This window comes from Cupriavidus sp. LA-1 (assembly GCF_055385985.1).
Genome location: NZ_AP031388.1, coordinates 2648647 through 2763989, shown reverse-complemented (window position 1 = coordinate 2763989; position 115343 = coordinate 2648647). Strand labels below are relative to the sequence as shown.

Annotated in this window: 99 protein-coding genes and 1 pseudogene (2 of these 100 only partly in view); 37 read left to right on the top strand and 63 right to left on the bottom strand. The window is 65.3% G+C overall.

Features of this window, described 5'->3' with window-relative positions; all coding sequences use genetic code 11:
- From ACZ5MJ_RS31565 to ACZ5MJ_RS31555, 3 genes are all read right to left on the bottom strand, one after another.
- On the bottom strand, positions 1 to 77 hold the start of the coding sequence (locus ACZ5MJ_RS31565; protein ID WP_464225012.1) for a LuxR C-terminal-related transcriptional regulator. The gene continues 598 nt to the left of window position 1, outside the view; only the first 77 of its 675 coding nucleotides appear in the window; the start codon lies at positions 75 to 77; the stop codon falls past the left edge of the window.
- 19 nt (positions 78 to 96) lie between these two features.
- Positions 97 to 1035, bottom strand: a complete 939-nt coding sequence (locus tag ACZ5MJ_RS31560; protein ID WP_464225011.1) for a S1C family serine protease — start codon at positions 1033 to 1035, stop codon at positions 97 to 99.
- A gap of 141 nt (positions 1036 to 1176) precedes the next feature.
- On the bottom strand, positions 1177 to 2142 hold the full coding sequence (locus ACZ5MJ_RS31555) for a substrate binding domain-containing protein (RefSeq protein ID WP_464226660.1): 966 nt from the start codon (positions 2140 to 2142) through the stop codon (positions 1177 to 1179).
- 121 nt (positions 2143 to 2263) lie between these two features.
- Here ACZ5MJ_RS31555 and ACZ5MJ_RS31550 point away from each other — a divergent pair, with 121 nt between their 5' ends.
- Together ACZ5MJ_RS31550 and ACZ5MJ_RS31545 are read left to right on the top strand one after the other, a co-directional pair.
- The gene (locus ACZ5MJ_RS31550; RefSeq protein WP_464225010.1) at positions 2264 to 2713 is read left to right on the top strand and encodes a DoxX family protein; all 450 of its coding nucleotides are present in this window, start codon (positions 2264 to 2266) and stop codon (positions 2711 to 2713) included.
- Positions 2714 to 2764: 51 nt separating this feature from the next.
- A complete protein-coding gene (locus ACZ5MJ_RS31545; protein ID WP_464225009.1) occupies positions 2765 to 3130 on the top strand; it encodes a nuclear transport factor 2 family protein in 366 nt (121 codons plus the stop codon).
- A gap of 29 nt (positions 3131 to 3159) precedes the next feature.
- Here the strand turns inward: ACZ5MJ_RS31545 and ACZ5MJ_RS31540 are convergent, their stop codons facing one another.
- The 7 genes from ACZ5MJ_RS31540 to ACZ5MJ_RS31510 all read right to left on the bottom strand — a co-directional run bounded on the left by ACZ5MJ_RS31540 (position 3160) and on the right by ACZ5MJ_RS31510 (position 9421).
- Complete coding sequence (locus ACZ5MJ_RS31540) at positions 3160 to 4194, bottom strand: LacI family DNA-binding transcriptional regulator (RefSeq protein ID WP_464225008.1); 1035 nt, start codon at positions 4192 to 4194, stop codon at positions 3160 to 3162.
- Between the two features lie 129 nt (positions 4195 to 4323).
- Positions 4324 to 5307 carry a tripartite tricarboxylate transporter substrate binding protein gene (locus ACZ5MJ_RS31535; protein ID WP_464225007.1) on the bottom strand — a complete coding sequence of 328 codons (984 nt, stop codon included), beginning with the start codon at positions 5305 to 5307 and terminating at the stop codon, positions 4324 to 4326.
- 75 nt (positions 5308 to 5382) lie between these two features.
- On the bottom strand, positions 5383 to 5724 hold the full coding sequence (locus tag ACZ5MJ_RS31530; RefSeq protein ID WP_464225006.1) for a cupin domain-containing protein: 342 nt from the start codon (positions 5722 to 5724) through the stop codon (positions 5383 to 5385).
- Positions 5721 to 6698, bottom strand: coding sequence for a quinone oxidoreductase family protein (locus ACZ5MJ_RS31525; protein ID WP_464225004.1), 978 nt, complete (start codon positions 6696 to 6698; stop codon positions 5721 to 5723). Before ACZ5MJ_RS31525 ends, ACZ5MJ_RS31530 begins: the two co-directional genes overlap by 4 nt.
- A gap of 41 nt (positions 6699 to 6739) precedes the next feature.
- The gene (locus ACZ5MJ_RS31520; protein ID WP_464225003.1) at positions 6740 to 7624 is read right to left on the bottom strand and encodes a beta-keto acid cleavage family enzyme; all 885 of its coding nucleotides are present in this window, start codon (positions 7622 to 7624) and stop codon (positions 6740 to 6742) included.
- A 69-nt stretch (positions 7625 to 7693) separates the two neighbouring features.
- Positions 7694 to 8443 (bottom strand): SDR family NAD(P)-dependent oxidoreductase, encoded by a 750-nt coding sequence (locus ACZ5MJ_RS31515; RefSeq protein ID WP_464225002.1) that lies wholly within the window; start codon positions 8441 to 8443, stop codon positions 7694 to 7696.
- Positions 8444 to 8485: 42 nt separating this feature from the next.
- Positions 8486 to 9421, bottom strand: a complete 936-nt coding sequence (locus tag ACZ5MJ_RS31510) for a dioxygenase family protein (protein ID WP_464225001.1) — start codon at positions 9419 to 9421, stop codon at positions 8486 to 8488.
- Positions 9422 to 9862: 441 nt separating this feature from the next.
- Here ACZ5MJ_RS31510 and ACZ5MJ_RS31505 point away from each other — a divergent pair, with 441 nt between their 5' ends.
- Positions 9863 to 12592 carry a UPF0182 family membrane protein gene (locus ACZ5MJ_RS31505; RefSeq protein WP_464225000.1) on the top strand — a complete coding sequence of 910 codons (2730 nt, stop codon included), beginning with the start codon at positions 9863 to 9865 and terminating at the stop codon, positions 12590 to 12592.
- 186 nt (positions 12593 to 12778) lie between these two features.
- Here the strand turns inward: ACZ5MJ_RS31505 and acs are convergent, their stop codons facing one another.
- Positions 12779 to 14836 carry an acetate--CoA ligase gene (acs, locus tag ACZ5MJ_RS31500; protein ID WP_464224999.1) on the bottom strand — a complete coding sequence of 686 codons (2058 nt, stop codon included), beginning with the start codon at positions 14834 to 14836 and terminating at the stop codon, positions 12779 to 12781.
- 206 nt (positions 14837 to 15042) lie between these two features.
- Between acs and ACZ5MJ_RS31495 the strand changes: the two genes are divergently transcribed.
- Both ACZ5MJ_RS31495 and ACZ5MJ_RS31490 read left to right on the top strand, forming a co-directional pair.
- Positions 15043 to 15471: an ACT domain-containing protein gene (locus ACZ5MJ_RS31495; protein WP_464224998.1), complete on the top strand. Its 429-nt coding sequence runs from the start codon at positions 15043 to 15045 to the stop codon at positions 15469 to 15471.
- A gap of 315 nt (positions 15472 to 15786) precedes the next feature.
- Positions 15787 to 16239, top strand: a complete 453-nt coding sequence (locus ACZ5MJ_RS31490) for a PA2169 family four-helix-bundle protein (protein ID WP_464224997.1) — start codon at positions 15787 to 15789, stop codon at positions 16237 to 16239.
- 142 nt (positions 16240 to 16381) lie between these two features.
- On the opposite strand, the gene ACZ5MJ_RS31485 is transcribed toward ACZ5MJ_RS31490, so the two are convergent.
- The 6 genes from ACZ5MJ_RS31485 to ACZ5MJ_RS31460 all read right to left on the bottom strand — a co-directional run bounded on the left by ACZ5MJ_RS31485 (position 16382) and on the right by ACZ5MJ_RS31460 (position 21362).
- Positions 16382 to 16609 (bottom strand): hypothetical protein, encoded by a 228-nt coding sequence (locus tag ACZ5MJ_RS31485; RefSeq protein ID WP_464224996.1) that lies wholly within the window; start codon positions 16607 to 16609, stop codon positions 16382 to 16384.
- Positions 16610 to 16737: 128 nt separating this feature from the next.
- Positions 16738 to 17415 (bottom strand): anti-sigma factor family protein, encoded by a 678-nt coding sequence (locus ACZ5MJ_RS31480; RefSeq protein WP_464224995.1) that lies wholly within the window; start codon positions 17413 to 17415, stop codon positions 16738 to 16740.
- Complete coding sequence (locus ACZ5MJ_RS31475; protein WP_464226658.1) at positions 17405 to 18028, bottom strand: RNA polymerase sigma factor; 624 nt, start codon at positions 18026 to 18028, stop codon at positions 17405 to 17407. Before ACZ5MJ_RS31475 ends, ACZ5MJ_RS31480 begins: the two co-directional genes overlap by 11 nt.
- Positions 18029 to 18181: 153 nt before the next feature.
- A complete protein-coding gene (locus ACZ5MJ_RS31470; RefSeq protein ID WP_464224994.1) occupies positions 18182 to 18703 on the bottom strand; it encodes a dethiobiotin synthetase in 522 nt (173 codons plus the stop codon).
- Positions 18704 to 19049: 346 nt separating this feature from the next.
- Positions 19050 to 19628: a YceI family protein gene (locus ACZ5MJ_RS31465; protein ID WP_464224993.1), complete on the bottom strand. Its 579-nt coding sequence runs from the start codon at positions 19626 to 19628 to the stop codon at positions 19050 to 19052.
- Positions 19629 to 19895: 267 nt separating this feature from the next.
- Positions 19896 to 21362 (bottom strand): APC family permease, encoded by a 1467-nt coding sequence (locus ACZ5MJ_RS31460; RefSeq protein ID WP_464224992.1) that lies wholly within the window; start codon positions 21360 to 21362, stop codon positions 19896 to 19898.
- 354 nt (positions 21363 to 21716) lie between these two features.
- On the opposite strand from ACZ5MJ_RS31460, the gene ACZ5MJ_RS31455 reads away from it, so the two are divergent.
- The 5 genes from ACZ5MJ_RS31455 to ACZ5MJ_RS31435 are packed head-to-tail and all read left to right on the top strand — an operon-like array spanning position 21717 to position 26462.
- Positions 21717 to 22970 carry an aromatic ring-hydroxylating dioxygenase subunit alpha gene (locus tag ACZ5MJ_RS31455; RefSeq protein WP_464224991.1) on the top strand — a complete coding sequence of 418 codons (1254 nt, stop codon included), beginning with the start codon at positions 21717 to 21719 and terminating at the stop codon, positions 22968 to 22970.
- A gap of 4 nt (positions 22971 to 22974) precedes the next feature.
- Positions 22975 to 23445: an aromatic-ring-hydroxylating dioxygenase subunit beta gene (locus tag ACZ5MJ_RS31450; protein ID WP_464224990.1), complete on the top strand. Its 471-nt coding sequence runs from the start codon at positions 22975 to 22977 to the stop codon at positions 23443 to 23445.
- A 13-nt stretch (positions 23446 to 23458) separates the two neighbouring features.
- Positions 23459 to 23773, top strand: a complete 315-nt coding sequence (locus tag ACZ5MJ_RS31445; protein WP_464224989.1) for a non-heme iron oxygenase ferredoxin subunit — start codon at positions 23459 to 23461, stop codon at positions 23771 to 23773.
- A 19-nt stretch (positions 23774 to 23792) separates the two neighbouring features.
- Positions 23793 to 25046, top strand: coding sequence for an NAD(P)/FAD-dependent oxidoreductase (locus tag ACZ5MJ_RS31440; RefSeq protein WP_464224988.1), 1254 nt, complete (start codon positions 23793 to 23795; stop codon positions 25044 to 25046).
- A 36-nt stretch (positions 25047 to 25082) separates the two neighbouring features.
- Positions 25083 to 26462, top strand: coding sequence for an MFS transporter (locus ACZ5MJ_RS31435; RefSeq protein WP_464224987.1), 1380 nt, complete (start codon positions 25083 to 25085; stop codon positions 26460 to 26462).
- 71 nt (positions 26463 to 26533) lie between these two features.
- Here ACZ5MJ_RS31435 and ACZ5MJ_RS31430 read toward each other — a convergent pair whose 3' ends face one another.
- From ACZ5MJ_RS31430 to ACZ5MJ_RS31375, 12 genes are all read right to left on the bottom strand, one after another.
- On the bottom strand, positions 26534 to 27436 hold the full coding sequence (locus ACZ5MJ_RS31430; RefSeq protein WP_464224986.1) for a LysR family transcriptional regulator: 903 nt from the start codon (positions 27434 to 27436) through the stop codon (positions 26534 to 26536).
- Between the two features lie 190 nt (positions 27437 to 27626).
- Complete coding sequence (locus tag ACZ5MJ_RS31425) at positions 27627 to 28319, bottom strand: TetR/AcrR family transcriptional regulator (RefSeq protein ID WP_464224984.1); 693 nt, start codon at positions 28317 to 28319, stop codon at positions 27627 to 27629.
- A gap of 205 nt (positions 28320 to 28524) precedes the next feature.
- Complete coding sequence (locus tag ACZ5MJ_RS31420; protein WP_464224982.1) at positions 28525 to 29787, bottom strand: MFS transporter; 1263 nt, start codon at positions 29785 to 29787, stop codon at positions 28525 to 28527.
- Positions 29788 to 29863: 76 nt separating this feature from the next.
- Positions 29864 to 30313 (bottom strand): acyl-CoA thioesterase, encoded by a 450-nt coding sequence (locus tag ACZ5MJ_RS31415; RefSeq protein WP_464224981.1) that lies wholly within the window; start codon positions 30311 to 30313, stop codon positions 29864 to 29866.
- Entirely contained in the window at positions 30310 to 31467 is a 1158-nt protein-coding gene (locus ACZ5MJ_RS31410) for an FAD-dependent monooxygenase (RefSeq protein WP_464224980.1), read from the bottom strand. Before ACZ5MJ_RS31410 ends, ACZ5MJ_RS31415 begins: the two co-directional genes overlap by 4 nt.
- Complete coding sequence (locus tag ACZ5MJ_RS31405) at positions 31464 to 32333, bottom strand: VOC family protein (RefSeq protein ID WP_464224979.1); 870 nt, start codon at positions 32331 to 32333, stop codon at positions 31464 to 31466. Before ACZ5MJ_RS31405 ends, ACZ5MJ_RS31410 begins: the two co-directional genes overlap by 4 nt.
- Before the next feature lies 1 nt (position 32334).
- On the bottom strand, positions 32335 to 34035 hold the full coding sequence (locus ACZ5MJ_RS31400; RefSeq protein WP_464224977.1) for an AMP-binding protein: 1701 nt from the start codon (positions 34033 to 34035) through the stop codon (positions 32335 to 32337).
- An 86-nt stretch (positions 34036 to 34121) separates the two neighbouring features.
- The gene (locus ACZ5MJ_RS31395) at positions 34122 to 35375 is read right to left on the bottom strand and encodes an alpha/beta fold hydrolase (protein WP_464224976.1); all 1254 of its coding nucleotides are present in this window, start codon (positions 35373 to 35375) and stop codon (positions 34122 to 34124) included.
- Between the two features lie 963 nt (positions 35376 to 36338).
- A complete protein-coding gene (locus tag ACZ5MJ_RS31390; RefSeq protein WP_464224974.1) occupies positions 36339 to 38069 on the bottom strand; it encodes an acetyl/propionyl/methylcrotonyl-CoA carboxylase subunit alpha in 1731 nt (576 codons plus the stop codon).
- A gap of 29 nt (positions 38070 to 38098) precedes the next feature.
- Entirely contained in the window at positions 38099 to 39748 is a 1650-nt protein-coding gene (gene pxpB, locus ACZ5MJ_RS31385; RefSeq protein WP_464224973.1) for a 5-oxoprolinase subunit PxpB, read from the bottom strand.
- Between the two features lie 27 nt (positions 39749 to 39775).
- Positions 39776 to 40588 (bottom strand): putative hydro-lyase, encoded by an 813-nt coding sequence (locus tag ACZ5MJ_RS31380; protein ID WP_464224972.1) that lies wholly within the window; start codon positions 40586 to 40588, stop codon positions 39776 to 39778.
- 16 nt (positions 40589 to 40604) lie between these two features.
- Positions 40605 to 41891 carry an MFS transporter gene (locus ACZ5MJ_RS31375; protein ID WP_464224971.1) on the bottom strand — a complete coding sequence of 429 codons (1287 nt, stop codon included), beginning with the start codon at positions 41889 to 41891 and terminating at the stop codon, positions 40605 to 40607.
- Positions 41892 to 42256: 365 nt separating this feature from the next.
- Between ACZ5MJ_RS31375 and ACZ5MJ_RS31370 the strand changes: the two genes are divergently transcribed.
- Complete coding sequence (locus ACZ5MJ_RS31370) at positions 42257 to 42925, top strand: GntR family transcriptional regulator (RefSeq protein WP_464224970.1); 669 nt, start codon at positions 42257 to 42259, stop codon at positions 42923 to 42925.
- 18 nt (positions 42926 to 42943) lie between these two features.
- The gene (locus ACZ5MJ_RS31365; RefSeq protein WP_464224969.1) at positions 42944 to 44161 is read left to right on the top strand and encodes a polysaccharide pyruvyl transferase family protein; all 1218 of its coding nucleotides are present in this window, start codon (positions 42944 to 42946) and stop codon (positions 44159 to 44161) included.
- 138 nt (positions 44162 to 44299) lie between these two features.
- On the opposite strand, the gene oxlT is transcribed toward ACZ5MJ_RS31365, so the two are convergent.
- Positions 44300 to 45622 (bottom strand): oxalate/formate MFS antiporter, encoded by a 1323-nt coding sequence (oxlT, locus tag ACZ5MJ_RS31360; RefSeq protein WP_464224966.1) that lies wholly within the window; start codon positions 45620 to 45622, stop codon positions 44300 to 44302.
- Between the two features lie 1054 nt (positions 45623 to 46676).
- Here oxlT and ACZ5MJ_RS31355 point away from each other — a divergent pair.
- The 10 genes and pseudogenes from ACZ5MJ_RS31355 (at position 46677) to ACZ5MJ_RS31310 (ending at position 59730) form a co-directional block, all read left to right on the top strand.
- On the top strand, positions 46677 to 48212 hold the full coding sequence (locus ACZ5MJ_RS31355; protein ID WP_464224965.1) for a Fic family protein: 1536 nt from the start codon (positions 46677 to 46679) through the stop codon (positions 48210 to 48212).
- Positions 48196 to 48393, top strand: a pseudogene (locus tag ACZ5MJ_RS31350) (thioredoxin domain-containing protein); the annotation flags it as partial. The gene ACZ5MJ_RS31355 and the pseudogene ACZ5MJ_RS31350, both read left to right, overlap by 17 nt.
- Positions 48394 to 48649: 256 nt before the next feature.
- Entirely contained in the window at positions 48650 to 49999 is a 1350-nt protein-coding gene (locus ACZ5MJ_RS31345; protein ID WP_464224963.1) for a nucleobase:cation symporter-2 family protein, read from the top strand.
- Between the two features lie 578 nt (positions 50000 to 50577).
- Positions 50578 to 51846, top strand: a complete 1269-nt coding sequence (locus tag ACZ5MJ_RS31340; RefSeq protein WP_464224961.1) for an ROK family protein — start codon at positions 50578 to 50580, stop codon at positions 51844 to 51846.
- Positions 51833 to 53419, top strand: coding sequence for a sugar ABC transporter ATP-binding protein (locus ACZ5MJ_RS31335; RefSeq protein ID WP_464224959.1), 1587 nt, complete (start codon positions 51833 to 51835; stop codon positions 53417 to 53419). Before ACZ5MJ_RS31340 ends, ACZ5MJ_RS31335 begins: the two co-directional genes overlap by 14 nt.
- 79 nt (positions 53420 to 53498) lie before the next feature.
- On the top strand, positions 53499 to 54521 hold the full coding sequence (locus ACZ5MJ_RS31330) for an ABC transporter permease subunit (protein ID WP_464224958.1): 1023 nt from the start codon (positions 53499 to 53501) through the stop codon (positions 54519 to 54521).
- Between the two features lie 91 nt (positions 54522 to 54612).
- On the top strand, positions 54613 to 55533 hold the full coding sequence (locus tag ACZ5MJ_RS31325; RefSeq protein WP_432262651.1) for an ABC transporter substrate-binding protein: 921 nt from the start codon (positions 54613 to 54615) through the stop codon (positions 55531 to 55533).
- A gap of 44 nt (positions 55534 to 55577) precedes the next feature.
- Entirely contained in the window at positions 55578 to 57074 is a 1497-nt protein-coding gene (zwf, locus tag ACZ5MJ_RS31320) for a glucose-6-phosphate dehydrogenase (protein WP_464224956.1), read from the top strand.
- 45 nt (positions 57075 to 57119) lie between these two features.
- Complete coding sequence (gene pgi, locus ACZ5MJ_RS31315) at positions 57120 to 58754, top strand: glucose-6-phosphate isomerase (RefSeq protein ID WP_464224954.1); 1635 nt, start codon at positions 57120 to 57122, stop codon at positions 58752 to 58754.
- A 28-nt stretch (positions 58755 to 58782) separates the two neighbouring features.
- A complete protein-coding gene (locus tag ACZ5MJ_RS31310) occupies positions 58783 to 59730 on the top strand; it encodes a carbohydrate kinase family protein (protein WP_464224952.1) in 948 nt (315 codons plus the stop codon).
- Between the two features lie 5 nt (positions 59731 to 59735).
- Here the strand turns inward: ACZ5MJ_RS31310 and ACZ5MJ_RS31305 are convergent, their stop codons facing one another.
- The 4 genes from ACZ5MJ_RS31305 to ACZ5MJ_RS31290 all read right to left on the bottom strand — a co-directional run bounded on the left by ACZ5MJ_RS31305 (position 59736) and on the right by ACZ5MJ_RS31290 (position 63435).
- On the bottom strand, positions 59736 to 60707 hold the full coding sequence (locus ACZ5MJ_RS31305) for a Bug family tripartite tricarboxylate transporter substrate binding protein (RefSeq protein WP_464224951.1): 972 nt from the start codon (positions 60705 to 60707) through the stop codon (positions 59736 to 59738).
- 189 nt (positions 60708 to 60896) lie between these two features.
- Complete coding sequence (locus tag ACZ5MJ_RS31300) at positions 60897 to 61595, bottom strand: EthD family reductase (RefSeq protein WP_464224949.1); 699 nt, start codon at positions 61593 to 61595, stop codon at positions 60897 to 60899.
- Positions 61596 to 61621: 26 nt separating this feature from the next.
- Positions 61622 to 62560: a dihydroorotate dehydrogenase gene (locus tag ACZ5MJ_RS31295; RefSeq protein WP_464224947.1), complete on the bottom strand. Its 939-nt coding sequence runs from the start codon at positions 62558 to 62560 to the stop codon at positions 61622 to 61624.
- A complete protein-coding gene (locus ACZ5MJ_RS31290; protein ID WP_464224945.1) occupies positions 62554 to 63435 on the bottom strand; it encodes a dihydroorotate dehydrogenase electron transfer subunit in 882 nt (293 codons plus the stop codon). The genes ACZ5MJ_RS31295 and ACZ5MJ_RS31290 overlap by 7 nt, the downstream gene beginning before the upstream one ends.
- A 505-nt stretch (positions 63436 to 63940) precedes the next feature.
- Between ACZ5MJ_RS31290 and ACZ5MJ_RS31285 the strand changes: the two genes are divergently transcribed.
- Positions 63941 to 65365, top strand: coding sequence for an amidohydrolase (locus tag ACZ5MJ_RS31285; protein ID WP_464224943.1), 1425 nt, complete (start codon positions 63941 to 63943; stop codon positions 65363 to 65365).
- A 137-nt stretch (positions 65366 to 65502) separates the two neighbouring features.
- Here ACZ5MJ_RS31285 and ACZ5MJ_RS31280 read toward each other — a convergent pair whose 3' ends face one another.
- The 17 genes from ACZ5MJ_RS31280 to ACZ5MJ_RS31200 form a co-directional block, all read right to left on the bottom strand.
- Positions 65503 to 66621 (bottom strand): porin, encoded by a 1119-nt coding sequence (locus tag ACZ5MJ_RS31280; protein ID WP_464224941.1) that lies wholly within the window; start codon positions 66619 to 66621, stop codon positions 65503 to 65505.
- A gap of 172 nt (positions 66622 to 66793) precedes the next feature.
- Positions 66794 to 67486: an ethyl tert-butyl ether degradation protein EthD gene (locus ACZ5MJ_RS31275; protein WP_464224939.1), complete on the bottom strand. Its 693-nt coding sequence runs from the start codon at positions 67484 to 67486 to the stop codon at positions 66794 to 66796.
- 35 nt (positions 67487 to 67521) lie between these two features.
- A complete protein-coding gene (locus tag ACZ5MJ_RS31270; protein ID WP_464224937.1) occupies positions 67522 to 68952 on the bottom strand; it encodes a M20 family metallopeptidase in 1431 nt (476 codons plus the stop codon).
- Positions 68949 to 70427, bottom strand: a complete 1479-nt coding sequence (locus tag ACZ5MJ_RS31265; RefSeq protein WP_464224934.1) for an amidohydrolase — start codon at positions 70425 to 70427, stop codon at positions 68949 to 68951. Before ACZ5MJ_RS31265 ends, ACZ5MJ_RS31270 begins: the two co-directional genes overlap by 4 nt.
- A gap of 45 nt (positions 70428 to 70472) precedes the next feature.
- Positions 70473 to 71813, bottom strand: coding sequence for an MFS transporter (locus ACZ5MJ_RS31260; RefSeq protein ID WP_464224932.1), 1341 nt, complete (start codon positions 71811 to 71813; stop codon positions 70473 to 70475).
- Between the two features lie 323 nt (positions 71814 to 72136).
- Positions 72137 to 73114 (bottom strand): LysR family transcriptional regulator, encoded by a 978-nt coding sequence (locus tag ACZ5MJ_RS31255; RefSeq protein WP_464224930.1) that lies wholly within the window; start codon positions 73112 to 73114, stop codon positions 72137 to 72139.
- A gap of 617 nt (positions 73115 to 73731) precedes the next feature.
- Positions 73732 to 74337: a maleylacetoacetate isomerase gene (gene maiA / locus ACZ5MJ_RS31250; RefSeq protein ID WP_464224928.1), complete on the bottom strand. Its 606-nt coding sequence runs from the start codon at positions 74335 to 74337 to the stop codon at positions 73732 to 73734.
- Positions 74338 to 74402: 65 nt separating this feature from the next.
- Complete coding sequence (locus ACZ5MJ_RS31245; RefSeq protein ID WP_464224925.1) at positions 74403 to 75446, bottom strand: porin; 1044 nt, start codon at positions 75444 to 75446, stop codon at positions 74403 to 74405.
- 232 nt (positions 75447 to 75678) lie between these two features.
- Positions 75679 to 76593, bottom strand: coding sequence for a dioxygenase family protein (locus ACZ5MJ_RS31240; protein WP_464224923.1), 915 nt, complete (start codon positions 76591 to 76593; stop codon positions 75679 to 75681).
- A 31-nt stretch (positions 76594 to 76624) separates the two neighbouring features.
- Complete coding sequence (locus tag ACZ5MJ_RS31235) at positions 76625 to 77674, bottom strand: asparaginase (RefSeq protein WP_464224922.1); 1050 nt, start codon at positions 77672 to 77674, stop codon at positions 76625 to 76627.
- Positions 77671 to 78045 (bottom strand): non-heme iron oxygenase ferredoxin subunit, encoded by a 375-nt coding sequence (locus ACZ5MJ_RS31230; RefSeq protein WP_464224920.1) that lies wholly within the window; start codon positions 78043 to 78045, stop codon positions 77671 to 77673. Before ACZ5MJ_RS31230 ends, ACZ5MJ_RS31235 begins: the two co-directional genes overlap by 4 nt.
- A 37-nt stretch (positions 78046 to 78082) precedes the next feature.
- A complete protein-coding gene (locus ACZ5MJ_RS31225; RefSeq protein WP_464224918.1) occupies positions 78083 to 78637 on the bottom strand; it encodes a nuclear transport factor 2 family protein in 555 nt (184 codons plus the stop codon).
- Positions 78634 to 79869: an NAD(P)/FAD-dependent oxidoreductase gene (locus tag ACZ5MJ_RS31220; RefSeq protein ID WP_464224916.1), complete on the bottom strand. Its 1236-nt coding sequence runs from the start codon at positions 79867 to 79869 to the stop codon at positions 78634 to 78636. The genes ACZ5MJ_RS31225 and ACZ5MJ_RS31220 overlap by 4 nt, the downstream gene beginning before the upstream one ends.
- Positions 79866 to 80246, bottom strand: coding sequence for a cupin domain-containing protein (locus ACZ5MJ_RS31215; protein WP_464224914.1), 381 nt, complete (start codon positions 80244 to 80246; stop codon positions 79866 to 79868). Before ACZ5MJ_RS31215 ends, ACZ5MJ_RS31220 begins: the two co-directional genes overlap by 4 nt.
- Positions 80243 to 80668: a cupin domain-containing protein gene (locus ACZ5MJ_RS31210; protein ID WP_464224912.1), complete on the bottom strand. Its 426-nt coding sequence runs from the start codon at positions 80666 to 80668 to the stop codon at positions 80243 to 80245. Before ACZ5MJ_RS31210 ends, ACZ5MJ_RS31215 begins: the two co-directional genes overlap by 4 nt.
- Positions 80669 to 80694: 26 nt before the next feature.
- Entirely contained in the window at positions 80695 to 81081 is a 387-nt protein-coding gene (locus ACZ5MJ_RS31205) for a hypothetical protein (protein WP_464224910.1), read from the bottom strand.
- 15 nt (positions 81082 to 81096) lie between these two features.
- A complete protein-coding gene (locus ACZ5MJ_RS31200) occupies positions 81097 to 82365 on the bottom strand; it encodes an aromatic ring-hydroxylating oxygenase subunit alpha (RefSeq protein ID WP_464224908.1) in 1269 nt (422 codons plus the stop codon).
- Positions 82366 to 82602: 237 nt separating this feature from the next.
- Here ACZ5MJ_RS31200 and ACZ5MJ_RS31195 point away from each other — a divergent pair, with 237 nt between their 5' ends.
- From ACZ5MJ_RS31195 to ACZ5MJ_RS31185, 3 genes are all read left to right on the top strand, one after another.
- Positions 82603 to 83256: a TetR/AcrR family transcriptional regulator gene (locus tag ACZ5MJ_RS31195; protein WP_464224906.1), complete on the top strand. Its 654-nt coding sequence runs from the start codon at positions 82603 to 82605 to the stop codon at positions 83254 to 83256.
- A 460-nt stretch (positions 83257 to 83716) separates the two neighbouring features.
- Complete coding sequence (locus ACZ5MJ_RS31190; protein ID WP_464224904.1) at positions 83717 to 85054, top strand: MFS transporter; 1338 nt, start codon at positions 83717 to 83719, stop codon at positions 85052 to 85054.
- Positions 85055 to 85125: 71 nt separating this feature from the next.
- A complete protein-coding gene (locus tag ACZ5MJ_RS31185) occupies positions 85126 to 85848 on the top strand; it encodes a maleate cis-trans isomerase family protein (RefSeq protein ID WP_464224901.1) in 723 nt (240 codons plus the stop codon).
- A gap of 28 nt (positions 85849 to 85876) precedes the next feature.
- Here the strand turns inward: ACZ5MJ_RS31185 and ACZ5MJ_RS31180 are convergent, their stop codons facing one another.
- Together ACZ5MJ_RS31180 and ACZ5MJ_RS31175 are read right to left on the bottom strand one after the other, a co-directional pair.
- The gene (locus tag ACZ5MJ_RS31180; protein ID WP_464224899.1) at positions 85877 to 89290 is read right to left on the bottom strand and encodes an adenylate/guanylate cyclase domain-containing protein; all 3414 of its coding nucleotides are present in this window, start codon (positions 89288 to 89290) and stop codon (positions 85877 to 85879) included.
- Positions 89291 to 89425: 135 nt separating this feature from the next.
- On the bottom strand, positions 89426 to 90331 hold the full coding sequence (locus ACZ5MJ_RS31175; protein WP_464224897.1) for a LysR family transcriptional regulator: 906 nt from the start codon (positions 90329 to 90331) through the stop codon (positions 89426 to 89428).
- 86 nt (positions 90332 to 90417) lie between these two features.
- On the opposite strand from ACZ5MJ_RS31175, the gene ACZ5MJ_RS31170 reads away from it, so the two are divergent.
- The 5 genes from ACZ5MJ_RS31170 to ACZ5MJ_RS31150 all read left to right on the top strand — a co-directional run bounded on the left by ACZ5MJ_RS31170 (position 90418) and on the right by ACZ5MJ_RS31150 (position 95905).
- The gene (locus ACZ5MJ_RS31170) at positions 90418 to 92049 is read left to right on the top strand and encodes an ATP-dependent acyl-CoA ligase (RefSeq protein WP_464224895.1); all 1632 of its coding nucleotides are present in this window, start codon (positions 90418 to 90420) and stop codon (positions 92047 to 92049) included.
- 135 nt (positions 92050 to 92184) lie between these two features.
- On the top strand, positions 92185 to 93528 hold the full coding sequence (locus ACZ5MJ_RS31165; protein WP_464224894.1) for an MFS transporter: 1344 nt from the start codon (positions 92185 to 92187) through the stop codon (positions 93526 to 93528).
- A gap of 35 nt (positions 93529 to 93563) precedes the next feature.
- On the top strand, positions 93564 to 94733 hold the full coding sequence (locus ACZ5MJ_RS31160; protein WP_464224892.1) for a thiolase family protein: 1170 nt from the start codon (positions 93564 to 93566) through the stop codon (positions 94731 to 94733).
- A complete protein-coding gene (locus tag ACZ5MJ_RS31155; protein ID WP_464224890.1) occupies positions 94730 to 95038 on the top strand; it encodes a Zn-ribbon domain-containing OB-fold protein in 309 nt (102 codons plus the stop codon). The genes ACZ5MJ_RS31160 and ACZ5MJ_RS31155 overlap by 4 nt, the downstream gene beginning before the upstream one ends.
- Positions 95039 to 95134: 96 nt before the next feature.
- On the top strand, positions 95135 to 95905 hold the full coding sequence (locus ACZ5MJ_RS31150) for a cyclase family protein (protein ID WP_464224888.1): 771 nt from the start codon (positions 95135 to 95137) through the stop codon (positions 95903 to 95905).
- 85 nt (positions 95906 to 95990) lie between these two features.
- Here ACZ5MJ_RS31150 and ACZ5MJ_RS31145 read toward each other — a convergent pair whose 3' ends face one another.
- The 10 genes from ACZ5MJ_RS31145 to ACZ5MJ_RS31100 form a co-directional block, all read right to left on the bottom strand.
- Positions 95991 to 97487, bottom strand: coding sequence for an indolepyruvate oxidoreductase subunit beta family protein (locus ACZ5MJ_RS31145; protein ID WP_464224886.1), 1497 nt, complete (start codon positions 97485 to 97487; stop codon positions 95991 to 95993).
- 16 nt (positions 97488 to 97503) lie between these two features.
- On the bottom strand, positions 97504 to 99699 hold the full coding sequence (locus ACZ5MJ_RS31140; RefSeq protein ID WP_464224884.1) for a thiamine pyrophosphate-dependent enzyme: 2196 nt from the start codon (positions 99697 to 99699) through the stop codon (positions 97504 to 97506).
- A gap of 343 nt (positions 99700 to 100042) precedes the next feature.
- A complete protein-coding gene (locus ACZ5MJ_RS31135) occupies positions 100043 to 101203 on the bottom strand; it encodes a xanthine dehydrogenase family Fe-S subunit (protein WP_464224882.1) in 1161 nt (386 codons plus the stop codon).
- 8 nt (positions 101204 to 101211) lie between these two features.
- Complete coding sequence (locus tag ACZ5MJ_RS31130; RefSeq protein ID WP_464224879.1) at positions 101212 to 102039, bottom strand: FAD binding domain-containing protein; 828 nt, start codon at positions 102037 to 102039, stop codon at positions 101212 to 101214.
- A 3-nt stretch (positions 102040 to 102042) separates the two neighbouring features.
- On the bottom strand, positions 102043 to 104430 hold the full coding sequence (locus tag ACZ5MJ_RS31125) for a xanthine dehydrogenase family protein molybdopterin-binding subunit (RefSeq protein ID WP_464224878.1): 2388 nt from the start codon (positions 104428 to 104430) through the stop codon (positions 102043 to 102045).
- Between the two features lie 136 nt (positions 104431 to 104566).
- Entirely contained in the window at positions 104567 to 105193 is a 627-nt protein-coding gene (locus ACZ5MJ_RS31120; RefSeq protein WP_464224876.1) for an N-carbamoylsarcosine amidohydrolase, read from the bottom strand.
- Positions 105194 to 105195: 2 nt separating this feature from the next.
- A complete protein-coding gene (locus ACZ5MJ_RS31115) occupies positions 105196 to 106251 on the bottom strand; it encodes a M29 family metallopeptidase (RefSeq protein WP_464224874.1) in 1056 nt (351 codons plus the stop codon).
- Positions 106252 to 106267: 16 nt separating this feature from the next.
- Positions 106268 to 107095 carry an alpha/beta fold hydrolase gene (locus ACZ5MJ_RS31110; protein ID WP_464224872.1) on the bottom strand — a complete coding sequence of 276 codons (828 nt, stop codon included), beginning with the start codon at positions 107093 to 107095 and terminating at the stop codon, positions 106268 to 106270.
- Between the two features lie 9 nt (positions 107096 to 107104).
- Positions 107105 to 107857 carry a maleate cis-trans isomerase family protein gene (locus ACZ5MJ_RS31105; protein WP_464224870.1) on the bottom strand — a complete coding sequence of 251 codons (753 nt, stop codon included), beginning with the start codon at positions 107855 to 107857 and terminating at the stop codon, positions 107105 to 107107.
- A gap of 21 nt (positions 107858 to 107878) precedes the next feature.
- Positions 107879 to 108841 (bottom strand): amidohydrolase family protein, encoded by a 963-nt coding sequence (locus ACZ5MJ_RS31100; RefSeq protein WP_464224868.1) that lies wholly within the window; start codon positions 108839 to 108841, stop codon positions 107879 to 107881.
- A gap of 429 nt (positions 108842 to 109270) precedes the next feature.
- On the opposite strand from ACZ5MJ_RS31100, the gene ACZ5MJ_RS31095 reads away from it, so the two are divergent.
- From ACZ5MJ_RS31095 to ACZ5MJ_RS31070, 6 genes are all read left to right on the top strand, one after another.
- On the top strand, positions 109271 to 110875 hold the full coding sequence (locus ACZ5MJ_RS31095; protein WP_464224866.1) for an MFS transporter: 1605 nt from the start codon (positions 109271 to 109273) through the stop codon (positions 110873 to 110875).
- A gap of 168 nt (positions 110876 to 111043) precedes the next feature.
- Positions 111044 to 112261 carry an ABC transporter substrate-binding protein gene (locus tag ACZ5MJ_RS31090; protein ID WP_464224864.1) on the top strand — a complete coding sequence of 406 codons (1218 nt, stop codon included), beginning with the start codon at positions 111044 to 111046 and terminating at the stop codon, positions 112259 to 112261.
- A gap of 7 nt (positions 112262 to 112268) precedes the next feature.
- The gene (locus tag ACZ5MJ_RS31085) at positions 112269 to 113066 is read left to right on the top strand and encodes an ABC transporter ATP-binding protein (RefSeq protein WP_115014662.1); all 798 of its coding nucleotides are present in this window, start codon (positions 112269 to 112271) and stop codon (positions 113064 to 113066) included.
- On the top strand, positions 113063 to 113800 hold the full coding sequence (locus tag ACZ5MJ_RS31080; RefSeq protein ID WP_464224862.1) for an ABC transporter ATP-binding protein: 738 nt from the start codon (positions 113063 to 113065) through the stop codon (positions 113798 to 113800). The genes ACZ5MJ_RS31085 and ACZ5MJ_RS31080 overlap by 4 nt, the downstream gene beginning before the upstream one ends.
- A 12-nt stretch (positions 113801 to 113812) precedes the next feature.
- Positions 113813 to 114697: a branched-chain amino acid ABC transporter permease gene (locus ACZ5MJ_RS31075; RefSeq protein WP_464224860.1), complete on the top strand. Its 885-nt coding sequence runs from the start codon at positions 113813 to 113815 to the stop codon at positions 114695 to 114697.
- Positions 114697 to 115343, top strand: the 5' portion of a protein-coding gene (locus ACZ5MJ_RS31070) for a branched-chain amino acid ABC transporter permease (protein ID WP_464224859.1). The gene runs 412 nt beyond the window's last position; the window shows 647 of its 1059 coding nt (coding positions 1-647); the start codon lies at positions 114697 to 114699; the stop codon falls past the right edge of the window. Before ACZ5MJ_RS31075 ends, ACZ5MJ_RS31070 begins: the two co-directional genes overlap by 1 nt.

Sequence of the window (115343 nt, the reverse complement as noted above, 5' to 3'; positions counted from 1 at the left end):
CCTGCGCGCGTTTGCGGCGACGCGGCAACGACTGCGACCCTGACCGGGCTCATCTGTTTTATCTCGGCATCCCACATGCGGCGGCTTGCAAGAATCTCAGTGGCACGAATTCCGTTGCTGGCGTTCGCCCACCGTGACCGAGCACTCGCTGCGCTCGCCGCCCCGGATCAGCCCGATCTTCAACAGCTGTCCGATACGGTCGCCACCAAGTGCGGCATGCACGTCATCCATGTCGCTGCACGGCTTGCCATCCAGTTCGATCAGCACATCCCCGATCAGTACCCCGGCTTGCTCCGCCGGCCCGCCTGCCGCAAGCGAAACCACCAGCAGCCCGCGCCCGGATGTCAGATTCAGCTTCGTCATCCAGCTCTCCGACAGGTTCACCGGCTGCGTGCCCACGCCAAGGTAGCCGTGCGAGACACGTCCCTTGCTCAGCAGTTCGCCGCTCACTCGCGTCACGGTCGCTGCCGGAATCAGAACGCCTGCGCCAGGCACGAGCGCCGATGTGCACAGGCCCATGACCCGCCCCTGCATGTCCGCCAGGGCCGCACCCGAGAAACCGGGGCGCAGGCCGCCGTCCAGCCGCACGAAGGCATCGAACTGCCCGCCTCGCCAGCTGCGCCATGGACCGCCGGCGGTGCCGACGACGCCAAAATCCGCGCTGGTGCCAAGCCGGTCCACCCGTGCCACCGCGAGCACCAGATGGCCTGCCTTGAGGGAGCTCGCATCACCGGTGTCGACCGGGTTCAGCGCCACGGCATCGAGCCTCAGTACGGCCAGGTCGGTGCCAGGGTCCCGTCCCGCCAGGACGGCCGCCACGACACGGCCATCGACCAGGACGACTTCAATGCCGTCGTCATGCCTGACAGTATGCGCCGCCGTGACGACTACGCCGGGTTGCCAGATGACGCCACTGGAGGGAAGGCGATGCCGCCCGTGCACCGCGACGACACTCTCGCCGACGCGCTCGGCGATGGCGGCGAGGTTGGCGGAAAGATCCTGCAAGGGATTTCCGCTGGAGCTGGGGGTTTCCATGTGATGACTCCTGCCATTGGCTACGTGAATCGATGCTTCGCGCCCCGCACGCCCGCGGATGCCAGGCGGGCAAGCGGCGACGCGTGGATTCACAATGACAGGCGCGCGACAGCCGCGCACCACCCTTATGGGTAGCCGGCGCTAAAGTCGGTGGCGCTGATTCGGCGGACCAGATGCTCCCCAGTCCAGCAGCGTCTCTGCGCTCCACTGCGCCGCAGTGAGTCTGGAGATGAAGAAATCGGCCAGGGCGCTCACCTTCGCGGGCCGTGCCCGGGCAGTGGGCGTGACGAAGTACAAGCCACCTTCAGGCAAGCGCCAATCGGTCAAAACGGGTTCGAGTTGCTGGTCCCGGAAATATTGCGTCGCGACAAACTCAGGAAGCTCGGTGACGGCAAGTCCGGCGAGGACCGTCGGCAGTAATGCTTCAATGCTCGTGCCTCGCAACGGCCCGGTCGGTGTGACGGTGCATTCCTCGCCACCATCGTGGGTAAAGCGCCAGACGTCGCGCTGACTCCTGTTGGCGTAGGTCAGACACTGGTGGGCGCCAAGATCACGCGGGTGCTGGGGACAGCCATGGCGAGACAGGTAGGCAGGAGACGCCACGACAAATCGACGCACGGGTGCGATCAGGCGTGCGACGAGTGACGAGTCCTCCATGATGGCGATGCGCAGGGCGGCGTCAAAGCCATCGCCGATCAGGTCAGTCTGCGCGTCGGTGAGATAAAGATCGACGGAAATATCCGGATAGGCCCGAAAGAATTCGGGCAACAACGGAGCCACCCAGCGGGTACCGAAGGACAGTGGCGCCGCGAGCTTGACGAGGCCACGCGGCCGGCTTGAGGTCTCGCGTGCGAAATCCTCTGCCTCCTCGGCCTCCGCGTAGATTCTGGCGGCGCGCTCGGCCAGCGTGTGGCCATAGTCAGTGAGTGCAAGTCGACGGGAGGTACGGTTGAACAGCCGGCCTCCAAGCCGCTCTTCAAGGCGGGTAACGGCCCGGGAAACGGTCGCGACCGAGACCCCCATGGCCGCTGCCGCCGCAGCGAACGAACCTTCTTCCGCGACCTTCGCGAACATCGCGAGCCCTTCGAAATCCGGCAGCCTCGACATCGACATTCCTGCAACGATGGTTTGCATTCATTTCTATTTCGAAAAATAGCACACCGTCATAGATTTGTCTCACGGCATAACGCCAACGTCGCCATCGACGATCAACCGCAAAGGACACGCCATGAGCAACCAGACCCACGCAACAGTCGAGATCACCCCCTCGGCCACTTCCGGTGCTGTCAGCAGCCCCGTCACCACCATTGTCCCGGCCTTGGGCCGCGTGATGCTGAGCACCATCTTCATCCTGTCCGGGCTGTCGAAGCTCGGCGCACCGGCGATGACGATCGGCTACATCCAGTCAGTCGGATTGCCGTTGGCGCCGGTTGCGTTCGGTATCGCCACGCTGATTGAGGTTGTCGGCGGCATCACGCTTCTGCTTGGCTACCGCACGCGGATCGTCGCGGGTGTTCTCTTCGTGTTCACGCTTGCGACGGCCGTGTTCTTTCACAACCAGCTCGGCGACCAGAACCAGTTCATCCATTTCTTCAAGAACATCGCCATGGCCGGCGGCCTGCTGCACGTGATTGCCTTCGGCGGCGGCCGTGTCAGCCTTGATGGCCGCCGGTCCTGACATACCGGCTTGGACCGCGAAGATCCACAATCATTGATTCAGGAGTGTGTTATGAATGACCGTATCCACGAACTGCTTTATCGCAACCTCCAGGAGGTCTTCGGTGAAGGCGACGCAACGCGTCGTCGCGCAGCCATCGAGGCGCTCTATACCGAGGACAGCGTGCTCTATGTGCCCACGGGCGTACTCGTCGGGCGCGACGCGATCGACAAATTTGCAGGCGATCTTCGCGCGACGCACCCGCACTTCGCCTACACGCCGCACGGCGAGCCCCAGGCTCTCCACAACGCCGGCCGCCTGGCCTGGGGTTCTGGCCCGCGCGGCGAAGCACCCGAGTATACGGGCTGGGATGTGATCATCGTTCGTGACGGGAAGATCGCAGCGCTCTACGTCTTCCTCGATAGCACGCCCACATAACGATGCAATGGCGCCGCGCTGCGCCGACCTCAGGCGGTCGAGCGCGGCGCTGCCGTGGAGCCCCGCACGATCAGCTGCGGCGTCAGTTGCACGGTGACGGCATCGGATGCGGGTTTGTCGATCTTCCTGAGCAGGAGGCGGGCAGCCTCCTCGCCCATTTCGTGCACGGCAATCCGCACCGTGGTCAGCGGCGGCGTCAGCGCGTCGGCGAAGGGCATGTCGTTGTGGCCCACCACCGAGACGTCATCGGGGCAACGCACCCCGCGTTCGCGCATGAAGTCGTAGCATCCCATCGCCACCAGGTCGTTGCCGGCGGCAATCGCCGTCATTTCCGGGAACGCCGCGAAGAGTTGCTCGCAAGCCAGCCTGCCCGCTTCGCGCGAGTAGCTGGCGGCTTCCAGCACCTGCCAGTCACTGCGCCGCAGGCGGTGGCGCCTGACCGCCTGGGTGAAACCCTCGCGCCGCAGGAAGCCGGTGGACAGCGAGGCCGGTCCGGCGATATGTCCGATGCGGCGGTGGCCCAGCGCCACGAGGTGGTCGACCGTCAGGCGCATCGCCAGCAGGTTGTCGCTCACCACGCAGGAAACCCGTCTGGTCTCTTCCCCCCGGTTGACCGTGACCACGGGGATATTCTGCTTGAGGCAGTAGTCGAGCACCGGGTCCTCCCGCTCTGCGGTGGCAAGCACCAGCCCTTCCACCTGGCGCCCGATCATCTGGTCGATGATAAAGCGCTGGCGGCTCTTGTCGGTACCCGCGTTGACCACGATCGGCACATAGCCCTGCTGCGCCAGCACGGATTCAATCCCGGCCAGGATGGGCGGGAACACCGGGTTGGCGATATCCGGCAGCACTACGCCCACCAGCCCGGAGCGCTGCGTGCGCAGCCCCGCCGCGATGCGGTTGGGGCGGAAGCCACGCAGCTCGGCAAGTTGCAGGATGCGTGCCGCGACCTCGTCCGCGACCAGATGCCGCGTGGCCGGGTTCATGACGCGCGAGACCGTCGAGTAATGCACGTCGATCTCGGCAGCCAGGTCTTTCAGGGTGAGGCGCTTGCGCTCGGGCATGGCGGCAGGTGGCGGGGCGGCAGCCCGGAGGATTGGAATAGTCGGTATTTTAAGCCAGCGCTGCCCGGCACCTCCCGTGCTGCGCGGCCGCCGCCCGTGTCACGGCTGCTGGCCGCCCTGCCGGCCACCCTACTGGCCACCCTTCACGCCGGATTGCCGGACCACCGGGGCCAGCTTGCCGATCTCCGCCTGGATATAGGTGGCGAACTCCTGCGGCGACGAGCGCCTGGGTTCCGCACCCTGCGCCGCCAGCCGCTCGCGCACATCGGGCGCGGCCAGTGCCTTGCCGATCTCGGCATTGAGCGCGTCGACGATGGGCTTGGGCGTGCCCGCCGGCGCCAGCACCCCAAACCAGGAATCGAAAGCGTAGCCAGGCAGGCCGGACTCCGCCACGGTGGGGATATCCGGCAGCGTGCCGGCGCGCTTTGCCGTGGTGACCGCCAGCGCCCGCAGCTTGCCCTGCTTGACGAAGGGCATGGCCGAGACGGTGGGCGCGAACATCATGTCGCCGCGGCCGGCCATGACGTCGGTGAGCGCCTCACCCGTGCCCTTGTACGGGATATGGACGATGTCGATGCCGGCCTGCATCTTGAACAGCTCGCCGCTGAGGTGCGTGGAGCTGCCCGATCCCGCCGAGTCGAAGTTCAGCGCGCCCGGAGTGGCCTTGGCAGCCGCGACCACGTCCCGCACCGACTTGTACTTGCTGGCAGTGTTGACCACCAGCACATTGGGCACGGTTGCCACCAGCGAGACCGGGGCAAAGTCCTTCACCGTGTCATAAGAGAGCCTGGGGTACAGCGTGGCGTTGATCGCATGGCCGACCGAAACCAGGATCAGCGTGTAGCCGTCCGGCGCCGCCTTGGCCACGCCGGTGGCGCCCAGGGTGCCGCCGGCGCCAGGCCGGTTGTCGACGATCACCTGATAGGTGCCGCCCTCGCCCATCTTGCTGCCGATGATGCGCGCCAGGATGTCGGTGGCGCTGCCTGCCGAAAATGGCACCACCAGCCGGATCGGCTTGCTGGGGTATTGCGGTTGGGCGCTGGCGGCGGGTGCCGCCGCCAGCAGCAACGATGACGCCAGGGCCAGCACGCTGGCTTGAATGGATCGAATCATCTGTGTCTCCTCACTCGGGAATACGGAGCGCCCGCGGGCACGTTTAGCAAACGTTTGCAGATCTCGTTAAAAAAATCACGACTTTGGGTACGGCATTGCCAGCAGCAGCATCGCCGGCCGGTTGCGCGGGTTCGATACCTGCCGCGCCTCACCCGGCGCAAGCCGCACCGAGTCGAACTGGCCGAGCATCACGGATTCATCCGGTGTGCTGATGCAGACTTCGCCTTCCAGCACCACATAGTGTTTTTCCACCGGCGAGGCATCCATCGTCGTATGGCCGCCCGGCAGCAGCACCGAGACGCCCATCCACAAGGCTTCGGACGGTCCCGCTTCATGCCCTTGCAGGCGCAGGCAGTGCATGCCCTCATGACTGGCCGGAAAGTAGGCCGGCGCCTGTGCGAACCGGGTCGTGTTCATGGCTTGAGCACCACGCGTTCGGTCGCGCCCTGCAGCACCGCCCGGTAGGCCTCCTTGGCGTCGGAGAGCGAATAGGTGTAGTCGGACAGGACCGGGAACGGCCGCAGCGCGCCCGAGGCAAACATCGGTGCGAGCTGGTCAAGGATGACCGCGCAGGCGTTGCTGTCCAGCGCCAGGGTGTCGACGCCCACATAGGTGTGCTGGCCACGATAGAAGGCGAAGATGTCGAACGGCACCGGCTTCTCGATGGTCGAGATAAAGATCTGCGCCGCGCCGATCGCCATGGCCTGGTTGGCCTGTTCGAAGTAGGGGCTCCCCACCGTGTTGTAGACGATGTCCGCACCGTGTCCACCGGTCTCTTCGCGCACCACGGCGGCGATAGATTCGCTGCTGGCATCGATCATGCGTACCTCGCCGCTGGCATGGCCGCGATAGGCATCCGCAGTGCGCTCCACGGCAAAGACGCGGGCGCCGAGCGCCGTGGCGATCTGGATCGTTGCCTGCCCCACCTTGCCGTTGCCGCCGCACACCAGCACGGTGCTGCCAGCCCGCGGCATACCCGCGCGGCGCAGCCCCTCATAGGCGGTGATGAACGGCACACCCACGGCGCCGGCTTCCAGCAGCGACACCGACACCGGCTTGGCGCGCACCGCGCTGGCCTGGATGCGCAGGTACTTGCCATGCGTGCCGTCGCGGCGGATGCCGAGCTCGCCGCCGCTGCCCCAGACCTGCTGGCCCAGCAGCTCGGACGGACCGTCGACCACCAGGCCGGCGTAGTCGCGTCCTGGCGTACGCGGCCACACCGCATGCGGCATCAGGCCGAGCGTTGCCTTCACGTCGCTCGGGTTCACCCCGGCACTGGCCACTTCGACGATGACCTGGCCCTGCGCCGCTTCCGGGCGCGGCACGCCGAGCAGCTCAAGCTGCAGGGCATCGATATTGGCGGCTTTTTCGCTGACTCGAATGGTGTTCATGATGGTTTCTTCCTGAAATGCTTGGTTCTGTATTGGGGGAATCAGGCTTCGCGCAGGCCGAGCGTGCTCCGGGCCTCGGCCGACGAGGCAATCTCGCCGCCGAGCGACCTGACGATGTCGCGCGCCTTGGCGACCAGCGCCGCGTTGCTTGGCGCCAGCACGCCCTTCTCCAGGTAAATGTTGTCTTCCATGCCGACGCGCACGTGTCCGCCCGCGAGCCAGGCCTGGGCAACGATCGGGAACTCCGCGCGGCCAATGCCGAATGCCGACCAGTGGGCGCCGGCAGGCAGCATGTTGCGGGCGTAGAAGATGGTTTCCGGCGTGGGCGCAAAGCCGTACTTCACGCCCAGCACGAAGGTCCACAGGCCGGGGCCGTCCAGCACGCCTTCGCGGATGAAGTCGAGCGCCATGTTGAGGTCGCCGGAATCGAAGATCTCCAGCTCGGGCATGACGCCGGCGGCGCGGATCACGCCGGCCATCTTGCGCACGTTGGCGGGCGTGTTGATGACCACGTCGGCGCCGGAGTTCATCGTGTTCAGGTCGAGCGAGCAGACGTCGGGGCGCAGCGCGGCGATATGCTCGACGCGCTTCGCCGGGTGCAGCAGCGTGGTGCCCGGCGCGGCCAGCCGCGGCTCGTCCTCGCTCGGCACGAAGCGGCCGCCGGGGCCGGTGGTGAGGTTGATGATCAGCGAGCGGTTGCGCTTGCGGATGCGGTCCATGACGTCGGCGTAGTAGTCGAGCGACATCGACGGGCGGCCCGTTTCCGGATCGCGCACATGGATATGGGCGGCGGCGGCACCGGCCTCGGCGGCTTCGAGTGCCGCGTCGGCGATCTGGGCCGGCGTGACCGGCAGGCCGGGGTGCTGTTCGGGCGTGACGATATTGCCGGTCACTGCGCAGGTGATGATGGTCTTGCGTGCGTGCATGAGCGAAAGCCGATAGTGAAAGCGATATGGGATGCGTGGGAAACGCTCTGATCCGGCCTGTCCTGGCGACTAGCCGAGCTGCCGGCCGCCATCGACGACGATGGTGGTGCCGGTGGCAAAGCGCAGCGAGGTGGCACAGGCGGCGATGGCATCCGCCACGTCCTGCGCCTGGCCGATGCGCTTCAGCGGCGTCGTCTTCGCGGCGCGTTCGTTGAAGTCACTGTCGCGGCCGGGTACAAAGCCGGTGTCGACCACGCCGGGCGACACGTTGAGCACCCGGATATGCGGTGCCAGCGCGCGCCCGAGGGACATCGCCATGACATCGAGCCCTGCCTTGGCCGCGCAGTACGCCACGTTGCTGCCCTGCCCCGTGCGTCCGGCGATGGAGCCGACATTGACCACCAGCCCGTCGCCCGTGGCGCGCAGGTGCGGCGCAAAGGCGCGGATGGCGGCGAACTGGCCGCGCCAGTTCACGGCAAACAGTTCGTCGATCAGGGCATCGTCGAGCGCGTCGAGGTCGGCATGCGGGACCGCCCGCGTAAAGCCTGCGGTGTTCACCAGGATGTCGACACGGCCGTAGTGGTGGCTGACCTCGTCGGCCAGCGCGCGCAGCGAGGCACTGTCAGAGATTTCGGCCACGGCGCCAAGGTGGTTGCCGGCGGGCAAGGTCGCGGCGGCACTGGCTGCCTTGTCCGCATCGCGCCCGGTCAGCACGACGCTGGCGCCAAGCTGAGCCAGCGTAGCACCGGCCGCAACGCCGATACCGCCGGTGCCACCCAGGATGACGGCAACCTTGCCGGAAAGGGAAGTTGTGCTCATGGTTTCTGTGTAGGAATGCGTGAATGGAATCCGACCCTGCTTTCAGTCGATCGGCGGCTTCGGGAAGGCCTGCTCGCCGGGCTCCAGCGTGAAATCGAACGCCAGCGTGTAGAACGGTGCCGGCACCTCGCCCCAGGGGCTGAGGCCGTGCTCATGCAGGCGCAGATCGCCAACCAGTTGCCGGTGCACGCCGAACGTGACATCGGACGCCAGCGGCTCCGGCTCATCGGCGAATACCTGCGTGACGAGCGTGCGGTAACCCGGCGCCGCGACAATGAAATGGATGTGCGCCGGCCGGTACGGATGACGCTTCTGCGCGGCCAGCAGCGTGCCCACGGGGCCGTCGGTCGGCACCGGGTAGCCGGCGGGACGCACGGTGCGGAAGTGATAGTTGCCGCTCTCATCCGCATGGAAGCAGCCGCGCAGGTTGCGGTCGGGCTGCGTGGGGTCCTGGTTGTCGTACAGGCCCACGGGCGACGCCTGCCAGATCTCGACCAGCGCGCCAGGCAGCGGCTTGCCATCGGTCCCCCGCACAGTGCCGCTGACAAACAGCGGCAAGCCGGGCGCGTCGTCCTGCACGACGCAATCGCCGCAGGCGTAGCGCGGCGCGTTGGCGCGATAGAACGGGCCGAGCAGCGCGCCGGGCGTGCGCCCTTCCCGGGTGCCGTTGTTCATCGCCGTCACCAGGGTCGACAGCCCCAGCACGTCGGCAGCCAGGACAACCTCGTTGTGCCTGGCGTTGGTGGCATGGCCGAGACTGGCGATATACCCCAGGGCAAGCTCGAACTCCTCGTCCGACAAGCGCACCTCGGTCAGGAAGCCATGAAGGTGCCGCACCAGGGCGTCCATGACGAAGTGCAGGCGGGGATTGGTGGTATTGGCCATGGCCGCCTGGACCACGCCGGTCACCGAGTGTTCATCCTCGATCAGCGCCAGGCTCTCGCCTTGTGGCACCTGCCGCTCGATGGAAGTTTTCATCTTTCGTCTCCTTTGCAAACGTTTGCATTATCGACCGCCAAGCGGATCGGTCAAGGACGAAATTGACGAGCACCATGCCACCAGGGGCTATGCGAGGGCCAAAATCCTAATGGAAACAATCAGATATGGGTGCGGATAGGGAGAAACCCCAGGTCGCCCCGACAGGTGTCATGCCACGCGTTCGCGTCGCAGGAAATGTCCGACGCTCCACATGCGTCGCCCCGCCGTGGCGCAGCGCGCACTGCCTCCCGATGGTCTCGCCTACAATGATTCTGGCTGCACGTTTTGACCCCGACTCACGCATGGCTGCGCGGCAGCTGTCGCGCAGACACGGGCAGCCCGCTCAGTCGCGCTTGCAGCCGGCCAGCGTGGCCGGTTCAGGGCAGATCAAAGCGGTTCAAGGCGGCTCACTGACGACGGTGTGGCAAAGGAGCATGATCGATGCGCTCGCGAGCGAGGGATACCATGCGCCTGAGACGCCTTGCGACCTGGGTCGCGGCCGTCATCGTCGCGCTGATCGTCGCCGGGCGTGTCACCGGCCTCATTGTTGACTGGCTGTGGTTCGGCTCGGTTGGCTACGCCGGGGTCTTTCGCACGATATTCTCCACCCAGGTGCTGCTGTTCCTTGCCGTATTCGCGGTTTCGGCGGGCGCGCTCTGGCTATCGGGCTGGCTGGCGCACCGCTGCGCGAGGCCAGCGCAGGCCCGCATGCCGGAGGTTCTGGGCGAAGTGGTCGGCGAGATGGCGACGCACCTCCCCTGGCGCGCTGCCATTGCCGGCGCTGCCGCCCTCGTGGGGCTGCTCATCGCCGTCGGTGAACTGTCGAGCTGGGACATTGCGCTGCGCTACATCAATCAGGTGGCATTCGGCAAGACCGACCCGATCTTCGGCAAGGACATCGGTTTCTACTTCTTCTCGCTGCCGGCGTATCTGGCACTCAGGAACTGGCTGCTCCTGCTGCTGTGCTGCAGCGCCGTGGCTGCCGGGGCGGTCTACGGGCTGCGCGGTGACATCGCGCTGATCCAGTCGCCGCGCGGGCTTTCACCGGCGGCAGCTACCCATGGTTCGGCATTGCTCGGCCTGTTCTTCGCGCTGCAGGCGTGGTCCTACTGGCTCGACCGCTTCATCCTGCTCTATGGCGACAACGGCGTCGTGGTCGGCGCGAGCTATACCGACGTCCATGTCGGGCTGCCGGTCCTGTGGCTGCAATTCGGCCTGGCTGCCGCGGCGGCCGCCGCTTGCTGGGCCAATATGCGCTGGCGGGACTATCGGGTACCTGCGGCCGCGGCACTCCTGGTGGTCGGCAGCGCATTCCTGCTCGGCACGATCTATCCGGCACTGTTCCAGCGTTTCTATGTCAAGCCGAACGAGCTGCAACTGGAGACGCCGTATCTCGAACACAATATTGCGCTGACGCGCGAGGCCTATGGCGTGACGCAGATCGAGGCCAAACCGTTTCCCGTCGAACAGAGCCTGAATCTCGCCTCGCTCCAGGCCAATCGCCCGACCATCGACAACATCCGCCTGTGGGACCTGCAGCCGCTGCGCGATACCTACGCGCAGTTGCAGGAGATCCGGACCTATTACAAGTTCCTCGCGACGGACATCGACCGCTACCGGCTCGACGCAGGCTACCAGCAAGTCATGCTGTCGGCGCGCGAACTGGAGCCAGCGCTGATTCCGGCCAATGCCCAGACCTGGGTGAATCTGCATCTCCTGTTCACGCATGGCAATGGCGTCGTGATGTCGCCGGTCACCGAGAAATCCGCCGAAGGCCTGCCCACGCTCTATCTGCATGATATTCCCCCGCTCTCCAACGGCGGCCCGGTCATCCAGGAGCCGCGTCTCTACTTCGGCGAAGGCGGCAAGGGCTATGTCATCGTCAAAGGCAGCATGCCCGAGTTCGACTACCCCAAGGGCACCGACAATGCCTATACGGCTTACCGCGGGCGCGACGGCATCGAGATCGGCGGCATGGCGCGCCGTACCCTGTTCGCCTGGCAGTTCGACGATCCCAATATCCTGCTGAGCGGCTACATCACGCAGGAAAGCCGCATCCTGCTCCATCGCAATATCCGGGACCGCGTGCACACGATTGCCCCGTTCCTCATGCTCGACCGTGACCCCTATGCTGTCGTCAGCGACGGGCGCATCTACTGGATCCAGGACGCCTACACCACCAGCCGCTGGTTCCCTTATTCGCAGGCCGGCGCCGGCGACGGCGACAACTACATCCGCAACGCCGTCAAGGTCGTGATCGATGCGTACCACGGTACGGTCGACTTCTACATCAGCGACCCGGCCGATCCGGTCCTGCAGGTGTACCAGCGCATTTTCCCGCGCATGTTCAGGCCGCTGAGCACCATGCCGCAGGACTTGCAGCGGCATATCCGCTACCCTGAAGACCTGTTCCTGATCCAGGCGCAGATCTACCGCGCCTACCACATGGAAGCGGCAGAAGTCTTCTATAACCGCGAGGATCTCTGGGAGTTTCCGCGCCAGGTGTCGGGCATGAACGCAGCGAACATGCCCGCCGGGCGGATGATGCCCTACTACATGATCCTGCGGCTGCCGGGGGAGCCGCGCGCCGAGTTCATCCTCATGCTGCCGATGGTGCCCAGTCAGCGCGAGAACATGATTGCCTGGCTGGCGGCGCGCTCCGATCCCCCCAATTACGGCAAGCTCGTGGCCTACACCTTCCCCAAGGAAAAGCTGGTCTACGGGCCGTTCCAGATCGAGGCGCGCATCCAGCAGAATACCGAGATCTCGCAGCAGATTTCCCTGTGGAACCAGATGGGCTCGCGCGTCATCCGCGGCCATCTCCAGGTCGTGCCCATCGAGCACTCAATCCTCTATGTTTCCCCGCTCTACCTGCGCGCGGAGTCCGGCCAGTTGCCCGAACTCAAGCGGGTGATCGCCGCCTATGGCGATCGCGTGGTCATGGAAGACACCCTGGGCGCAGCGCTTGCAGCCCTCTTCAAGGAATCCGCGCCGGAGGCGATTCCGGCGCAGGGCGCAGCGAACGCCCGCGCGCGCGAGGCGCTCGCGCACTATGACCGCGCCATCGAGCACTTGAAGGCGGGGGACTGGAGCGGCTTCGGCGCGGAACTCGATGCCTTGCGGCCGCTGCTTGAGGCACTCGGGGCCAGCGGTACCGACGAGCGGAAGTAAGCGGCCGGTTCAAGGCTCGGCTGACGCGACTCGCCGGAGGAGATGCATCGGGCCAAGGCCCTCAATGGCCCGCATCTACGCCTCATCCTGGACAAACAACGAGCCTGCGAACGCCAGGGCAGGTGTTTGCCGATAGCCGTGCCGGCAACCTGACAATGCAGTCGGACATTGACCGCCGCAGCCGTCCTATGTCGCCAGTTCCCTGATCTTCTCGACGACCTCCGGATTGGCAAGCGTGGACACGTCGCCAGGATCCTGGTGGTTGGAGATTGCCGCCAGCACGCGGCGCATGATCTTGCCCGAGCGTGTCTTGGGCATGTCGGGAACGATCACGACCCGATGCGGACGCGCAATGGCGCCGATCTGGGACACCACCGAGGCCGCGACCTTGTTCGCGATCTTGGTGGAAGGCGACAGTCCCGGCTTGAGCGACACATAGAGATCAGGAACCTTGCCCTTGACCTCGTCGGCCACCGGCACCACCGCCGCCTCGGCGACGTCTGGCACCAGCAGTGCGGCCGATTCGATCTCCTTGGTGCCGAGGCGATGGCCGGAAACGTTGATCACGTCGTCGATGCGGCCCAGGATGCGAAAGTAGCCGTCCGCGGCCTGCATTGCGCCATCGCCCGCCATGTACGGCCAGTCGCGCCAGTCCTTGCTGTCCGGATTCTTGCAATAGCGCGCATAGTACTGGCGCACATAGCGGTCCGGATCCTTCCAGACGGTTTGGAATATGCCCGGCCAGGGATTGCGGATGCAGATGTTGCCCGCCTTGCCCGAGCCAGCCGCGACCTCCTTGCCTGCCTCGTCAAAGATCACCGGATGAATGCCCGGAATCCCCGGGCCAGTGCTGCCGGGCTTCATCAGGTGGATGCCCGGCAGCGTGCTGCAGAGGAAGCCCCCATTCTCGGTTTGCCACCAGGTGTCCACGATGACCGCCTCGCCCTTGCCGACTTCACGGTGGTACCACTTCCAGACTTCGGGCTCGATCGGCTCGCCCACTGTGGTCATGTGCTTGAAATGGCAGTTGTACTTCGCCGGTTCGTCGGGCCCGTTGCGCCGCAGCGCGCGGATTGCGGTGGGCGAGGTGTGGAAGATATTGACGCCAAGGCTTTCCGCAATACGCCAGGGTCGGCCGGCGTCGGGCCAGGTCGGCAAGCCTTCGTAGACGACAGACGAGGCGGCGAGCGAGAGCGGGCCATAGACGATGTAGGAATGCCCGGTGATCCAGCCAATATCGGCCATGCACCAGTAGACGTCCTCGGGGTGGATATCCTGGATGTACTTCGAGGTCCACGCCACGTAGGACAAGTAGCCGCCGGTGGAATGCTGGCAGCCCTTGGGCCGGCCCGTGGTGCCGCTCGTGTACATCAGGAACAGCGGTGCCTCCGCCGGCATCGACTCTGGCTCGACACGCCTGCCGCGGAACCCGGCGAGCACGTCATTGATGATGACATCGCGGCCCGATACCAGTTTGGCGGCACTGGAATACTTGCCCGGGTAGCGCTGCCAGATCAGAACCTTCTCGACCTGCTGACCGGCGCTGGCGGCCTCTGCCACGGCGATGTCGGCCTTTTCCTTGTGATCGAGCAATTCACCGCCGCGGTAATAGGCGTCCATGGTGATCAGCAGCCGGCTCTCAGAGTCCGCGATGCGCTCGGCGCAGGCCTTGCCGCTGAAGCCGCTGAATACCTGGGAATGAATCACGCCGATGCGCGCGCACGCGAGCATGGTGATGGGCAGTTCGGCCACCATGGGCATATGCAGCGTGACGCGGTCGCCGGCCTGCAGGCCGCAGAACTCGCGCAGCAGGGCGGCCAGCTCATTGACGCGAACAAAGAGTTCCTGATAGGTGAGGTGATGCACCGCCTCATGTTCCGGCTCGGGCACGAAATGAATCGCGGTCTTGTTCCTATGCGCTGCGAGGTGGCGATCCACGCAATTGTGGCAGGCGTTGATCCTGCCGCCGACGAACCAGCGCCAGAAAGGCGGGGTGCTGGTATCCAAGGTCGTTTCCCAGTATTTGTCCCAGTCCAGCAGGTCTGCAAACTCCTTGAAACACTCCGGGAAACGGTCGAGGGAGAAGCGATCGAAAATGCGCGGATCGGTCAGATTGGCCTGCGCAATGAACTGGCCGGCCGGCGGGACATAGTCCTCCTCGGGCCAATGCACCGCGATTTCGGCCTCGGACACATCGACCAATTCCTGCTGTGCAGCATGGCGTGGCGATTTGCCTTCAGACATGACGATTCCCCTTCACTTTCCATGGCATCTATCCAGGTAGTGTCGGTGCCACTATCCTGCGATAGCCGCCTGAAACGACTAGTCCATATTAAGTCCGGGCACGGGGAGTTGCCAGGAAATCGGCCTGCCGCTGTCCGCCGAGCCCAGGGCTTGCCTGCCGCCCGCCATACGCTAGATTCGTAGTGGGGGGCATTGGAGAATGAGCAATGACCAACGATCTTCTCGTGGAATGCGTGGACGTGTGGGCGGCAACCATACCGGACCGGCCCGGCGGCCTCGCGGAGGTGCTGGAGACCTTGCGTGATGCCGGTGCGGACCTGCAATTCGCGATTGCGCGCCGCACGCCGGAGGATCCCGGCAAGGGTGTCGTGTTCGTGACACCGCTGCAGAATGACAGGGAAATCCGTGCAGCTGCCCAGGTCGGCTTCAATGTTACGCACAGCCTGCATTCGGTGCGTATCATGGGCGGGGACCGCCCCGGCATCGTGGCGGAGCTGACCCGCAAGCTTGCGGAAGGCGGAATCAACCTGCGCGGATTCTCTGCCTCCGTCATCGGGGTACAGTTTGTCGCGTACGTGTCGGTGGACTCGCGCGACGATGCGAACAAGGCAGTGGCGATTCTGGGCAAGGGTTGAAGCTTGCCGCGGGGCGCAACACAGGCAATCACAAGCCGGTGGCAATCTCGCCCGGCGGGACTCGCAGATCACGCCCGCAGCGAGCCCTTCTGCATGCGACGCCTTCGCGCCGGGGCCCCGCCATCTCCTATCATGGAATCACGCCTTGCCTCTGAACGAGCAGGCATGGGGCCCGGCGCGAACCGCCTGAGGCATGTTGATGGCGTCCCCGACGCCCTCCGCACACCCGGTTGCGCCGTGGCGGTTCCTCCTTTGGCGAACCCGGCGATTTGCGCCCAGACCGCGCATCGCCGGCATGCATGTCAGGAGAATTCCATGGGCGACAATCAGCAACAAACCGTCATCGCGCTGAACCAGTTGATCGAGGCTGGCAAGGACAGCGAACTGGCCTGCATGAGCGGTGCCAGCGAAGTGCACGATACGCAGATTCGCGACATTCTGACCAGCACCGCGGATTCCTGCCGGGCGTCGGTGAAGGAATTGCAATCGCTGGTCAGTGCCATGGGTGGCGCACCGGCTGACCGGGGTAGCATGAATGGCAGGCTGTTCCGCGGCTGGATGGCGTTCCGCCACATGCTGTCGCCGAACAACGACGACACAGTGCTGGGAATGTGCGAGCACGAGGAAGATGCCGCCAGGCGTGAGTATCAGTCCGTCATGATGAAGCCGCTGCCACCCGAGGCCAGCGCAGCGCTGCAACGACAGTATGAGGCGTTGACGCAGCATCATGGCCGGATTCATGCCATGCGCGGTATGCAGATTCACTGAGGACGTGGCCGCAAGCTTGCGCGCCAGAGGGGGCAGTCTTGCATGCTCCCCCGCCATGTTGTGACAGAACGCGACCGTTCAGCACGCCGCACGGCAACCCATGGCACCGGTTGCCGTGCGGCGTCCGCACAAGCGTAGCCTTTCAGGCGTGAGAGCCATCGGTGAACGGATCGCGGGGAGCCGTGACCTTCTCGCCGTCCGTGAAGACATCGAATTTGCCTGTCTTTGCGCCGTCCGTGAACGGATCACGAGGCCCGGCGACGTGGGTACTGCAGTCGGCGCAGGTACTGTCGGCGCGGCCGGCGAAGGCATAGGATTGGGCGGCGAACGACGCCAGCGCGGCAGCAGCCAGCGGAATCAGGATTTTCATGTCAATCTCCAGATGCGGTAAGTCCAGGGCCCGAGGCACAGAGCGTGTCGCTACGGCGCTGTGCCTTGGTGCTGCACGACGCCTGGTCCAGCGCGCCATGCACCTGTAAGACGCCGGCGGCGCGCGGATTATTCCTGCTCGTTTGGCGTGGCCCGGAGCGCTTGCACAAAGGCATGCAGGTGCGCGGGCTCCGCATCGGTGATGGCCCAGAAGTTCATGCCGTCCTGGTACCAGCGGGCAACTGCGTATCCGTCGGTGGAATAGCTTGCCGGTGCCGAGGCACCGTTCGTTGCCGGCAGGACGTACAGATCGATCGGATGCTTCTGGTAGTGGTAGATCAGTACGCCAACGGTGCGGCGGTCGATATAGTCCAGCCGGCCGCCTGCCAGCGGAAAGCCCTGCGCCGCAAGGTCGGTGACCGGCGGCGCATAGTCGAGCCGGCCGTTGAACCACGGTTTGACTGTGTGCTGGTCGGTCGATACCACATCGATCGGGTGCTGTGACAACAGCGCGCGCACGTGGCTCGATACAATGGCCTGCCCCAGTGCCTCGGTCTGCGGCGGGCGCACCAGGATCAGCGCGCCGAACACCAGCGCCGAGGCCGCCACCCCGGCAAGACCACCGCCTGCCCACGCCAGCGCGCCGCCAGAGAAAAGCGTCGGCCAGGTGAAGCGGGCCTTGCGGGGCTGCGCTTGGCGCGGCAGTGCGGCCAGCACGCGCGCCGTCAGATGCGCCGGCGCGCGGTGATAGAGCGATCCGTCGTGCAGCATGCTGTGCAGCGAGGTTTCCATCGCATCATCCTTCATGATTCGCTCCCGTCGATTGAGCGCGCACCGGGCGGAGCGCGATGCCGCCATTGCCAGCATTGCCCCCGTGCACCCGCGCCTGCTCGGCGCGCACCGCCGTGCAGAGCAGCTGGCGGGCGCGCGCCAGCCGCGACATCACGGTGCCGATCGGAATGTCGGCAACCTCGGCAATATCCCGATAGCTCATGTCTTCGAGCTCGCGCAGGACAAGCGTTTCGCGATAGACGACCGGCAACCGTTCGAGTGCGCGGTGGACCAGTTCCACCTCGTCGTGGCGCACGGCCAGCGTTTCGGGATTGCTGCCGATATCGTCGACCCAGCCCGGTAATCGCTCGTCGCCATGCAGCGTTTCGTCGTACGGCGTGCCATCGGCGGCATCGGACCGCCTGCGCCATTCGGTGAACCATGTGTTCCTGACGATGGCCAGCAGCCATGCGCGCGCATTGTCGCCGTGAAAGCCTTCAAAGAACCGGAATGCACGCAAGTAGGCCTCCTGCACGATATCGTCCGCATCGCTCGCACTGCCGCTCAGCCAGCGCGCCAGGTTGTAGGCCGCGTCCAGATGCGGCAACGCCACTTCCGCGAAGCGGCTCGACTTGTCGGTTGCGATCACGGTGCTCTCCTGTCCCAGGCCCATGTAGAACCGCCTGACACCACGGTTTATTCCCGGCGCCTCGACTTTTTTCGGAGGTCGTTCCGGGAATGGAGTCGCCACGCCAGGCGAAGTGCGGACGGTGGGGTACAGTGCCAGGATGAGCCCATGACGCTAGGAGTCCGTCAGGAAATCCGGGATCACCTGGGTAAGGCGCAGGACGCCAGCAGGATCAAAGTAGAAATTCATCGTCGCCAATTCCAGGCCATCTTGTGCGAACCGGTAGCCCCAGACCTCGCGGTGCATGCGCGGAAAGCGGCTTATCTCGGCAGGCTTGCCGAAGCGGGTGAGGACATCGCGCGTGGTCCATTCGCCGATCCTGGCCTGGCCAAACTCCTCCGCGCTCAGCACCTGCCGCACGCCGACGACCCGTCCGTCGGGACCGATGTCGGCGGCCCATCTGGTCTCGCCCGGCGCGGGATAGAGCCAGCGACTGGAGCCATCCGGAAGCTGATAGATCTCGCGCGGCGCGCCCAGCCGGGCCTGAAGCTCTGCCTCGCTGGCACCGGGTGGCACGGATTGCCATGCCGGGCTCGCGCAAGCAGCGGCCAGCGCAACGGTCGCCAGCATGAGGAGGCGGCTTGCAAGGCGTGGGGATGGCAGCCGGGCGGGCTTTATCGAAAGCTGGGGAATCATGATGGATCTCCGTCGGAAATGATGGGGAGAGCTGCCAGCCGGGAGCAGGCACCAGGCACTGAAATGCCCGCAATGGGTTCATGGCAATCCTGCGCCGGGCGTTGGCCGCTGCATGCAGGCACCTGTATAACTGCAACGCGAGGGAAGTTATTCGAGCAAACTCGGCCTGCATCGCAACCCGGGGGGTCGCTTCGAGCCGAAGGCGGAATGCGCAGCGGTCAATGAAAATCCGAGCCCGTGCCAGGCAGTGGCACCACTACGGCGGTGATCTGCTGGGGCCGTCTTGCCGAAGGTTCGCCGGCGCGGTTACGCCAGTGACTCCCTCGCGGGAGTCGTCAGCCTGCCCTCAAGGTCCACGCACGAACTCCACCTGGATATTCATGTGCACGGCATCGCCCACAACGGGGGACCATGCCGACAGCCCGAACTCCCGGCGGCTGACGTCCCCGGCCGCGGAGAAGACAAGCGTGCCTTCGGGCCGCGGACTTCCGATGGCCCCGTCGAGTGTCACAAGCAGACTGACCGGGCGCGTAGTACCGTGGATCGTAAGGTTGCCGAACAGCCGCCCACTGCCGTCCCCGGTCCGGACAAAGCGGGTACTGACGAAGCGGATCTCCGGATAGCGGGCCACATCGAGCATGCCGCCGCCCCGGATGATCAGGGACAGCAGGCGCGGGTGCGCCTCAACGCTGGCGGCATCGATCGTCACCGTCACGCGGCCCGAGTCAAGGCCGGCGTGCGTCCCTTCAAGCTGGGCATGGATGCGGTGAAAGCGCATCTCGATATGCGAGTCCGGGAAGGCGTCGACATTGAACGTGACGCTCGAGCGCTGTGGCGCCAGCACGTACCGATCTGGCCACACATCCACCTCGGCTGCCTGCGCCTGGCAGAAGGCAGCCGCCAGCGATGCAAAAGTGGCGAGCACAAGCCTGGCAATCGCACGAGCGCGAGTGGCCAGGAATTGGTGTGGCGAATTGCGCACGCCCCCCCTCCGGCAGAAGAACGATGGCCCATCTGACTAAACGCTTGGCAGCGATGATTTATTCCAGTGCGCACCTCCCAGATGCCGTACGGTTGCTTGCTACGCTATCCGCCCCTCAAATAAGCACGGTCGACCAGCAGCCGACCTTCGCCCTGAAGGTGCAAAGGATCGGCCGCTTTAAGGTCATTCAACGGAATCCACGAACGCGCTTTACTCGTTCATGCTAGTCGCGTCATCTGCTCCATCCCTGCTCAGCGGAACTTCCAGAGGCTCTTGGGTCTTCCAGATCTTCTTGCGATTAATGAGGAGCGGCACCGCACCGATCGCAATGCCACCGATGCCAACAACGTTAGTGACCATGTCAAAGGTCGGGATACTGTAAATCGCAATAAAGAACAGAAAGATGCCGCTCAATGCCGGCCATGCCACATGAGAGATCGCGCCCCATATCGAGCTTCGGAGCATGGCGCGGTAGTACCACGCGCAGGCCAGCGCCGTGAGCCCCAGGTAAAAACAGATCTGAAAGCCGATCGCAGCGATCGAATCCTGCAGGATCACGTTGATGGTAGGGAGATAAGAGGAAACAAAGAGCAAGGCGAGGCCGGTGATCCAGATAAACAGGATGGCCACGTGCGGCGTCCGCCATCTGTGGTGAAGCTTCGAGTAGCGTGGATGAATTGCCCCGTCGCGCGCCTTGGCGAAGAGCGTGCGCGTAAACTGGAGCATCTGGGTTTCAACGGTGCCAACCGTGCTGAGCAGCACCGCAATGATGGCGACATAGCCCCACGTTGCCCCGAAAAGCTTCTCTGCGATCGCGAAAATTATATTGGTGTTGTAGTGCCTGATCTCTTCGCCGGAGAGTCCGAGGAGCGTGATCACGATAAAAATCGTGAAGAAAGTAATCAGGAAGATCATCGTCCAGAATGCACCCCTTCCCGGGATTCGATGTGGGTCCTTCGTTTCCTCGCTCAGGTTCATGGTCACATCCCATCCGTAGTAAAAAAATATCGCCACCAGCGCTCCGTTGGCAAAAAATCTTGGTGAAAAATCAAATGGGGAGAACCAGTTCCACGAGAACACACGCTCAGGCGCATGCGGGAAAACGATGAAGCCGGCGATGAGGATCGTCAGGAGGATAAGCCCTTCGATGGTCGTCATGATCACCTGTGCATAGCTGGTCAGCTTGATGCCCTTCAGCACGACTGCGCTGACCGCCGTCAGCCACAGTGCCGCAATGATCGTTACGTACTGCACGTTGTTCATCAGTTCCGGCCTGAAGATGAGCAGCGTGGCGTTTGCCGCCGGGATCATCGCCGACACCATGAAGATGCAGCAAAGGACAAGAAGCGCCCATCCGGCGAAGAAGCCCAACGTTCTGCCGAAAATGGTGCTCACCCACGCATAGGAAGTCCCCGCGTTTGCAATGGCTTTATTCAGGTTGATGAACGCAAACGCTATGCCGAGCATGATCAGCCCGCACACCACGATGCTTGCCGGCGAGAAGATCCCGGATGTCGCAACGACCGTGGACGCAGCGATCTCGATGCTGTAGGCGGGCGCAGTGCCCGCGATGCCCATGATGAGGGACTCACCGAAGCCGAGCGAATCGGCTTGCAGACCGCCTTGCGCTTTCGCATCCATGACAGGCTCGCTCCAAGCGGCGACAGCAATCGCCATGCGATCGCTCTCGAGTTGGTTACGGCGCGTAGGGCCTGTTGAATGCGGTGGGCCGTGGTGTTGCAGGCTTGCCGGCCAGTACCTTCATGTTAGGTCAGGCTGCGCGGCGGCAAAGGTCCCGCAAGGACGGGATTGCGAGGCGGCAAGCTGGCGGCAGAGCCAATGTAGGTTAATGAGCACAAGCGCGTTGTACCGGGCAGCCCGGCGCGCTGCAACGCCGGCCGCTCGCCGATACCGGCTTCGGCTCGAAGTCTTATTGATCTCGTGAATATGCGATATCCACCAGATTCTATTGGCCAATTCCCTTGCCTCCACCATCATTCAGCCCATACCAATGCCCCCACGGAGACAAGCATGGAATACCCCTCCGCCCAAGACGGCCCGGTCTGGGCCGGCGACAGCATCAGCCGCATCCCGTTCCGCGTCTATACGGACGAGCAGCTGTACCAGCGTGAACTCGAGCGCTGCTTCTATCACGGTCATTGGAACTACGTCGGCCTGGAGGCTGAAATCCCGAACCCGGGCGATTTCAAGCGCACCACGCTGGGCGAGCGGTCGGTCATCATGGTGCGCGACCAGGAGGGCCAGATCAACGTCGTCGAGAACGTGTGCGCGCACCGCGGCATGCAGTTCTGCCGGGAGCGCAGCGGCAATCGCAAGGATTTCCACTGCCCGTACCACCAGTGGAACTATGACCTCAAGGGCAACCTGCAAGGGGTGCCGTTCCGCCGTGGGGTCAAGCAGGACGGCAAGGTCAACGGCGGCATGCCCGCCGACTTCAAGCCCCAGGACCATGGCCTGACCCAGCTGAAGGTGGCAACCCGCGGCGGTGTCGTGTTTGCCTCGTTCGACCATACGGTGCAGCCGCTGGAAGACTACCTCGGGCCGGACATCCTCGGCTACTTTGACCGGCTGTTCAACGGCCGCAAGCTCAAGGTCCTTGGCTACAACAAGCAGCGCATTCCGGGCAACTGGAAGCTGATGCAGGAGAACATCAAGGACCCCTACCACCCCGGCCTGCTGCACACGTGGTTCGTCACCTTCGGCCTCTGGCGGGCGGACAACAAGTCGCGCCTGGTGATGGATTCGCAGTTCCGGCACGCAGCCATGGTGTCGACCCGTGGCCAGGGCGGCAAAGGTGAAGTCACCTCCGGCGTCTCCAGCTTCAAGGACCAGATGGCGCTGCACGATGACCGCATTCTCGACATCGTCCACGAGCCCTGGTGGGGCGATCCCACTGCCGTGATGATGACGGTGTTCCCGAGCGTGATCTTCCAGCAACAGGTCAACTCGGTTTCCACCCGTCATATCCAGCCCAACGGGCCCGACTCCTTCGACTTTGTCTGGACGCATTTCGGCTTCGAGGACGACACCGAAGAGATGACCCGCCGCCGCCTGCGCCAGGCCAACCTATTCGGACCCGCCGGCTTCGTGTCCGCAGACGATGGCGAAGTCATCGAGTGCTCGCAGGAAGGATTCACCCAGAAGCCCTGGCATCGCGTGATCGCGGAACTTGGCGGCAAATCCGCCGAGAACACCGAGCACATGGTCACCGAGACGCTGATCCGGGGCATGTATGACTACTGGCGCAAGGTGATGGAGGTCTGACGCCATGAACTTCGCTGACTATCACGCCCTGCTCGCCCTGTACGCCGATTACACATCCGTCGTCGACAGCGGCGACTGGGACCGCTGGCCCGAATTCTTTACCGACGACTGCCTCTACCGGGTCCAGCCGCGCGAGAACCACGAGCGCGGACTGCCACTGGCAACGCTGTCGCTCGAGAGCAAGGGGATGCTGAAGGACCGCATCTACGGCATCCGCGAGACGCTGTTTCATGACCCCTACTACCAGCGCCACATCGTCGGCACGCCGCTGATCCGCTCCGTGGACGACGACAAGATCGTGGCCGAGGCGAACTACGCAGTGCTGCGAACCAAGCCGGACCAGATGACGGAAGTGTTCAACGTTGGCCGCTACCTCGACACCGTGGTGCGGACGCCCGAGGGCTTGCGCTTTGCCTCGCGCGTCTGCGTCTTCGACAGCGAGATGATCCCGAATTCCCTTATCTATCCCCTCTAGCAGGAGAAGCACTATGACCGAAGCCTGGATCGAGGCCGCGCTGCTGGCCAGCGTACCGCAGGACGACGTGGTCGCCATCGAGGTGCAAGGCAAGGATATTGCCCTGTACAGCGTCGAAGGCGAAGTCTATGCCACCGACAATCTCTGTACCCATGGCCATGCCCGGCTCTGCGACGGATTCCTTGACGGCCACGAAATCGAGTGCCCGCTCCATCAGGGCAAGTTCGACGTCCGCAGCGGTGCCGCGGTTTGCGCCCCGGTAACCGAAGGCATCCGTACCTATCCGGTCCGGATCGACGGGGACAAGGTCTTCCTTGACCTGAGTTAGCCAGACAGCGGAGCGACGCATGAATTCCGAGCAACCTACAGGCGCGGGCGCCGCGGCAATGGCAGACACGATCGTCATCATCGGCGCCGGCCAGGCGGGTGGCTGGGCCGCCCAGACGCTGCGCAAGGAAGGCTACACCGGCCGACTCGCGCTGATCGGCGACGAGTCCCACCCGCCGCATGAACGGCCGCCGCTGTCAAAGGCAGTCCTGGCCGGCGAGGCCGCTCCCGAAAGCCTGGCGCTGCTCAAGCCCGACGCCTTCGACGCGCTGGCCCTGGAGTGGCGCCATACGACCCATGCGACCCGGATCAACCGGCCAGCGAAGTGCATCGAAACCGCCAATGGTGAGTCGATCGCCTATGACAAGCTGATTCTCTGCACCGGCGGCAAGGCCCGTCACCTTGCCGTCCCCGGGGCCGACTCGGAACCCGTCTACACCTTGCGCAGGATCGAGGACGCCCTGGCGCTGGCTCCCGCGCTCGGACCGGGCCGTGCCATCGTCGTCATCGGGGGCGGCTGGATCGGCCTGGAAGTCGCCGCGACGGCACGGAAGAAAGGCGCCGAAGTGACCGTGGTCGAAGCCCAGGGCCGCTTGTGCGAGCGCACGGTTCCGGTCCAGGTCTCGGAGCACCTGCTGGCGCTGCACCGATCGCATGGCACACGCGTGATACTCGGCGCCGGCGTCGAGCAAATATCCCGCAGCGCCGACGGCCAGTCCCTGGTCGGGCTCACTGATGGCAGCGAGCTGCCGTGCGACGCCATCGTCGTCGGCGTGGGCCTGGTTCCGAACGACCAGCTCGCGCGGGATTCCGGGCTGGCGTGCGACGGCGGCGTGATTGTCGACGCGCGCTGCCAGACGTCCGACCCCGACATCTTCGCGGCCGGAGATGTCGCGGTGACGCCGAATCCCTGGGCCGGTCGCCGGCTGCGGCTCGAGTCCTGGCAGAACGCCCAGGAGCAAGGCATTGCCGCCGCACGCTCGGCGCTGGGCCAGGAGGTCAACTATCAGCCGTTGCCGTGGTTCTGGTCGGATCAGTACGACATGAATCTCCAGATCTACGGTGTGCCTTCGCTCACCCATCGCGTCATCGCCAGAGGGAATCCGGGCGCGCACAGCTTCATGCTGTTCTACGTCGAAGGCAATGTCGTCAAGGCCGCCATCGGGCACAACGCCGCACGCGACCTGCGCTTCGCGCGCCGCCTGATTGAACAGAACAAGCCGGTCGATGCGAACCAGCTGGCCGATGCGGGAGTGCCGATGTCCAAGCTCTAGCCCGCCAGAGACCCATAACTATCAGGAGACAACACCATGCATCAGATCGACATCCACAAGCTGGCCGACCAGGCCCGCTTCAACCGCTTCCATGTGCGCGTGCTGTTCTGGTGCGCGCTTATCATCATCTTCGACGGCTATGACCTTGCTGTCGTGGGCATCGCGCTGCCATCGATCATGAAGGACCTGGGGGTTGCCCCGGCCAATGCGGGCTTCATGGTGAGCTCCGCCCTGTTCGGGATGGTATTCGGCGCGATCTTCCTCGGCACCATTGCGGACAAGATCGGCCGCCGCTGGGCGATTGCGATCTGCGTGGTGCTGTTCAGCGTGTTCACCGCCGCGGCGGGACTGGCCAGGGACCCGGTGACGTTCGGCATTGTCCGCTTTCTCGCGGGGCTTGGCATCGGCGGCGTGATGCCGAACGTGGTGGCCGAGATGACGGAGTACGCTCCCAGGAAAATCCGCGCCACCCTGGTTACCGCCATGTTCAGTGGCTATGCCGTGGGCGGCATCGTGGCCGCGGTGCTGGGCAAGGGACTGATCGAAACCTACGGCTGGCAATCCGTGTTCTTCGCGGCCGGCGCGCCGGTGCTGCTGGTCCCGTTGATCCTCAGGTCGCTGCCGGAATCGATGCCGTTCCTGCTGGCCAAGGGCCGGCACGAGGCGCTGCAGCAGATCGCCACGAAGCTGGAGCCGGGCTACCAGCCGGCGCCGACCGACCGCTTCGCCGTCCCGGCCCATGACCAGGCCGGCAGCGCGCCGGTGCGGCACCTGTTCAGCGATGGCCGCGGCTTCAGCACACTGATGTTCTGGGTCGCATTCTTCATGTGCCTGTTCATGGTCTATGCACTGAGTTCGTGGCTGACCAAGCTGATGGCCGCGGCGGGCTACAGTCTTGGCTCGGCATTGACGTTCGTGCTGGTGCTGAATGTCGGGGCAATGATCGGCGCGGTCGGCGGCGGCTGGCTCGCTGACCGGTTTCACATCAAGTACGTGCTGGCGGCAATGTATGGCCTTGCTGCAATCTCGATCACGCTGCTCGGCTTCAAGATGCCGACCGAGGCGCTGTTCTTCGTGGTGGGTCTTGCAGGCGCCTCGACCATTGGCACGCAGATCGTTGCCAACGCGTACACGGGCCAGTTCTACCCCATGGCGATACGCTCCACCGGCCTCGGCTGGGCACTGGGCATCGGCCGCAGCGGTGCCATCCTCGCCCCGATCGTGATTGGGGTGCTGGTCGGCATGAACCTCCCACTTCAGCAGAACTTCGTGGCCATCGCCATGCCCGCCGTGATCGGCATGATTGCGGTCTTGCGGATCGATCACCGACGCTCGGCATCGGCGCAACGCGCAGACGCAACCTCGCCACTTCCCGATGCCGCCGGGCTGATCCCCGGCCCTGCACGGCCGCGATGAGCCACCCCAGGCCGAAGGCCGGCGTGCACAGGTGGCGCTGGCCACCCGAGAGCGCCTGACGCCGCGCGAACCTATTCCGAGAACAGATCGAACATCTGAGTGCGCAGCCACTGGTTGGCCGGATCGCGATGATAGCGGGAATGCCAGAACAGGTTGATCTGGATCTCGGGCAGGTCTACCGGATGCTTGACGTACCTGAGACCAAAGTACTGGGCGCTGCGTTCGGCAAACTTCCGCGTGACCGTGGCAATCAGGTCGGTACTGGCAACGATGTCGGCAAGCGCGGCAAAATGCGGAACGCGCAGGCGGATACGGCGTTGCACACCCTGCCTGGCGAGGATTTCGTCGGCCCGCGCATGGCCGGTACCCGCGGCCGTGACGACGACGTGGTCGGCCTCCAGGAAGTCGCGCAAGCGAATGGTGCGCTTGTCCAGCGCGTGCCCCGGCCGGAACATGCAGACATAGCGCTGACGGAACAGCCGGCGCTGAAAGAACTCTGAGGTCAGCTCGGGCAAGTGCCCTACCGCCAGGTCCACCTTGCCCTGGCTCATCTCCTCTGCGAGGTTCACGGCTGTATTGCGAACCGTCGCAACGGAGACGCCAGGCGCAAGCTCGCGCAACGACCCCATCAGCCTGGGGATGAAATGGATTTCGCCGATATCGGTCATCGCCAGACGGAAGTCCCGGTCGCTATGCCGGGGATCGAAGGACACCTTGCGATTCAGCGCGTTTTGGAGGGCTTCCAGGGCGTAAGACACGGGCTCGGCAAGCTCTTGTGCCAGAGGCGTCGGCAGCATGCCTTTCGCACTCCGGACAAACAGGTCATCGTCAAAGATACGACGCAGCCTGGCAAGCGCGTTGCTCACAGCGGGCTGGCTCAGGCCCAGGGCCTTGGCGGCGCCCGAGACGGTGCGCAGCCGCAGCAAATGGTCGAACACCACCAGCAGGTTCAGGTCAACGTTATGCAGCTCCATGCCCGGCTCCGACGATTATTGGCAGTATGAATCCGTGGTTGCCGGCATATTCTAGTCGTCTATTTCCACCACTTTAATTGCCTGCATATCAAATTATGCCAGACCCACAGAGTGGCACCGAAGTCAGGATGCCAAGGCGCGCGTCATGCAGCGCGCTGCAGGATCCTGCGCTGTGCTCCGGAGAATGGCTTCAAGCGGCCTTGCTGCGAGGCTTGCGCGCGGGCTGGCGCTTGTCGTGCTTCCACGTCTCGATGCCATCCAGCGTGATGCGCAGGCCCTCTTCGAACGCAGTATCCGAAGACAGCCTGGAGAAGGCCTTGCTGACGAAGCGCGCACCGGGATACTGGAGCTCGGACGCGGACTCCAGCTTCTTTTCGATAAAGCTCTGGTGGTAGGCCGGCAACTGGCGCGAAGCCTCCGCCATGCTCGCGGAAACCAGGTACTGCGCGATCAGGTGATACCCCAGCGCCACCTGCTCGGCGGTGAAGCCGCCCTGCATGATGGCCGACGTCATGCGGTTGAAGAACTCCATGCCGTAGTCGGTCTCGCCCGGCTCGACATCCTGGAACAGGCGGAACCGGTTGTGTGACGCGACATAGATGCTGACGCCGGGGTTCTCCACCGCCACCTCGAAGCTCAGCCGGGCAATGCCCTCCACGTCGTTACGCCAGTCGCCCGTCAGCGAAGGCAGGCGCCCGACGCGCTGGCGGTAGTAGTCGTTGAGCACGCCGGAAACGAGCTGGTCGCGGCCGCCCAGGTAATAGTGGATCAAGCCAGGCGCAACGCCGAAATCCTTGGCCAGTTGCACCATGGAGATCTGGTCCAGCGGCACGCTTTTGGTCAGCCCGATTGCGTGCTGGAGGATGGCCACACGGCTGAGCATGGGCTCGGCGCCGATCGGCGAATCGGTCTTGGGCGGCCGGCCACGACGGCGAGGCGCACTCGGCGCAGTTGGCGTCGAGGGAGTCTTGCTGGCGGCGGCTGGGGATTTGCGGGCGGCAGGCATCTTGGGTGGACCGTTCGAAGGCATGGCCGCAAGGAAATTGCGGCCATGGGAATTCTACTCCGCCGCGCCCGCGTTCGGACAATCAGGCCCCGGCCGGCTCGGGCAGGCTGGCGGCGCTGGCGCCATGCCGCCGGTAACGGCCCAGCGACAAGGTCAGCGCGCCGGCCACCAGCAGCATGCACGGCAGCACCAGCAGCAGCGCCCCGTAGCTGCCATGGCGGTCGAACCACAGACCCAGCCCCACCGGCCCGATCACCGCGCCAAAGCCGTAGCCCGAGAACGCGATGCCGAACAGCGCGCCGAACGAGCGCAGCCCGAAGTACGACCGGACCAGGAAAGAGATCAGGTCGCCTTCCGCGCCGATGGTCAGCCCGATCAGGGTGGTGGCGACCAGCAGCACCTGGTAGTCGCTGGTGACACCAAGCAGGTAGATCCCCACCGCGCCGCCAAGGAAGAACACACAGGCCACGAACGGCGCATGGATGCGGTCGATCAGCACGCCGGTCAGGATCCGGCCGATCAGCAGCCCGACACCGACCATCGAGGCGCTGCGGGCCGCGTCCGCGGGGGTGAAACCCTTGTCCACGAACATCGCCGGCAGGTGCGGGCCGAGCGACAGCGTGGCCGAGGACCCCAGCACGAACACCGCCCAGATCGCCCACAGGCGATAGCTGCGCACAGCCTGCCTGAGCGGAATGCCGTCTGCGGCCGGCGCCTGCCTGCTGGCCCGGGCAGTACCAGCTCTGCCCCGCTCGCGCAGCAGTGCGCAGGCCAGCAGCGACAACACGATTGATCCGATACCCAGCGCGACATACGCGGTGCGCCAGCCGTAGCCGGTCACCAGATGCTGCGCGGTGGCCGGCATCAGCACTGTGCCCGCACCCAGCCCGCACATGGCGATGCCAAGCGCCAGGCCCAGGCGGCGGTCAAACCATTGCGGCAGCACGGCAAGATAGCCAAGCACGGAGGTCGCTGCGCCGAACACCCCGACCACCACCGACAGGCAGACCCAGAGCGCCTTGCTGCCGTTCTGCAGCGCCATGCACGCCGTCGCCAGCCCGAACACCAGCGCCGACACGGCAATCACCCGGCGGATGCCGAAGCGGTCCATCATGGTCCCGACCAGCGGGCTGACGATCGCCAGCCCGAACATCGACGCCGCATAGGACAGCGATGCTTCCGAGCGCCCCCAGCCGAACTCCGTGGCCAGTGGCCGCGCGAACACGCCCGCGGTGGCATTGAACAGCGGGGCATAGCCCGCCAGCATTCCCAGCGCCGCGCCGAGAATGACGGCGGCATAGGTCCATCTGCCGGCGGCGGGCACCGGTTGGAGGGCTTGTTGCATGGGTTGTCTCCGTTGCAGGATTCAAGCCGCCTCTGCGCGTGGCGGTCATGGATAATGATTGGCGGGATCAGCCGCGCTACGCGGCGGGACGCAGGAAGGCCGACAGCGCCGTGCGCAGCGATTCCGGGATGGGGGTGCCGACACGCTCGTCCAGCCGCACGCAGATGGGAGAGAACATGGCGTCGAACACTGGCGAGCCGTCCGGGCGCCGCGCCATGCAGCGGATGTCGTAGGAGCGCGTGCGGATGGCCTGCACCCAGCATTCAATGTCGATCACGTCATCCGGCCATAGCGTGCCGATGAATTCGAAGCGCATGGCCTTGCATGGCGTGCCCACGCCGTGCACCGCGCCAAGGCGGCCGGCGCCGCCGGCGATATGGTCCGAGAACAGCCCGACCGCGCCCAGCAGGTAGTCGGTAAAGCGCCCGGTGTAGACCACGCCGGCCGGGTCGCAGTCGCCCCAGCGCACCGTGCGGCGCACCACGAAGGGCGCGTCGCTCAGCACATACTCGGTCGCGCGGATCATGGCTGCTGCCCCGCCGCCACCGGCACGCCGGCCGCCGTCAGTTCAGCCAGCAGCTTCGGGTATTGCTCCCTGAGCCGGTTCAGGTCGACGCGGCCGGTGCGGGTCATGAAGCGGAACACAAACTCATGCGGCGTGGGCAGGTCCATCCATTCGCGGATGCGCTCGTACCAGTTGTAAGAGGCCTCCGAGGCGCGGATCAGTTTTGCCTTCTCGGGACGGCGCACGGTGTCGTACCGGCGCAGCGCGGCCTGCACATCGTCCGGGACGGCGACGATGGCATCGGCCAGCGCAATCGCATCTTCCATGGCGATGCGCGTGCCCGAGCCGATCGAGAAGTGCGCACTGGTCAGCGCATCGCCAATCAGTACCTGGTTGCCGACATGCCAGGTGTCGTTGACGATCACCGGGAACTGGCGCCACGCCGAGTTGTTCGAAACCAGCCGGTAGCCGCCCAGTTCTGGAGCAAAAATCCGCTCGAACAGCGCCTGGCGCTGTTCCTGCGTCATCGCCTCCATCCCGAAATCGATCCAGGTCTGGTGGTCGCACTCGGCAACGAAGGTGCTCATCGAATCCGAATACGGGTAGTAATGCGCGACGAAATACCCGCCCTCGTGCTTGCGGAACACCAGCGCCGGATTGGGGAATGCCTTCTCCACCCCATACCAGGCGAAATGGTTGGTCAGGCTGTGGCGCCGGGTGCCGAAGCCGGCTTCATTGGCACCGCGCAGCAGCGAGTTGACCCCATCGGCACCCACTACCAGGTCCGCGTCGATCGCGGAGAAATCGCTGATGCGCTGGTTGCAGGCGACCCGCACGCCCAGTTCGCGCGCACGCGCCTGCAGGATCTGCAGCAGGCGGATGCGCGGGATCGCGCCGCCGCCCGCGCCGGGCCGCTTCATCGTGATCGGGAAGTCATGGCTGACGATGGCATGGCGGTCGCTGAAGCGCATCGCCCTGGCGAGTTCGTCAATCACCTTCGGCGACGCCGCGCGCAGGCTGGACAGGCCGGTATCGGCCAGCACCACGCCGAAGCCGAAGGTAGCGTTCTCCGGATTCTGCTCGTAGATGTCGATGTCGACCGAGGCCAGCCGCTCCTTGAGCAGGATCGACAGGAACAGGCCCGACGGCCCGCCCCCGATGATGGCGATCTTCATTCTGCGTCTCCGGGGGCGATGACCAATGCATCCATGTCGAACTGCTCGATGCGTCCGGCCAGGCCGCCGGTCAGCGCGCCGTACCAGACCGCAGGCTTGAAGCCCAGCGCCTTGCGCCGGAAGCTGATGCCGGGGTTGCCGTCGATGCGCACGTAGCCGTTGCCAAGCGCGGTGGTGGCGTAGCCCTCGGTCTTGCCCGCCACGTCGATCAGCGCGCCAAACTCGGGCACGTTCAGCACGAACACCGAGGCCCTGTGGGCCTGCGCGCGGGTGCCGATCGAGGCCGCCTTGCGCTGCCACACCGGTTCGATCGAGCCGAACGGCGTGCCGTTCCCGGATTCGTTCTCCAGCGCGATGGCGGCTTCGATGGTCAGCTTCGCGTCGAGGGCATCGGCCTCGCTGAACGGACGCACCTGCCATGTAATCTCGATCGGATAGCCGTTGGGGTCGTTGAAGTAGATCGACTCGATCACCTCGTGGCGGATCTGGTAGCGCAGCGGAATGCCCACCGCCTCCACGCGCTGGCGCCACTGCAGCAGCTCGGCCTCGTCGCGCACGCGCCAGGCGGTATGGGTGGCGCGGTCCTGGTAGTGCTCGCGCACGGTCAGCCAGTCAGGCCGCTCGGTGCCGATGTAGTAGAAGAAGGCGATGGTGCTGCCGTTGCCGCTGTCGAAAAAAAAGTGCAGGAAATCGGCATGGTTGTCCGGGCCCCAGCCCTTGGCCGAGATCGCGTGCACCAGCGGCAGGCCCAGCAGGTCGCGGTAGAAATGCACGGTTTCGGCCAGCTTCCAGGTCGGTCGCGCGGTGTGGTGGACACCATGCAGCTGCACGGACGGCGCTGCGCCAGGGTTCGTCGCTTCGGTCATATCAATTCCCTTCGGTGGTGTTGCTGCGAGCCGCTTCGGTCTCCAGCAGCTGGATGATCTGCTGGCGCAGCAGCGCCTTGCTGAGCTTGCCGGACGCGGTCAGCGGGAATTCGCTGACGACCTCGAGCCGCTCCGGCCACTTGAACTTCGCCAGGCCGGCTTCCTGCAGGTATTCGGTGAGCTGCGGCAGCGTCAGTCCGGTCGCGGGCGGCTTGGGTACGATGAAGGCGCAGACACGCTCGCCGTAGACACGGTCCGGCATGCCCACGACGGCAGCGCCCAGCACCGCGGGATGCAGGTTGATGACGTTCTCCAGTTCTTCGGCGTTGATCTTCTCGCCACCGCGGTCGACCACATCCTTGATGCGGCCGCAGAAGAAGTAGTAGCGCTTGCCATCGACCACGCGTGACGACATCAGGTCGCCGGAGCGGTAGAAGCCATCGGCGGTGAAGCGCGTGGCGTCTTCCTGTTCGGACTTGTAGTAGCCGCGGATCGTGTAGGGACCACGGAACAGTGCTTCGCCCGTCTCGCCGTCGGCAACCGGCGCTTCCGTGCCCGGATGGACGATCCTGATCTCATCCCAGGCCGAAACCGGGCTGCCGACCGAGGTGTCGCGGATCTCCTGCGGGTCGTCGTTGCGGGTAAACATGATCACCCCTTCGGTCATGCCGAAGATATGGTGCGTCGGCGAGCCGGTCAGCCGGGTCAGGCCGGCCGCGTTCTTGGGTGCAATGAAGTTGCGGCGGGCGCGCCCGGCGGCATCGGCCCGGGCCAGCTCCGGCGCGATGCGCGTGAGGATGGGGCCGGCCACGCCGAACCAGGTCGGGCGGTAGTCCCGCACCAGCCGTTGCAGGGATTGCTCGCCGATATCGGGCGTCACCGTCACCGTGGCGCCGCACAGCAGGAACGGGCCGAAGAAGCAGCCCATGTTCAGGTTGTGCATGTACGGCGTGGGAAAGAACAGCACGTCGTCCTGCGTGTAGCCGTTCCATGCCGCGACGGCGCGCATGTTGTACAGGTACTCGTTCTGGAAGCGCGGGATGATCTTGGGCACGCCGGTGGTGCCGCCCGAGAGCTGGAACACCGCCGCCTGGAAAGGATCGTGGCTGACCTCGGCCAGCAGCGCGCGCGCCTGCGCCAGCGGCATGTCGCGGATCAGGTCCGCCAGCAGTACCGCACTGCCGCGCCGTTCGCCGCGCGCCTGCAGGATGTAAGCAAAGCTCGGGACTTCGGCCTGCATTTCCCGCGCAAACGCCACATCGTCGAACCTGGGATCGTCGCCTTGCACGAAGTGCAGGCGCGCCTCGCACAGGTTGCCCAGGTAGCCGATCTCCAGCTTGCGAAACGCCTGCAGCGAGCACAGCGGGATGATGCCGGCCTTCAGGCAGGCGAAGAAGGCCAGCAGCAACTCATTGCAGTTGCCGCACTGGAACACCGCGCGGTCCAGCGGCTTCATGCCCAGCGCCAGCAGCGCCGCGCCCAGGCGGTCGGTCTGCTCGTCGAGCTCGCGATAGCTCAACTGGCCCTCCGGCCCGGCCAGCGCCAGGCGGTCGGCATGGCGGCGGAACGACGCCTGGAACGCGCCGGCCAGCGTCTCGCTGGTCAGCACGCCTTCGGCGACATAGTGGCGCAGGCGGCCTTCATCGGGATATCGGACGCCGGCCAGCAACTGCGGGGGGCGCACGGTGAGGTTCTGCAGCATGTCTGTCTACCCTTTTTTTGTCATGGAGCAGCGCGCGGCGATGTCGGGGGGACGGCGCCTTGCTCTGTTGCTTCGTTTCCGCGCGCTTACATCATGGTTGCGCGCAGCCATTCGACGATGTGGCGGCCGGCGATGCGCTGGCCGGGCTCTTCGTCCCGGCTCAGGGCCATGCCGTGATGATTGCCGCGCACGCGGATATGCTGTTTGCGCTCGCTGGGGATCTGGCGGTAGATCGCCTCGATATCGGCCGGGAACGTGCATTGGTCGCCGGTGTATTCCAGCAGCAGGGTCGGCTGGTGCAGCGCGCCGAGGGTCTTGTCCAGCGCCGCGTTGGACGACAGGCCGGACCAGGTCGACAGCCACGATTCCGGCGTCACCACGCGCCCGAAGCCCACGCTGCCCCAGTTCGACACGAACGGGTCCTTGCCCCACAACGAGCCGGTCTTGCGGTCGGACGGGTCGAGCGAGATATCCCATGAGCGCAGGTCGGCGTCGGTGCGCCAGACCTGGAAGATCGGCGCATGGGCGGCAACACGGCGATCCGCGTCGGAGCCGGTACCGGCCTTGATACGTTGCCGCGCCTCATGCTTTGCGTTGAGCATCTGCTTCGCCCGCGCATCGATGCGGGCCACGCGTTCGACCTGCGCCGCGCGGTAGCGCTCGACAAACGCCGGCGCATACTGGCCGCGTCCGCTCGCGGCATCAAAGCCATTGGCCGCGGAGAACGGGTCCAGCGACGCGTCGGTCTGCATGGGGTCGTCCTCGTCGGTCACGGAAGGATCGACGCCGCTCATCAGCAGCTTGCCCTGGCCGGGATGCGGCGATACCAGGATCATGCCGTCCACCTCCGGCATTTGCGCTTCGGCAAGGTTGGTCGGGCGGCCGCCCGGAGTCCGCGCGATCCGCTGTGCGGGCGGCGTCGGTGCCTGCTGGTTGTAGAAGGTATAGAGCCCCGCGCCGCCGGAGTTGCCCAGCAACACGATACGCTCGTAGCCCAGCTCGCGCAGGTGGGTCATGCCGGCGGCGACGTCGAGCAGCGCCAGCTCATGCTCGAGGCGCAGGTCATTGCCGATCGAGCGCGGGCCCTGCACCCAGCAGGCGCAGCCGGCGTCCAGCACGAACGGCACCAGGTAATGCGTGATCGCCATCTCGCGCGGATGCATCAGCGAGACCACGGTCGTTTCCTTGCCGGTCACCGTGAACAGGAAGCCTAGCGTGCGCTGGCCGTCTGCCGTGTCGAGTGCGTAAGGCACCATCTGGTAAGGGCGGGACATCAGGCGTGCGTCCCATGATGCGCCTCGCATTCCGGCGGTTACCTGTCCTTTGTCTTGATCTGTCACGATGTCTCCTGTGGTAAATGCCACTGTCTCAATAATGTAGGTTTTATTTGATATGGTGTCAAATAATGGTAAACCTTAGAGGGGTGCGGAGTTGTGTGACTGATCGCTGTGCGGGCGGTTGTCGTGCTTGGCGGGCGTGGGCTGGTTCGCCGGTGGCCGGCGGGGTCCCTGCTCGTTGGCTTGCTTGGGTGTGTCGGTCGGGTTCGATGTTGTCGTAGGTTTAACCGCCTGGTTCCGCCCTGCTGGGCGGGTCACTTTTTGTCCAAGCGACAAAAAGTAACCAAAAAACGCGTCGCCTCTGGCGGCTGGCCACCAATTTGGCGGTGTTGGTAGGTCGGGCGGTGGTGATTTCCGTTCGACGGGGTTGGTGGTTCAACCCTGCTACGCTCCCGGGATGTGCCTTCGTCGACGGACTATTGGACGAACCCGACTTTAGGCCGTTGGCAGCCTGCTAACCAAGTCGTCGGTAGGACGCCTACGGCTGCGCTGCGCGCACTCAGTATCGTAGGTCAGTTGCTCGGGCACGGAGTGCGTCGCTGCGCTCGCACGGCGTTGTCGCGGATGATGCCGGGCCAAAGGAAAAAATCAGGACGTGGCCACTGGTTCTGCCACGTTAGGACGTGCGCGCAGCGCAGCCGAAGGCGTCCGACCGACGCGGTGCTTAGCAGGCTGCCAATAGCCTAAAGTCGGGTTCGTCCAATAGTCCGTTGATGTGGGCACAGACAGGGTGCGTAGCAGGGTCGAACCACCAACCCCATCGACCGGAAATCACCGCCGCCAGAACCACCAACACCGTGGAATTGGTGGCCAGCCCCCTGAGGCGACGCGTTTTTTGGTTACTTTTTGGCGCTCGGCCAAAAAGTGACCCGCCCAGCAGGGCGGAACCAGGCGGTCCAACCTACGACAACATCGAACCCGACCTACAAAACCAAGCCAACAAGCAGAAAGCCCCCCAGCCATTTCCTATCCAATGCTCACCAGCCGCGCCCCTGCCGCCAGGAATACACCCGCATCCGTCTGCCACATAACGCGTCCGCCGCGATGCGCGTGCACCTGCATCTCCATCTTCATCGCCTCCATCACCGCGATCAGGTCCCCTTCGTTGACCTCGTCACCCACCGCAACCTTCCAGGCCTGCACCGTGCCGGCGATCGGCGACGGCAGGTCGGCCGGGTCGGCAGCGGCCGACTGCGCCGGTGCTGCGGTGCCGCCCTGCCCCGGTGCTTCGGCGAGGCCGCGCAGCAGTTGCGCCGGCAGGCCGAGCACCATGCGGCGCCCGTCGATCTCGATGGCGGTGCGCAGCAGGCTGGCGTCGTGCTGCGGCTCGGCGCGGGTGGCTGCCGCCAGCGGCTCGGTGAAGTCGGACTCGATCCAGCGTGTGTGGACCTTGAAGCCATCCGCGCCCAGGAAATCCGCGTGGTCGATCACGGCTCGGTGGAACGGCAATACGGACGCGACTCCCTCGATATGGAACTCGCGCAGCGCGCGGCGTGCGCGTGCCAGCGCCTGCTCGCGCGTGGCACCGGTGACGATGAGCTTGGCCATCAGCGAATCGAACGTGCCGGGCACGACCGAGCCTGATTGCACGCCGGCGTCCACGCGTACGCCGGGGCCCGATGGCGCTTCGAAGCGCTGCACCGGCCCGGGCGTGGGCAGGAAGCCGCGGCCCACGTCTTCGGCGTTGATGCGGAACTCGATCGAATGGCCGCGCGGAGCCGGCGTTTCGGTGATGGAGAGCGGCAGGCCGTCAGCGACGCGCAGTTGCTCGACCACCAGATCCACGCCCGTGGTCTGCTCGGTCACGGGGTGTTCGACCTGCAGGCGGGTATTGACCTCAAGGAAAGAGATCGCCCCGCTGGTGCTGAGAAGGAACTCAACAGTGCCGGCACTGGTGTAGTTGGCGGCGGCGCAGATATCGCGGGCGGCGGCGTGGATGCGCGCGCGCTGCGCATCGGTCAGGAACGGCGCGGGAGCTTCTTCGACCAGCTTCTGGTTGCGCCGCTGCAGCGAGCAGTCGCGCGTGCCCAGCACCACGACGTTGCCATGCTGGTCGGCCAGCACCTGGGCTTCGATATGGCGCGGCTTGTCCAGGAACTGCTCGACAAAACATTCGCCGCGGCCGAACGCGGTCACCGCCTCGCGCACCGCCGAGGCGAACAGCTCTTCGACCTCATCCATGCGCCAGGCGATCTTCATGCCGCGGCCGCCGCCGCCGAAGGCGGCCTTGATGATGATCGGCAGGCCGTGCTGCTCGGCAAAGGCCAGTACCTCGCTGGCGTCCGCGACCGGGTCGGAAGTGCCGGCCACCAGCGGGGCGCCGACCTGCAGCGCAATCTTGCGCGCCTCGACCTTGTCGCCCAGCCGGGCAATGGTGGCGGGAGACGGGCCGATCCAGGCCAGGCCGGCATCGATTACTGCCTGCGCAAAGGCTTCGCTTTCCGACAGGAAGCCGTAGCCGGGATGCACGGCATCGGCGCCGCTGCGGCGGGCGATATCGAGCAGCTTGGGGATATTCAGGTAGGTGTCCGCCGGACGGTCGCCGTCCAGGCCGTAGGCCTCGTCGGCCAGGCGCGCGTGCATGGCGTCGATATCGGCGTTGGCATACACGGCGACGGACCCTACCCCATAGTCGGCGCAGGCGCGGATGATGCGGACGGCGATCTCGCCACGGTTGGCAATCAGGACTTTCTTCATGGCAAATCTCGGTTGGGGCGTGTGCGCGCTCACGCGGCAGACGGCTGCGGTGCAGCCGGTTTCAGTTCTTCAAAGGGGCCGATCGGATTGAAGCGCAACCAGGCGCCGACCGGAACCTGGCCGGCGCGATCCAGATGGTGAGGTGCCACCGCGCCGATCACGGGATAGCCGCCGGTCAGCGGGTGGTCGGCCAGGAACAGCACGGGCTGGCCGCTGGGCGGCACCTGCAGCGCGCCGAGGGCGGTGCCCTCGCTGGCGAGCTCGCCGGTAATGGCGCGCTCCAGCGGCGTCTCGCCGGCAAGGCGCAAGCCCACGCGGTTGGACTGTGGCGTCACCTGCCAGCGCTGCGCGGCCAGCCGCGCAACGGACTCGGGGGTGAACCAGTCGGTGCGGGGACCGAGCACCACGTCCAGCACGACGTCCTGCCCGACCGTGGGCAGCTCGGCGGCAGGCTGCTCGGGCATGCCCACCACAGCGCACGCCGGCGCGGGCAACAGGCCCAGCACATCGCCCACGGCCAGCGGCGCGGGGCCGACGCCGGCCAGGGTGTCGGTGGCACAACTGCCCAGCACCGGCGCGACCGCAAAGCCGCCGCGCGCCGCCACATAGCAGCGGGCACCGGCAACGGGCTGGCCGATGCTCAGCGTGTCGCCATCGGCGAGCGCCACCGCCTGGTGCCCCGGCACGCTCCACTGCCGGCCATCTGCGGTGCGCACCGTCAGCGGCGCCTCGGCGCCGGTGACAGCCAGCACGGTTTCGCCCTGGCTCTGCAGTTGCAGGCCGCCGCCCACGGTTTCGAGCGCTGCGTGGTCGCTGCGGTTGCCCACCAGGCGGTTGGCCGTCTTGAGGGCGGCCTGGTCCATCGCGCCAGAGGCCGACACCCCCTGCCCTGCCTGGCCGTGGCGGCCGAGATCCTGGAACACGGTCAGCAAGCCCGTGCCCTTCACCTTCAGTGCCGCGGCGCCGGGCGCACCGCGTTCCTGGCAGGGCGTATCAGCCCCAGGGGAAACTTTGGGCACCGTCACTTCAGCGTCGATGCCGCCCGCTGCGTCCAACGCGCCATTGAGCATGGCGATATCGACAAAACGCACGCGATACCCGGGCTGCAGCAACGCAGGCTGTTCGCGGCCCAGGTCCCACATGGCCGCCGGCGTCACGCCGATGATCTGCCAGCCGCCGGGGCTGGCCTGCGGATACACGCCGCTGAAGGTGCCGGCCAGGCCCACGGCGCCGGCAGGGATCCGCGTGCGCGGCGTGCTGCGGCGCGGCACGTCGAAACTGGGGTGGCCACCGCTCAGGTAGGCAAACCCGGGAGCGAAACCGGTAAAGGCGACGGTGTACTCGCTGCCGGTATGGCGGCGCACCACTTCCTCGGGCGTGATGCCCAGCAGGTGCGCGACTTCGGCCAGGTCCTCGCCGTCATAGCGGACCGGAATCTCGACCAGGACACTGCTGCGCTCGACGCGCTGCGACAGGTCGCGCCCGGCGATGGCCTGCACCAGCGCCGCGGCGCTGGTGGTCGACGGGCGGAAGTGCACGAGAATGGTACGCGCGGCAGGCACCAGCTCGGCCACGCCGTGAAGCGGGTCGCGCTGCAGCGAGGCCAGCAAGGCCAGGGTCTGGTCCAGGTCGGCCAGTTCCACCAGCAGGGCATTCGAGGTAACGGGCAGAAAACGCAAAACAAGCTCCGCAATGACCCGGCGGTCTTAAACGTGATACGTGCTGTCCGGCACGTCGGTAATGAACATGTGGCCCGGTGCGTGGGTCACGGCAAACGGCACGCCGGACGCCATCACCGCCGCCTGGGGCGTGACGCCGCAGGCCCAGAACACCGGGATCTCGCCCGGCTCGATGCGCACGGCGTCGCCGAAGTCGGGCCTGCCGAGATCGGTAATACCCAGCGCGGCCGGGTCACCCACATGGACAGGCGAGCCGTGCACCGACGGGAAGCGCCCGCTGATAGATACCGCGTCGGCCACCCGATGCGCGGGGATGGGCCGCATGGACACGACCATCTCGCCATGCAGGCGGCCCGCGGGCCGGCACTGGCGGTTGGTGCGGTACATCGGCACATTGGAGCCGTCGGCGATATGCCGCACTTCGATGCCAGCCTCTTGCAGCGGCGTTTCGAAGGTGAAGCTGCAGCCGATCAGGAAGGTGACCAGGTCGGGCTGCCCGGCCCAAAGGGACGTCGCATCGGCGACTTCCTCCACCAGCTTGCCGTCGCGCCAAACCCGATACAGCGGAATGTCAGTGCGGATGTCCGCCCCTTCCGCCAGCACGGTTCGGTGCGCGCCCGCCTCGATCACGTCGAGCACGGGACACGCCTTGGGGTTGCGCTGCGCATACAGCAGGAAGTCCCAGGCCCAGTCGCGCGGCAACGCGATCATATTGGCTTGCGTCATCCCCGGAGCAATGCCGGCGGTAGGCTGCACGGTGCCGGCCCGATAGCTTGCGCGTGCTTCGCGCGCGGCATTGACGGCTGCGCTGCGGGCACGTTCCAGTGCGGAATCTTGCATGCGTGTTTCTCCAGTGTCAGGCCGCGGTGTGCGAAGGTGCGGCATGTGCCGGTGCATCCGTGCCAGCCTCGGCCTCGCCGAGCAATTCGCGCCCCTGCGTTTCGGGCAACAGCAGGCAGGCGATCACCACCAGCCCGTAAGCGCCCGCGGCGAGATAGCCGATGGCGACACCCAGCGACATCGATGCGCTCATATGCCCGATCATGGCCGGGAATACCGAGCCCACCGCACGACCGAAGTTGTAGGTAAAGCCCTGGCCGGAACCACGGATATGGCTCGGATACAGTTCAGTCAGGTAAGCCCCCATGCCGGAGAAGATGCCCGACAGGAAGAAGCCCAGGGGGAAGCCCAGCACCAGCATCGCCGCGTCGGTGATCGGCAGTTGCGTATAGCAGATCACAAGGACGGCCGCGCTCACCGCGAACAGCATGAAGCAACGCCGGCGCCCCAGGCGGTCGGACAGCCAGGCGCTGGTCAGGTAGCCGGCGAAGGAGCCTGCGATCAGCACCATCAGGTAGCCGCTGGTGTTGAGCACGGACAGATTGCGCTCCATCTTGAGATAGGTGGGCAGCCAGGTTGTCACCGAGTAGTAGGCGCCTTGCATGCCGGTCGCCAGCAGGCTCGCCAGCACCGTGACGCGCAGCACGCCGGGCTTGAAGATCAGCATGAAATTATTGCTTTGCCCGGTGCGCGCAAGCTTGGCCCTGGTTTCCTGATACACCTCGGGCTCGCTGATATTGCGGCGGATATAAAGGATAAAGACCGCCGGCAGCACGCCCAGCCAGAACAGCACGCGCCATGCGTATTGCTGCTCGAACACGGCATAGACCGCCCAGAATGCTATCGCCGACAGGCCCCAGCCGACTGCCCAGCTGCTTTGCACCAGTCCGACGGCCTTGCCGCGGTGGCGGGCACGGATCATTTCGGCGATCAGCACCGAACCGACCGACCATTCACCGCCGAACCCCAGGCCTTGCAGCATGCGGGTCACGAACAGTTGCTCGGGAGACTGTGTGAATCCGCTCAGGAACGTAAAGAGGCTGAACCAGAGCACGGTGAGCTGCAGGACCCGCACGCGCCCGTATTTGTCGGCCAGGATCCCGGCCAGCCAGCCACCGACGGCCGAGCTGATGAGCGCGCCCGTCGCGATATAGCCCGCCTCGGCCTTGGTCATGCCCCACACCAGGATAAAGGTGGGAATCATGAAGGTGTAGATCATGTAGTCGAATGCATCGACCCCGTAGCCGACAAAGGCGGCAAAGAGCGTCTTGCGCTCTTCTCGGTTGGTTTCTTTAAGCCACATGGTTGCGCTCACTATGGATAAGCATGCTGGTTGCCAAGCCTCGAATGACCGGTGGGGACCGATTACCTTCGAGCCAGGGGCCCTCGCGGTGGAAAACAGCAGCCGGTAGCGAGTGACAACGCCATGCATCGGCTCCGCAGCCCCGACGTTGTTTAGCAAAACGCATACCATGTTGATCTACTTACACAGATAGCTCAACCACCGCACTGATATTGTTGAACAATCCATGATGATGATCGATCATGGTATACACCTAACTTAGGTTGCAGTGCATCATCCGCACCAATGTCGTGCATATTGTTCAACAATGTGCGCTAACATCCAGGCAGGCGTGCCGGGACGAGCCGGCCGAGATCCAACTCAACATGACATCCAGTTCTGACGTAAGAAATTTGGCCGAGCGGGTCACTGAGCAGATTCGCCAACGCATCGTGCATGGCGAGTTTGCGCCCGGACAGCGCTTGTCGGAAGCTTCGCTAAGCGAAAGCCTGCAGATCTCGCGCAATACCCTGCGCGAGACCTTTCGCGTGCTGACCAAGGAAGGCCTGCTCAAGCACGAACCCAACCGCGGCGTGTCCGTGGCGATTCCCAGCATCGCCGCCATCATCGACATCTACCGGGTGCGCCGCCTGATCGAGTGCCAGGCCATTGCCCAGGCCTACCCGAACCATCCGGCCAGGAAGCATCTGCGCGCAGCCGTGGAAATGGGACTGCGCTGCCGCGACAACGGAGACTGGCAAGGTGCCGGGACGGCCAACATGGAATTCCATATGGCCATCGTCGAACTGGCCGACAGCGAGCGGCTGAACGTGATGTTCTCGCACCTGCTTGCCGAGTTGCGCCTGGCCTTCGGCATGCTGCAGGACCCGGAATTCCTGCATGGCCCTTATGTCGAGATGAACCAGCAGATCCTGCAGCTGTTCGAGTCGGGCAAGCTGGCAGAGTGCGCCACGGCGCTCAACGACTACCTGGTGCAGTCGGAGCGCATCGTGCTGTCGGTTTGCGCGCGCCACCCGATTTTCAAGGGGCGTTGAGCGGCTGACGCTGACCCCATGGCAGCCTCCCGGTCAGGAACCGCCGACTTCCCCACGATCCTGTTTGGGGCTTTCGATCGCCACAACTTCGGCGACCTGCTGCTGCCGCATGTCATGCATCGCCTGATCGGGCAGGCCAACCCATTCTACGGGGGCCTGGCCGAGCGCAACCTGAGCGTCCATGGCGGCCATCGGGTCCACAGCCTGGCGCGGCTGGCGGCCACCGTGGGCGACAGCGCCGTCGATATCATCCATGTCGGTGGCGAAACCCTGACCTGCTCGCTCTGGCAGGCAGCCGTGATGCTGCAGCCTCCCGAGCAGGCCCGGGCGGTGGTGGCGCGGCTCGATGCCAGGCCGCACGAGCGCACGGCCTGGGCCCAGGCGCAGCTGGGGCTGCGGGACCTTGTCCCCTACCTGCTGCCTGCCGGCCTGTTTGCCAACGTCAGGCGTGTCATTGTCCACGCCGTCGGCGGCATTGAACTTGGATCGGTCGAGCCTGCCATGCGGGCCGAGGTGGTGGCCAAGCTCGGGTCCGCCACCAGCGTCGGGGTACGCGACCAGCAGACCCTGACCCTGCTCGCGGAGAACGGCATCGCCTGCCGCCTGGAGCCGGATCCGGCCGTGCTGGTGGCCGAGCTGTTCGGCGAGCGCATCCGCCGGCGCGCCCGCCAGGGCGAGTGCGCCCGCATCGTGTCGGGGTTCCCTGGCGGATACCTCGCCGTGCAGTTCAGCGCGGATTTTGGTGACGACGAAACCCTTTCACAGCTGGCGGCCCAACTCGAGCGTATCGCCCGGGCCAGGAAGCTGGGCGTGGTGTTGTTTCGCGCCGGCGCCGCGCCCTGGCACGACGACCTGGCTTGCTACCAGCGCCTGGCGGCAAGGCTGCGCGGCACACCTGTTGTCTTGTTTGACTCGCTCAACCTGTGGGATATCTGTGCGCTGATTGCGCACAGCCAGGGCTTTGTCGGCAGCAGCCTGCATGGCAGCATTGTCGCCGGCGCCTTTTTCTTGCCATGGCTTGGCCTGCTCCGGGCCGCACAGGAACCTGAGGCCAGCAAGCAAGTCGCCTTTGCTGCGACCTGGGGCGCGGCCGGGGCGCCGTCTGCGGTCACTGTGCAGGATCTTTCGACTGGCCTCGACGAAGCAATGGCGACCCAGGCGGCCCGGCGTAGGGAATTGGCCTGGGAATGGGCCAGGGCCTGCAGGTCCGCATTCCGGCAGGTTCAGGAGAACTAGCGCGATCGAGCCCCTCCCGCGAGGCATGCCTACTGCTACCGGCACATCGCCATCGGCTGTACCCCCCACGGCAGCGCAATAAGCGGGCTTCCTGGGAAGCCCGCCCGGGTTGCTACTGAACGCCAGCCTGTCTGCCGGTCAGGCTGGCACCTGGGTGCCCGCGGCCGCGGCCTCCTTTGAATACAGGCTCCTTGACGTCGCCACATGGTTCTTCAGCACCGGCCGCAGCACCATGATCGCCAGGAAGGCCGCGGTCAGGTCCATGGCCGCAACGGTGTAGAGGACGGTGGACCACGTGCCGGTCGCCTCCATCATCAGGTTGCCGATCGGCACGAACAGTGCGCCGATGCCCTTGGCCGTGTACAGCACGCCGTAGATCTTGCCAATGTGTTTGGTGCCGAAGGCATCGCCGGCCAGGGCAGAGAACAGCGAGTAGACCTCGCCCCAGGCCAGGAACACCACCCCCGACAGGATCAGGAAGGCGTACGGATTACTGCCGAAGTAGCCGAGCGCGATGATGCCCAGGCCTTCCAGCGTGAAGGCGATGACCATGGTCTTTTCACGGCCGATGTTGTCCGAGATCCAGCCGAACAACGGACGCGAGATGCCGTTCATGATCCGGTCCAGCATCAGCGCCAGCGGCAGCGCGGCCATCACGAAGAAGTGCAGGTCGACCTTGAACTCCTTCACGCCCAGGTCCTTGGCGATCACGCCGAGCTGGGCCACGGCCATCATGCCACCCGTGACGACTAGGACGAACATGACCAGCATCAGCCAGAACAGCCTGGTGCACAGCGCTTCCTTGAGCGTGTAGTCGCGCGTGGCCTGGACCAGCTTCTGCGACGCCTTCACTTCATGCGCCTTGGGCGAGCGCAGGAACCAGGCCGCGACGAAGGCGAGCGAGCCTTGCAGCAGGCCAAAGAACAGGAAGGTGTGCTGGAAGCCCTGCGACTCGATCATGGCCGCGATGGGCAGGATGGTCGCGGCCGAACCCGCGCCGTAGCCACCGGCGGTGAGGCCGACGGCAAGCCCGCGGCGGTCCGGGAACCACTTGAGCGCGTTGTTGATACAGGTGGCGTAGATCGAACCAACACCCAGGCCGCCAACGGCCGCGCCGACGTAGAAGCCCGTCAGGGTGGTGGCCTGGGAGTTGATGCACCACGCCGCCCCGATACACACCGCGCCGAAGGCAACCATCATGCGCGGGCCGAACTTGTCGATGAAGTAGCCCTCGATCGGCGCCAGCCAGGTCTGGACCAGCACGAAGACCGTAAACGCGATCTGGATGCTGGCGCGCGACCAGCCGTAGGTGTCCTGGATCTCCGGGACGAACAGGGTCCAGGCGTACTGGATGTTCGCGGTGGCGATCATGCAGACCACCCCGACGATCAGCTGCATCCAGCGCTTGCCTTCCGGGACCTGGTGGTTCGTGCCCAGGCCCGCCGCCGTTGGATTATTCATTGCACGCTCCTTGAATGGTTCGGCCATTTATCCGCGACCAGGCGGAGGAATATATCGACGGATATGCGGACGCGCTGCGCCTCAGCTTGGTGGTGGCTGCTGGCATTTCATGTCTCCTGTGTCATTGGCATTTATTTTTCTCTTTTAACGACGCCGACCTGAGGTCTCCGCCCTCACCTCTCTCAACGTTGGAGTGGCGATGGGATACACAGTATGTGATATATCAAGTTAGTCAAGAGAAAGACATGACAGGGTTTTCACTGACCTTGTGACAGAACAGGATTGGCATCGGATATTCACAGTGAATTCACATCCGGGATCCAGGGAAAATGTTGCATCCGCTATCGGCGAATTCCTTGCAAGCCTTTACCAGCAAGGCATATGGCCAGCGCGCAGCTATAAATGAGTGTTTCCGCTGAATGAATGACCAGGATGACTGGACCATTATCATTACAGAGTTGTCATGATTACAAAATCGTCATCATTACAGAAATGTCATGATTATATTCGACAGCAATGGCAAACCGGAATATATAAAGCCGATTCATTCATAGTTGACACCCACCAGGCCAAAAAAAATGCCCGCAGGCAAGCCTGTCGGGCTGAGGCATGATGCGTGACATCGGCCGCAACATGTAGCTGCAGTTATAGTCGATAAACCGGGGCGGGCAAATGGAAAAAGATCATCCGGCGAGGATTATCTTAAGGAATACCAGGAAACCCTGACCGGATTTTTGGAATGGCGACCAGATACCTTCGAGCCGAATCAGGAAAATGACAATAATGTCATGCGCTGTATCGGATCACGGTACCAGGAGGCATGCGTCCGGGACTCGACACACCTGTAGACAAGATCGTCATGGATCCCCTCACGAGTAGATAAAAAGGTAAGTGCTGTAGAGCGACTGGGAAGCCAGCCGGGCCGGGCAATGCCATTCGCCTCCAGGCTATAGATGAAATGGAAAAAAATACCCAAGGAGTAGATGTTTTGGTAAGCCACTTAGAAGCTATGGTAAGCTCCGAGTGAATTGGCACACACACCCTGCAACGCCGTATGCCTCATGCACCACTAGGCTATGACGCACTGATCCGGAAGTTCGGGTTGCGCGTCCCGCCCCTGCGCTCCACGTCCGCTCTCGCCGACAAGACCGGCGTCCTCAGCACGCACACCGGGCCGGACGGCACCACGCGCACCGTGTACCCAAAAAACCGCTACCGCGGCGGCGACACGACGGTGGACCACCTCACCTTCGCGCTGAAGAAAGAGCAACTGGACCTGACCGTGCTCGCGGCCCTGTTCGAGCACGCGCAGGCGGTGCAGGCGGTACGGGACTGGCTGGCGGCCACCCCGACCTCGCGCTATGCAAGGCTCAGCGCGTTCTATGCCAAATGGCTTGCCGGGGTGCGGTTCGACTACAGGCTGCCGGCCGGCGCGCCCAGGGTACTGGCGCTTGACGAGGCCGCGTACCTGACCGGCCCGGCAACGCCAGACCTGCAGTTCGGTATCCAGAACAACCATCTTGGGCCGGCGGCGTTTTGCCCGGTGGTGCGCAGGACCGAAAGGCTGGCGCGCTTCATTGCCGCCGACCTTCCGGGCCGCGTGTCCACCGCCATCAGGCGGCTCGAGCCGGAATTGCTCGCGCGGGCAGTGGACTACCTTTACCTCGCGGAAACACGATCGACCTATTCGATCGAGCATGAGATCCCTGATAACCAGCGCGTCGCCAAGTTCAGGCGGCTGCTGGAATACGCCGGCAATCCTGCACCGCTGACCGAAGAGCAGCTATGCGAGTGGCAGAACGAGATCATCTCCGGGCTGCGCGCCGAGTTCGCCTACCGCGACAAGCAGAACTGGCTGTCGCGCGGCGGGCGCCTGCGCAATATCGCGGACTTTATTCCCCCGCCGCCCGGGCAACTCGGCGCAATGATGGACGGGATCGCCGCGGTGGCCGGCCTGGTCGAGGCACAGGCCGCAAACCCGATCGTAGTGGCCGCCTGCGTGTCGTTTGGCTTTGTCTTTGCCCACCCGTTCTACGACGGCAACGGCCGCCTCCACCGCTTCCTCATCCACCATTTGCTGCGCCAGGCCGGGGTCACGCCCGAAGGCGTGGTGCTGCCGGTATCCGCACGGATGCTCAAGCAGATCGATATCTATGCGGCCCTGCTGAAGTCCTATTCCGCCCCGCGCACGGCCCTGCTCAATTACGCGCTGGATGCGGACAGCGACACCATCCTGATCAAATCGCCGCAGCCCTGGTGGCTCTACGCATCCTTTGATGCCACCGCGCTGTGCGAATTCGTGTTCGAGTGCATCGAGCAGTGCGTCGAGCAAGATCTTGCGCAGGAGATCCAGTACCTGCGCGCGTACGATGCCAGCGTCACACGCCTGGAAAGCTGGCTCGACCTGCGCCAGTCACGCCTGTCTAACCTGATCGACCTCATCGTCCAGAACCACGGCGAGCTGTCGAAGCGCAAGCGCAAGCTGTTCGAAGACATCACGGACGATGAACTCGCCCGCATCGAGGCCGTCGTGCACGACGAATTCGCGGATTATCTCGAACACGACGGCAACCGCGGTCAAGCGCTTTGATATCCGCTACCCGGCGGCCCAGGAAAACGCCTACGACACCTGGAGCGCCTGGCGCAACCAGTACTGGCCGGCGCTTTACCTGATCGATGCCAACGGCACAGTGATCTACAAGCGCTTTGGCGAAGCCCAGTACGCGCAGACCGAGGCCGAGATCCAGAAGGCCCTGGCAGAGCGCCACTGACCTCCGGGCGCCGCGCTGGCTCTTGTCCTTCCGCGCACGGGAGCCGATACAAATTGTATGCAATTTTTGTATCACGGAGCGCTTATCCCTGTTATTCTTGCACGCCTGTTGAGGCGGGAGATATCCTCCCCCGCCTCGCTCGCGGGGCAGTCGCCTCTGGCCCGCAGCGCGCAACCAGCGTGCCGGGGCTCCCCCGCCCGGCACCAGAAAACAAGACAGGCCGGAACCATATCCGGCCAGACGACAGGAGACATGAATGGCGCCCTTGCTATTCAAGGTGGAAGACCGCCCCCCACGGTTGACGACGTTCTTGCTTGCGCTCCAGCATCTGCTGGCAGCCCTTGGCGGCATCATCGCGGTGCCGCTGGTCATCGGCGGTGCCCTGAAGCTGCCGCCGGACCAGGTTGTGGCACTGGTGAATGCCGCCCTGCTCGGCTCGGGCATCGTCACCATCATCCAGTGCAAGGGCGTCGGCCCGGTCGGCATCCGCATGCCGTGCGTCATGGGGACCAGCTTCGCCTTTGTCGGCGCGGCCATCAGCGTGGGCGTCGAGCACGGCGTGGCCGGCATCCTGGGCTCCGCGCTGGCGGGCTCGCTGGTGATGATCCTGGGCAGCTTCTTCATGCCGGCGATCCGCAAGCTGTTTCCGCATACCGTCACCAGCGTGGTCGTCACCATGATCGGCCTGTCGCTGATCCCGGTGGCCATCGACTGGGCCGCGGGCGGCCAGGGCAGCAGCCGCTACGGCTCGCCCGGCAACCTCGCGATTGCCGTCGCGGTGCTGGCGCTGGTGGTTGCCGTGGTGCAGTGGGGCAAGGGCATGCTGTCGGCCTCTGCCATTGTCGTCGGCATTGCCGGCGGCTACCTGCTGTGCCTGGCACTGGGTCTGATCGACTTCACGCAGTTTCACCGGGCCCCGGTGTTCGCGGTGCCGCAGCCCCTGCACTTCGGCATGTCGTTCCCGATCTCGGGCGTCGTTGCCATGTCGATTGCCTTCCTGGTGACCATCGTCGAGTCGACCGGCACATTCATGGCGCTCGGCGCGGCCACGCAGCGGCCGATCTCCGGCAAGTGCCTGTCGCGCGGCATCCTGTGCGATGGCTTTGGCTCCGCCTTCGCGGCGCTGGTGTGCAGCCCGCCGCTGTCGACCTTTGCGCAGAACGTCGGCGTGGTCTCGCTGACCGGCGTGGCCAGCCGCCATGTGGTGGCGCTGACCGGCGTGATGCTGCTGCTGGCCGGGCTGTTCCCGGTGCTGGGCGCGCTGGTGGTGACGATCCCGCAGCCGGTGCTGGGTGGCGCGGGCCTGATGATGTTCGCCATGATCGTGTCGGGCGGGATCCAGATGCTCAGCACGGTCAGGTTCACGCAGCGCAATACCCTGATCGTCGCGGTATCGATCGGCTGCGGCCTGGCGGTGACCTTCCGCCCGGAACTGCTGTCGAAGCTGCCGGCCTTTGTCCACGAAGTGTTTGGCTCCGGCATCACGGTGGGCTCGCTGTCGGCGGTGATCCTCAACCTGCTGCTGCCCGGCGGCAAGGATGAGGCGCAAACGGCTGACGATGCGCAGCATGGCAACATGGGCACCGCTGCCGGCGAAGCGGCCTGAACTGCCAGACATTGAAAAAGGCGCGCCGGCCCACTTGCCCGCGCGCCTTTTTTGCCGTGACTGACCCGTCCTGAAGTCGGACGCGGTACGTCCCGCCCTCACGCCACCTCACCCCACCTCACGCCACCTTGCGCCTTTGCCACGCAGCTTCCGCGGCGGCATCACGCAACGCCGTCGGCAGCGCGCGCAGCTCCGCAGCAAGAAAACACCCGCTGCGCCGGCCGTCGCGCGGGGCCTGATGCCGGCCGACGGAGGCATCATCGTGACCGCAGCACGCGCCTAGCACGCACGCTGGTGATGGCCGGCAGCACCGGGACCGGCGGGTATTACACCGTGCAGATGCCGAAGCAATAAGCCCGCACGCGGGCAGCCTCCCCTGGCGCCCCCTGCGGCCGGGCCGCCGCTATCCCTCCCTTCCCTTCCGCGTTAGTGGCGCCAACTTCACCCGGCATCCATGCGACGCCCCCGCTCTCCGGGTTTCCCCGCGGTTGAGTTCTGCGCTCTCATATCATTTAATTCAATGTGAATTAATTAATAGCGCTCGCCCCCCGGGCCGGGCCATCAGGGACGGAGACAAGATGACCGCATCCAAAGCGGGCCGTGGCGTGAATTCCGCCAGCCTGCGCCTGTACAACGAACGCGCGCTGCTGCTGGCGCTGCGCCGTGCCGGCGAGGCCTCCAAGGCTGACCTGGCGCGCATGGCGCAGCTGACCAATACGGCGGTCGGCAGCATCGTGCAGACCCTGTCCGAAGAGGGCCTGGTCGAGCAGTCCGGGCGCCGCACGGAAGGCCAGCGCGGCCAGCCCGCCAGCCTGATCCGGCTGCAGCCCAAGGGTGCCTTCGGCATCGGCGTGCGGCTGGACCGGGGCAGCATCGAAGTGGTGATGGTGGACTTTGCCGGCCATATCCTGGCCAGCCGTGCCCACCAGCTGGTCCTGCCCCACCCCGACCAGGCGCTGGAGATGGTGCGGCATGACATCGCCGACCTGCGCGCCCTGCTCACCCCCGCCGAACAGAAGCGGCTGCTGGGCATCGGCGTGGCGCAGCCCTACAACCTGGGCGCCTGGCTGCGCGAGCTCGACGTACAGGGCGAAGCCTTCCAGGCAAGCTTCCGCGCCTGGGACCAGGCCGACTTCCCGGCGATGCTGAATGCCGCCACCGGCCTGCCGGTGTTCGGTGAGAACGACGGCACCGCCGCGGCGGTGGCCGAGCTGTTCTACGGCCGCCACCATGCCCAGCATTTCCTCTATGTGTTCCTTGGTCCCGCCATCGGCGGTGGCGTGGTGCTGAATGGCGATTGCGTACGCGGTGTCTCCGGCAATGCCGGCGATATCGCGATGATGCCGGTGCCGCCCAGCACCCTGCCCTCGGCGCCGTCGGCAAATGGAAATGGCAAGCGCCGCGACATCCTGATCTCGCGCGCGTCGCTCAACGCCCTGACCCGCCACCTGCGCCACCATGGCGTGGTGGTCAACGGCCATGCCGACCTGCAGCGCCAGGCCGAGCTGGGCCACCCGGCGGTCGAGGAATGGATTACGGACTGCGTCGATGCGCTGGCGCCTGCGCTGCAGTCGGCCCTGGCCGTGCTCGACGTGCCGCTGGTGATCTTCGATGCCGATATCGACGGCGGCCTGGTCGCCACGATGATCGCGCGCCTGCAGCAGGCGCTGGATGAAAGCGCCCCCGAAGCCAGCGCGCCCGCCACCGTGGTGCGCGGCTGCTTTGGCGCCAACGCCGGCGCGGTAGGTGCCGCGTCGCTCCCGATGTTCATGAACTTCTCGCCGCGCGCCGAACTGCTACGGGGTGCGTCGGCCATCGTTCCGGAGGCCAGCCATGCCATTGTCTGAAGCACCGCGTACTTCGGCCGTCCCAGCGCACCTGCATGGCAGCCATGCGCCGCTGCTCGAACTGCGCAACATCTCCAAGACCTTCCCCGGCGTGAAGGCGCTCACCAACATGGAGCTGACCGTCTACCCCGGGGAGGTCCATGCCCTGATGGGCGAGAACGGCGCCGGCAAATCCACGCTGATGAAAATCCTGTCGGGCGCCTACATTGCCGACCCGGGGGGCGAGTGCCGCATAGCGGGCGCGCCGGTGGCCATCGACGGCCCGGCCACGGCGCGCGCCCACGGCGTGGCCGTGATCTACCAGGAGCTGAGCCTGGCGCCCAACCTGAGCGTGGCCGAGAACATCTACCTGGGCCGCCACCTGCACCACCGCGGCATGGTCGACCGCACTGCCATGGCGCGCGCGTGCGAGGCAACGCTGGCCCGGCTGGGCGCGGACTTCACGCCGCGGACGCCGGTGCATACGCTGTCGATCGCGCAGCGCCAGCTGGTGGAAATTGCCCGCGCGGTGCATTTCGAGACCCGCATCCTGGTGATGGACGAGCCCACCACGCCCCTGTCCACCCGCGAGACCGACCGCCTGTTCGCGCTGATCCGCCAGTTGCGCGCCGAAGGCATGGCCATCATCTACATCAGCCACCGCATGGCGGAAATCGATGAACTGGCCGACCGCGTCACCGTGCTGCGCGACGGCTGCTTTGTCGGCACGCTCACGCGTGAGGCGTTGACGCAGGCGGCGCTGGTCAAGATGATGGTCGGCCGCGACCTGTCCGGCTTCTACACCAAGACCCACGGCGAGACCGCGCCGGGCGAGATCATGCTGTCAGTGCGCAATATGTCCGACGGGCGCCGCGTGCGCGGCTGCAGCTTCGACCTGCGCGCCGGCGAGGTGCTGGGCCTGGCGGGGCTGGTCGGCGCCGGGCGCACCGAGCTGGCGCGGCTGGTCTTCGGCGCCGATGCCCGCACCGATGGCGCCGTGTTCGTGGCCGGCACGCCGCTGGCCGTCACCGGCCCGCGCCAGGCGATCGATGCCGGCATTGCCTACCTGACCGAAGACCGCAAGCTGCAGGGCCTGTTCCTGGACCAGAGCGTGCACGAGAACATCAACCTGATCGTGGCCGCGCGCGATGCATTGCGCGGCGGGCGCCTGAACCGCGCCAGCGCGCGCCAGCGCACCGCCGCCGCGATCCGCTCGCTCGGCATCCGCGTGGCGCACCCGCAGGTCAACGTGGGCTCGCTGTCGGGCGGCAACCAGCAGAAGGTGATGCTGTCGCGCCTGCTGGAAACCCGGCCGCGCGTGCTGATCCTGGACGAGCCCACGCGCGGCGTGGATATCGGCGCCAAGGCCGAGATCTACCGGCTGATCAACGAGCTGGCGCGCTCCGGCGTGGCGGTGCTGATGATTTCCAGCGAGCTGCCCGAGGTGGTCGGCCTGTGCGACCGCGTGCTGGTGATGCGCGAAGGCGAGCTGGTCGGCGAAGTGCCGGGCTGCGCCCATGCCGCCGCCATGCAGGAACAGATCATCGCGCTGGCAACTGGTGCCGGCGAGCAAAAGCCCACCGTCCTGCATTGAACCGTTGAATTCCCGTACAGGCCGGCAAAGAACGGCCGCGCCGGGGCGGCAAGCCGCCTCGCAGCATCAGGAGACACTTATGCGCAATCCCCTTTCGTCCACGGCCCACGGCGCCACCGCCCAGGCCTGCGCGCCGCTCGCACGCGCCACCGGTCGCGCCACCACGCAGGAACGCCTGCGCGCACTCGGCATGCTGCCGGTGCTGGTGCTGCTCTGCTTCGGTTTCACGCTGCTGACCGAGAACTTCGCCAGCCTGCAGAACCTGTCGATCATCGCCCAGCAGGCGTCGATCAACCTGGTACTGGCCGCGGGCATGACCTTCGTGATCCTGACCGGCGGCATCGACCTGTCGGTGGGATCGATCCTGTCGATCTCGGCAGTGGTAGCAATGCTGGTTTCGCTGATGCCGCAGCTGGCCGCGCTGAGCGTGCCGGCGGCATTGCTGTGCGGGCTGCTGTTCGGCCTGCTCAACGGCGCACTGATCGCCTTCATGAAGCTGCCGCCGTTCATCGTCACGCTGGGCAGCCTGACCGCGGTGCGCGGACTGGCGCGGCTGGTCGGCAACGACAGCACGGTCTACAACCCGGATATCTCGTTCGCCTTCATCGGCAACGGCGACCTGCTGGGCGTGCCCTGGCTGGTGGTGATCGCCGTTGCGGTGATCGCGGTGTCGTGGCTGGTGCTGCGCCGCACGGTGCTGGGATTGCAGATCTACGCGGTGGGCGGCAATGCCGAGGCCGCACGCCTGTCGGGCATCAAGGTCTGGGTGGTACTGCTGTTCGTCTATGCGGTATCTGGTCTGCTGTCGGGGCTGGGCGGCGTGATGTCGGCCTCGCGGCTGTATGCGGCCAACGGGCTGCAGCTGGGCCAGTCCTATGAGCTGGATGCGATCGCCGCGGTGATCCTGGGCGGCACCAGCTTTGTCGGCGGGGTCGGGTCGATCGCAGGGACACTGGTGGGCGCACTGATCATCGCGGTGCTGTCCAACGGGCTGATCCTGCTGGGCGTGTCGGATATCTGGCAATACATCATCAAGGGCCTGGTGATCATCGGCGCGGTCGCGCTCGACCGCTATCGCCAGAAGGGCTCGGCCCGTACCTGAGATGCGCCCGCACCGGAGACAAAGCGTGATCAAACCCATCCTCAAGGCCCTGGCGGCGGGCTCGCTGGCAGGGCTGTGCGCGGTGCCAGCCATGGCACAGGCCCCCGCGCAGACGGCGCCGGCTTCCGAGGCGCAGGCCGCGCCGCGCCCGCTCAGGAAGGTCGGCGTAACACTGGGCTCGCTGGGCAACCCGTACTTCGTTGCACTGGCCCGCGGCGCCGAGGCCGCGGCCCGGCAGGTCAACCCGAACGTGAAGGTCACCGTGCTGTCGGCCGACTACGACCTGAACAAGCAGTTCACCCATATCGACAGCTTTATCGTCGCCGGCGTCGACCTGATCCTGATCAACGCCGCCGATGCCCGCGCCATCGAGCCGGCGGTACGCAAGGCGCGCAAGGCGGGCATCGTGGTGGTGGCGGTCGACGTGGCAGCGGCCGGCGCTGACGCCACCGTGCAGACCGACAACACCCAGGCCGGCGAACTGGCCTGCGGCTTTATCGCCGATCGGCTCAAGGGCCGCGGCAACGTGATCATCCAGAACGGCCCGCCGGTGTCGGCGGTGCTGGACCGGGTCAAGGGCTGCAAGAGCGTGCTGGCGCGCCACCCCGATATCCGCATCCTGTCCGACGACCAGGATGCCAAGGGCTCGCGCGAAGGCGGCCTGAACGTGATGCAGCTGTACCTGACGCGCTTTCCCAAGGTGGATGCGGTCTTCACCATCAACGACCCGCAGGCCGTGGGCGCGGACCTGGCCGCGCGCCAGCTCAACCGCCGCGGCATCCTGATCGCCTCGGTCGACGGCGCGCCCGACATCGAGGCAGCGCTCAAGGCCGATACGCTGGTGCAGGCCTCCGCCAGCCAGGACCCGTGGGCCATTGCCCGCACCGCGGTGCAGCTGGGCGTGGGCATGATGCATGGCCAGCGCCCGCCCAACCCGACCGTGCTGCTGCCGTCCACGCTGGTGACGCGCGCCAATGTCGGCCAGTACAAAGGCTGGGCCGCGCCGCGCTGAGCGGCAGGGCCGGTCCCTTCACCCCTTCACCTACTTTCTGATCCATGATGGCTAGCCACCCTGCCGGCGCTCCGGTCCCTGAACCTGCCCCGGAGTTTGATTTCGTACTGTTCGGCGCCACCGGCGACCTGGCGCGGCGCAAGCTGCTGCCGGCACTGTTCGACGCCCATGCCGCCGGCTCGCTGCATCCGCGCGGGCGCATCCTGGCGCTCGGCAGCCAGCCGCTGTCCCACGACGCCTACCTGGCCATGCTCAACGATGAAGTGCTGCCGGCGCTGGCGGGCAATGCCGCGGCGGCGGCCTGGCAGGGCTTTCTCGACCGCATCCTGTACCTGCAGGTCGATGCCAACGCCGATGCCGGCTTCGATGCGCTGGCCGAGCTGGTCAATGCGCGCGCGGCACCTGTCGTAGTGTTCTACCTGGCCACGGCCCCGCACCTGTTTGTCACCATCTGCGAGCAACTGGCGCGCGTGGGCCTGACCGGTCAGCGCAGCCGCATCGTGCTGGAGAAGCCGCTCGGGCACGACCTGGCCTCGTCCGAAGCCATCAACGCCGAAGTGGCGCGGCACTTTGCCGAGGACCAGATCTACCGGATCGACCACTACCTGGGCAAGGAGTCGGTGCAGAACCTGATGGCGGTGCGCTTTGGCAACGTGCTGTTCGAGCCGCTGTGGCGGCGCGAATGGGTGCGGCAGGTGCAGATCACCATCGCCGAAGAGCTGGGCGTGGAGCGCCGCGGCAACTTCTACGATGGCATCGGCGCGCTGCGCGACATGGTGCAGAACCACCTGCTTCAGTTGTTGTGCATGGTCGCGATGGAGCCGCCCACCAGCCTGTCGGAAGACGCCATCCGCGATGAGAAGCTGAAGATCCTGAAGGCGCTGCGGCCGATCCGGCCCGAGGACGTCGCCGAGAAAGTTGTGCGCGGCCAGTATTGCCGTGGCGCCGCGGGCGGCGACCCGGTGCCCGGCTATGCCAATGAGCCCGGCATCGCGCCCGACAGCCGCACCGAGACCTTCGTGGCTATCCGCGCCGAAATCGCCAACTGGCGCTGGGCCGGCGTGCCGTTCTACCTGCGCACTGGCAAGCGCATGCAGTCGCGCGTGGCGGAGATCGTGATCCATTTCCACGATGTGCCCTACCCGCTGTTCCCGCATCCGCTCGGTGTCATGTCCGGCAACCGGCTTGTGATCACGCTTCAGCCCGAGGAAAGCATCCGGTTGTATTTCCTGACCAAGCAGCCGGGCGACACCCAGGCGCTGACTCCCGCGTCGCTCGACCTGCAATTGAACCACGCCGCGCCACGCGTGCGGCGCGTGGGCGCATACGAGCGCCTGCTGCTCGACGTGATCCGCGGCCGGCTCGGCCTGTTCGTGCGGCGCGACGAACAGGCGCAGGCATGGCGCTGGGTCGCGCCCATCCTGAAGACGTGGGAGAACTCCCCCACGCCGCCCAAGCCCTACACCGCCGGCTCCTGGGGCCCGGCGGCGTCCAGCGCCCTGTTGTCGCGTGACGGCATGGCCTGGCATGAAGAGATGTAGTCCACGTATTGACTGGTATTGCCCAAGTATTGCGGAGCACCCGAGATGAGCACTTCCCTACCGGCCTGGCAAGCCCTGCGCGCGCACGCCGACACCCTGCGCGGCACCCATATGCGCGACTGGTTCGACGGCCCGCGCGGCCCGCTGCGCGCCGAGCGTTTCACTGCGCAAGCCTGCGGCCTGATGCTGGACTACGCCAAGAACCGCATTACCGACGACACCCTGGCGCTGCTGTTCGCGCTGGCCGGCGAGGCGCGCGTGGCCGAACGGCGCGACGCCATGTTCGCCGGCGAGCCGGTCAACACCACCGAGCACCGTGCCGCGCTGCATATCGCGCTGCGCGCCTATCCGGAAGATGGCTATCGCGCGCTCGGCGTGCCCGTTGGTGCGGACGTCGCCGCGGTGCTGGCGCAGATGGAGCGCTTTGCCGGCGCGGTGCGCGGCGGCGCCTGGACCGGCTTTGATGGCCGGACGATGACCGACATCGTCAATATCGGCATCGGCGGCTCGGACCTGGGCCCGCGCATGGTCTGCCGCGCCCTGGCCGACGCGCAGGCCAGCGGCCCGCGCATGCACTTTGTCGCCAACGTCGACGGCAGCGACCTCGCGCGCACGCTGTCCGGGCTCGATGCCGCCACCACGCTGGTGATCGTCTGCTCAAAGACCTTCACCACGCTGGAAACCATGGCCAACGCCCGCACCGCGCGCGGCTGGTTCCTGCAGCAGGGCGTGACCCGTGCCGGGCTGGCCCGGCATTTTGTGGCGGTGTCGACCAACCGCGACGCGGTGGCCGAGTTCGGCATCGACCCGGCCAATATGTTCCCGTTCTGGGACTGGGTGGGCGGGCGCTTCTCGCTGTGGTCGGCGGTGGGCTTGTCGATCGCCGTGGCCATTGGCTTCGAGCGCTTCCGGCAGCTGCTGGACGGCGCGCGCGCCATGGACCTGCATTTCGCCAGCGCGCCGCCGGAAGCGAACCTGCCGATGATCCTGGGCCTGCTCGACGTCTGGTACCGCAGTTTCCTTGGTGCCGGCAGCCGCTGCGTGGCGCCCTATTGCGAGCCGCTGGAGTTGCTGCCGGCCTTCCTGCAGCAACTGGAAATGGAAAGCAACGGCAAGTCCGTGCGGCTCGATGGCGGCGCGCTCGATGCGGGCTCGGCCGCGGTGGTGTGGGGCACTACCGGCACCAATGGCCAGCACGCCTACTTCCAGATGATGCACCAGGGCTCGCAGCTGGTTCCGGCAGACTTCATCGCCACGCTGGAGCCGGTCAGCGACCTGCCTGGTCACCATACCAAGCTGCTGGCCAACTGCTTTGCCCAGGGCGAGGCGCTGCTGCGCGGACGCACCGCGGACGAAGTGCGCGACGAAGGTGTGCGCGACGAAGCGCTGGTGCCGCACCTGGTGTTCGAGGGCAACCGGCCCAGCAATACGCTGCTGCTGCAGCGCCTGGACCCTTACCACCTGGGCGCGCTGCTGGCGCTGTCGGAGCATCGCACCTTCGTGCAGGGCGCGCTGTGGCAGATCAATTCCTTCGACCAGTGGGGCGTGGAACTTGGCAAGAAGCTGGCCGCGCCGATCCAGCGCGAACTGGAAGGCCTGGCCGACGCGGGCGCGCACGATGCCTCGACCGCCGCACTGATCCGCCGCGCGCGGGCAGTAAAGACAACGGCCGCAAGCTGACCCGCGGCAGACAACACAGGAGACACCGATGTCCACGCCCCTTCCCCGCTATGTCGTGTTCGGCGAGGCCCTGACCGATATGGTCCGCCAGCCCGACGGCAGTTGGCTGGGCCTGCCCGGCGGCTCGTGCTGGAACGTGGCACGCGTGGGCGCCCGGCTGGGCCTTGCCACCGCCTTTGCGGGAGCCGTCAGCCAGGACCTGTTCGGCGATGACCTGGCGCAAGCCAGCGCCGACGCCGGCCTGGACTGCCGCTTCCTGCAGCGGGTGGCGCGCTCGCCGTTCCTGGCCTTCGTCGCCTCGCGCCACCCGCCGCAGTACTTCTTTGTCGGCGATGACAGCGCCGACCTGCATTTCGATCCGGCACGGCTGCCGCAAGGATGGCGGCAGGCCGCGCAGGTGATCCATTTCGGCTCGATCAGCCTGGTGCGCCAGCCGCTGGCGGCACGGCTGTGCGAAGAGGCCGCGCAGGCCGCGCGCGCCGGCAAGCTTATCGCCTTCGATCCCAACTTCCGCGACCTGATGCGCACGCCCGGCTACCAGGACGTGCTGGCCCATATGCTGCGCCTGGCCACCTACGTCAAGATTTCCGACGAGGACCTGGCCGGGCTGTTCCCGGCGCTCGACACCGGCGCCGCGCTCGCGCAGGTCCGTGAGATGGCGCCCGATGCCACAGTGATGCTGACGCGCGGCGCGCACGGCATGACGCTGCTCAAGGGCAATACCGCCATCGAGCAGCCGGCCATGCGCGTAGAAGTGGCCGATACCGTGGGCTGCGGCGACGCGGCCATGGGCGGATGGATGGCCGGTGTGCTCGGCAATGCCGCCGACCTGGCCGCACAGGCGCGGCTTGCCAGCGCGGCAGCGGCTGTCGCCGCGACCCGCGCCGGCGCGTATCCGCCGCTGCGGCAGGAAGTGGAAGCGCTGCTGGCCGCTACGGCAGGAACGCCGGGGTCAGCAGGCGCAGGCCAAGCGTAAAGGCCTCACGACCCCGCCTTGTAATTCGTATCCTTGACGATCTTCACCCACCTTGCCGCATCCTCGGCGATGGTCGCGCCGAACTGTTCCGGCGTGCCACCCACCACCTCATAGTCGATCGCGGCCAGGCGCTGCCTGATTTCCGGCTGCGCCAGGATGCGGTTCACTTCCTGGTTCAGCCGCGTGACGATCTCCTTGGGCGTGCCGGCCGGCGCCAGCAGTCCTGCCCAGGAATTGAAGGCCATGCCGTCAAAGCCGGCCTCATGCATGGTCGGCACGTCCGGCAGCGCCGGCGAGCGCCTGGACGCGAGCACCGCCAGCGGACGCAGCTTGCCAGCCTTGATCATCGCCATCCCGTTGAACGGGTCGATGGTCATGTCAACCTCGCCCGCCACCACCGCCTGCATCTGCGGCCCGGTGCCGCGGTAAGACACGCTGACCACGTCCGGCGTCCCCGCCGCGGCCTTGAAGCTGGCGCCGATCAGCTCGATCATGCTGCTGCCGGCCGACAGGCTCAACGGCCTGGTCTTCGATTTGGCCAGCGCCACGAACTCCTGCACGGTCTTGACCGGCACCGAGGGGTGGACCACCATCACGAAGCCGATATTGCTGATCTGCGAGATCGGCGCAAAACTCTTCAGCGGCTCATAGCCCGCCTTGTACAGCACCGGGCTCAGCGTCTGCGCGCCGGCGGTGTTCAGCAGCAGCGTATAGCCATCCGGCGCCGCGCGCGCCACGGTGTCCGTGCCGATGATACCGTTGGCGCCGGGCCGGTTTTCCACTACCACCGACTGCTTGAGCGCCTCGCCCAGCTTCTGCGAGATCAGCCGCGCCACCACGTCGGTGGCCCCGCCGGGCGCGAACGGCACCACCATGCGGATGGGCTTGCTGGGATAGGTGTCACTCCAGGCCAGCGCGGGCATGGCGCCCAGCACGGCAGCGCACAGCAGCAGCCGGCGGCGCGAGTTCGGTTTCATCGGGTTGTCTCCTGGACGGCGGTTGTCATAAGCCGGCGCCGGCATGGCCGGCCTGCCATGCCGATATTCATATTTATGAATTGGATTTTACGCACATAAATTACATCGTCAACCGAGGGTATGTGCGGACAGCCGCCGGGCCCAGGCAAGGGCAGTGCTGCGCGGTAAAGAAGGGGGCGTGCATTGCGATCAAGGCATGTGGGTGTACGTTGCCATCGGGAAGTGGACGTTGCTGCCGTGGAAGCGGGGGAACTTCTCGAAATCCGCGCGCATGTCATGCCGGACAGGGGAATTCATCGCTGCGGTGATGGCTGCCGCACTGTCGAAGACGAGCTTGTTCCGCTGCATGTAGTGAACGCGCTTCCATGGCATCGCATCCACCCAGTCCACCCGCGTGAAGATCTCGATTTCGCGTACCCCTGGAAAGAAGCGCATGATTTGCGGATGGTGGGACAGGTAGTAGTTCAGCCACGCATCGAAATCGTCGGCGTATCCGGGATAGTGAACCAGGAAGCTGCATGGCACGCTGTCGGCGGGCGTCCGGCTGACAGGATCGTCGACGGGAAACGGACGCCGGGCCATGACCTGTTGCGTGACTGTGCACCCTTGCAAGCCCGGCAGCGCAAGCCGCGCCACGGCCTGAAGGTGACCGTCCGCCGCGATTGCCGCTTCCAGCGCCGCGAGGGTGTCGAAATCCAGCTGCATCGCAAATGGCGGAGAAGGACCGTCATCTGTGTAGTAGTCCTTCGCGATTTCGGGCGTATAAAATCGCGCGCGACGCAGCTGTGGCGTGCCCATGACAATGTCGGCAACCCGCTGGAAGTCTTCGGCCCCAATACTGACAGCCGGATCCGCGCTCTCGAAGGTGACAAGATAGGAAAATTGCACGATGTGTCTCCCGAGTCCTGTGCCCGTCAGTGCCCTGCCCCCGCCGCAATGGCGGGCGCATCGAACAACTCCATGGCGCCGATGAGGTCGCGCAACTGGGCGACCCCCTTGCGCGCGCAGTACGCCACGATGCCATCGATGACGTTGGGCATCGTTTGCGGAGAGAGGAAGTTGGCCGTGCCCACCTGCACGGCTGTCGCGCCAGCGAGCAGGAACTCGATGGCGTCCTCCGCTGTCGTGATGCCGCCGCATCCTATCACCGGAATCGTCACCGCCTGCGCGCACTGATAGGCGATACGTAGCATGATCGGCTTGGTGGCTGGCCCCGTCAGGCCGCCCATCAGGTTGGCAACCCGGGGACGGCGCGTCTCCACATCGATCGCCATGGCCAGGATGGCATTGCTGACGACAAGCGCGTCCGCGCCAGCGGCCTGGGCCGCCAGTGCAACTTCCACGACATTGCCCGCATTGGGTGTCATCTTGGGCCAGACTGGCAGATCAGAGGCAGCCTTCATGGCGCGAACCACCTGAAAGGTCGCATCCGGGTCCATGCCGAAGGCCTGCCCGTCCTTCTTGAGGTTCGGACAGGACACATTGGCCTCGATCGCCGCCACTCCCGGTACGGACAGCTTGCGCGCCAGCCTGCCAAACTCTTCCACCGTGTTTGCCGAGATACTGGCGATCAGCGGCGGCTGGTAGGTCCGATAGAAAGGCACCGTCTCCTTCAGATAGTAGTCCCCGCCCTTGCTCGGGATACCGATCGAGAATAACGTCGCGTCCTTGAATTCCGCCACGCGAGGCGGAGGATTGCCTTCGCGCAAGTCGTCGGTGATCGTCTTGGTCACGATGGCGCCAAGCCGGTTCAGGTCGAACACATCGGCCAGGCCTTCGGCAAAGGTGCCGGACGCCGGCATGACCGGGTTCTGCAACCTGAGCGAGCCAATTTCCACACTGAGATCTACCACGATACGGTCTCCTGGAGGTCGAACACGGGGCCTTCCCAGCAGACCCTGCGGTAGGTGAGATCCTGCGTGTCCGCCTGCTTGCGGAACGGCCGGACGCAGGCAAAGCACGCGCCCAGTGCGCAGCCCATATGCTGCTCAAGTGCAATCTGTCCCGGGACGTCGAGGTCGGCGCTGATCCGCTGCAGCAACTGCAGCAGGCGGTTCGAACCGCAGGTGGCGACGTAGTCCAGCCTGCGCGCGGCGTGCGTGCTGCGGATCAGGGCCTCGACGTAGTCCACCTGGCTGGTGCCGTCTTCGTCCGTGACGATGAGCACCTTGGCGCCGGCCTCCCTCAGGTAGTCCGCCGACATCACCAAACCCTCGGACCTTGCGCTCAGCACAGCGGTGACCGACACCCCCTCGCTGCGCGCCCAGTCTGCCAGGGGCGTCAGGGTCGCCAGCCCCACTCCGCGGGCCAGCAGCAGGATGTGCCCGGCGCTGGCAGGCACGGCGAAGCCGCGGCCCACCGGTCCCAGCGCGTCCAGCGTCTCCCCGGCGCGCAGCCGGGCCAGGCCTCGCGTGCCCAGGCCCTGGACCTTGTACAGAAACTCAATGGTCCCCTCGTGCGGCGACACCCTGTACAAGCTCATGGGCCGGCGCAACAAGGCGGCACCGTTCTGGTCCGGCGGGCAGGCCAGATGGAAGAACTGCCCAGGCTGTGCGCGTAACGCGACTTCGGGCGCTTCGACAATGAGATGCTTGTATTCGTCGTTCACCCACTGGTTGCTGACCACCCGGCAAAGATTTTCGGCCACCGCGAATCGCGGCTCTGGCGCGCAGCCCGGTGATGAATGGCAGCACTGCGGTGCCTCCACGGCGTCTTCCAGCTCTAACATCCGACTTCCTCCCTATAGGGGTTGCTATGTCCTCGGCGGGTGGCGCCTCCTCCATGTCCACCGGGGTGACCGGTACCAGTCCGCAAGGCATGCGCGTCTCGGCGACTGCGAACCGCCTCCGCCGATGTCGATGGCATCATCGCAATCGAATAACGAATGTCATTCTATTTTTCGATCGAACGAAAGTCAAGGAAGGTTACTTGCGTGTGCAGTGTTAGCCGGTCTGTTGCCAGCCGTGTGCGCCCTTGGAAGACAATCGCCCAATTGGCGAATTACGTTTCCTTATCAGGGATGCCCGTTTACGTACGCGCCCCCGCCCCAGCCGGATGCTGAAGCCGGTCGGCAACGCTGGCCCGCCGTGACGCCGCGGGGCCCTCCGCACGTCATTGAAACCTCGCTTCCAGGGGGGGCAACCAGCAGTGAACGCCGGCACGTGCGCCAGCCTTCCGCAAGCCCGGTGGGAGAACTAGCCTGTCAGGCCAAGTAACCATCCACCGGAGTTCCAGTGAAACATATAGAAAGCGTCGTCGACCTCGTCGAGACGAAGCGGGACCAGTACATCTCCCTGGCCAACAAAATCTGGTCGTTCGCCGAGATGCGTTACGCGGAGTTCCGCTCGGCGGAGCTGCATGCCGCGCAGATTGAGCAGAGCGGCTTCAAAGTCAGGCGTGGTGTGGCAGGCATGCCAACTGCCTTTGTCGCCGAGGCCGGCTCCGGTGGGCCGGTCATCGGTTTCCTTGGCGAGTATGACGCGCTCGCGGGCCTGAACCAGGAAAGCGGCGCGCTCAGCTGCATGCCGGCGGCCGCGGCTGAAAATGGCAACGGACACGGCTGCGGCCACCATCTGCTTGGCACCGCAGCGCATCTGGCCGCGGTGGTGGCGCGAGACTACTTTGCCGCCAACAATATCGGGGCGACCGTTCGCTTCTACGGATGCCCGGCAGAAGAGGCTGCCGCAGGCAAGACATTCATGGCCCGCGATGGCCTGTTTGACGACCTGGATGTCGCGCTGAGCTGGCACCCTTCAGTCGCCAACTCTGTCTTCATGAACGCAACCCTGGCAAATGTCCAGGCGTATTTCCGCTTTCATGGAAAGGCATCGCATGCCGCCTTGGCACCCCATCTTGGGCGCAGTGCGCTGGATGCGGCCGAGCTGATGAATATTGGCGTCAATTACCTCCGTGAGCACATGCCAGATCAGGCCCGGGTACATTTTGCGTACATCAATTCCGGGGGCATCTCGACCAATGTGATTCCCGTGCTTGCGGAAGTCCTCTACACGATCCGGTCCCCGCGGAGCGAGGAGGCCATGGACCTTTTCAAACGGGTCAAGGATATTGCCGAGGGCGCGGCGCTCATGACCGGAACCCGCCTGGAGATTGTCTTCGACAAGGCGGTCTCGAACGTCCTGCACAATGACACCCTGGATCACGTCCTGGATCGCAATATGCGCGCGATCGGCGGCTTTGACGTCAGCGCCGACGAGACCCGCTTTGCTACCGCGATCCAGTCCACGATCGCCGAGGAGGATCTTGCCAACTCCTCCCGCCACTTTGCCGCCGCCTTGCGCGACCCGCGGCCGATCGTCCCCGAGATTCTCCCTTATTCCCCCGACGTCGTACGTCCCGTCACGGGATCGACCGATGTCGGTGACGTGAGCTGGGTCGTTCCTACCACCCAATGCCTGACCGCATGCTACGCATTTGGCACCGGTTTCCATTCCTGGCAGATGGTGTCGCAAGGGAAGCTCTCGCTGGCGCACAAGGGCATGCTGCTCGCAGCCAAGACGCTCGCCGCCACGGCAATCGATCTTGCCGGAAAACCGGAGACGCTACTGCAAGCCAGGGAAGAACTCCTGCGAAAGCGGGGTCGTCGTCCGTATGCATGTCCGATCCCGCCAGATGTCCTTCCTCCGCCTGCGCGCGCATAGGCAGGAAGCGTGATTTCCGGGGGCGCTGCCAGGCGCTTCCCCGGGATATTCATCCCCACTTTCTCACTTTCAGATCCATCCACACCGAGCGGCGCCGCGCATTTACTTGCGCGGCGCCGCTCGCATGTCAATGCCCGTCAAAAGCGCATCCGAATACCCAAGGCCACGATGCTGACATCGTCACCGGGCTGGCTGAGCACCACATTCGCCAGTGAACCGATGGCCTTCTTCTGGTTCAGCACATAACCCAGCCGGGCATACAAGGCCGACGTCTTCGACAGGTTGTAGTCGTAGCCAAGCCCGATAGCGACGGAATCACGGTCCGATTGGCCGGCAACGGTGCGGTAGACCGCCGAAAACTTGATCCAGTCGCGGCCATTCGGCACACTGAGCCCGATCATGTGGCTGTTAGCGACCAGGTAGCCCTCCTTGTCCGGGTTGGTCATGTTGTACTCGTATGTCAGATTCACGCCGCCCTTGAACGTGTACATCCCGCCTGCACCCAGCCACCGGTTCTTGAAAGAGCTCAGGCCTGCCGTGGGGTCGGTCTTGATCACATCGTAGAAGGCACCAAGGTAAAGCGGTCCGTTCGTATATTCGACCTGCGCGCCCTGGAAGCTCGCCTTGGGAAACCCCGGGGTCGTGACGCCGCGCGGCGCATACAAGTATTCCGCCTGGAACCCGCCGATGATCGGCGTGGTGTAGGAAATCGCGTCGCTGATCCGGGAGTCACCAATGGTCGCTCCCTTGCCAAGATCGGAACTCAGCGCCACCAACGATGCGAGCGGCGAGAATGCACCGACGCCATAGAAGGGATCGATATTGGTTGAGAGCTCGGTCGGATACTGCCGTCCGAGCCGGATGCGCCCCCATTGCGTGGACAGCAGGGACACGTTCGATTCCCGGTTGAACAGGCTCGAATCCCCCTGCATGGTGGTGCCACCGGCGGTGCCGTTCTTCAGCTTGAGCGCACTTTCCAGATTGAAACGAACGGACCAGCCATTTCCCAGCTGCTCGGCGCCCACAAAGCCGATGCGGGAGGTAGCGCCTGCACCGCTCTCCTCCTGTAGCAGCCGGTTGCTTCCCGCGCGGGAATACTGAATCCCTGCGTCCGCTACACCATAAAGGATGAGGCCGCTCGTTCCGGACAGGACATCCGGCCCCAGTATCTGAAACGGCTCCTGTGCATAGCCCACGGAATAAAAGGCAATTGAAGATCCGGCAACAAGGCGTGCGACCTGCTTCATGGATAACATGATTTCTCCGACTACTTTATTAGGGATGATGAAGTCCCGTCCGCCAGGAGCCAGGCCGTGCGGACAAGTTATTGTTTTCAACGGACGAAGCCCCCCACGGCCTTGCAAAGCAAGGCCGGCCCATTTGAATTGAGGGGGAAATGCTGCCGCCCGACCGCGGGCGGCCAGTGAATTACGGCGTGATGACCCGGGTGAGCATCGGGTAATGAATCGCACCGCCACTAAATGCCGGGAACGATGCGGAATCCGCCCGCATCTTGTCCCTCACTGGTGAGCCAAGCGCTGCCAGCAACGCCTCGGCAGAGGGAAAGGACAGCATATTCCTTTGCATGTAGTCCACCCGCTCCCATGGCATGTCGTCGTACCAGTCAACGCGCGTGAAGACGTTGATCTGGCGCACGGAGGGATATTCCTGCATGATTTGCGGATGGTGCCTCAGGTAGTATCCGAGCCAGTCATGCAGGTTTTCCGCAGCCCCGGGGTAATGGACCAGATAGCTGCAGAGTTCGGTTTCCAGACCTTCAGTATTCAAGCGGCGGAAATTGCGCGTCAGCATCGCCTGGTGATTCACCCGCATGCCTGGCTGGCCAAGCAAGGTCGATTCGCCAAATTCGCGGTACAGAAATCCGCCCCGACAAACCTGGGACTCGAGTTCCGGCAGGGTGGCAAATTCCAGCCGCAAGGCAAGCATGGGTCCGGATCCGTCGCGGTGGTAGGTCTGCACTTCGGCAGGCGTATATAGCTCCGCGCGTACCAGCCCCGGCGTCATGCGGACGGTATTGGCCAGTTGCGATATCTGCCCGGAACCAAGACGCAGCGTAGGATCGGATGGATTGGCGGCGGTGAGGAAGTACGAGAATGTCATGACACGAAGAATGAATATCAGAGAACCAGGCCAACTCAGCGGCCGCGTAGTGGCGCCGCAATAACGTCCGGCGGAATCGGGCTGACGTAGCTGCGCCCACCAGTGCGCCACCGGTGCTCAGCCTTTGCTTCGGCAATCCACTCCGGATGATGGAACATGTCCAGGGCGGTCGCCGCCATGACCTTGGCAGCGTGCAGCATTCCCTTATGGGCAGCCGGCAGCTTGCCCTGGGCAACCAGCTGCCAGGTGTGCATATGGGTTCCCACGGCGTAGCAAGCGCCGAGGTACTGGGTCGTCGGCGCAATCCAGCTCACGTCGCCCACATCGCTGGACCCCGTCAAGGTGCCAGGCTCGCCTGCCAGGGCAAGCGGCGCCTGCCACAGCCCGTGGGCGTTCGCCGGGCCGTTATATGAAGCCATGCACTCACGCAGATCCTCGGCGGTGAAACTGGCTTCCAGCCGCGCGGCAAAGGCGTGGTCGGACTCGTCAAAAGGCGGACTGCCCAGCGCCTCGAGATTGCGCATCATCAGGTTCTCGATAACGCCGTTGCGAATGACATCCGAACAGGCCCGGTCAAACTCCATCGTGACGGACGTCTCGGTCATTAATGCCGCCGCCTCAGCGATCTGCCGGACGCGCTCGAACAGCTCACGCGCCCCCACGATATCCGGCGCGCGCACGACATAGAGCACCTCTGCCTTCTCCTGCACGACATTGGGCGCCTTGCCGCCCGCATCGGTGATCGCGTAATGCACCCTGGCCTCCTGGGGCATGTGCTCGCGCAGGAAATTCACCCCGACGTTCATCAGCTCGACGGCATCGAGCGCGCTCCGGCCCAGGTGCGGCGATGCCGCGGCGTGTGACGCAATGCCCGAGAAACGGGATGCGGCCTGGATGACGGCGAGCGCTTTGTACTTGAAGATCCCGGAGAACGGCCCCGGATGCCAGGTCAACGCAAAATCGAGATCGTCGAAAACACCTTCCCGGGCCATAAAGGCCTTCCCTGCGCCGCCCTCTTCCGCCGGACAACCGTAGTAGCGAACGATACCCGCCCGGCCATGCCTGGCGTTGCCATCCCGGGCGGCGACGGCAGCGAGCATCGCGCCCACCCCGAGCAAGTGATGGCCGCAGCCATGTCCGCTGGCCCCTTCGCAGAGATGGCGTGCCTCGATGGCCCCCGGCTCCTGGCTCATGTTCGACAATGCGTCGTACTCCCCCAGGAACCCCGCAACGGGACCGCTCTCGCCGGCTTCCGCCATGAATGCGGTGGGCAGCCCGCCAAGATTGCGCGTGATGCGGAAGCCCTCGCGCTCAAGCAATTCAATCTGGGCCTCGACCGACTGAAATTCCTGCCAGCGCGTCTCCGCAAGATCCCAGATACGGTCCGCCAGCGCGACATAGGTGTCCCGCCTGGCCTCGATCACGGTGCCGACGAGGTCCGTGTGTCCTTGTCCTTCTGCTCTCACGCGCTGACTCCTGCATATTGATTCGGGAAGGCACCACGCATCGTGCCGCGTAGCCGGGCCGCAGGCTTGACCACGGGTGGCCGGACGTCATCCGGAATCGCGCATTGGTACGGATGCCCGGCCGCTGCCTGCCGGAACTCCTCCTGTGCCCGTGCGAGGGTTTCCGGATCGGCAAACAGTCCGGCAGCGGTTGCCGCCATGATCTTTGCCGTGTGGGTCATGCCCTTGTGGGCCACGGACGCCTTGCCCTGTGCGACAAGCTGCCAGGAATGGAAGGGCGTACCGAGCGCAAAGCACGCGCCGAGGCACCGTGCCGTCGGCACAACCCAGCTCACGTCGCCGACATCCGTCGAGGCACTGAGCACCGCCGGCATGACCTCCGCCGGCAGCACGCCCTCATGCAGCACCCCCGACAGCCGCTGGGCGCCGAATATCTGCAGGCTCGCCTTCGCTTCCTCCGGAGAAATGGCGGCCTGCATCCGGGCCGCGAAGGCGCGATCGGCGTCGTCGAAGGGCGTGGGCCCGAGCGCCTGCATCCGCGCATACATCAGCTCGGACAAGACATTGTTGGGGCGCATATTGGACATCGCCCGCTCAATGCGATACGCCATCGAGGTACCGGTCATCATGGCGGCGCCTTGCGCGATCTTGCGCAGGCGCTCCATGATCGACTGCACCACGGCAAGCTCCGGGGAGCGAAGCTGGTAAACCACCTCCGCCCTCGCCTGCACCACGTTCGGTGCCATGCCGCCGGTATCGTGGATGGCGTAGTGCAGCCGTGCATCGCTAGGGATATGTTCCCTGAGGTAGTTGGCCGCCACGTTCATCAGCGTCACTGCGTCCAGAGCGCTGCGCCCGAGGTGCGGAGCGGCCGCGGCGTGCGCGGCTACGCCGGAAAACGTGAAGCGGACATGGATGGTCGCAAGCGTGGCCATCGCGTCGATGGCAAGGATGCTGGCCGGATGCCACGTCAGGGCCGCGTCGAGTCCGTCGAAGGCACCGGCCCGGGTCATGAAGACCTTCCCGGCGCCACCTTCTTCCGCCGGGCATCCGTAGTACCGCACCCGCCCGGGGCGTCCGGTGCTCTGCAGCCAGTCTTTCACCGCGAGGGCGGCCAGAAGCGTGGCGCCACCCAGCAGGTTGTGCCCGCAACCGTGTCCGTTTCCCGCGGCGACGCGGGGCGCCCGCGCCGTGGCGTCCGCCTCCTGGCTCAGTTGGGGCAGTGCGTCGTACTCGCCAAGGAAACCAATGACCGGCCCCTCGCTGCCCGCTTCCGCGATAAACGCGGTAGGAATCCCCGCCACGTCTCGCGTCACGCGAAAGCCGTTGGCTTCGAGTTCGCGGACCTGGAGTTCGACCGACTCATGCTCGTCGTACGCCGTTTCCGCGAAATCCCAAAGACGATCACTCAGATGCGAGCAAAGCGGACGGTAAGCCTCGATTCGCTCGGCGATTTCCTGGTCAATCTCGTGCATATTCCCTGAACGCTCCATCCCCCGGGCCTCCTGCTTGATATGGATTCAGACCCGGACCGGCCGGTCCAGCGTGCCGGCGCATCCCTCTGCCTTCCGGTTCCGACGGAAATACAGCCAGAGCACCGCAACGAGGGATACGACATTGGTAGCCACCAGGTACCAGGCGGGGCTCATGGGATTCGGGAACACGCTGGCCATCCAGGCGACGACCAGTTGCGCACTGCCGCCAAAGATCGTGGTGGGAACGCTGTAGCAGATCGATACGCAGGTGCTGCGAACCGCCTTCGGAAAAATCTCCGGGATGAAGCAGAGATGAAACGGCGCCATCAGCACGCGGAAAAAGGTCAGCATGGCGATCATGGTCAGGAACACGCTGCCGGTGCCACGCTCGATCACCCAGGAAAAGACGGGCAGGATCGCGATCACCGAGATGAACTGCGGCAGCACGATCAGCCTCGACCGGGGGAAACGGTCGTAGAGCAGACCGGCGAACAGCGAGGTAACGAGCCCTGCCGCTCCGGTGATCAGTCCCACCAGCATGGAAGTCGACGTGGGAAGGTGCAGCACGCGAATGCCATACGAGGTCATGTAATGACCGACGATGTAGACGGTCACGGTCGGGCCGATCAGCACACAGCAAGCGATCAGCAGATCGGGCAGATGGCCGCGGACAATGGTCGAGATCAGCTCGCCGGTGTCCTTGACGGCGCTCTCGGCATCCAGCGTCTCATGCAGCTTGTTTCGGATATACAGGCCAACCGGGGCGATCAGCAGGCCGACGACAAACGGAATCCGCCATCCCCAGGCTGCGAGCGCGCTTTCCGACATCACCGAGGACACGATGTAGCCAACCAGGCCGCCAAGCAACGCGGCAATGCCTTGGGTGGCAAGCTGCCAGCTGGTATAGAAGCCCCGGCGGCCCTCCGATGCCATCTCAAGCAGGTAGGTCGTGGCGGGTCCGGTTTCACCGCCCGCGGAGAAGCCCTGCAGCAGGCGGCCAATGACCACCAGGACGGGGGCAGCAAGCCCGATCGACTGGTATGTCGGCGTGAACGCGATAATGGCCGTACCCAGGGCCATCAGGCCGATCGTGAGGGTCAGCGCGGCCTTGCGCCCGGCCCGGTCCGCATAGGCGCCGATAAGGATCCCGCCGAGCGGCCGCGCGACGAATCCGGCGCCGAACACGGCAACCGATGCAATCAATTGACTGGCGGGCGAGAAGGAAGGAAAGAATGCCTTGCCGATGAATACGGCGAAAAAGGCATAAACAGTGAAGTCGTAGAACTCGAGCGCATTGCCGGCCACAACCGCAATGATGCTTCCTCGGGATGAACTCTTCGCCTTGTTGCGGATCGCCGTGTCGGCTGTGATTGCGTCCTGGGGCACATCTGTCTCCGTGTTGATCTGGTGATGACACTGTCGTCACCACGCAATAAATAGTGGCCCTCGTTTTTCATAACGTCAACGTGGTGGCTTCCCTGAAGCCCGGACGCTTGCCTGGGCACCCTGCCCACCGGCTTGCCAAACGCTATTGGATGTGCTTGTCCCTTCAAGGGGGAAACGATGTGCCTCACGGGTCCCGGCGAATATCGCCGGCCCAGGCACATGACTGGTGCCGCTTTACCCGTCTGGCCTGCACCCGAATGGGGATGAGCATGAATGCTCGCGCATGGCGGGATGGGGAATTCGGGAAATAAGGCCTGCCTTTCCTACCCTTCGGACGGAATGCTGTCCTTGTCCTTGAGCAGGCACTCCACGGTATGGAAGAACCGGCGTTTATCCGGGGCCGTGGAATGCTCTGACTCGCGGATCACCGCTATCGTCGCCTCGATAAAGCATTTCGCCGGCGCACTGAGCGGAACGCCGCGCCGGTAGGTGATCGTGATTTCCGCATCGGCCAGTGCATCCCGGACCGGAAGCACGCACAGCCCATCCTTTGCGACAAGCAGCTCTGCCATTGGCCACGGCATCAGGCTGAGCAGGTCCGTCCTGGCGATCAGGCTGTTTGCGACGGCACTCGAATGCGATATATGGATCCGGGGAGCGTAACGGTCGCAATACTCCTGGAACGCAGCCTGGAAGGCGCCGTCCTCACCCTTGTAGTTGCGGCTGAGGATCCAGCTGGCACTGGCAAGCTCCTGGAGCGAACGGCATGACGCCAATGGATGCCCCGCCCGTGCCACCACGGCGTATCCCGTCGAGAACAGCGACAGCTGACTGAACTCGGCGGGCGTCGGCGAATAAGACCGCCCGATCGACAGGTCCAGGGTACCGTCACGCAGCTTTGGCAAGGTCAGGGACGGAAAGCTCTCGAAAAACTCGAGCTGGGTCTCTGGCATCCGTGTCTGAAAGCGGGCAATGATCTCCCCCAGCAGTGTCATGCCAAGCCATGACGGCACCGCGACCTTGAGGGTGCGTTTACGCTGACTGACGAAGGCCTCCATTTCATCGCGAGCGCGCGCGATAGCCCCCATGGTGAAGCGCGCATGCTCGAGCAGGACCTGGCCCGCTTGTGTCAGCGTGATTCCCGTGGTCTCGCGGACGATCAAGGTAACCCCGACCTCCTCTTCCAGCTCACGCACAGCTTTGGTGATTGCGGCGGGTGAGTAGTCCGTATTCCGGGCGGCATTTCGAATGCTGCCGCTATCGGCGATCGCAACCAGTGCGCGAAACTGATGCAGCTTCATGATGAGGTATCTGTGTGACCGGGGGCGGGAATCACGGCAACCAAAAGTGTACGCCAACACAACGGCTGGCCGGCTGGCGTCAACGCCATACAGGGCGGCAACTAACGGTGAACGGCAACACCAATAGCGCTCGCCCGACCTTGTTCTCCACGCAGGCTTTTGTCGTCGCCGTCCTGAGGGGCCCTGCCCGCCCGGCAAGGCCAAAGAGCCTCCGAAGAGGCCCACTGGAACATTCACTTGAGCGACGGCAGGCGCACACCGATGCTTCGCCGCGCAATCAGCGGACGAAGGGTAATCGGTGCACTGCCCGGGAAAGGTGTTGCCAGAAGGGGGATGGCGACAGGGCCGCAAGGGGGCCAGAACTGGCATGCGGCGACCACAACGAGGATACGACGGCAGCCGTCAAGCAGCGTCCGGACAGGTGTGCCCCTCGCTCATGACGGCCGCTTGCAGGGGATCACGCCCCCGACATGACATAGCGACTGGCTGGCGTGACCTCGTCCTCGCTCAGCGCATCCTCCTGCAGACGGAAATCGATGCTGCAGCATTCCACCGCCGCAGGCCGCTATTGCCTGGAGCGCCATTGCTCGGAGACGCACGGAGCTCCTTAAGGGACGTTAAGGGTCGCGAAACGCAGCCAATGCAAGGCAACGCTGTTCGATGCCGACCAGTCTCGGATAGGAGGTAAGGTCAACGCCGAACCGCCTTGCATTATTCAGCTGCGGAATCAGCCAGATATCCGCAGCCGAAGGTTCGTCGGAGAAGCAGAACCTTTCGGTTCCGCCATGAACGAGATGCTCGCAAGTCGCCAATCCATCGGATATGGCGCGTCTGGCAATAACCGAAAAGGCCTCCGGTGGCGATCCGGCTTCGTCAAGCCATCGCGAAAGCCTTAGCCCCTGAAGTGGATGAACCTCGCAGCCAATGACACTAACGAACTCCAGAATTTTCACACGGCATGCCTGGGTCAAGCCAAGCAATACTGGCTCTGGAAACCTGGCATCCAACCAAGCCATGATGGCAAGCGATTGCGTCATCACTAGCCCGTCATCCGTTATCAACGCCGGTACCAAGCCTTGCGGGTTGACGGACAGGTACTCATGACTGAACTGCTCACCAGCAGACAGGTCGATTTCTACAAATTCAAGGTCAGCGCCCTTCAGCGCAGTCGCGATGCGTACGCGCCGGCTTGCCGAGCTGTGTCGGAATGAGCATAGTTTCATGAATTGCGCAGCGCCGTTTTCAGTGAGGCTTCCATGCGTGCCGTGGGGCGGCGAGGCCTCAGCGTCTAGAAGACGTGTTTGATGCCAATCATGGTGCCGAACTGATTGCCGCCGGGTACGGGATTGGAGCCGGTTTGCCCGCCGCTGACCGACGCGGCAAGCTGACCGCCGTTGTCGATAAAGCCGGCAGTAGCGTACACCGAGGTGCGCTTGGAGAAAGCGTAGCTGCCGCGCAATGCGTACAGCATGGCCTTGTTGTCGCTGTGGTGGTACCTCTGGTAATAGACCTGGCCGGCGAGTGTGAACGCTGGCGTGATGTCATAGGCAGCGCCGGCATACCACAGATCGCTACGCGGTGTCGGGCTGCTATCGTTGTCGCGACGCAGCCAGCCCAGGCCCAGCTTGGTCTTCGCGAGAATCATATAGCCATTGAGCGACAGGCGATCGTCGGTGAAGCTACTTCTGGTCAGGCCGCCAAACGCGCCGGGACCACCGCGCAGCGAATCGTAGGCCGCGGCAACGCCCCACCAGTCGGTGCTGTATTGCAGCAGGGCAGACCATTCCCGGCATGCCCGCGGATCGGCCGCGTTCTCGCCAGCGCAATTGGCGCCGGAGGGACTCGGTCCGGCGTTGACCGTGTCGCGACCGAAGCTATAGGTCGCGCCCAGCGTCAGTCCGCCAAACGTGCCCTTGTAGGAGATGGCGTTGTCGGCGCGCGTATTGGGGATATAGCTGTCCAGCGAAGCGGACCCGTAGACGTTCGGTCCAAGGATGTCCGGATCGAGCAAGGCCCAGAACAGCATGGTGTACTGCCGACCGAACGCAACCTGGCCCCAGTTGCCCGACAGGCCTACCAGCGCTTGCCGGCCAAACAGGCGGCCACCCTGGTTGGACACGCCGGAATCCGGAGCGAAGCCGGACTCCAGCACAAATATGCTTTTCAGCCCCCCGCCGAGGTCTTCGCTGCCCCGCATTCCCCACCGTGAGGGCACCGTCCCTGTCAGGCTTGGCATGCGCACCACGCTACTCTTGGGTGCGCCGATATTGTTCACATATTCCACGCCGGTATCGACCACTCCATAGATCGTGACCGATTGCGCGGCGGCCATCAGCGGGGCCGCCGAAAGGACCGCAAGTAACGTTCGCCCGTAGTTAGTCAATTTGCGTTTCCCTGTTTCTCAGTGCTGTGGTCGATGCTTTGCTCAAGAGGCCGACCCACCGTCGTCCCCGCGAAAGCGGGGACCCTTGACTCCTGGAGACGCTGGATTCCCGCTTACGTGCACTGAAAAGGTTTTAGCGGGAATGACGGTAGCGGTTGAAGCGTTATCCGAATGGCATGAATCACGCGGCCCTGGCGTAGCGGCTGGCGGGCGTGGCTTCGCCCTCGTTGAGCACGTCCTGCAAGCGGAAATCGAAGCGAACGCGGGTGAATGGCGCCTGCACACCGAGGGATTCATAGCCTGCCGCGCTCTGCACCGTTTCCAGCTCAACGACCAGCCCGTCGCGGGTGGCGAACGCAAAATCGTCGTCCAGGAAGGTGTCGCCCGGAATATTGATCTGCGTGGTCAGGGCACGCTTTGCGCCGCCCGAGACGAGGAAATGGATATGGGCCGGGCGGTTCCCGTGGCGGCCAAGCAGTGCAAAGAGTTCGGAGACCGGGCTGTCCGGCGGAATGGCGTATCCCGGCGGGAGGAAGCTGCGGAAACGGTAGGCGCCCTCGGCGTCGGCCTGGATGCGCCGGCGCAGGTTATAGTCCGGCTGATCCGGGTCGAAATGGGAATAGCGGCCCAGTTCGTTGCAATGCCAGACATCGACCACCGCGTTCGGGACAGGATTGCCCTGCACGTCGAGGACGCGGCCCTCCATCACTAGCGGTTGGCCCTTGCCTTCGTTGCCTGCATCCAGCTTCACCTCGTGCTGGTGCAGCGGCGCGCCGGCAATATAGAGCGGGCCTTCGATCGCGCGCGGCGTGCCCAGCGCGCGCCGGGCCGCGCGGTCGGCCTCGTCCTCGCGGATATCGAGCAGCCGGTCGAAGCCCAGTCCGGCGGTAATGAGGCCGACCATGTCGGCCTGGCCCAGCCGGGTCAGCCACTTCGTTGCGGCCCAGAATTCGTCCGGCTTGACGTCGAACTCGTCGATGGTGTGGAACAGGTCGCTGACAATGCGCGCGGTGATGGCTCGCACGCGTGCGTCGCCGGTTTCCACCTGACGGGTGTTCACCAGGTCGAGCAGTTGATGGATATCGAGTTCGGACATCGCTGTCTCCTTATGTGTGTTGTGGGGGAAATCAGTTTTCCAGCAGCCACTGCTGCAGGAGCACGGGATCGCGGGTCTGCGTCAGCGCCAGCATCAGCAGGATGCGCAGCTTCTGCGGTGACAGATCGCCGCCCGCCAACACGCCGGCAGCGCGCAGGAACGCCTGCGGCGGCACCATGCCGCGCGCTGCGCGGGTGGACTGGACCACGGTAGTTCCGGCGCGTACGGCGTCGGCAAGCCCCTGCGCTTGCGCATTCGCCGGCCGGCCAGGCGGCAGTCCGGCGCTGACAAGACCCGCACTGCCGGCAGCCACCAGCGCATCGATCGCGGTGCGGTCGGCGCCGGCATACGACATGACGATGTCCACCCGTGGCAATGTGTCAAGGTTCGCCAGGTCGAACGGGGGCAGGACCCGGCGCCGCACCGGCAGCCGCCGCATGGTCACCGCGCCGCTGGCCTCGACGCGGCCGAGCGGGCCGAATGGCGGCGCCTCGAAGGCATTGAGATCGAAGCTTGCGGCCTTGGTGACGTCCCGCGCGGCGAAAATATGTCCGTCCATCACCACCAGCACGCCGGCGCCGCGCGCCGACCCGGACTGCGCCACCGCGAGCGCGGCCCGCAGGTTGGCCGGCACATCGCTGCCAGCGGTATTCGCCGGACGCTGCGCGCCCGTGATCACGATGGGCTGGTCGAGCGTGAGCGCCAGGTCGAGGAACCACGCGGTCTCTTCCAGCGTGGCGGTACCGTGTGTGATCACAAACCCGGCCAGGCCCGGATCGCGCCGCGCGGTGTCCTCGATCAGGCGCGCCAGCGCCAGCCAGTCCGCCGGCGTGATGGCGGTACTGCCCAGCGCACGGAACGGTACTGGCACCAGTTCGACCGCATCCGCCACCTCCCCCAGGCTGCCGAGGTCATCCAGCAACTTCCCGATGGCATGGACCACGCCGCTCTCGCCGTATTCCACCCAGTCGAAGCGGTGCCGCGCATGCATCGCGAACGTACCGCCAGTGCCGATCACGGCAATGCGCGGCCGCGCGGCGTTGCCTGCGGACATGGCAATCGTTTCAGCGACGGCGCTCATGACTTCTCCGGCACGGCAATATAGATCACGCCGGCTTCGACTTTCACGGCATGGCAGCGCGCATCGCGGGTCAACGGTGCGCACATGGCGCGCCCGTTTCGTACATCGAACAGCCCGGCATGCAAGGGGCATTCAATGCCATGCCCGTCCATTTCGCCCTCCGACAGCAGCGCGTTGCCGTGTGTGCAGATGTCATCCAGCGCATAGACCGCTTCATCGACCTTGAACAGCCCGATGCGATGGCCGTCCACATCCAGGCCATGGCAATCGCCGGCGGCAAACAAGGCACCGGGTTCGCCGGCGCGATACCAGCGGATGACGTCTTCGCGTGCCTGGGGCTCGCGGACCGGATTTGCTTCCTCGGCAATCATGGTGCTTCCTCCTCCTTCCTGTATTCAGGCGCATCGCTCACGCGTGCCGCGCCCGCTCTGCCATCCTGGTGTCCAGCGCCGCCAGCGTTGCCACCAGCGGCATGGGACCCTGCCCCAGCGATGTCATGTGAATCCCTTCAAAGCGCATGCGGCAGCAGCGCCAGCCGCCATCGGCGTCGCGCCGGTAGTCCTCGCGCGTGGTAGCGGCCAGCAGGACGGCATCGTGGTTGTCTTCGCGCAAGGCCAGCTGCCACAGTCGCCAGACGCCTTGCGCACGATCACCGTCGATATCGAGTTGCGGGCTGCCGTAGTAGTGCGCGGCGAAACACCAGGGCGAACGCTGGAACCAGTCGTGCAGCTGTGACCGGCCCAGCAGCGAATCGCCGAATCCCCGCCCGCCCTCCCAGACGGCGTCGTCGGTAAAGCACAGCGCCTGTTCCCACGCCACTTCACGCATGGCGTCATCCGCGACGCGTGTGTAGTCGGGCCGGTATTTGGCATCGGCCAGGGACGCATAGCGGGCCTTCAGGGCCCGGATCGCCTCGGCGGCCTCCAGCCGCGCCAGCCGCTGTTCGATGGTGTGCGCGCTCATGACGCCAGCGCCTTGAGCGGGACCGCGGTGTCGGCGAGACGGCTGCGTTCGACCCGCGCCCCGTGGCGCACCAGCGCTTCGAGGTGCTTGCGTTCGCGCCCGTTGTCGATCAGGACACCGCCAACGACTTGCTCGCCGCGCAGCAGCAGCATGGTGGCGGGAGCGCCGGACGCGCCGTGGCGCACAACGATCTCGTCGGCGTCGCCGGGTTGCCCGACGACCTGGATGTTGTGCCCGAACTGGTCGGTCCACATCCATGGGACCTCGACGTACGGCTCGGTACGGCCCAGGATGAAGCCGGCCACGGCTTGTGCCTGGTTCTCGGCGTTGCGCCAGGTCTCCTGCCGCACGGCGCGCTGGTACAACGGGCTGTAGGTCAGCGCCACATCGCCCGCGGCAAAGCACCACGGCGCGACGGGGCTGCGGCAATCCGCACCCACCGGAACGCCATGCTCGCTGGCGATGCCGGTGCCCTGGAGGAAATCCACGCCGCTGTCGATGCCCACTGCCACCAGCACGATATCCGCGGCCTGGGCCCAGCTCTCGTCATCGCGCGCGACGTGGACACGCAGGGCGGTGCCGTCGCGCTCGATGCGGCTGACCTGCACGCCGGTCTCGATGCGCGTGCCGTTGCCCGTGTGCAAGCCATGCAGCCATTCCGAAGCCGCGGGCGGCAGGCAACGCGCGAGAATGCGATGCCCTGCCTCGAGCACGGTCACGTCTGCCCCAAGCGCCCTGGCGCTGGCGGCCACTTCCATGCCGATCACGCCGGCCCCGACGATCGCCACGCGCCGGCGGGGCGCAAGCGTCTCGCGCAACGCAAGGCTGTCGTCGATGGTGCGCAAGGTGACAACACCCGGCAGGTCCGCCCCCGGAATGTCGAGCGCACGTGCGCGCCCGCCGGTCGCAACGACCAGCCGGTCAAAGCCGATCGTGCTGCCGTCGTCCAGGGTCAACAGCCTGGCCTCGGCGTCCAGCGCGCTCGCGCGTCCGCGCACATGTTCGACCGCGCTGCCATCCATCCAGAAATCGGAAGGGCCCAGCACGAGCTCCGCCACGGAGCGCTCGCCCTTGAGCAGCTCCTTCGACAATGCCGGCCGCTCGTACGGAGCGTGCGGCTCGTCTCCCACGAGGGTAAGGCGCTGGACGTAGCCCAGCGCGCGCAAGTGTTGTGCGACGCGGCCGCCGGCATGGCCAGCACCCACGATGACGATGTGTTCGGGCGTGTTCATGCCACGGCTCCGGCTTGGGCGCCCAGTGAGGTGCGGTTGATGACGCGATACAGGCGCCCGCCCTCGGTGTCGCAGGTCCAGCGGCGGGGCTCGGCACTGGGGATGATGATGCCCTCCCCTTTCGCCAGGCGATAAGTCTCGCCGGCGGCCTCGATCGTGAATGCGCCTTCCAGCACCGCAGCCACTTCCTCGCCCGCCTGACCGGCCGCAGCGCTCAGTGTCTGGCCCTGGCTGAGCACATGGATGGCGATGTCGAAGGCGTCGCCGCGGGTTTCATGGCGCGCCGGTCCGGTCGAAGTCGAAGGCCCGGCCGCCACGCGGCGGCAAAGCGGCTGGCTGTTGCTTGCCCCGGCGTCAGAATGTTCCTGTGCGCTCATGCCCGCTCTCCCTGCTCTCCCCGGTCGGCCAGCGGGTAGTAAGGCACCGTATCCTCGGCGCCATACTCCTTGCGGGCGGGTGTTACGACGTTCAGCCGCATGCTGACGCCGGCGGGCGCGAAGCGGTTGCTGCCGTAGTGCATCAGGCCGGCCGGGATCAGCAGCGCATCGCCCTGCTCCATGACGGTCTCGTGGTCGCCGGCTGCGCCCAGCCCTTCGAATACGGAGCAGGCTCCCGAGAACTGCAGCGACGCTTCCTCGCCATGCTGGTGGGATTTCGCTGGCAGGTCCCTGCCGGCGGTCTCGACGAACTTGACGACGGCAACGCTGACCGTTTCGCCAAACATATGTTTCATGTACAGGCCATCGGCAACCACTTCCTTCAGGTTGTTGTCGATGGCAAACACTCGGCATTTCGGCATGATGGACTCCTCTGCGACTGGGGCGATCAAAGCGCCGGGGCCAGCTTGAAGGCCTCGTCGGCCACGAAGCGGCGCGGATCGAAGCCATCGATCACCGCCTGTTGCCGGTAGAACTCGATGGCCGGCGCCACCTCCGCCAGCGACAGCAGCAGGTTCATCAGCGCCTGGGCCTGCGCCGGCATCGCGCCGGGTTCGAAGGTGTCCAGGTACGCAGTAATCGCGTCCAGCTCACTCAGCATGGTCTGCGCAAAGGCGCGGATCTCTTCCATCGAGGCCCGGTGGCGCTGGATATTGCGCGCGGTTTCGGTCGGCAGGCTCCAGTGCGCGATCGCGTTCAGGTGCGCAAAGCGCTCGGGCAGGGCCGCCGTGCGTGGCGTCTGCAGGCCGCCGATATTGATGATCTTTTCTTCCATGACTTCCTCCGTGTCTTATTGCTCAGCGCCGACCAGGCGGTCGACCACGTGGGCGCCGTGACGAACCAGGATTTCGCTGTCCTGCAGGATCATGTGCGTCTTGGCGCCGGTTTCCGCCGCTGCCTGGGTACGCTCCAGCGTGCTCATGTCCTCCAGCAGTACGTCGCGCAGGGCGACCTTCATGTATTCGAGGAAGAAGCGCCCGCCGGCGGTGGTCATCTCCGGGTAGTACACGCGCCCCTCGAACAGCATCTTGTTGTGCGCGATCGGGCGGAAGGTGTAGGCCTGGTAATAGTTGGGCCGCAATGAGACGTAGAAGTCCGGGAAGATGACGTTGATGTCGAACAGCCAGTTCTTGCTCTGGGTCCAGTTGACGCCCTTGGGCAGAGCATCCAGCGGAAACTCGTGCCTGGCGCTGCCCATGCCGGCGCGCAAGGCCGCGGCTGCGATCGGGCGCGATGCCGCGGATTCCGCCAGGGCTTCCGCCGCCGCTGTGCCGCCGCTGGTCACGGCCTTCGGGTTGCCGTAGACCGACTTCTGGTTCCCCGCCAGCGACAGGCGCCGGTGCAGGTCCCCGCAGACGACGTCCAGTGGCCGCATGCTGCCGCCATCGCTCTTGTCGATTGCATCCGCGATGGAATTACCGTGGACGTAGGCAACGTGATACGCCTCCTGGAAAGCATCGAGGGCGAGCTTCCAGTTGCAGTTGACAACGCTGGTCCACTGGAACGCGCAAGTCAGCTTGTCGAACGGATAACCCTCCACATCGCCATAGACCGGTTTCATGAACTCGGCCAGCGACTGTGCCGGCTTGGCTTGCATATTGACGAAGATGAAGCCCTGCCAGACGTCGCATGAGACTTGCGAAAGGCCGTAGTCTTCGCGCTGCATGTCGAAGAAGCAGCCCTCCTCCGGCACGCCGGTCAGGCGGCCGTCGAGGTCATAGGCCCAGCCATGGAACTTGCAGAAGAACTTGCGCGTATTGCCGCACTTCTCATAGACGACCTGGTTCAGGCGGTGCGCGCAGACGTTATGCATGGCGCGGATCTGACCCTGCTTGTTGCGCACGATGATGATCTCGGTGTCACACACCGCCAGTTCCTTGACAAAGTAGTCGCCCGGATTGGGGATCTCTTCCACGCGGCCGACCTGCAGCCAGGTCTTCTTGAAGATCTGGGCCTTTTCGCGCTCGTAGTACTCGGGCGAGATATAAGGCTCGACCGGGACCGGACCTTTGCCAAGTTCCGGGTAGCGGTCAGTGAAGAACGTCTGCTGCGATGTCATTGCGCATCTCCTCCTGGATGGGGACACCGGCGATAGGCTCGCCGTTAAATAATGAATGCCATTTTATTTTCAGGCGAGGAAAAGTCAAGGCAAAAAAACAGGGACCCGCGTCAAGGCAGCTCCGTCGTCACTCGCGCCCCGCCTTGGTACAATACCGAACCACGTTGGGGCATCAGATGCACCAGGTACACACGCCAGATGGGAAGACGGCCCGGCAGCGGGCGGGAAGGAAGGGCAATGCCACAAGTCAAGAAACCAGGGATGCGCGAGGCGATTCTCGCGGCGGCGTTCGATCTGTTCTGCCGCAAGGGCTATACGGCGACCACGATGTCGGAGATCGCGCGCGCGGCCGGCATGACCGTGGCCAACCTGTACGTGTACTTCGATTCCAAGCTGCTGATCTTTTACGAGATCTATACGCCGTGGCTGCTCGCTCGCGTAGACAGCCTGCGCGAGGCTGTACAGAAGTTCCCGACGCCCCGCACGCGGCTGCGGCGCATCCTTGTCGGCCTGTGGGGCGACATTCCCGCCGCCGATCATTCCTTCGCCAACGCCATGATCGAAGCGCTTGCCAGTGCCCCCAAGGACACGCCCAAGCCCAACAACCTGCTGGAACAGTGCGAAGTCGCGATCACTGAACTGGTCCTGGAAAGCCTGCCGCCCGAGCGCGCCTACCTGGCCTCGGACCGGCTGCTGGCCCACATCCTGTGGATGGCCTACGACGGCTTCGCCATCAACAGCCGCATCGGGGATACGCGCGACCTGGAGGCGATCGCCACCCTGATGACGGACATGATGCTGGGGCCGGAGGAAAGCAGGGAAGCCGCGCCCCGCGGCAAGGGCCGCGCGACACGCTCGCGCAAGGACCTGACAACCTCCGCGGCATCCTGAGCACGCCAGGGGGGTCGGCTGATGGCCCCTTTCGAATAACAAATGATACTCATCAGGTAGCGCGCACCGCACCTCGCGGCCCCGCATTCCACTTCCCCTTCGCGCCCTGATTCTTTCTCTCCCCGCAGCACTATCCTTCTTCTGTGCCGGCCGACAACTGCCGGCATGGAAGGACGTCAGTCGCACCTGAAACTCCGTCGATTTCCCACTAGAAGCGCCAAAGTCGGCAACGCGCCGGCATTGCTCTTGCAAGCTGCGTGTGGAGAACTGCCCCAGGCGACACCCGGGCGTGACGTCCAACGCGGTGATGACGGGCTGCTCTGCCTGCGCCTAGGGTATGTCCTGATGCCGCACGCATATAAACGAATACTACTATTTATTCGCCTGCCACTCATGAAGGCCTGCCGCACCACCTGCCGGCAGCTATCGCCCCATCCAAGCCGCCCCTGGAGTCTTCGCCATGCATGCAGTTGGTACTTCCGAAACCACCCGATCCGTGCCCCAGCGGACCACCAATCTCGTCCTGCTCCTCTGTTGGGGCGCCATCCTCTCTGAGGGCTACGACATTGGCGTGATGGGAACGATCGTCCCGGCGCTGATCAACGATCCGCAGTGGAAGCTGACACCCCTCGAACTCGGCCAGATGAGCAGCGCCGCGCTCGTTGGCACCTTGTTCGGCGCCTACCTTATCAGCCCGCTCAGCGACCTCGCGGGCCGGAAAAAGCTCCTGATCGCTTGCGTGGCGCTGTTCTCGCTGTCGATGCTGGCAGCGGTCTGGGCCCCGACGCCGGCAATCTTTGCCCTGATCCGCGGCATCGGCGGACTCGGCCTGGGCGGTGTCATCTCGGTCGCCGCCGCCCTCACGGTGGAATACTCGCCGCCCTGGCGCCGCAACCTGAATTTCGCACTGATGTATTCGGGCTACCCGATCGGCGCGGTGGTCTCGGCACTGGCCGGCATGGCGTACATGGAGCAATACGGATGGCGCGCCATCGTGGCCATCGGCGCGCTGCCGCTGCTGCTCATTCCGGTCCTGATGCTATGGCTGCCGGAATCGCTGGAGTTCCTCGTCGGCAAGCGCCGGCATCGCGAGGCCCAGGCGCTCGCCCAGCGTCTCGGTGTAGAGGCGCCTTCTGCGCCCTCCGGGCCCACCACGCCAGCGCACGACGACACGCCACGCACACCCTTGAAAGACGTGTTCACCGAGGTCTTCTCGCGCAAGAACGCGTTCGGGACGATCTGCCTGTGGGCAGCGCAATTCATGGCGATCACGGTGGTCTATGGCCTCGGCACTTGGCTGCCGCAGATCATGCGCAAGAGTGGCTACGACCTTGGCTCCAGCCTGTCCTTCTTCGCGGTCTTCAACGTGGCCGCGGCAATCGGCGGCGTGATGATCGGACGGATCGCCGATTACTTTGGACCGCGCAAGACCATCGCAGCCAGTTTCCTGGTCGGGGCCGTGTCGATCTTCGCGCTCTCGCAAAAGAATGTGTTGCTGGTCAACTATGTACTGGTCGCGCTCGCCGGCTTCGGCAGCATTGCCGTGGCGCTGGTGCTGCTGGGCTATATCGCGAACTACTATGCACCGCATGCCCGCGCTTCCGCGACCGGCTGGGCGGTTGGCGTCGGCCGCTTCGGTGCCATGACGGGTCCGGTGCTGGGCGGCTATATGGCGGGGCTGAGCGTGAATCCGGTGTGGAACTTTGTCATGTTCTCGGCAGCCGCGGTATTGGCGGCGCTGGCGGTGTACATCGCGCCGACACCCGAGCATGTGAAGCACGCCCGAGGAACGAAGTAACGCCCCGGAAACTGGCCGGCATCGCTTGCGCACGCGACGGTGCCGGCCGCCTCTATCAACAGGAAAGCAGCATGAGTCTTGGCTTTGGCTATCTGGCACGCATTGGCCACCTTTACCCGTCCGGCGGCCTGTGCGACTTCGAAGTGCAGAGGATGGCGCCACCCGGCGTGCAGTTCGTGACTACGCGCATGCCGTTCGCGCGCACCTCGCTGGAAAGCGACAAGGCCGTTGTCGCCGATGTGGAGTCCCACGCCGAGCTGCTGGCCACCGCCGGGGTCAGCCTGATCGCCATGAATTGCACGGCAGCGAGCATGGCAGTGGGGGCGCAAGTCCTCAACCAGCGCATCTTTGCCGCAACGGGCATCCGCTCGGTCACCACCACCGACGCCATTCTCGCCGCCTTGCATGCGGTTGGCGCGGGCCGTGTCGCACTGATGACACCCTATCCGCGCGAGGTGGTCGAGATGGAAATCGCGTTCCTCGCCCGACACGGTGTCGAGGTCGTCCGCGAAATCGCGGACCCTTGTTCCACGCCCATTCAGCAGGGCTCGTTTCCTGCCTCGCACTGGGCTGACCTGGCGCGGCAACTCGATACCGACAACGCCGATGCGATATTGATCAGCTGCGCCGGCATACAGGTGAGCGACGTCATCGAGGACATCGAGCGAACCGGCAAACCGGTCATCACCAGCAACCAGGCCCTGCTCTGGCACTGCTTGCGCACGCTCGGCCTGGCGGATCGCCCCACGGGATTCGGCAGCCTGCTGGCGGGCAATTTCGACAAGGGCACATAGCGCCCTTGACGCTGCGGGCCTGCGCTTCTCAGTCGCGCTGGCCGGATGGTCGCGCTGCATCCAGCAGTGCCCTGGCCTCCTGCCACTCAGCGGTGTCAAGCCCTTCCGTGAAGGACGCATGCACGCCGGCCAGCATCTGCCACGCTGCGTCCGCCTTGTCCTGGTCTTGCCACAGCCGAGCCAGACCCAGCGCCGCGCGCAGCTCTGGCGACTTCGCGCCTTGCTGGCGCGCGATGGCGATGGACCGATGCAAGCACGCTGCCGCCGCTTCGCGGTCAGCGGCCCCGTCCGGGCGATGGAGAAGCAGTTCCGCCTGGAGCCGATGCAACTCCGCTTCAAAGAAACGTTCCCCCGTGTTGCCGACCGTGGCCAGCGCGTTAGCCAGCACGTCCAGTCCCGCCTGCGCCTGGCCGGCGTTCTGGTAGGTCTGGGCAAGCAGGGCCTGGAAATAAGGCCGCCCCAGCTCGGCGCCCGTGTCCTGGTAGGCGGCCAGACCCTGGCGTATCTGGGCAATGCCCTCCTCACTGCTCCCCTGCTCGGCCAGCGCCCAACCCCGCAAAATGGTTCCCCATGCGAGCCAGAACGGAAATCCTTGCTCGGTCGAGAGCGTGATGGTAGCGTCGGCGCACTCCCGGGCCAGTTGTACCTCATGCCGCAACTGATGCAATTCGGCGGCAAAGGCCAGGCCGAGTGCAAGGCTGAAAGGATGAGAAAGCCTGCGGGCCAGCGCCAGCGCGTCTTGGGCAGCCTTGCTGGCCTGAGCCGGAAAGCCCTGCAGCCAAAAGACCCATCCCAGAAGGCAGAGGCCACGGACCCCATGGTCCATCTCATAGAGTGCGTCATGGGCCTGACGCCGTTCAGGGTCATAGTACGCAAGCCCGCGCTCCAGGTGCGACCGGGCCTGGTGGAACTTGCCCAGAAAGAGCGAGGATCCTCCCAGCGCAATATGCGCGTGTTCGAGCAGCACCGGGTCTTGCGCGTTCTCGGCCAGCCCGAGCAGCGCCTCCCCTAATTCATACGCCGTGTGATGCTGCGCACGAAGTGAATAGAATGTGCGCAATCCCAACTTCACCTGGAATAGCTGCGGGGTGTCACCACTGTGTTCGCACAAGGTCAGGGCTCGGGCATAGTTGGCCTCCACCTCCGACGACGCATAACCTCTCGCAGCAATCAAGGCGGGGCCAAGGGTGACACGCAAGGCAAGATCCCGGCGCGCGCGCTCGGGCGCGTCGGGCAGGCGCTTGAGCAGCTCCAGCGCCGTACTCAGGTGACGGATGGCGTCAAGATGCGCCGAACGCTCAATGGCCTGGCGCCCGGCGCAATGCAGGTACTCCACCGCCTTGGGGATGTTGCCGCTGAGACTGTAGTGATGTGCCAGTTCGCTGCAGTGGTCTCTCAAGTGATGCCGGAAGAGGATCTCGATGGCCCGGCCTGTGCGCTCATGCAACGCGCCGCGCTGTTCCGAGAGCAGAGAGTGGCCTGCGACTTCCTGGGTGAGGGCGTGCTTGAACGCATACTCGACTTCCGGGAACGCCGGCCGCCCGTAGATAAACTCTCCGGCCTGCAGGCCGGCCAGCAGTGGATAGAGGTGCTCCTCCGACTGCCCGGTGACCTGCCGGATCAGGCTCAAGGGGAATTCTTTGCCAATCACGGCCAGGGTCTGCAGCAGTTCCTTCTGCGCGAGGGGCAGCCGGTCCATGCGCGCCGCGAGCACGCCCTGTACCGTGGTCGGAATATGCAGCGCGGCCGGGATCTTTTCGATACGGTAATGGCCGGGTTCACCGAGCAGCGCCTTTTCCTCGGCGAGGGTCTGGACGACCTCCTCCATGAAAAAGGGATTGCCCTCGGTTTTTTCCAGGACGAGCTGCCTGAGCGGCGCGAGGCTGGGGTCATTGCCCAGCAAGTCGCCAAGCAAGCCTTGCGCCTCGGCCGGACCGAGGGGGTCGAGCCGCAATGCCGTGCCATTGTCCTTGCGCCCCCACGCGCACTGGTACTCGGGGCGGTAGTTCACCAGCAGCAGAATCCGGGCCTGCGCCATTCGCTCGATGAAGTAAGCGAGAAAGGCTTCGGTCTCGCTGTCCAGCCACTGAAGGTCCTCGAACAGCAACTCGACGGGCTGATTGAGGCTCTCTTGCACCAGCAGGCGCGTGATGGCCTCGAACGTGCGCTCGCGCCGGAGGCTGGCGCCCATGTCCGCCAGCGCCGAGCCGAGCTCGCTGATGCCCAGCAGATACAGCAGGTAGGGCATGACGTCTTCGAGACTGCGCTCCAGCGTGACGATCTTGCCCGCGACTTTTTCGTGGCAGCGCCGCTTGTCGTCCTGGGCAGTGAGCTGGAAATAATTCCTCATGAGTTCGATGAGCGGCAAATACGCAAAGGCTTTGCCATGCGACACCGAGAAGGTCTCCAGCACCAGGCAGCCGCCCTGCGAGTGCGCCTTGAACTCGTGGAACAGCCGCGACTTGCCGACCCCGGCCTCCCCCGCCACCGCGACGATCTGCCCGTGTCCGGCGGTGGACTGGTCCAGCGCCAGGTGCAGCGCCTCCAGTTCGGCTTCACGGCCCACGAAGCGGGCCAGGCCGCGGTGCGCAGCTACTTGCAAGCGCGTGCGCAATGCCCCGAGACCAAGCACTTCATAGACCGCGAGCGGCTCGGGGATGCCTTTGACCTGGGCGTCTCCCAGCGCCTTGAACTCGAAGTACCCCTGCGCGAGCTTGTGGGCGGATTCGCTCACGAGAATGGACGAGGGCGCGGCCATCGTCTCCATCCGCGCGGCAATGTGGATCGTGTGCCCCACCGGGTCATAGTCGGTGTGCAGGTCGTCCTTGCGGATCGAGCGCACGACTACCTCGCCCGTGTGGACGCCCACCCGGATCTGCAGCGAGATGCCCTGCTCCAGCCGCAGCCGGTCGCTGTGCCGGCGCATCGCCTCCTGCATGCGCAGCGCCGCGTACAGCGCCCGCTGGGTATGGTCCTCATGGGCAATGGGTGCGCCGAACAGCGCGAGGACGCCATCGCCCAACGACTTGGCTACGTAGCCCTCGTAGTAATGCACGGCTTCCATCATCAGCTCGATGACGGGGGTAATCAGGCGGTTCGCCTCTTCCGGGTCCCGGTCGTGGATCAGGGCGGTCGAGCCCGCCATGTCGGCAAACAGCACGGTGATGGTCTTGCGTTCGCCGGCGGTCTCTCCGCGGGCTTCCAGTGCTGCCTGCTCGGCCCGGATGCGCTCGGCCAGGTGCGGTGGGGTGTAATGAACAGGGGCGGCGGACGAGGCTTGCGGCATTTCGCTGACAGGCTCGCCGCAAGCGTTGCAGAAGCGCGCCGCCGGGCTCAGTTCGTGGCCACAGCGCGCGCAGAGGCGCGCCAGCCGGTTGCCGCATTGCTCACAAAAATTGGCGCCAATGGCATTCTCGAACCCGCAAATTGTGCAGCGCGCCATGGGAGCCTCCCCGGACTTCCTCCGGGTAAATTAAACGCCCCATTGCCTTTCATCGCAAGACCGGCGCGTCTCGGCATGATCGCCCGGATCGGGCTGAGCGTTGCGCGGCGCACTTGGGGCGCTGCTCTGCCCTGCCTACTCTCTCAAGGTCTCGATGATCTGTTCTCGCAGCCACTGGTTACCCTCGTCATTGTCGAAGCTTTCATGCCAGTGCACCGTGACTTCGACCTCGGGAATCTTGGCCGGCAATGGATAGACGGCGAACTGCCCGTGCTGGTTGAACGCTTGCGCCACGCGTCGCGGCAGCGTGACCATCCAGTCGGTGCGCTGCAGGATCTGGGGCGTCACGGTGAAATGCGGCACCTGAAGCGCGATACGCCGCTGCAGGCCGGCGGCCCGCAGCGAGTCGTCGATATTGCGGTGACTGCTTTCGCTTGGCGCCACCGCGATATGGGAGAGTTCGAGAAAACGCTCCGCGGACAGGCTGCGCGCCGGCAGCCCGGGGCGCTTGCGTGTCATGCACACGTAGTCTTCATGAAACAGCAGCGCATATCGTGTTACCGGCCTGAGCGCGGGCAGATTGCCGATGGCGAAATCGAGCTGACCAAGCCGCAAGGTTTCTTCCACCTGAGCCACCGGCACCTGCCTGACTTCCAGTTGCGTTTGCGGCGCGACCTGCTGCAGCTTTTCGCATAACGGGGGCAGGAAGACCTGTTCTCCGATGTCGGTCATGGAAAGGCGAAATACCCGTTCGCTGGTGCCGGGGTCGAAATGTTCCGTGTGGCGCAGGGCCTCGCGGATCGACGAGATGGCGCGCCCTACCGGCTGCGCGAGTTGTTGCGCGGTGGGCGTGGGCAGCATGCCCTCGGGGGTGCGCACGAAAAGCGGATCGTCGAACAATGTGCGCAGGCGCCCCAACGCATAACTGATGGCAGGCTGCGAGAGCCCCAGGCGATTGCCGGCGCGGGTGAGGCTGCGCTCTTCGAGGATCACCTGGAAGACGCGCATCAGGTTCAAATCGATGCTATTGAAATCAGTCATACTTATTCAGAAGATAATCTGGATCAATTTGACGTATATATTACCCGATCCTATACTGGGCCTCACACGAATGATTACGTGGTGCGATGGAGACAAGTGTGAAGCATTTTGACAGCGTGGAAGCTGGCCTGGCGAGTCAATACACATTGCCGGCACTGCTGGCCGCGCGTGCCGCGCGGCAGGGTGACTCGGCGCTGTTCTCGGACCGGCAGACGCGCTGGACTGCCAACGATGCCTGTGCCGTGGCAGCGCGCCGTGCCGGCAGCCTGGCGGCCCAGGGCGTCGCTCGCGGCGACCGGGTGGCCCTGATGTGTTCGAACCGGGCCGAGTTCATGGAGATTGTGCTCGGCTGCGCCTGGCTGGGCGCGGTGGTGGTGCCGATCAATACCGCCTCGCGCGGTCTGCAGCTCGAACACATCCTGAAGAATTCCGGTGCGCGCCTGCTGGTGGCCGAGCCGCATCTGGTCAGCGCGGTGGCAGCGCTCGATGCCCAGGCGCTCGCACTCGAGCAAATCTGGCTGATCGGCGAGCGATCGCAGGAAACGTCGGACGAAACGCCGGTGCCATCCCGGTGGCGGTCAATGCCGATGCCGCCGCCCGGTGCCGCGCTTGAGGCAGCGGCGCTGGCCGACAGCGACCCGCTGGCCATTCTGTACACGTCGGGCACTTCTGGGCTGTCCAAGGGCGTGATTTGCCCACATGCGCAGTTTTATTGGTGGGGGCGCTATACGGGAAATCATCTCGGGCTTCGCGAGGGGGATGTGCTCTACACCTGCCTGCCGCTGTTCCACACCAATGCGCTCAATAGCTGGTATCAGGCATTGCTCCATGACGCCGAGCTGGTGGTAGACCGCCGTTTTTCCGCGAGCGGCTTCTTCGATGCCCTGGTGGCGACGCGCGCCACCGTGACCTACGTGCTGGGCGCGATGGTTCCGATCCTGCTCGGCCGGGAAGTCACGGCAGCCGAGCGCGAGCACAACGTCCGCATTGCCTTGGCACCTGGCGTGCCGGCCCAGTTTCAGGAAGCTTTCACGTCGCGCTGCGGCATCGCCCTGCTCGATGGCTACGGTTCGACCGAAACCAACTTTGCCATTGGTGGCGGCATCGAGCGCCAACGCCCCGGCTATATGGGCCGGGTGGTCCCCGGTTTCGAGGCGCGCGTGGTGAACGACGTCGACCAGCCGGTTGCGGACGGCGAGCCTGGCGAACTGACCTTGCGGGCCAGCGAGCCGTTTGCGTTTGCCAGCGGCTATTTTGGCATGCCGGAAAAGACGGTGGAAGCCTGGCGCAACCTGTGGTTCCACACCGGCGACCGCGTCGTGCGCGAGGCCGATGGCTACTTTCGCTTCGTCGATCGCCAGAAGGACGCGATACGCCGCCGCGGCGAGAATATCTCGTCCTTTGAAGTCGAGCAGGTCATCCTCGCCCATCCGGCAGTCGAGACCGCGGCAGTGTATGCCGTGCGCTCCTCGCTTGCCGAGGACGAGGTCATGGCGATGATCGTCGTGCGCGACGATGCACGACTCGATCCGCTGGAGCTGATCCGTTACTGCGAACCGCGCCTGCCTTATTTTGCCGTGCCGCGATATCTCGAATTTGCCCGCGATCTGCCGAAAACCGAGAACGGCAAGATCCAGAAGTACAAGCTGCGCGAACGCGGCATCACAGAACTGACCTGGGATCTGGATGCGTCCGGATACCGGCTCAAGCGCTCATAAGGTCGCGCTGCGAGCGGTCCTCACGAAGCCCGCTCGCCATCCCATCAAGAAATAAGAGGATGCACGCCACGCCGCACCATGGGCGATGCAACCTGCAGCAGCAAACGCATCCATCCAGGTATCCAGGAGACCGGCATGGCCAGCACGCCAACTCTATCAACCGCTACAGACTACGGCGCGCAAGCGGGGGTGGCCTCATCCCAGCCGGTCGACGCCAAAGCGTTGCGCCGTATCGTCATCGCGTTGGTGGCCGGCAACGCGCTCGAATGGTATGACTTCTTCTTATACGGCACAGCCGCGGCACTGGTGTTCGGCGAGCTGTTCTTTCCCCCGGGCAGCGACCCGCTGGTCGGCACGTTGGCGGCCTTCGCCGGCTTTGCGGTCGGCTTTGCCGCGCGGCCGTTCGGCGGCATTCTGTTCGGCCATATCGGCGACCGCTACGGGCGCAAGGGCGCGCTCGTGTGGACGCTGTCGATCATGGGCGTCGCTACCTTCCTGATCGGCTTGCTGCCAACCTATGCCCAGATCGGACTGTGGGCCCCCGCCTTGCTGGTGCTGCTGCGCCTGCTGCAGGGGATTGCGTCTGGCGGAGAGTGGGGTGGCGGTGTGCTGATGATCAGCGAGAGCGCGCCGCCCGAGAAGCGCGGCTACTACGCTTCGTGGAGCCAGTTGGGCGTCGGCGGCGGCTTTGTGCTGTCATCGGTGGCATTCTTCGCGGTGCAGGCCTTGCCCAAAGCCGACTTCATGAGCTGGGGCTGGCGCCTGCCGTTCCTGGCCAGCATCCTGATCTTCGGCGTGGGCGTCTACATCCGCTCGACCTTGCCCGAGAGCACGGAATTCGCCAAAGCCGCGGCCGCTGGCCGCAAGGCGCACTTGCCGGTACTGGAGGTCATTCGCAAGCATCCCAGGGAGATCCTGATGGCGATGGGCTTGCGGGTGGCGGAAAACGGCGGTTCCTACATCTTCCTCGCCTTTGCGCTGGTGTATGCCAAGTTCATCGGGATCTCGAACCAGATCGTCCTGGCGGGCGTGATGGCATCGATGTGCGTCGAACTGGCCGCCATGTTGCTCTGGGGCAAGCTGTCGGACCGCATCGGCCGCAAGCCGGTTTACATGATCGGCGCCCTGGGCCTGATGGTTGCCGCCTTCCCCTTCTTCTGGTTGCTCGACACCCGCACGCCCGAATGGATCTGGCTCGCCTTCCTGCTTGCCAACCCCTTGTGCCACGGCGCGATGATCGGCACACAACCGAGCCTGATGGGCGAACTGTTCAGCACGGAAGTGCGCTACTCCGGCATGGCGCTGGGTCACGAACTGGCTTCGGTGTTTGCCGGCGGCCTCGCGCCGCTGGTAGCGACTGCCCTGCTGTCGCGCTATCAGTCCGCGACGCCGGTTGCCTGGATGCTGGTCGGCATGGGGGCGATTACCGTGATTTCCCTGCTGTTCACGCATGAGACCGCTCGCCGGAAAGCCCGATGAACGAATGGCAACCCGCTACGCAGGAAACTCACTGAATGCCAAACAGCAATTTTGACAACGCGATCCTGGCGGCTGGCGTGGAAGTGCCATACCGCCGCCAGGCACCGCACGAGAGCACCGCGGACCTGCTGGCCCGAGCGTTCGACACCGCGCTTGCCCAGTCCGGCTTCAGCGCGCGCGAGATCGACGGTCTCGGCGTGGCGTCATTCACGTTGGCGCCCGATCACGCGATCGATATGGCCTGGCGGCTTGGCCTTAGTCCGCGCTGGTGCATGGACGATTGCCATGGGGGCGCCAGCGCGATCAATATGCTGCAACACGCGGTGCGGGCAATCCAGCACGGCGACGCATCGGTGATCGCCCTGCTGAGCGGCGATCGCTTTACGCCAGCCGATTTCAGGCAGCTGGTCGAGAACTACAACGTCACGACCCGCACCTACCTGAGGCCGCTCGAAAACGGTGGCCCGAACAGCGTGTTCGCGATGCTGACGCAACGGCATGCACGTCGTTACGGCCTGACACGAGACGACTACGGAGCGGTGTGCGTGACGCAGCGGGCCTGGGCAGCGCGTAACCCTGGCGCGGTGTACCGCACCCCACTCACGCTCGACGAGTACCTCGCTGCGCCGATGGTGGCCGATCCGCTCGGGCGCTTCGATTGCGTGCCGGTGGTCTGCGGCGCGAATGCGGTGATCGTGGCTCGCGCCGACCTGGTGCGCCAGGCAGGCCCCGCGGTACGCGTACGGGCGTTGGAATGCCGCTACAACCTCGATCATCAGGCCGGTGACGGCTTGCAGACCGGGCTTGCCGCGCTCGCAGACGTCCTGTGGCGGGGCGCCGGCGCCGGTCCGCAGGACATGGATCTGGTCTCGGTGTATGACGATTACCCGGTCATGGCGTTAGTGCAGCTGGCCGATCTCGGATTCGCTCCGGACGGGGATCAGCGTGGCCTGATTGCACGCATCGCCGCGCACGAATTGCCGGTGAATACCTCGGGCGGCCAGTTGTCTGCCGGCCAGGCGGGCGCCGCTGGCGGCATGCATGGCCTGGTCGAGGCGATTATCCAGTTGCGCGGCGCTGCCGGCGCTCGGCAGGTGGCGGGGGCACGGCTGGCGGCCGTGAGCGGCTACGGCATGGTCGAGTATCGCTTTGGCATGTGCGCCAACGCGGTAGTGCTCGAGAGCGTGAGCGAGGGCGCAAGATGAAACTAACCGTTTTTCATTGCCGGCAATGCGGTACGGTGCATTTTCCCGCGCGCTATCGTTGCCCGCACTGCGGCGCGGCGGACTGGGAAGAGCAAGTCACCGAAGCCGGCACGATCGAGGAGACAACGGTGGTACGCCATCGACTCGGCGCGCAGCCGGGCGAAGACGTGCATCTGGCAACGGTCAGGACGACGGCCGGTCCTGTGGTGATTGCGCGCCTCGATGGCGCCATGCACGCGGGTGACGCGGTCTTGCTGGAACTGGACGACGCGATGCGCGTACTAGCCCGTCATGCCCGTGCATGAATCGGGCGCGCGCCATCACGCGCTTTGCGGACACATGAAAGCGGACGAGCGAGGCAAAACGCAGTCTGTGGGCAACCTTAGGGAGGAAGTACCAAGATGCTAGTAGAGTTTGCACAAGCACTGCAAAGCGGTGCGATTCGCGTGGTAGACCTGAGCCAGACCTTGCATCCACGCACACCGATCATTCCTCTGCCGCCGCAGTTCGGGCAGAGCGCGCCCTTCCGGCTGGAAGAGATCTCGAACTTCGACGATCGCGGGCCAGCCTGGTACTGGAACAACATTTCGTGCGGCGAGCATACCGGCACGCATTTCGACGCGCCGGTTCACTGGATCACCGGCAAGGACTTTCCGAACAACGCGACGGATACCATCGACGTGCAGAAGTTGCTTGCGCCGGCGTGCGTGATCGATGTCTCGGCGGAAGTCCGCGAGAATCCCGATTACCTTCTGACCATCGAGCGCGTCGAGCAATGGGAAGCGCGGCATGGCCGCATCCCGGCGGGTTCGTGGGTGCTGATGCGCACCGACTGGTCGCTGCGCACCGATCCGGCCGACTTCCTGAATATCCGGGAGGACGGCGGACACACGCCCGGCGGTCATCCTGATTTGCCGGCATTTCTCGCCAGGGAGCGCGATGTGATTGGCTGGGGAACGGAAGCCGTCGGCACCGATGCGGGACAGGCTTACGCCTTCAAGCACCCCTTCCCCTGCCATTCCAACATGCATGGCAACAACAAGTTCGGTCTGGCAAGCCTGGTCAACCTGGATAAATTGCCGCCGACCGGTGCGGTGCTGGTCACCCCGCCACTCAAGATCCGGCGCGGTTCGGGTAGTCCGTGCCGGGTGCTTGCCTTGATCGAGGCGTGACGCCGGATGCCGGCAGGCTGCACCGGGGCGTCCGTGTCACCGGTGCACGCCCCGGACTTGAACTGAACCCGATCTTTTCGCCGGCTCAGGCCAGCGCGTGGTAGGCCAGCAGTGCGCGCAGAGTCTTGCCGTGTTCATCAGCCAGCGCCGCCTCGCGCAGTTCGCGCAGCGTGGCTGGCGCCAGCCTGGCGCCAGCGCGCGCGACGGCGCCCATCAGCGTCTGGTAGTTGGTCAGGCCGCGTAGGTGAGTATCGCTGTAGCCCTTGACCAGACGCTGGCACTGCACCACTTCCAGCGCCAGCGCCGGGTTGATACGCGCGGTGTCCCGTACCTGGCTGAGCCAGCCTTCGATGCGTTCGGTCTCCAGCGCGTAGCGCAGCGTGCGGCGGCGGATGGCGCGCAGGCGCGCGACTGCCCACAGCATCAGGTAGCCGCGCAGCGAGCTGGTGGTGACGACACGGCCGGATCGCGTGAAGCGGCGCACCAGATGGTGCAGGAAATGCGGCTTCATCAGCCAGCGGCCGAGTCCGGCTGGCAGCGTCTCGCAGATCTCCTCAAGGCGCGGGTGCATGAACTCATTGATCGCCAGCAGCTGGTCACTGCCGGCATGGACCTCGTCGCGCACGCGAGCAAAGCGCGAGCCGCGGGTCTTGAGGTCCGCAACCCGGATGGTGTCTTCATATGACATCCACAACGCCAGGTGGCGCGCGGTTTCGCGCAAGAGCGCGATGTCATCCGGCGCCAATGCACGCCGCGCGGCGGCCATGCGGTCCAGGTAGAGGCTGGCATAGGCCACATCCTGGTAATCGATCATGCGGCGCACGCCTTCGATCACTACCTGCAGGATCCCGGCAGGCTGCTCGTCGCGGGCGCGCTGTAGCACCTGCGCGACGCTCGTGTGCTTCGGGTCGATGGCGGGCGCGGCCCTGGTCGCTTCGGCCGGGGCATCGCCTGCACCGGCTCTGGCAAAGGCGGCGCCGAAGGCGCGCAGGCTGGATTTCACGCCCACGCCGCCGCGCTCGATGGTCGCCTCGAACTGGGCCCGGCTGAATGGCAGTACGCCGGTGCCAGCGAGCGCGCCGAACAGCACGGCGCTGATCACGCTGCCGTTGGCCTCGGCTTCCCGCGCCATGTCGAAGCGCACATAGCGCCTGGCTGCCTTGCTGGCATGAGCGATGAGCTCGTTGCTGTCGACGCGGCCGTCGCCCATCGCAGACTTCTCGGCGATCGAGTACACGCGGTGAGTGGACGAGAGCAACGTGGTGCGGTCCGGCGTCACCAGACCCCGCTGCACGGCGCGGCCGGCTTCCATCAGCTCGGAGGCAAGTACCACGTCGACATCGCCGGGAGTCGGCATCAGCGCCAGCACCGGCTGGCGGCCGGCATGCTCGGCCACGTCGCGCGGAAACAGCTCGACATAGTAGATGGTGGCGCCGGTACGCTGGGCCACGCCCGGCACCGATGTGGTCTGGGCTATGTAGCCGTTGTGCTCGCCCAGATCCACGATCCAGTCGGCCAGTACGCCGCCGCCTTCGCCGCCCATGGCGAGGATGGCGAGCTTGATCGGTTTTGCGTTGAACATGCTCGGATCTCCCGGTTCAGAAGGCGTAACGGGCGCGGCGCGCGGCGTCGCGCGCCTGCAGCCAGCCGATCACCGCGTTGCGCAGGCGCTGGCCCAGCTTGTCCCAGCGGGTGGGGTTGGTGACGATCTGCGCGCGATAGAACGACGGACACAGTACGGCGGCATGCGAGACCTCGCCGCACAGGCCACAGCCCACGCAGCTGTCGAGTACGGCTGCCACCGGGTCAGTGCGCAGCGCGTCGGGGTTGGGCTTGATGCTCAGCGACGGGCAGCCGGAGAGGCGGATGCAGGAGTGGTCGCCGGTGCACGTGTCCGAATCCACGCCGAAGCGCTCGCGCACCACGCGCTGGCCGTCGGCGACCGCCTTGCGGACCTTGGGCTTTTCGCGGCGCTGCTTGTTCAGCATACATTCGCTCTGCGCGATCAGCACCTTGGGGCCCCTGGCGCCGGTGGTCAGCGCCTCCTTGAGGGCGGCCTTCATCGCCTTCAGGTCATAGGTGCGGCGAATGGTGCGCACCCACTTGACGCCCACGCCGCGCACGGCCTCTTCGATGCCATGGCCGGTGCTGCGCGTATCGTTGTGCGCGGTGGACGAGAGGATATCCTGCCCGCCGGTGGCAGACGTGTAGCTGTTGTCGACCACGATGGTCAGGTTGTCGCTCTTGTTGAACACCGCGTTGGCGATGCCGCTGGTCAGCCCGTTATGCCAGAACCCGCCGTCGCCCATCACGGAGATGGCGCGCTTGCCGGCGGGCGCGTTCAGCGCCGCGGCGCTGGCGCTGCCAAGGCCGTAGCCCATGGTGGTATTGCCCAGGTTGAACGGCGGCAGGATCGAGAACAGATGGCAGCCAATGTCGGCGCTCACGTGGTGCTCGCCGATCTCGCGCTCGACCAGTTTCATCGCGGTGAAGATCGGGCGCTCCGGGCAGCCGGTACAGAAGCCGGGCGGGCGCGCATGCACGCTCTCGTCGACCAGCTTCTGCGGTTCCGGCAGCTCGGCGGCCACGCCATCGACGGTGGCGGCGGTGGCCTGCACCAGCGGGATCACCCTGCGCGCCGGGGCCGGCTCCGGTTGCGGCTCGATTTTTCCGTACTGTTCCAGGAAAGCACGCAGGCCCCTGAGCACGGTGGCGGTGTTGTACTCGCCGGCCAGCGGCAGCAGGTCCTTGCCGTGCAGCGTGGCGGTGGTGCCTGCCACGCGCAGGATACTGGCGGCGTTCTGCTCGATGAAGTTGGGCTGGCCCTCTTCCAATACCAAGACGGCGCGCTTGCCCGCGCAGAAGCGCACCCACTCCGACTCGATCAGCGGATACGCCACGTTCATCACGTATAGTGGAATCTTTGATTCGCCGAAAACATCGGACAAGCCGAGTTGCTCCAGCGCGCGGATCAACGTGTTATAGCCGCCGCCCTGCACGGCGATGCCGATGTCGGACATCTCGCCATCGGAGAACTCGTTGAGCTTGCGCTCCTCGATGAACTTCACGGCTGCCGGCCAGCGCTGCCTGATCTTCTCGTGCTCGTGCAGGAAGCTCGCGGGCGGCAGCACGATGCGGTTCACGTCGCGTTTGGGGTTCTCCAGCGCGTCCTGGATAGAGAACGCCGAGCGGCGGTTGTCGGCGGCGACGAACCGGCCGTGCACATGGCAGGAACGCACACGCAACTGAAGCATCACGGGCGTGTTGGAAGCTTCGGACAGGTCGAAACCATCCTTGACCGCCTGTACGATGCACGGCAGGTTCGGGCGCGGGTCGAGCAGCCACATCTGCGACTTCATCGCGAAGGCGTGGCTGCGCTCCTGCATGATCGACGAGCCCTCGCCGTAGTCCTCGCCGACTATGACCAACGCACCGCCGGTCACGCCGCCCGAGGCCAGGTTGGCCAGCGCGTCGGACGCCACGTTAGTCCCGACCGTGGCCTTGAAGGTCACCGCGCCGCGCAGCGGGTAGTTGACCGATGCCGCCAGCGAAGCGGCCGCCGTGGCTTCGCTCGCACTGTTCTCAAAGCGGATGCCGTGCTCGGCAAGGATGTCTTGCGCGTCCGCGAGCACATCCATCAGGTGCGAGATTGGCGAGCCTTGGTATCCGGCCACGTAGGCCACGCCGGATTCCAGCAGCGCCTTGGTCACTGCCAGAATGCCTTCTCCACTGAAGACTTCGCCAGCGCCAAGGCGCAGCTTTTTCACTTCTTCGACAAATGACCGCTCTGCCATGGCCCTTCCTTCAGGATGCGTTGCCGGGTACCGCTCAGGCGTACTGCGCCTGACCCGTACGCTTCAACTTTGGATACTTTTGCAAGTCGGATTTGTGGTCAGGGTGCGGGCACAGTGATACGGCATTGGGGTGCCTATGCCGTGGGGAAGCCAACCAGCATTTCCGTTGGATCTCCGTAGCTGAGGATGACCTGCACTCGCCTTCTCCGGATGGAGCCCAGTATAGGTTCAGGCCAAACATCAGTCAAATTCATTGCCATTATCAAGCACATAAGTACCGCTGATATTCTGCGCGGTCGACGTGTGCCGCTACAAATTGCCGCGCGGCACTGCAGGGCCGGGGTCAGCCAATGCCGAACCAGCGCTTCACCCGCTCCCATAGCACCCCAAAGAACAACCCCACCGGGTTGAGGCGGACAACCTGGTTGCGTTCGGCATCGCTCAGCGTCGGGTCCATCCGGCGGGATACCGACTTGCCGAAATCGGCGATCATCCGCCGCACGAAATCGCGCACCAGCCCTGAGCGGGAGAACTGCGCCAGCGGTCCCTGCAAGGAATACTGCAGGTCGACGGCAACTTCAGTCTCGGTGGCCGACAGCGCTTTGAGCTGGTAGGCAATGTCGCCCGCGGCCTTGGAGTTGCTGAGCGAATCCTGGCCCGCGCCCTTCAGCACGCCGCGCCGGGCGGCGTCATCGCGCTGCAGGCGCGCGGCGCCCTCGAACTTTGCCGACATCGGCCCGAACTTGATGGCGATATGGCCCTTGACCTTCTCGCCCGCCACCTCCGTCAGCACCGCGCCGGGCAGGCAGCCGGCCACCGCCGGCAGGTCAGCCATGAAGGCCCATACCGCATCCAACGCGTACGGCACGGTAAAGCTGCCCTCGATGCGCGACCAGCCCTTGCGGTCGGCCGAGCGCCCTGGCTCGGCCCCGGCCGCAAGGTGCGGCAGCGTGCCGAGCGCCTCGTCCGCGACCGTGAAGCAGGCAAACGGCGCCTGCGTTGCTGATGCGGTGGCGTGCCGCGCGATCACGCCCGCGGCGGCGCGGCGCGCGTCCAGTATGGATCGGATGGCGGCAACGATGCCCATATAGCCCGTGCACCGGCACAGGTTGCCCGACAGTTCATGGCGGATAGTCGCTTCGTCGGCGTCGGGCAGGCGCAGCACGATATCGCGCGCAGTGGCCAGCATCCCCGGCGTGCAGAAGCCGCATTGCAACGCGTGATGCCGGTTGAAGGCGGTGCGCAGGTCGGCCATGACAGCATCATCCTCATAGCCTTCGACCGTGACGATGTCGGCGCCCTGGCAGGCGCCCGCAAAGGTGATGCACGAACGCACGGGCTTGTCGTCGAGCAGCACGGTGCAGGCGCCGCACACGCCATGCTCGCAGCCGAGGTGGGTGCCGGTCAGCCGGTGGGTGTCGCGCAGGAAGTCTCCCAGGTGCGTGCGGTCAGTGCACGCGCCGGATACCTGGCGGCCGTTGACGGTAAATTCGATGGTCTGCACGACGCTCCTCAGTTCAGCAGTTGCGTGACGCAACGCATCACGACGGTACGGTATAGCTTGCGGTCGATGGCATCCTTGCCCGGCGCGGCCTGCGCCACGGCGTCGTCCACGGCGCTGGCCGTGAGCGCCGCTGCGCCTTGCGCGGCGACGGCGCGGGTCAGGCCGGGCAGCACCACCGGCGGGCCGTCCAGCGCGCCCAGCACGATGCGCGCGAAGCGGCGGCTGGCATCGAAATACGCGGCGCAGCTCGCTTCGGCAAACTCGCCGGTCTTGCGGCACAGTTTCTGGTATCCCCAGCGGCTGTGCCCGGTGAGGGGCGGCACCCGCACGGCGGCAATCAGTTCGCCGTCGGCGAGCACCGTGGTGTAGGCCCCGATCATGAATGACTCCATTGGCACGTCGCGCGTAACGGCGGCTGACACGATCTCGATGCGGGCGCCAAGCGCGGACATCACCACGACCCAGTCCGCGGCCGGATCGGCATGTGCCAGGCTGCCGCCGACCGTGCCGCGGTTGCGGATGGCGCGGTAGGCAATGCCGCTGGCGACGGCCTGCAGCATGGTGCCGCGCAGCGGCGCGAACACGCCATCTTCGATCTGGGCGTGGGTCACGCAGGCGCCGATGCGGACCCCGTCAGGCGTGGCGACAACCTCGCGCAGTTCGGCCAGCCCGGAGACGTCGACTACGGTATCGGGGCGGGTCAGGCGCAGGTTCAGCATGGGGCCGAGCGATTGCCCGCCTCCCATGGTCTTGGCTACATCGGTGCCCGCACCCAGGCGGGCCAGCGCGTCCGGCAGCGAGCCGGGCGCATGGTAGGAAAAAGCGACGGCTTTCATTGGTCAGGCTGCCTTTTTGCTTGGTACGCTGGCCGCTGCCGCATCCAGCGCTTCCAGGATCTTGCGCGGCGTCAGCGGCGTTTCCTTCAGCTCGACGCCGAAGCCGCGCAGCGCGTCGTTGACTGCATTGAAGATCGCGGCCGGCGGGGCGATGGCGCCGCCCTCCCCCATGCCCTTGGCACCGAACTCGGTATGCGGCGACGGTGTCTCGAAATGATGGATGCGGATCGACGGGATCTCGGTCGGCCCCGGCAGCATGTAGTCCGCCAGCGTGGACGCCAGCGGCTGGCCGTTGCCGTCGTAGCGCATCTCTTCGAACATCGCGGTGCCGATGCCCTGCGCCACGCCGCCGTAGGTCTGGCCCTCGACCACCATCGGGTTGATCATGGTGCCGCAGTCCTCCACCACGACGTAGTCGAGGATCTCGACATGGCCGGATTCGATGTCGACTTCCACGGCGACGGCATGCGTGGCATAGGTGAAGCTGCCGGTATCGACGGCCGGCTTGAAGCCCATGGTGATCTCCAGGCCTTGCGCGTCGACATCCGGCGGCAGCAGGTGCGGATTGATGTACCAGGCGTTGGCGATGCGCGCGATCTCCACCGCGCCGGCATCGCCCGCGCTCACTGCCCCGGCCTGGAACGCGACGGCCTGCTCTGGCTGTCCCAGCATATGCGCGCCGATCTTCAGCAGGCGCGGCAGCAGGGCCTTGCAGGCGCGCGACACGGCGCCGCCCGACATCACCAGCGAGCGCGAGGCATAGGTGCCGGTCGAGAATGGCGTGAGCCCGGTGTCGCCGTGCACCACCTTGATCCGGCCGATATCGATGCCGAGGATCTCGTTGGCGATCTGCGCGAAGGTGGTCTCCATGCCCTGCCCGTGCGAATGCACGCCCACGCGCACCTCCAGCCCGCCATCCGGCGTGATGCGCACAGTGGCCGAATCGAAGCCGGGGATCACCGGCGTGCCCCAGGCCGCGAACACCGAAGTGCCGTGCGCCGACTGCTCGGTGTAGGTGCCGAAGCCCACGCCGACATAGGTGCTCCCCTGCGGGCCCGCCTGCTGTCGCGCGCGGATCGCGGGCAAGTCGATCATCTCCATGGCCTTGCGCACGCTGGCGGGGTAGTCGCCGCCGTCGAAATGCTTGTTGGTGACGTTGACATAGGGCATGGCCTCGGGCGGCACCAGGTTTTCACAGCGCACTTTCCACGGCTCGCGCTTCACCTCGCGGGCGATGGCATCGATCATCAGCTCCATCGCAAAGCAGACACCGGTGCGCGCGACGCCGCGATACGGCACGAAGCCGGGCTTGTTCGTCGCCACGCAGGTGGTCTCGCAGCGATAGCCGTCGAAGGCATAGGGCCCCGGCAGGTTGCCGATCGCCTGGCCCGGCTCCAGCCCGATGGTGAACGGCCAGACGGAATACGCGCCGCCGTCGATCTCGATCTTTGCATCGAGCGCCAGCAGGCGGCCGCGGGCATCGGCGTACGCCGTCAGGTCATAGTGGTGCTCGCGCGAATTGGCGCCGGCGGTCAGGTGTTCGCGCCGGTCCTCGATAAAGCGGAAGGGGCGCTTGTAGGTCAGCGCCAGCCAGGCGATGCAAAGCTCTTCCTGCTGCAGCACGCACTTGTAGCCGAAGGCGCCGCCCACGTCGGGCGAGATCACGCGTACGCGCTCCTGCTCCAGTCCCAGGCAGTGGGCCAGGATAGTGCGGATCATGTGCGGTACCTGGGTGGCGCTGTACACCACCAACTGGTCGAACTGGTGATCCCAGCAGGCCAGCACCGCCTTGCCTTCCATCGGCACCATGCACTGGCGCGCCAGGTCGATGCGGCGACGCACCACGACCGAGGCCTCGCGCTGCCGCGCCTCGAAATTCTTGTCGGCGGTCAGCGTCAGAAAGGTGTTGTCGCGCCAGTGCTCGTGCACGCGCACCTCGCCGGCGAGCTGGCGGGCCTGGGTCACGTCGGTCAGCGCCGTCAGTTCTTCAAACTCCACCGCGACCTGCTCGGCGATGTCCTCCGCCTCGGCGCGGGTCGGCGCGAACGCCATCGCGACCGGTTCGCCGACAAAGCGCACCTTGCCGCTGGCCAGCGGCGGCTGCGTGGACGGCTGGTAGGAGGGAAAGGCCGAGTCGGCCACGATGTCGCTGGCCGCCGCCATGTCCGCGCGCACGATCACCGCCGTGGCATGGCCCGCGGGCTTGGTGACCGACAGCAGCCTGGCATGCGCGACCGGGCTGCGCAGGAAGGCCACCTCCTGCAGGTCTGGCATGGCGATATCCGCCACGAAGCGGCCCTTGCCGTGCAAGTGCCGGGCATCCTCCTTGCGCGCGACGCGGGCGCCCACGCCCTGGCCGCGCCCGGCATCCGCATGATGATCCGGTTCCATCGACGATGTCATTACCCTGTCCGTCCCGAAGATAAGCCCTGTTTATTCAGCATACTGACCAAATCCTATGGAAACGCCTGCGGGATTGTCAATTGCGGCTTTACCGCATCTCGCCCGCGCGGCGCTGGCGAAGCGCCTATTCCCTCACGCCAATGGCGGCAAGCCCGTCCATGCGCGTAGCCACGGTTGCGTACTTCTGCGCCATGTCGAACAGGTTTGCCTCGTGCGGTCCGAGGGCACGGTCGCCCACGCAATCGGACAGCACCAACGGGCGGAAACCGTACTGCATGGCATCCACCACGCTGGCACGCACGCAGCCGCTGGTCACCGCCCCGGCCACCAGCAGCGTGCGCACGCCGCGCTGTGTCAGCCACGCCGCCAGCGAGGTGCCGAAGAAGGCCGACGGCACGGTCTTGCGCACCACCAGCTCACCGGCGCGCGGCGCCAGTTCTTCGACGATGGCGCTGTTGGGCGCATGCTCCTTCAGCGACAGCATGTTGGGCACCTTCATCGAGAAGACGTTGTGGTCCGCGCCGTCATCCGCATACACGATGCGGCTGTGCGCAATCGCCCAGCCCTCGCGCCGCGCCACCGACAGCAGCGGCACAGTATTGGCGATGGCCTCGCGGATATTGCCGCCGCCGAACACCTGCGGATCGGCAAAGCCGTTGACGAAATCCACGATCAGCAGCCCGAACGGTCCCGCCAGTTCCAGCGCGTTGCCGAAGCCCTGGCGCTGGTACGCGCCGATTTCCTTGTGCATGTCTATTGTTCCTCCGGATAGCGGAAGCCGTCCGTGACCTTGCCGCCGGTGACCACATCGACGCCGTCCAGGCGTACGGTGCATCGGCGCACAGGGATGTCGATATGGCAGGCGGTGGTGCGCTGGCCACCGGCCTCGTTATTGGGACCCAGCGAGAACAGGAAGTTGCCTTCGAACGCGCGCGCATCCATGCCGATGGTGGCCTCGCGGTCATACAGCCCCAGCGTGGACCAGTGGGCGCGCGGTTGCAGGCCCCAGCCGATATGCGAGATGGCGTAGGCCTCGGGATCGTTGAACGACGCCATGTATTCGCTCAGCAGCTCGGCGTGCAGGCCGCCCTCGATGCGCGTGGCAAAGCCGTCTTCCACCGTCAGGCGGATCGGCTCGGTAACGTAGGTCTTCTGCGGCAACAGGATGTCGCCGCGGTCCAGCACGATGGTGCCGCTGGCACCACCTTCGTTCGGCCAGGTCAGGGCGAAGCCGCTGGGCCAGTGGTCCCAGCGGCCGGGCTCGTCGACAAAGCCGTACTCGCTGATCGCCGGGAATTCTCCCAGCGGGCAGCGCAGGTCGGTCCCGGCGGGCGATATCACATGCATTTCCCTGGCGCGCGCCAGCCGCTCGGAGGCGGCCTTGACGCGCTCACGGTCCGCCTCGCACGGCACCATGCGCACCAGCACTTCCGGCGGCTCCACGGCCAGCAGGATTTTGGTGCCGCCCTTCAGGATGTCGTGCTGCTCGGGCGAGAACAGCAGCGTCATCAGGTCCAGCACCAGGTCGCTCGCGCGCAGCGCCGCGATCGCGGCGCGGTTGCCCGTGAGCGGGGTGGTGCCCAGGTAGGCCAGCGCGTCGCGGCTCAGCGCCTTCTCGCCGTTGACGGGCGGCAGGTCGAGCCGGTTGACGATGGCCCCCATCGACCGGGTAGCGACCAGCGCGGCGGACAAAGTCTGGGGATGGGTGGCGGCGCTGGTCAGGATGGTGACGGTCTGTCCCGGCTCCAGCCGCGACAGGCGCAGCACCTTGCGCCAGGCCTCGATCATCTGGTGGTCACTTACCGGCATGTCGGCTCCTTGCTCGTCATTGCGCCAGCGGCGCGCCGAGGAAATCCCCCAGCGCCGCGTAAAAGCCCGCTTCGTCGTCCCACGGGATCATGTGGCCGGCATTGGCCACATGGCTGACCAGCACGCCGGGCAGCAGCGTGCGGATCTCCGCGATGTCCTCGGGGCGCACCACGTCGCCGCGCCCTGCGGTCATCAGCAGCGTCGGCACCTTGACGCGGGGCATGTCCGCATGGATGTCGTCGCGATGGAAGTCCTCGAAGCTGCGCACGATAGCGTCTTCATTGCAGGTGTGCAGCCATTCCGCGCGCAAGCGCAGTTGCTCGTCGGTCCAGGTCGGGCAGAAGCGGCGCATGCCCTCGGCGTCGGTGCCCTCCCGGGACAGCCGGATCGAATCCACATACCAGGGCAACTGTGCGGGATACGAGCGGCGCCCCGGGCCAGAAACCGGCGGATCGACCATCACCAGCCGCGCGAGGCCATCCGGCTGCGCCGCGGCGGCGCGCACGCCGATGCGTCCGCCCATGGAATGGCCGACCACGCTGTAGCGGCGCAAGCCCAACGCTTGTGCAAAGGCCACCACGTCGCAGGCCTGAGCATCGAGGCCATAGTCCAGCTGAGGCTCCGCCGACGACAGCCCGCGGCCGCGCACATCGAGAATGTAGGTATCGAAACGCGTGCCCAGGCGCTCGCCGACAAAGCCCCAGGTGATCGCCGGGCTGGTGATGCCCGGCACAATCACCACGGCATCGCGCGCGGCGCGCTCGCCCTCGTTGCCACCGTAGCGCAGGTAGTGCTGGCGAATGCCGTTGGCGTGGACATGGCCCCCGTACAGGAAGGTACTCATGCGTGCTCCTCAGAAGGCGCCGGACAGCAGCGCGCCCGCGCCCGGCACGACTGGCTCAAGGTCCAGCGCCTTGAGCATGGCGTAGGTGGTGGCAATCGCGGCGGTGAGGACCGGCTTGCCGGTCATCGCCTCGACTTTCGCCACGGCGGGGAGCGAGGGCATCTGCACGCAGGCGGACAACACGATCACGTCGACGTCCTCGGTGTCCATCTGCGCGACGATGCCGGGCAGGCGCGCCGGATCGTGGCGCCCGACCTCCAGGTTGTCCGGGATCTCCAGCGCACGGTAGTCCACCACCTCGTAGCCTTCGTTGCGGATGTAGTCCACCACCAGTTCCGTCAGCGGTTTCATGTAGGGCGCGACCACGGCAATGCGCCTGGCGCCCATCACCTTGAGCGCATCCACCAGCGCACCGGCACTGGTGATGACCGGGGCATCGCCGCCGTTCTCGGTGGTATGCGCCTTCAGGCGCTGCTCCGACTGCCGGTGGTAGCCATGGCCCATTGCCATGATCGCGACCAGGCAGGCATAGCCGAGCACGTCGACGCGGGCATCGCTGAGCTCGACCGCACAGCGGTCGGATTCAGCGTCCATCGCGGCCAGTTCTTCCTTGACCACCTTCTTCATCCGCATGCGGCTTCCATGGAAGGTGAAGCGTTCCGGACGAATCTGCTGGCGCGCCATCAGCATGGCGGGGATTTCGGTTTCCATCGTCGTGTTCGAGCTCGGGACGATCTGGCCGATGCGAAAGACTTTTTGCATGAGGATCCTTGGGTTATCCAGTTACAGCTTGAGCAGGCGTTGCGCGTTGCCGTGGCAGACCAGCGCGCGCGTGGTGTCGTCGAGCGGCGCGTCTTCGATGAACCTTGCCGCGACCTCGGTGGATTCATAGGGGTAGTCCACCGAGAACATCACCGCCTCGGGACCCAGTTCGGCAATGGCGCCGGCCAGCGCGCCGTGCGAGCACACGCCCGACGTGGTGATGACGATATTGGTGCCGATGTATTCGGAGGGCGCGCGCTCCAGCCGGATCCCGTGCGAGTAAACCGCAAAGCGGCTGTCGAAGCGCCAGCGCTGGTACGGCAGGCCCTCGCCCATATGGCCGAGGATGATCTTCAGGCGCGGGAAGCGGTCGAACACGCCGCCGAACAGCAGGCGCAGCGCGTGCGATGCGGTTTCCACGCCCCACCCCCATGCGGCGCCAGTCAGTTCGGGATGGCCGGCCAACGCGTACGGCTGCACATAGGCGTCGGTCGGATGCAGGTACATGGGCACGTCCAGCGCCTGCATGCGGTCCCAGAAGGCGTCGTACGCGGGATCGTCGTAGTAGCGGCCATGCGTATGGCCGTTCACCAGCGAGCCCTTGAAGCCAAGTTCCAGCACGGCCCGCTCCAGCTCGCGTGCCGCCTGTTCCGGGTCGTGCATCGGCAGCGCGGCAAAGCCGGCGAAGCGCGTCGGGTGGCGCGCGACCTGCGCCGCCAGGAAGTCATTGCTCTCGCGCGCCCGTGCCACCGCCAGGCCGGCGTCGGCCTCGCCCTGCACGCCCGGCCCGGTTTGCGACAGCACCGTGATATCGATGCCGAACCGGTCCATCTCCGCCAGCCGGTCCTCGTCGAAATCGGCCAGGCGACGGCCCAGCTCGGCGAACACCGCCGGGTCGATATGCTGCGTAAACCCTTTGGAATAGGCCTGGAATCCGGGTGTCATGAAATGCTCTTCCAGGGCGATCTTCTTCACTGTGGTCATGCTGGTGGGGGCTCCTGATAGGGGGAATCGGCTCGCGCCAGGACAGTCAAGCATGGCGTCGCCGCGGGGTGCTGCGCAATTACTCAGTACACTGATTAGTTTCGGATTCTAGTCATCGGATTTTCAAAAGTCCAGACGTCGCGCGAAGGGTTAACACCTATAACGATGGCCATAGGCGCTCAGTACACTGATCGCAGATGCTCAGTATGCTGACAATATGAAATAACCACTTAAATCGGGCATTGCGGCCGCTATCGGGTGGCCTGCATTTTGCTCAGCATACTGCGTTTCTCATCAGCATACTGACTGATGCACCGGCAGGATGCAGCGCCGCACGGCACGGGGTCATCGCAGCCCCCCCGGCAAGCGGCGCAGGCACCGCCGCAAAGCACACGACAAAGACAACTGCCTCACCAAAGGACCCCCGCCATGACGATCAGCCTGACCCGCGACGAGACGCGCGCCCCAGCCTCCGGCATGACTGCCGAAGAGCGCAAGGTCATCCTTGCCTCATCCTTCGGCGCGTTGATGGAGTGGTATGACTTTTACATCTATGCCGCGCTGGCCGTGTACTTCGGCGCACTGTTCTTCCCCCCCGGCAATGAGAGTGCCGCCTTCCTCGCCAGCCTGGCCACCTTCGGCGCCGGCTTCCTGATCCGCCCGGTGGGCGCGCTGCTGTTCGGCCGCCTGGGCGACCTGATCGGCCGCAAGTACACCTTCCTGGTCACCATCCTGCTGATGGGCCTGGCCACCGTAGGCGTAGGCGTGCTGCCGACCTACCAGCAGATCGGCATCACCGCCACGGTGCTGCTGGTGCTGCTGCGCCTGCTGCAGGGACTGGCCCTGGGCGGGGAGGTTGGCGGTGCGGTCACGTACGTGGCCGAGCATTCGCCGGTACACAAGCGCGGCCTGTACACCAGCTCGCTGCAGACCACCGCAACGCTGGGGCTGCTCTCCTCGCTGTTCGTGGTGTACCTGCTGAAGACCTTCCTGACCGAGACGGAATTCCGCGCCTGGGGATGGCGCATCCCGTTCATCGTGTCGCTGGTCATGCTGGTGATCTCGGTCTACATCCGCGGCAAGCTGCATGAGTCGCCGGTGTTCGCGCGCATGAAGGCCAGCAACGCCACCTCCAGGGCCCCGATCCGCGACAGCTTCACCAAGTGGGAGAATCTGAAGTCGGTGCTGCTGCTGTTCGTGGTGGCGGCGGGGCTGGGAGCGATCTTCGGCACCGGGCACTTCTATACGATGTTCTTCGTCAACAAGACGCTGCACGTGCCGATCGAAACCGTCCATATGCTGATCGCGATCGCGCTGGTGGTGGCCACGCCGTGCTATCTGTTCTTCGGCTGGCTCTCGGACCGCATCGGCCGTAAGTACATCATGATGGCCGCCTGCCTGCTGGCAGCGGTGTGCATCCAGCCGGTATTCAAGGGCCTGACCCACTACGCCAACCCGGCGCTGGAGCAGTTCCAGCAGCAAGGGGCCGTGCAGGTTACCGCTGGTGACTGCAAGGCGCGCCTGTTCGGCGAGCCGGTGTCCGCCTGCGACAAGATCCGCGGCTACCTGACCGACCTGGGCGTGGGCTACAGCTTCGTGCCTTCCGGCAATTCGACGCAGGCGGAGCTCCGTATCGGCGACCACACGCTGCAAGGCTTTGACCGCAATGCGATCAAGGGCGCCCTGGTGGCGGCCGGCTGGCCGGAGCGCGCCGACCCTGCAAAGATGAACACACCGATGGTGTTCGTGCTGCTGCTGGTGCCGGTCCTGTTCCTGGCCATGGTGTACGGGCCGATGGCCGCGTTCATGGTGGAGCTGTTCCCGGCCAGGGTGCGCTACACCTCGTTGTCGCTGCCCTTCCACCTTGGCGCCGGCTGGGTCGGCGGCATGCTGTCCTTCGTGGTCACGGCGATGAACGTGTCCAGCGGCGACGTCTACTTTGGCCTGTGGTACCCGGTGGTGATCGCGGGCCTGGCCTTCATCATCGGCATGGTGTTCGTGCCCGAGACGCGCGGCCGCGACCTGGCCACCTGAACCCGGCGTCCGGCGCACCTGCAGGGCGGAGACATCCGCCCTTTTCCCCGACACATACTCAGCATACTGATCTTCTACCCGATGCAGGCGCAGCGATGGCGCCCGCGTCCGGCGAATGCAGCCATCGCCATTTTCCATCTTTTTTCGCGCAGACAACCTGGAGTTCCCATGTCCACCTCTCGCATTCTCCGCACCCTTGCCGCCTCGTCCGCCTTGCTGGGCCTGGCATCGGCCACGCCTGCCCTGGCTGATGCCAGCGGCGTCAAGATCGGCGTCATCACCGATATGTCCGGCTCCTATGCCGACCTCTCCGGCAAAGGCTCGGTAGTGGCCGCCCAGATGGCGGTGGAGGAGTTCGGCGGCAAGGCGCTGGGCAAGCCGGTTACGGTGCTGTCCGCCGACCACCAGAACAAGGCCGATATCGCCTCGTCGCTGGCACGCCGCTGGTTCGATACCGACGGCGTCGACATGGTGATCGACTTCCCCAACTCGTCGACCGCGCTGGCCGTGCAGGAAGTGGCGCGGCAGAAGCAGAAGATCGACATCGTTTCCACCGGCGGCGCCATGGCGCTGACCAACCAGAACTGTTCGCCGACCGGCTTCCATTGGTCCTGGGATACCTACTCGGTGTCCTATCCGCTGGTGCGGCGCATGATCGACCAGGGCCGCAACAGCTGGTACTACATCACCGTGGACTATGCCTTCGGCCAGTCGCTGGAAGCCGACTTCCGCAAGGCGGTCGATGCCAGCGGCGGCAAGAACGTCGGCAGCACCCGGCATCCGCTCAATGCCAGCGACTTCAGCAGCCCCGTGGTCGCTGCGTCGGCCTCCAAGGCCAAGGTGGTGGTGTTGGCCAACGCCGGCAACGACATGATCAACGGCGTCAAGGCAGCCGGCGAGTTCGGCCTGATCAAGGCCGGCCAGACTGTGATCACGCCGTCCACCTTCATCACCGACATCAAGAGCCTGGGGCTGAACACCGCGCAGGGCCTGACCTATGTGGATCCGTTCAGGCTCGACCTCGACGCGAAGTCGAAGGACTTCGTCGAGCGGTACTACAAGCGCCAGAAGGCCTACCCCACGCACGGACAGATCGGCGTCTATTCCGGCGTGCTGCACTACCTGAAGGCCGTGGACGCCGCCAGGACGGTCGATGGCCCCGCCGTGGCGGAGAAGATGCGCGCGCTGCCGGTCAACGACGCCTTCGTGCACAACGGCAAGGTCCGCGCCGATGGCCGCATGGTGCATGACATGTACCTGGCGCAGGCCAAGACGCCGGCTGAATCCAAAGGCCCCTGGGACCTGGTCAAGTACATCGGCACCATTCCTGGCGACGAGGCGTTCCGCCCCCTGTCCGCCAGCGAATGCCCGCTGGTCAGGAAGTGAGCGCGCCATGCCAGACCAAGACGTGATCCTGCGCACGCAAGGGCTGACCAAGGCGTTCAAGGGCTTTACCGCCGTCAGCGATGTCAGCCTGTCGGTGCGGCGAGGCTCCATCCATGCCCTGATCGGCCCCAACGGCGCCGGCAAGACCACCTGCTTCAACCTGCTGACCAAGTTCCATGCGCCGTCGTCCGGCTCGATCCACTTCAACGGCACCGATATCACCGCGCTGCGGCCGGCCGAGATCGCCCGCATGGGCGTGATCCGTTCGTTCCAGATCTCGGCGGTGTTCCCGCAACTGACGGTGCTGGAGAACGTGCGCATCGCGCTGCAGCGCAAGCTGGGGACGGCCTGGCATTTCTGGCGCGGCAAGCGCTCGCTGTCGCGGCTGGACGCGCGTGCGATGGAACTGCTCGATGCCGTCGGCCTGGCCAGCTTCGCGCACCTGGGCACGGCCGAGCTGGCCTATGGCCGCAAGCGCGCGCTGGAGCTTGCCACCACGCTTGCGACCGACCCGGAACTGATGCTGCTGGACGAGCCCACGCAGGGCATGGGCCATGAGGACGTCGAAACCGTGACCGCATTGATCAAGCGCGTGTCGGCGGGCCGGACCGTGCTGATGGTGGAACACAACATGGGCGTGGTGTCCTCGATCGTGGATCGCATCACCGTGCTGCAGCGCGGCGCGATCCTGGCCGAAGGCAGCTACGACGAGATCTCGCGCAACCCGCAGGTGAAGGAAGCATATATGGGTACGACAGATGACGAACAAGCGCTGCCGGTGCAGGCGGCCACGGAGGCAGCATGACGGCAACCGCCACCCCTGCCCTGGAATTGCGCGGGCTGCATGCCTGGTACGGTGAATCGCACATCCTGCATGGCGTGGACCTGACGGTCCAACCCGGCGAAGTGGTGACCCTGCTGGGCCGCAACGGCGCGGGGCGCACCACCACGCTGCGCGCCATCATGGGCCTGGTCGGCGCGCGCAAGGGCTCGGTGCGCGTGCACGGGCAGGAGACCATCGGCATGAAGACGCACCGCATCGCGCCGCTGGGCCTGGGCTACTGCCCGGAAGAGCGCGCGATCTTTGCCAGCCTGTCATGCGAGGAGAACCTGATGCTGCCGCCGGCCTTCGCGCCGGCGCCGGGCGCCACCGGACTGCGCGAGCCCATGTCCGTCGCCGAGATCTACGAGATGTTCCCCAACCTGCATGAGCGGCGCAAGAGCCAGGGCACGCGCATGTCGGGCGGCGAGCAGCAGATGCTGGCGGTGGCGCGCATCCTGCGCACCGGTGCCAGTGTGCTGTTGCTCGATGAAATCTCGGAGGGACTGGCGCCGGTGATCGTGCAGAAGCTGGCAAAGATGATCGCGATGCTGCGCCGCCGCGGCTACACCATCGTCATGGTGGAGCAGAACTTCCGCTTCGCCGCGCCGCTGGCCGACCGCTTCTTTGTCATGGAGCATGGCCGCATCGTGGAAGCGTTCGCCGCCGCGGAGCTGGAACGGAAGATGCCCACGCTCAATGCCTTGCTGGGCGTGTAAGGAGATATTGGTATGGAAATGTTTGGAGTGCCCCTGCCAGCGCTGCTGAGCCAGTTGCTGCTGGGGCTGGTCAACGGATCGTTCTACGCGATCCTCAGCCTGGGGCTGGCCGTGATCTTCGGCCTGCTCAACGTGATCAACTTCGCGCATGGCGCGCTGTTCATGCTGGGCGCGGTACTGGCGTGGATGGGACTGAACTACCTTGGGCTCAATTACTGGCTGATGCTGCTGCTGGCACCGCTGGTGGCGGGCGCGCTTGGCGTGGTGCTCGAGCGCACCATGCTGCGCCACCTGTATCGCTTCGACCACCTGTACGGGCTGCTGCTTACGCTGGGCCTGTGCCTGCTGATTGAGGGCGCGCTGCGATCCTTCTATGGGGTCTCGGGCCTGCCCTACCCCACCCCGGACGCCCTGACCGGTGTCAGCAACCTGGGCTTCATGGTGTTGCCCAACTACCGCGCCTGGGTCGTGGTGGCTTCGCTGACGGTGTGCTTCGCCACCTGGTTCGTGATCGAGAAGACCCGGCTTGGCGCTTACCTGCGCGCCGGCACCGAAAATCCACGCATCGTCGAAGCCTTCGGCGTGAATGTGCCGCTGCTGGTGACGCTGACCTACGCCTTTGGCGTGGGGCTGGCGGCACTCGCAGGCGTGCTGGCCGCGCCGGTCATGCAGGTCTCGCCGCTGATGGGGCAGAACCTGATCATCACGGTGTTCGCGGTGGTCGTGATCGGCGGCATGGGATCGATCCTCGGCTCGATCTTCACCGGGCTGGGGCTCGGTGTCTTCGAGGGCATCACCAAGGTCTATTACCCCGAAGCCTCGGCAACCGTCGTCTTTGTCGCCATGGTGTGCGTGCTGCTGGTGCGCCCGGCTGGCCTGTTTGGAAAGGAGAAGTGATGGCAAATCCCAACCGCGCAACGCTCGCGTACGGGCTGCTGCTGGCTGTGCTGCTGCTCGCGCCCTGGCTGGGCGCCTACCCGGTGCTGGTGATGAAGCTGCTGTGCTTCGCGCTCTTTGCCTGCGCCTTCAACCTGCTGCTGGGGTACACCGGGCTGGTGTCGTTCGGCCACGCTGCGTTCTTTGGCGGCGCCGCCTATGCCTGCGGCTATGCGATCAAGTCGCTGCAGCTGACCCCGGAGCTGGGCCTGCTGGCCGGCACGGCGTTCGGTGCCCTGCTGGGACTGGTGTTCGGCGCCCTGGCGATCCGGCGCCAGGGCATCTACTTCGCCATGATCACGCTGGCACTGGCGCAGATGTTCTACTTCTTCTGCCTGCAGGCGCCGGTGACCGGCGGCGAAGACGGCATGCAGGCGGTGCCGCGCGGCAGCCTGTTCGGCGTGTTGCCGCTGGCGTCGGACCACACCATGTACTACGTCGTGCTGGCAATCACTGCCGCGGCTTTCCTGGGGATCATGCGCATCGTCAATTCGCCGTTCGGACAGATACTGCGCGCGATCAAGGAGAACGAACCCCGCGCGGTCTCGCTGGGCTATGACGCCGACCGCTTCAAGCTGCTGGCGTTCGTACTGTCGTCGGCGCTGGC

Coding starts and splice junctions, on each gene's coding strand:
- pgi (WP_464224954.1), top strand. CDS start 57,120: ATGAGCACTTCCCTACCGGCCTGGCAAGCCCTGCGCGCGCACGCCGAC.
- ACZ5MJ_RS31515 (WP_464225002.1), bottom strand. CDS start 8,443: ATGAGCACAACTTCCCTTTCCGGCAAGGTTGCCGTCATCCTGGGTGGC.
- ACZ5MJ_RS31255 (WP_464224930.1), bottom strand. CDS start 73,114: ATGAAGCTGCATCAGTTTCGCGCACTGGTTGCGATCGCCGATAGCGGC.
- ACZ5MJ_RS31445 (WP_464224989.1), top strand. CDS start 23,459: ATGACCGAAGCCTGGATCGAGGCCGCGCTGCTGGCCAGCGTACCGCAG.
- ACZ5MJ_RS31435 (WP_464224987.1), top strand. CDS start 25,083: ATGCATCAGATCGACATCCACAAGCTGGCCGACCAGGCCCGCTTCAAC.
- ACZ5MJ_RS31195 (WP_464224906.1), top strand. CDS start 82,603: ATGCCACAAGTCAAGAAACCAGGGATGCGCGAGGCGATTCTCGCGGCG.
- ACZ5MJ_RS31165 (WP_464224894.1), top strand. CDS start 92,185: ATGGCCAGCACGCCAACTCTATCAACCGCTACAGACTACGGCGCGCAA.
- ACZ5MJ_RS31085 (WP_115014662.1), top strand. CDS start 112,269: ATGCCAGACCAAGACGTGATCCTGCGCACGCAAGGGCTGACCAAGGCG.
- ACZ5MJ_RS31480 (WP_464224995.1), bottom strand. CDS start 17,415: ATGAAGGATGATGCGATGGAAACCTCGCTGCACAGCATGCTGCACGAC.
- ACZ5MJ_RS31390 (WP_464224974.1), bottom strand. CDS start 38,069: ATGAAGAAAGTCCTGATTGCCAACCGTGGCGAGATCGCCGTCCGCATC.
- ACZ5MJ_RS31545 (WP_464225009.1), top strand. CDS start 2,765: ATGAATGACCGTATCCACGAACTGCTTTATCGCAACCTCCAGGAGGTC.
- ACZ5MJ_RS31535 (WP_464225007.1), bottom strand. CDS start 5,307: ATGATTCGATCCATTCAAGCCAGCGTGCTGGCCCTGGCGTCATCGTTG.
- ACZ5MJ_RS31275 (WP_464224939.1), bottom strand. CDS start 67,486: ATGACATTCTCGTACTTCCTCACCGCCGCCAATCCATCCGATCCTACG.
- ACZ5MJ_RS31105 (WP_464224870.1), bottom strand. CDS start 107,857: ATGCAAAAAGTCTTTCGCATCGGCCAGATCGTCCCGAGCTCGAACACG.
- ACZ5MJ_RS31455 (WP_464224991.1), top strand. CDS start 21,717: ATGGAATACCCCTCCGCCCAAGACGGCCCGGTCTGGGCCGGCGACAGC.
- ACZ5MJ_RS31080 (WP_464224862.1), top strand. CDS start 113,063: ATGACGGCAACCGCCACCCCTGCCCTGGAATTGCGCGGGCTGCATGCC.
- ACZ5MJ_RS31370 (WP_464224970.1), top strand. CDS start 42,257: ATGACATCCAGTTCTGACGTAAGAAATTTGGCCGAGCGGGTCACTGAG.
- ACZ5MJ_RS31125 (WP_464224878.1), bottom strand. CDS start 104,430: ATGGAACCGGATCATCATGCGGATGCCGGGCGCGGCCAGGGCGTGGGC.
- acs (WP_464224999.1), bottom strand. CDS start 14,836: ATGTCTGAAGGCAAATCGCCACGCCATGCTGCACAGCAGGAATTGGTC.
- ACZ5MJ_RS31450 (WP_464224990.1), top strand. CDS start 22,975: ATGAACTTCGCTGACTATCACGCCCTGCTCGCCCTGTACGCCGATTAC.
- ACZ5MJ_RS31420 (WP_464224982.1), bottom strand. CDS start 29,787: ATGCAACAAGCCCTCCAACCGGTGCCCGCCGCCGGCAGATGGACCTAT.
- ACZ5MJ_RS31555 (WP_464226660.1), bottom strand. CDS start 2,142: ATGTCGAGGCTGCCGGATTTCGAAGGGCTCGCGATGTTCGCGAAGGTC.
- ACZ5MJ_RS31180 (WP_464224899.1), bottom strand. CDS start 89,290: ATGGCGCGCTGCACAATTTGCGGGTTCGAGAATGCCATTGGCGCCAAT.
- ACZ5MJ_RS31210 (WP_464224912.1), bottom strand. CDS start 80,668: ATGCCGAAATGCCGAGTGTTTGCCATCGACAACAACCTGAAGGAAGTG.
- ACZ5MJ_RS31490 (WP_464224997.1), top strand. CDS start 15,787: ATGGGCGACAATCAGCAACAAACCGTCATCGCGCTGAACCAGTTGATC.
- ACZ5MJ_RS31280 (WP_464224941.1), bottom strand. CDS start 66,621: ATGTTATCCATGAAGCAGGTCGCACGCCTTGTTGCCGGATCTTCAATT.
- ACZ5MJ_RS31230 (WP_464224920.1), bottom strand. CDS start 78,045: ATGATTGCCGAGGAAGCAAATCCGGTCCGCGAGCCCCAGGCACGCGAA.
- ACZ5MJ_RS31525 (WP_464225004.1), bottom strand. CDS start 6,698: ATGAACACCATTCGAGTCAGCGAAAAAGCCGCCAATATCGATGCCCTG.
- ACZ5MJ_RS31185 (WP_464224901.1), top strand. CDS start 85,126: ATGAGTCTTGGCTTTGGCTATCTGGCACGCATTGGCCACCTTTACCCG.
- ACZ5MJ_RS31355 (WP_464224965.1), top strand. CDS start 46,677: ATGCCTCATGCACCACTAGGCTATGACGCACTGATCCGGAAGTTCGGG.
- ACZ5MJ_RS31310 (WP_464224952.1), top strand. CDS start 58,783: ATGTCCACGCCCCTTCCCCGCTATGTCGTGTTCGGCGAGGCCCTGACC.
- ACZ5MJ_RS31530 (WP_464225006.1), bottom strand. CDS start 5,724: ATGAACACGACCCGGTTCGCACAGGCGCCGGCCTACTTTCCGGCCAGT.
- ACZ5MJ_RS31375 (WP_464224971.1), bottom strand. CDS start 41,891: ATGTGGCTTAAAGAAACCAACCGAGAAGAGCGCAAGACGCTCTTTGCC.
- ACZ5MJ_RS31485 (WP_464224996.1), bottom strand. CDS start 16,609: ATGAAAATCCTGATTCCGCTGGCTGCTGCCGCGCTGGCGTCGTTCGCC.
- oxlT (WP_464224966.1), bottom strand. CDS start 45,622: ATGAATAATCCAACGGCGGCGGGCCTGGGCACGAACCACCAGGTCCCG.
- zwf (WP_464224956.1), top strand. CDS start 55,578: ATGATGGCTAGCCACCCTGCCGGCGCTCCGGTCCCTGAACCTGCCCCG.
- ACZ5MJ_RS31340 (WP_464224961.1), top strand. CDS start 50,578: ATGACCGCATCCAAAGCGGGCCGTGGCGTGAATTCCGCCAGCCTGCGC.
- ACZ5MJ_RS31235 (WP_464224922.1), bottom strand. CDS start 77,674: ATGAGCGCCGTCGCTGAAACGATTGCCATGTCCGCAGGCAACGCCGCG.
- ACZ5MJ_RS31225 (WP_464224918.1), bottom strand. CDS start 78,637: ATGAGCGCGCACACCATCGAACAGCGGCTGGCGCGGCTGGAGGCCGCC.
- ACZ5MJ_RS31345 (WP_464224963.1), top strand. CDS start 48,650: ATGGCGCCCTTGCTATTCAAGGTGGAAGACCGCCCCCCACGGTTGACG.
- ACZ5MJ_RS31335 (WP_464224959.1), top strand. CDS start 51,833: ATGCCATTGTCTGAAGCACCGCGTACTTCGGCCGTCCCAGCGCACCTG.
- ACZ5MJ_RS31120 (WP_464224876.1), bottom strand. CDS start 105,193: ATGCACAAGGAAATCGGCGCGTACCAGCGCCAGGGCTTCGGCAACGCG.
- ACZ5MJ_RS31290 (WP_464224945.1), bottom strand. CDS start 63,435: ATGTTAGAGCTGGAAGACGCCGTGGAGGCACCGCAGTGCTGCCATTCA.
- ACZ5MJ_RS31205 (WP_464224910.1), bottom strand. CDS start 81,081: ATGGAAGAAAAGATCATCAATATCGGCGGCCTGCAGACGCCACGCACG.
- ACZ5MJ_RS31550 (WP_464225010.1), top strand. CDS start 2,264: ATGAGCAACCAGACCCACGCAACAGTCGAGATCACCCCCTCGGCCACT.
- ACZ5MJ_RS31520 (WP_464225003.1), bottom strand. CDS start 7,624: ATGCACGCACGCAAGACCATCATCACCTGCGCAGTGACCGGCAATATC.
- ACZ5MJ_RS31160 (WP_464224892.1), top strand. CDS start 93,564: ATGCCAAACAGCAATTTTGACAACGCGATCCTGGCGGCTGGCGTGGAA.
- ACZ5MJ_RS31155 (WP_464224890.1), top strand. CDS start 94,730: ATGAAACTAACCGTTTTTCATTGCCGGCAATGCGGTACGGTGCATTTT.
- ACZ5MJ_RS31470 (WP_464224994.1), bottom strand. CDS start 18,703: ATGATTCCCCAGCTTTCGATAAAGCCCGCCCGGCTGCCATCCCCACGC.
- ACZ5MJ_RS31430 (WP_464224986.1), bottom strand. CDS start 27,436: ATGGAGCTGCATAACGTTGACCTGAACCTGCTGGTGGTGTTCGACCAT.
- ACZ5MJ_RS31150 (WP_464224888.1), top strand. CDS start 95,135: ATGCTAGTAGAGTTTGCACAAGCACTGCAAAGCGGTGCGATTCGCGTG.
- ACZ5MJ_RS31425 (WP_464224984.1), bottom strand. CDS start 28,319: ATGCTCAGCCGTGTGGCCATCCTCCAGCACGCAATCGGGCTGACCAAA.
- ACZ5MJ_RS31190 (WP_464224904.1), top strand. CDS start 83,717: ATGCATGCAGTTGGTACTTCCGAAACCACCCGATCCGTGCCCCAGCGG.
- ACZ5MJ_RS31305 (WP_464224951.1), bottom strand. CDS start 60,707: ATGAAACCGAACTCGCGCCGCCGGCTGCTGCTGTGCGCTGCCGTGCTG.
- ACZ5MJ_RS31115 (WP_464224874.1), bottom strand. CDS start 106,251: ATGCCGGTAAGTGACCACCAGATGATCGAGGCCTGGCGCAAGGTGCTG.
- ACZ5MJ_RS31505 (WP_464225000.1), top strand. CDS start 9,863: ATGCGCTCGCGAGCGAGGGATACCATGCGCCTGAGACGCCTTGCGACC.
- ACZ5MJ_RS31365 (WP_464224969.1), top strand. CDS start 42,944: ATGGCAGCCTCCCGGTCAGGAACCGCCGACTTCCCCACGATCCTGTTT.
- ACZ5MJ_RS31330 (WP_464224958.1), top strand. CDS start 53,499: ATGCGCAATCCCCTTTCGTCCACGGCCCACGGCGCCACCGCCCAGGCC.
- ACZ5MJ_RS31405 (WP_464224979.1), bottom strand. CDS start 32,333: ATGACCGAAGCGACGAACCCTGGCGCAGCGCCGTCCGTGCAGCTGCAT.
- ACZ5MJ_RS31540 (WP_464225008.1), bottom strand. CDS start 4,194: ATGCCCGAGCGCAAGCGCCTCACCCTGAAAGACCTGGCTGCCGAGATC.
- ACZ5MJ_RS31265 (WP_464224934.1), bottom strand. CDS start 70,427: ATGCACGAGATTGACCAGGAAATCGCCGAGCGAATCGAGGCTTACCGT.
- ACZ5MJ_RS31090 (WP_464224864.1), top strand. CDS start 111,044: ATGTCCACCTCTCGCATTCTCCGCACCCTTGCCGCCTCGTCCGCCTTG.
- ACZ5MJ_RS31175 (WP_464224897.1), bottom strand. CDS start 90,331: ATGACTGATTTCAATAGCATCGATTTGAACCTGATGCGCGTCTTCCAG.
- ACZ5MJ_RS31220 (WP_464224916.1), bottom strand. CDS start 79,869: ATGAACACGCCCGAACACATCGTCATCGTGGGTGCTGGCCATGCCGGC.
- ACZ5MJ_RS31100 (WP_464224868.1), bottom strand. CDS start 108,841: ATGACCACAGTGAAGAAGATCGCCCTGGAAGAGCATTTCATGACACCC.
- ACZ5MJ_RS31130 (WP_464224879.1), bottom strand. CDS start 102,039: ATGAAAGCCGTCGCTTTTTCCTACCATGCGCCCGGCTCGCTGCCGGAC.
- ACZ5MJ_RS31415 (WP_464224981.1), bottom strand. CDS start 30,313: ATGATCCGCGCGACCGAGTATGTGCTGAGCGACGCGCCCTTCGTGGTG.
- ACZ5MJ_RS31325 (WP_432262651.1), top strand. CDS start 54,613: ATGGCACAGGCCCCCGCGCAGACGGCGCCGGCTTCCGAGGCGCAGGCC.
- ACZ5MJ_RS31145 (WP_464224886.1), bottom strand. CDS start 97,487: ATGTTCAACGCAAAACCGATCAAGCTCGCCATCCTCGCCATGGGCGGC.
- ACZ5MJ_RS31200 (WP_464224908.1), bottom strand. CDS start 82,365: ATGACATCGCAGCAGACGTTCTTCACTGACCGCTACCCGGAACTTGGC.
- ACZ5MJ_RS31215 (WP_464224914.1), bottom strand. CDS start 80,246: ATGAGCGCACAGGAACATTCTGACGCCGGGGCAAGCAACAGCCAGCCG.
- ACZ5MJ_RS31560 (WP_464225011.1), bottom strand. CDS start 1,035: ATGGAAACCCCCAGCTCCAGCGGAAATCCCTTGCAGGATCTTTCCGCC.
- ACZ5MJ_RS31245 (WP_464224925.1), bottom strand. CDS start 75,446: ATGGCCGCCGCGCAATCGGTCACGATCTATGGAGTGGTCGATACCGGC.
- ACZ5MJ_RS31440 (WP_464224988.1), top strand. CDS start 23,793: ATGAATTCCGAGCAACCTACAGGCGCGGGCGCCGCGGCAATGGCAGAC.
- ACZ5MJ_RS31170 (WP_464224895.1), top strand. CDS start 90,418: ATGGAGACAAGTGTGAAGCATTTTGACAGCGTGGAAGCTGGCCTGGCG.
- ACZ5MJ_RS31140 (WP_464224884.1), bottom strand. CDS start 99,699: ATGGCAGAGCGGTCATTTGTCGAAGAAGTGAAAAAGCTGCGCCTTGGC.
- ACZ5MJ_RS31240 (WP_464224923.1), bottom strand. CDS start 76,593: ATGTCCGAACTCGATATCCATCAACTGCTCGACCTGGTGAACACCCGT.
- ACZ5MJ_RS31510 (WP_464225001.1), bottom strand. CDS start 9,421: ATGAAAACTTCCATCGAGCGGCAGGTGCCACAAGGCGAGAGCCTGGCG.
- ACZ5MJ_RS31400 (WP_464224977.1), bottom strand. CDS start 34,035: ATGCTGCAGAACCTCACCGTGCGCCCCCCGCAGTTGCTGGCCGGCGTC.
- ACZ5MJ_RS31460 (WP_464224992.1), bottom strand. CDS start 21,362: ATGGCGATTGCTGTCGCCGCTTGGAGCGAGCCTGTCATGGATGCGAAA.
- maiA (WP_464224928.1), bottom strand. CDS start 74,337: ATGAAACTATGCTCATTCCGACACAGCTCGGCAAGCCGGCGCGTACGC.
- ACZ5MJ_RS31380 (WP_464224972.1), bottom strand. CDS start 40,588: ATGCAAGATTCCGCACTGGAACGTGCCCGCAGCGCAGCCGTCAATGCC.
- ACZ5MJ_RS31495 (WP_464224998.1), top strand. CDS start 15,043: ATGACCAACGATCTTCTCGTGGAATGCGTGGACGTGTGGGCGGCAACC.
- ACZ5MJ_RS31110 (WP_464224872.1), bottom strand. CDS start 107,095: ATGAGTACCTTCCTGTACGGGGGCCATGTCCACGCCAACGGCATTCGC.
- ACZ5MJ_RS31075 (WP_464224860.1), top strand. CDS start 113,813: ATGGAAATGTTTGGAGTGCCCCTGCCAGCGCTGCTGAGCCAGTTGCTG.
- ACZ5MJ_RS31410 (WP_464224980.1), bottom strand. CDS start 31,467: ATGAAGATCGCCATCATCGGGGGCGGGCCGTCGGGCCTGTTCCTGTCG.
- ACZ5MJ_RS31095 (WP_464224866.1), top strand. CDS start 109,271: ATGACGATCAGCCTGACCCGCGACGAGACGCGCGCCCCAGCCTCCGGC.